The 112,260-nt window shown below is 71.7% G+C and carries 110 protein-coding genes (2 of these 110 running past the window's edge); 42 read left to right on the plus strand and 68 right to left on the minus strand.

Annotated features, from left to right (window positions below; translation table 11 throughout):
- The 11 genes from alaS to ACFHWY_RS06260 form a co-directional block, all read right to left on the minus strand.
- Positions 1-894: the start of an alanine--tRNA ligase gene (gene alaS / locus ACFHWY_RS06210; RefSeq protein WP_416579120.1), read on the minus strand. The gene continues 1,785 nt to the left of window position 1, outside the view; 894 of the gene's 2,679 nt are visible here — the first part of the coding sequence; the start codon lies at positions 892-894; its stop codon lies beyond the left edge, outside the window.
- Entirely contained in the window at positions 891-1,196 is a 306-nt protein-coding gene (locus tag ACFHWY_RS06215) for a hypothetical protein (RefSeq protein ID WP_416579121.1), read from the minus strand. Before ACFHWY_RS06215 ends, alaS begins: the two co-directional genes overlap by 4 nt.
- A gap of 25 nt (positions 1,197-1,221) precedes the next feature.
- Positions 1,222-1,683, minus strand: a complete 462-nt coding sequence (locus ACFHWY_RS06220) for a DUF948 domain-containing protein (RefSeq protein WP_416579122.1) — start codon at positions 1,681-1,683, stop codon at positions 1,222-1,224.
- Positions 1,684-1,818: 135 nt separating this feature from the next.
- The gene (locus ACFHWY_RS06225; protein ID WP_416579289.1) at positions 1,819-2,598 is read right to left on the minus strand and encodes a hypothetical protein; all 780 of its coding nucleotides are present in this window, start codon (positions 2,596-2,598) and stop codon (positions 1,819-1,821) included.
- Positions 2,599-4,742: 2,144 nt separating this feature from the next.
- Positions 4,743-6,266 (minus strand): replication-associated recombination protein A, encoded by a 1,524-nt coding sequence (locus ACFHWY_RS06230; RefSeq protein ID WP_416579123.1) that lies wholly within the window; start codon positions 6,264-6,266, stop codon positions 4,743-4,745.
- Between the two features lie 75 nt (positions 6,267-6,341).
- On the minus strand, positions 6,342-6,551 hold the full coding sequence (locus ACFHWY_RS06235) for a hypothetical protein (protein WP_416579290.1): 210 nt from the start codon (positions 6,549-6,551) through the stop codon (positions 6,342-6,344).
- 122 nt (positions 6,552-6,673) lie between these two features.
- Positions 6,674-7,957 (minus strand): MFS transporter, encoded by a 1,284-nt coding sequence (locus ACFHWY_RS06240; RefSeq protein WP_416579124.1) that lies wholly within the window; start codon positions 7,955-7,957, stop codon positions 6,674-6,676.
- Entirely contained in the window at positions 7,950-8,549 is a 600-nt protein-coding gene (locus tag ACFHWY_RS06245; protein WP_416579125.1) for an ArsR/SmtB family transcription factor, read from the minus strand. Before ACFHWY_RS06245 ends, ACFHWY_RS06240 begins: the two co-directional genes overlap by 8 nt.
- Before the next feature lie 73 nt (positions 8,550-8,622).
- On the minus strand, positions 8,623-9,435 hold the full coding sequence (locus tag ACFHWY_RS06250) for an SDR family oxidoreductase (protein ID WP_416579126.1): 813 nt from the start codon (positions 9,433-9,435) through the stop codon (positions 8,623-8,625).
- Positions 9,436-9,542: 107 nt separating this feature from the next.
- Positions 9,543-11,366, minus strand: a complete 1,824-nt coding sequence (gene aspS, locus ACFHWY_RS06255; RefSeq protein WP_416579127.1) for an aspartate--tRNA ligase — start codon at positions 11,364-11,366, stop codon at positions 9,543-9,545.
- Between the two features lie 152 nt (positions 11,367-11,518).
- Entirely contained in the window at positions 11,519-12,568 is a 1,050-nt protein-coding gene (locus tag ACFHWY_RS06260; RefSeq protein ID WP_416579128.1) for a S1 family peptidase, read from the minus strand.
- A 207-nt stretch (positions 12,569-12,775) separates the two neighbouring features.
- Between ACFHWY_RS06260 and ACFHWY_RS06265 the strand changes: the two genes are divergently transcribed.
- Positions 12,776-13,627, plus strand: a complete 852-nt coding sequence (locus ACFHWY_RS06265; protein ID WP_416579129.1) for an SGNH/GDSL hydrolase family protein — start codon at positions 12,776-12,778, stop codon at positions 13,625-13,627.
- 98 nt (positions 13,628-13,725) lie between these two features.
- On the opposite strand, the gene ACFHWY_RS06270 is transcribed toward ACFHWY_RS06265, so the two are convergent.
- Positions 13,726-14,196, minus strand: a complete 471-nt coding sequence (locus tag ACFHWY_RS06270; protein ID WP_416579130.1) for a winged helix-turn-helix transcriptional regulator — start codon at positions 14,194-14,196, stop codon at positions 13,726-13,728.
- A gap of 150 nt (positions 14,197-14,346) precedes the next feature.
- On the opposite strand from ACFHWY_RS06270, the gene ACFHWY_RS06275 reads away from it, so the two are divergent.
- Both ACFHWY_RS06275 and ACFHWY_RS06280 read left to right on the plus strand, forming a co-directional pair.
- Positions 14,347-14,511: a hypothetical protein gene (locus ACFHWY_RS06275; protein ID WP_416579131.1), complete on the plus strand. Its 165-nt coding sequence runs from the start codon at positions 14,347-14,349 to the stop codon at positions 14,509-14,511.
- On the plus strand, positions 14,511-14,774 hold the full coding sequence (locus tag ACFHWY_RS06280) for a PaaI family thioesterase (protein WP_416579132.1): 264 nt from the start codon (positions 14,511-14,513) through the stop codon (positions 14,772-14,774). Before ACFHWY_RS06275 ends, ACFHWY_RS06280 begins: the two co-directional genes overlap by 1 nt.
- A gap of 7 nt (positions 14,775-14,781) precedes the next feature.
- Here ACFHWY_RS06280 and hisS read toward each other — a convergent pair whose 3' ends face one another.
- Complete coding sequence (hisS, locus tag ACFHWY_RS06285) at positions 14,782-16,110, minus strand: histidine--tRNA ligase (RefSeq protein ID WP_416579133.1); 1,329 nt, start codon at positions 16,108-16,110, stop codon at positions 14,782-14,784.
- 53 nt (positions 16,111-16,163) lie between these two features.
- A complete protein-coding gene (locus ACFHWY_RS06290; protein WP_416579134.1) occupies positions 16,164-16,883 on the minus strand; it encodes an MBL fold metallo-hydrolase in 720 nt (239 codons plus the stop codon).
- A gap of 258 nt (positions 16,884-17,141) precedes the next feature.
- Here ACFHWY_RS06290 and ACFHWY_RS06295 point away from each other — a divergent pair, with 258 nt between their 5' ends.
- Both ACFHWY_RS06295 and ACFHWY_RS06300 read left to right on the plus strand, forming a co-directional pair.
- Positions 17,142-18,059 carry a peptidylprolyl isomerase gene (locus ACFHWY_RS06295; RefSeq protein WP_416579135.1) on the plus strand — a complete coding sequence of 306 codons (918 nt, stop codon included), beginning with the start codon at positions 17,142-17,144 and terminating at the stop codon, positions 18,057-18,059.
- Positions 18,060-18,146: 87 nt separating this feature from the next.
- Positions 18,147-18,980 carry a peptidylprolyl isomerase gene (locus ACFHWY_RS06300; protein WP_416579136.1) on the plus strand — a complete coding sequence of 278 codons (834 nt, stop codon included), beginning with the start codon at positions 18,147-18,149 and terminating at the stop codon, positions 18,978-18,980.
- A gap of 166 nt (positions 18,981-19,146) precedes the next feature.
- Here the strand turns inward: ACFHWY_RS06300 and ACFHWY_RS06305 are convergent, their stop codons facing one another.
- The 8 genes from ACFHWY_RS06305 to ruvC form a co-directional block, all read right to left on the minus strand.
- A complete protein-coding gene (locus ACFHWY_RS06305; RefSeq protein WP_416579137.1) occupies positions 19,147-21,624 on the minus strand; it encodes a RelA/SpoT family protein in 2,478 nt (825 codons plus the stop codon).
- A 171-nt stretch (positions 21,625-21,795) separates the two neighbouring features.
- A complete protein-coding gene (locus ACFHWY_RS06310; RefSeq protein ID WP_416579138.1) occupies positions 21,796-22,362 on the minus strand; it encodes an adenine phosphoribosyltransferase in 567 nt (188 codons plus the stop codon).
- Positions 22,363-22,467: 105 nt separating this feature from the next.
- Entirely contained in the window at positions 22,468-23,667 is a 1,200-nt protein-coding gene (gene secF, locus ACFHWY_RS06315) for a protein translocase subunit SecF (RefSeq protein ID WP_416579139.1), read from the minus strand.
- 1 nt (position 23,668) lies between these two features.
- Positions 23,669-25,561 carry a protein translocase subunit SecD gene (gene secD, locus ACFHWY_RS06320; protein ID WP_416579140.1) on the minus strand — a complete coding sequence of 631 codons (1,893 nt, stop codon included), beginning with the start codon at positions 25,559-25,561 and terminating at the stop codon, positions 23,669-23,671.
- Between the two features lie 274 nt (positions 25,562-25,835).
- Entirely contained in the window at positions 25,836-26,180 is a 345-nt protein-coding gene (yajC, locus tag ACFHWY_RS06325) for a preprotein translocase subunit YajC (protein WP_416579141.1), read from the minus strand.
- Between the two features lie 138 nt (positions 26,181-26,318).
- Positions 26,319-27,389: a Holliday junction branch migration DNA helicase RuvB gene (gene ruvB / locus ACFHWY_RS06330; RefSeq protein ID WP_416579142.1), complete on the minus strand. Its 1,071-nt coding sequence runs from the start codon at positions 27,387-27,389 to the stop codon at positions 26,319-26,321.
- The gene (gene ruvA, locus ACFHWY_RS06335; RefSeq protein WP_416579143.1) at positions 27,386-27,988 is read right to left on the minus strand and encodes a Holliday junction branch migration protein RuvA; all 603 of its coding nucleotides are present in this window, start codon (positions 27,986-27,988) and stop codon (positions 27,386-27,388) included. The genes ruvB and ruvA overlap by 4 nt, the downstream gene beginning before the upstream one ends.
- Positions 27,985-28,512, minus strand: a complete 528-nt coding sequence (gene ruvC, locus ACFHWY_RS06340; protein WP_416579144.1) for a crossover junction endodeoxyribonuclease RuvC — start codon at positions 28,510-28,512, stop codon at positions 27,985-27,987. The genes ruvA and ruvC overlap by 4 nt, the downstream gene beginning before the upstream one ends.
- A 214-nt stretch (positions 28,513-28,726) precedes the next feature.
- On the opposite strand from ruvC, the gene ACFHWY_RS06345 reads away from it, so the two are divergent.
- The gene (locus ACFHWY_RS06345; protein ID WP_416579145.1) at positions 28,727-29,509 is read left to right on the plus strand and encodes a 3-hydroxybutyrate dehydrogenase; all 783 of its coding nucleotides are present in this window, start codon (positions 28,727-28,729) and stop codon (positions 29,507-29,509) included.
- 17 nt (positions 29,510-29,526) lie between these two features.
- The gene (locus ACFHWY_RS06350) at positions 29,527-31,443 is read left to right on the plus strand and encodes a helix-turn-helix domain-containing protein (protein WP_416579146.1); all 1,917 of its coding nucleotides are present in this window, start codon (positions 29,527-29,529) and stop codon (positions 31,441-31,443) included.
- A 39-nt stretch (positions 31,444-31,482) separates the two neighbouring features.
- On the opposite strand, the gene ACFHWY_RS06355 is transcribed toward ACFHWY_RS06350, so the two are convergent.
- On the minus strand, positions 31,483-32,082 hold the full coding sequence (locus ACFHWY_RS06355) for a TetR/AcrR family transcriptional regulator (protein WP_416579147.1): 600 nt from the start codon (positions 32,080-32,082) through the stop codon (positions 31,483-31,485).
- Positions 32,083-32,086: 4 nt separating this feature from the next.
- A complete protein-coding gene (locus ACFHWY_RS06360) occupies positions 32,087-33,664 on the minus strand; it encodes an MFS transporter (protein ID WP_416579148.1) in 1,578 nt (525 codons plus the stop codon).
- 168 nt (positions 33,665-33,832) lie between these two features.
- On the opposite strand from ACFHWY_RS06360, the gene ACFHWY_RS06365 reads away from it, so the two are divergent.
- Positions 33,833-34,690 carry an SPFH domain-containing protein gene (locus tag ACFHWY_RS06365; protein WP_416579149.1) on the plus strand — a complete coding sequence of 286 codons (858 nt, stop codon included), beginning with the start codon at positions 33,833-33,835 and terminating at the stop codon, positions 34,688-34,690.
- Between the two features lie 140 nt (positions 34,691-34,830).
- Here ACFHWY_RS06365 and ACFHWY_RS06370 read toward each other — a convergent pair whose 3' ends face one another.
- Together ACFHWY_RS06370 and dnaE are read right to left on the minus strand one after the other, a co-directional pair.
- Positions 34,831-35,868, minus strand: coding sequence for an aminotransferase class V-fold PLP-dependent enzyme (locus tag ACFHWY_RS06370; RefSeq protein WP_416579150.1), 1,038 nt, complete (start codon positions 35,866-35,868; stop codon positions 34,831-34,833).
- A gap of 179 nt (positions 35,869-36,047) precedes the next feature.
- The gene (gene dnaE, locus ACFHWY_RS06375; protein WP_416579151.1) at positions 36,048-39,581 is read right to left on the minus strand and encodes a DNA polymerase III subunit alpha; all 3,534 of its coding nucleotides are present in this window, start codon (positions 39,579-39,581) and stop codon (positions 36,048-36,050) included.
- A 370-nt stretch (positions 39,582-39,951) separates the two neighbouring features.
- On the opposite strand from dnaE, the gene ACFHWY_RS06380 reads away from it, so the two are divergent.
- From ACFHWY_RS06380 to ACFHWY_RS06405, 6 genes are all read left to right on the plus strand, one after another.
- Complete coding sequence (locus ACFHWY_RS06380) at positions 39,952-40,548, plus strand: LemA family protein (protein ID WP_416579152.1); 597 nt, start codon at positions 39,952-39,954, stop codon at positions 40,546-40,548.
- A gap of 10 nt (positions 40,549-40,558) precedes the next feature.
- Positions 40,559-42,502, plus strand: a complete 1,944-nt coding sequence (locus ACFHWY_RS06385) for a M48 family metallopeptidase (RefSeq protein ID WP_416579153.1) — start codon at positions 40,559-40,561, stop codon at positions 42,500-42,502.
- A gap of 135 nt (positions 42,503-42,637) precedes the next feature.
- A complete protein-coding gene (locus ACFHWY_RS06390; protein WP_416579154.1) occupies positions 42,638-43,930 on the plus strand; it encodes a sensor histidine kinase in 1,293 nt (430 codons plus the stop codon).
- Positions 43,927-44,616 carry a response regulator gene (locus tag ACFHWY_RS06395; protein ID WP_416579155.1) on the plus strand — a complete coding sequence of 230 codons (690 nt, stop codon included), beginning with the start codon at positions 43,927-43,929 and terminating at the stop codon, positions 44,614-44,616. Before ACFHWY_RS06390 ends, ACFHWY_RS06395 begins: the two co-directional genes overlap by 4 nt.
- An 81-nt stretch (positions 44,617-44,697) precedes the next feature.
- Entirely contained in the window at positions 44,698-45,591 is an 894-nt protein-coding gene (locus ACFHWY_RS06400; RefSeq protein ID WP_416579156.1) for an ABC transporter ATP-binding protein, read from the plus strand.
- Positions 45,588-46,649: an ABC transporter permease gene (locus tag ACFHWY_RS06405; protein WP_416579157.1), complete on the plus strand. Its 1,062-nt coding sequence runs from the start codon at positions 45,588-45,590 to the stop codon at positions 46,647-46,649. Before ACFHWY_RS06400 ends, ACFHWY_RS06405 begins: the two co-directional genes overlap by 4 nt.
- Positions 46,650-46,767: 118 nt before the next feature.
- Here the strand turns inward: ACFHWY_RS06405 and ACFHWY_RS06410 are convergent, their stop codons facing one another.
- From ACFHWY_RS06410 to pgsA, 9 genes are all read right to left on the minus strand, one after another.
- The gene (locus ACFHWY_RS06410) at positions 46,768-47,082 is read right to left on the minus strand and encodes a hypothetical protein (protein WP_416579158.1); all 315 of its coding nucleotides are present in this window, start codon (positions 47,080-47,082) and stop codon (positions 46,768-46,770) included.
- Between the two features lie 4 nt (positions 47,083-47,086).
- Positions 47,087-47,431, minus strand: a complete 345-nt coding sequence (locus tag ACFHWY_RS06415; RefSeq protein WP_416579159.1) for a hypothetical protein — start codon at positions 47,429-47,431, stop codon at positions 47,087-47,089.
- Between the two features lie 469 nt (positions 47,432-47,900).
- Positions 47,901-48,647 (minus strand): YebC/PmpR family DNA-binding transcriptional regulator, encoded by a 747-nt coding sequence (locus tag ACFHWY_RS06420; RefSeq protein ID WP_416579160.1) that lies wholly within the window; start codon positions 48,645-48,647, stop codon positions 47,901-47,903.
- Positions 48,648-48,857: 210 nt separating this feature from the next.
- Positions 48,858-49,463, minus strand: coding sequence for a pyridoxal 5'-phosphate synthase glutaminase subunit PdxT (gene pdxT / locus ACFHWY_RS06425; RefSeq protein ID WP_416579161.1), 606 nt, complete (start codon positions 49,461-49,463; stop codon positions 48,858-48,860).
- 74 nt (positions 49,464-49,537) lie between these two features.
- Positions 49,538-50,455, minus strand: coding sequence for a pyridoxal 5'-phosphate synthase lyase subunit PdxS (pdxS, locus tag ACFHWY_RS06430; protein ID WP_416579162.1), 918 nt, complete (start codon positions 50,453-50,455; stop codon positions 49,538-49,540).
- Positions 50,456-50,595: 140 nt separating this feature from the next.
- A complete protein-coding gene (locus ACFHWY_RS06435) occupies positions 50,596-51,102 on the minus strand; it encodes a hypothetical protein (protein ID WP_416579163.1) in 507 nt (168 codons plus the stop codon).
- 35 nt (positions 51,103-51,137) lie between these two features.
- Positions 51,138-52,298: a glycosyltransferase family 4 protein gene (locus ACFHWY_RS06440; RefSeq protein WP_416579164.1), complete on the minus strand. Its 1,161-nt coding sequence runs from the start codon at positions 52,296-52,298 to the stop codon at positions 51,138-51,140.
- 14 nt (positions 52,299-52,312) lie between these two features.
- Positions 52,313-53,191: a phosphatidylinositol mannoside acyltransferase gene (locus ACFHWY_RS06445; protein ID WP_416579165.1), complete on the minus strand. Its 879-nt coding sequence runs from the start codon at positions 53,189-53,191 to the stop codon at positions 52,313-52,315.
- 25 nt (positions 53,192-53,216) lie between these two features.
- On the minus strand, positions 53,217-53,849 hold the full coding sequence (gene pgsA / locus ACFHWY_RS06450; protein WP_416579166.1) for a phosphatidylinositol phosphate synthase: 633 nt from the start codon (positions 53,847-53,849) through the stop codon (positions 53,217-53,219).
- Between the two features lie 241 nt (positions 53,850-54,090).
- On the opposite strand from pgsA, the gene ACFHWY_RS06455 reads away from it, so the two are divergent.
- A complete protein-coding gene (locus tag ACFHWY_RS06455; protein ID WP_416579167.1) occupies positions 54,091-56,244 on the plus strand; it encodes an elongation factor G-like protein EF-G2 in 2,154 nt (717 codons plus the stop codon).
- Positions 56,245-56,301: 57 nt separating this feature from the next.
- Here the strand turns inward: ACFHWY_RS06455 and ACFHWY_RS06460 are convergent, their stop codons facing one another.
- From ACFHWY_RS06460 to thrS, 3 genes are all read right to left on the minus strand, one after another.
- The gene (locus tag ACFHWY_RS06460) at positions 56,302-57,360 is read right to left on the minus strand and encodes an aldo/keto reductase (RefSeq protein ID WP_416579168.1); all 1,059 of its coding nucleotides are present in this window, start codon (positions 57,358-57,360) and stop codon (positions 56,302-56,304) included.
- Between the two features lie 161 nt (positions 57,361-57,521).
- Positions 57,522-58,067: an HIT family protein gene (locus ACFHWY_RS06465; RefSeq protein WP_416579169.1), complete on the minus strand. Its 546-nt coding sequence runs from the start codon at positions 58,065-58,067 to the stop codon at positions 57,522-57,524.
- A gap of 123 nt (positions 58,068-58,190) precedes the next feature.
- Complete coding sequence (gene thrS / locus ACFHWY_RS06470) at positions 58,191-60,197, minus strand: threonine--tRNA ligase (protein ID WP_416579170.1); 2,007 nt, start codon at positions 60,195-60,197, stop codon at positions 58,191-58,193.
- A 204-nt stretch (positions 60,198-60,401) separates the two neighbouring features.
- Between thrS and ACFHWY_RS06475 the strand changes: the two genes are divergently transcribed.
- From ACFHWY_RS06475 to ACFHWY_RS06485, 3 genes are all read left to right on the plus strand, one after another.
- A complete protein-coding gene (locus ACFHWY_RS06475; protein ID WP_416579171.1) occupies positions 60,402-61,265 on the plus strand; it encodes a DUF1775 domain-containing protein in 864 nt (287 codons plus the stop codon).
- Between the two features lie 147 nt (positions 61,266-61,412).
- A complete protein-coding gene (locus ACFHWY_RS06480; protein WP_416579172.1) occupies positions 61,413-62,102 on the plus strand; it encodes a response regulator transcription factor in 690 nt (229 codons plus the stop codon).
- A 29-nt stretch (positions 62,103-62,131) separates the two neighbouring features.
- Positions 62,132-63,535: an ATP-binding protein gene (locus ACFHWY_RS06485; RefSeq protein ID WP_416579173.1), complete on the plus strand. Its 1,404-nt coding sequence runs from the start codon at positions 62,132-62,134 to the stop codon at positions 63,533-63,535.
- 285 nt (positions 63,536-63,820) lie between these two features.
- On the opposite strand, the gene ACFHWY_RS06490 is transcribed toward ACFHWY_RS06485, so the two are convergent.
- Positions 63,821-64,852: an adenosine deaminase gene (locus tag ACFHWY_RS06490; RefSeq protein WP_416579174.1), complete on the minus strand. Its 1,032-nt coding sequence runs from the start codon at positions 64,850-64,852 to the stop codon at positions 63,821-63,823.
- Positions 64,849-65,643: a trans-aconitate 2-methyltransferase gene (locus tag ACFHWY_RS06495; protein ID WP_416579291.1), complete on the minus strand. Its 795-nt coding sequence runs from the start codon at positions 65,641-65,643 to the stop codon at positions 64,849-64,851. The genes ACFHWY_RS06490 and ACFHWY_RS06495 overlap by 4 nt, the downstream gene beginning before the upstream one ends.
- A 94-nt stretch (positions 65,644-65,737) precedes the next feature.
- On the opposite strand from ACFHWY_RS06495, the gene ACFHWY_RS06500 reads away from it, so the two are divergent.
- Together ACFHWY_RS06500 and ACFHWY_RS06505 are read left to right on the plus strand one after the other, a co-directional pair.
- Positions 65,738-66,721, plus strand: a complete 984-nt coding sequence (locus ACFHWY_RS06500) for an aldo/keto reductase (protein ID WP_416579175.1) — start codon at positions 65,738-65,740, stop codon at positions 66,719-66,721.
- 56 nt (positions 66,722-66,777) lie between these two features.
- Positions 66,778-66,972: a hypothetical protein gene (locus tag ACFHWY_RS06505; protein WP_416579292.1), complete on the plus strand. Its 195-nt coding sequence runs from the start codon at positions 66,778-66,780 to the stop codon at positions 66,970-66,972.
- 102 nt (positions 66,973-67,074) lie between these two features.
- Here the strand turns inward: ACFHWY_RS06505 and ACFHWY_RS06510 are convergent, their stop codons facing one another.
- The 7 genes from ACFHWY_RS06510 to ACFHWY_RS06540 form a co-directional block, all read right to left on the minus strand.
- The gene (locus ACFHWY_RS06510) at positions 67,075-67,278 is read right to left on the minus strand and encodes a cold-shock protein (protein WP_067306996.1); all 204 of its coding nucleotides are present in this window, start codon (positions 67,276-67,278) and stop codon (positions 67,075-67,077) included.
- Between the two features lie 320 nt (positions 67,279-67,598).
- The gene (locus ACFHWY_RS06515) at positions 67,599-67,871 is read right to left on the minus strand and encodes a DUF4235 domain-containing protein (protein WP_416579176.1); all 273 of its coding nucleotides are present in this window, start codon (positions 67,869-67,871) and stop codon (positions 67,599-67,601) included.
- Positions 67,868-68,182, minus strand: coding sequence for a DUF3618 domain-containing protein (locus tag ACFHWY_RS06520; protein WP_416579177.1), 315 nt, complete (start codon positions 68,180-68,182; stop codon positions 67,868-67,870). Before ACFHWY_RS06520 ends, ACFHWY_RS06515 begins: the two co-directional genes overlap by 4 nt.
- Positions 68,179-68,613 carry a phage holin family protein gene (locus ACFHWY_RS06525; protein ID WP_416579178.1) on the minus strand — a complete coding sequence of 145 codons (435 nt, stop codon included), beginning with the start codon at positions 68,611-68,613 and terminating at the stop codon, positions 68,179-68,181. Before ACFHWY_RS06525 ends, ACFHWY_RS06520 begins: the two co-directional genes overlap by 4 nt.
- A gap of 234 nt (positions 68,614-68,847) precedes the next feature.
- Positions 68,848-70,047, minus strand: a complete 1,200-nt coding sequence (locus tag ACFHWY_RS06530; protein WP_416579179.1) for a mechanosensitive ion channel family protein — start codon at positions 70,045-70,047, stop codon at positions 68,848-68,850.
- Between the two features lie 112 nt (positions 70,048-70,159).
- Positions 70,160-70,981, minus strand: a complete 822-nt coding sequence (locus ACFHWY_RS06535) for a DUF1206 domain-containing protein (protein WP_416579180.1) — start codon at positions 70,979-70,981, stop codon at positions 70,160-70,162.
- A 58-nt stretch (positions 70,982-71,039) separates the two neighbouring features.
- Entirely contained in the window at positions 71,040-71,399 is a 360-nt protein-coding gene (locus ACFHWY_RS06540; protein WP_416579293.1) for a hypothetical protein, read from the minus strand.
- Positions 71,400-71,492: 93 nt separating this feature from the next.
- Here ACFHWY_RS06540 and ACFHWY_RS06545 point away from each other — a divergent pair, with 93 nt between their 5' ends.
- The gene (locus tag ACFHWY_RS06545) at positions 71,493-71,795 is read left to right on the plus strand and encodes a GNAT family N-acetyltransferase (RefSeq protein WP_416579181.1); all 303 of its coding nucleotides are present in this window, start codon (positions 71,493-71,495) and stop codon (positions 71,793-71,795) included.
- Here ACFHWY_RS06545 and ACFHWY_RS06550 read toward each other — a convergent pair.
- Positions 71,779-73,302: a glycoside hydrolase family 3 protein gene (locus ACFHWY_RS06550; RefSeq protein ID WP_416579182.1), complete on the minus strand. Its 1,524-nt coding sequence runs from the start codon at positions 73,300-73,302 to the stop codon at positions 71,779-71,781. The genes ACFHWY_RS06545 and ACFHWY_RS06550 overlap by 17 nt on opposite strands.
- Before the next feature lie 135 nt (positions 73,303-73,437).
- On the opposite strand from ACFHWY_RS06550, the gene ACFHWY_RS06555 reads away from it, so the two are divergent.
- The 3 genes from ACFHWY_RS06555 (at position 73,438) to ACFHWY_RS06565 (ending at position 75,888) form a co-directional block, all read left to right on the plus strand.
- The gene (locus ACFHWY_RS06555; RefSeq protein WP_416579183.1) at positions 73,438-73,560 is read left to right on the plus strand and encodes a hypothetical protein; all 123 of its coding nucleotides are present in this window, start codon (positions 73,438-73,440) and stop codon (positions 73,558-73,560) included.
- A 62-nt stretch (positions 73,561-73,622) separates the two neighbouring features.
- A complete protein-coding gene (locus tag ACFHWY_RS06560) occupies positions 73,623-75,254 on the plus strand; it encodes a RecQ family ATP-dependent DNA helicase (RefSeq protein ID WP_416579184.1) in 1,632 nt (543 codons plus the stop codon).
- A gap of 130 nt (positions 75,255-75,384) precedes the next feature.
- Positions 75,385-75,888, plus strand: a complete 504-nt coding sequence (locus tag ACFHWY_RS06565; RefSeq protein WP_416579185.1) for a hypothetical protein — start codon at positions 75,385-75,387, stop codon at positions 75,886-75,888.
- A 62-nt stretch (positions 75,889-75,950) separates the two neighbouring features.
- Here the strand turns inward: ACFHWY_RS06565 and ACFHWY_RS06570 are convergent, their stop codons facing one another.
- Positions 75,951-76,715 (minus strand): ABC transporter permease, encoded by a 765-nt coding sequence (locus ACFHWY_RS06570; RefSeq protein ID WP_416579186.1) that lies wholly within the window; start codon positions 76,713-76,715, stop codon positions 75,951-75,953.
- On the minus strand, positions 76,708-77,673 hold the full coding sequence (locus tag ACFHWY_RS06575; protein ID WP_416579187.1) for an ATP-binding cassette domain-containing protein: 966 nt from the start codon (positions 77,671-77,673) through the stop codon (positions 76,708-76,710). Before ACFHWY_RS06575 ends, ACFHWY_RS06570 begins: the two co-directional genes overlap by 8 nt.
- A gap of 93 nt (positions 77,674-77,766) precedes the next feature.
- Between ACFHWY_RS06575 and ACFHWY_RS06580 the strand changes: the two genes are divergently transcribed.
- A complete protein-coding gene (locus ACFHWY_RS06580) occupies positions 77,767-78,537 on the plus strand; it encodes a TetR/AcrR family transcriptional regulator (RefSeq protein WP_416579188.1) in 771 nt (256 codons plus the stop codon).
- 20 nt (positions 78,538-78,557) lie between these two features.
- On the opposite strand, the gene ACFHWY_RS06585 is transcribed toward ACFHWY_RS06580, so the two are convergent.
- Genes ACFHWY_RS06585 through ACFHWY_RS06620 form a run of 8 tightly spaced genes read right to left on the minus strand, consistent with a single transcriptional unit; the run spans position 78,558 to position 87,227 of the window.
- Complete coding sequence (locus ACFHWY_RS06585; protein WP_416579189.1) at positions 78,558-79,541, minus strand: DNA topoisomerase IB; 984 nt, start codon at positions 79,539-79,541, stop codon at positions 78,558-78,560.
- Complete coding sequence (locus tag ACFHWY_RS06590; protein WP_416579190.1) at positions 79,525-80,469, minus strand: glycosyltransferase family 9 protein; 945 nt, start codon at positions 80,467-80,469, stop codon at positions 79,525-79,527. Before ACFHWY_RS06590 ends, ACFHWY_RS06585 begins: the two co-directional genes overlap by 17 nt.
- Positions 80,466-81,161 carry an SDR family oxidoreductase gene (locus ACFHWY_RS06595; RefSeq protein WP_416579191.1) on the minus strand — a complete coding sequence of 232 codons (696 nt, stop codon included), beginning with the start codon at positions 81,159-81,161 and terminating at the stop codon, positions 80,466-80,468. Before ACFHWY_RS06595 ends, ACFHWY_RS06590 begins: the two co-directional genes overlap by 4 nt.
- Positions 81,158-82,645 (minus strand): PfkB family carbohydrate kinase, encoded by a 1,488-nt coding sequence (locus ACFHWY_RS06600; protein WP_416579192.1) that lies wholly within the window; start codon positions 82,643-82,645, stop codon positions 81,158-81,160. The genes ACFHWY_RS06595 and ACFHWY_RS06600 overlap by 4 nt, the downstream gene beginning before the upstream one ends.
- 10 nt (positions 82,646-82,655) lie before the next feature.
- Complete coding sequence (locus ACFHWY_RS06605; protein WP_416579193.1) at positions 82,656-83,333, minus strand: D-sedoheptulose-7-phosphate isomerase; 678 nt, start codon at positions 83,331-83,333, stop codon at positions 82,656-82,658.
- Positions 83,330-84,550, minus strand: a complete 1,221-nt coding sequence (locus tag ACFHWY_RS06610) for a glycosyltransferase (protein WP_416579194.1) — start codon at positions 84,548-84,550, stop codon at positions 83,330-83,332. Before ACFHWY_RS06610 ends, ACFHWY_RS06605 begins: the two co-directional genes overlap by 4 nt.
- On the minus strand, positions 84,541-85,512 hold the full coding sequence (locus tag ACFHWY_RS06615) for a glycosyltransferase (RefSeq protein ID WP_416579195.1): 972 nt from the start codon (positions 85,510-85,512) through the stop codon (positions 84,541-84,543). The genes ACFHWY_RS06610 and ACFHWY_RS06615 overlap by 10 nt, the downstream gene beginning before the upstream one ends.
- Entirely contained in the window at positions 85,509-87,227 is a 1,719-nt protein-coding gene (locus tag ACFHWY_RS06620) for an HAD-IIIA family hydrolase (RefSeq protein ID WP_416579294.1), read from the minus strand. The genes ACFHWY_RS06615 and ACFHWY_RS06620 overlap by 4 nt, the downstream gene beginning before the upstream one ends.
- A gap of 226 nt (positions 87,228-87,453) precedes the next feature.
- On the opposite strand from ACFHWY_RS06620, the gene ACFHWY_RS06625 reads away from it, so the two are divergent.
- Together ACFHWY_RS06625 and ACFHWY_RS06630 are read left to right on the plus strand one after the other, a co-directional pair.
- Positions 87,454-87,891: an SRPBCC family protein gene (locus ACFHWY_RS06625; RefSeq protein ID WP_416579196.1), complete on the plus strand. Its 438-nt coding sequence runs from the start codon at positions 87,454-87,456 to the stop codon at positions 87,889-87,891.
- Between the two features lie 96 nt (positions 87,892-87,987).
- Positions 87,988-88,749, plus strand: coding sequence for a polyprenol monophosphomannose synthase (locus ACFHWY_RS06630; protein ID WP_416579197.1), 762 nt, complete (start codon positions 87,988-87,990; stop codon positions 88,747-88,749).
- Here the strand turns inward: ACFHWY_RS06630 and ACFHWY_RS06635 are convergent.
- Positions 88,746-90,374, minus strand: a complete 1,629-nt coding sequence (locus tag ACFHWY_RS06635) for a phytoene desaturase family protein (protein ID WP_416579198.1) — start codon at positions 90,372-90,374, stop codon at positions 88,746-88,748. The genes ACFHWY_RS06630 and ACFHWY_RS06635 overlap by 4 nt on opposite strands.
- Before the next feature lie 124 nt (positions 90,375-90,498).
- Between ACFHWY_RS06635 and ACFHWY_RS06640 the strand changes: the two genes are divergently transcribed.
- Positions 90,499-91,932, plus strand: a complete 1,434-nt coding sequence (locus ACFHWY_RS06640; RefSeq protein WP_416579295.1) for an aldehyde dehydrogenase family protein — start codon at positions 90,499-90,501, stop codon at positions 91,930-91,932.
- Between the two features lie 53 nt (positions 91,933-91,985).
- Here the strand turns inward: ACFHWY_RS06640 and ACFHWY_RS06645 are convergent, their stop codons facing one another.
- Complete coding sequence (locus ACFHWY_RS06645; protein WP_416579199.1) at positions 91,986-92,384, minus strand: ChaB family protein; 399 nt, start codon at positions 92,382-92,384, stop codon at positions 91,986-91,988.
- 150 nt (positions 92,385-92,534) lie between these two features.
- Between ACFHWY_RS06645 and ACFHWY_RS06650 the strand changes: the two genes are divergently transcribed.
- From ACFHWY_RS06650 to ACFHWY_RS06670, 5 genes are all read left to right on the plus strand, one after another.
- On the plus strand, positions 92,535-93,512 hold the full coding sequence (locus ACFHWY_RS06650) for a YihY/virulence factor BrkB family protein (RefSeq protein ID WP_416579200.1): 978 nt from the start codon (positions 92,535-92,537) through the stop codon (positions 93,510-93,512).
- 46 nt (positions 93,513-93,558) lie between these two features.
- On the plus strand, positions 93,559-93,975 hold the full coding sequence (locus ACFHWY_RS06655; RefSeq protein WP_416579201.1) for a DUF2795 domain-containing protein: 417 nt from the start codon (positions 93,559-93,561) through the stop codon (positions 93,973-93,975).
- 51 nt (positions 93,976-94,026) lie between these two features.
- Positions 94,027-94,488 (plus strand): SRPBCC family protein, encoded by a 462-nt coding sequence (locus ACFHWY_RS06660; RefSeq protein WP_416579202.1) that lies wholly within the window; start codon positions 94,027-94,029, stop codon positions 94,486-94,488.
- A 104-nt stretch (positions 94,489-94,592) separates the two neighbouring features.
- Positions 94,593-94,850 (plus strand): hypothetical protein, encoded by a 258-nt coding sequence (locus ACFHWY_RS06665; protein ID WP_416579203.1) that lies wholly within the window; start codon positions 94,593-94,595, stop codon positions 94,848-94,850.
- 79 nt (positions 94,851-94,929) lie between these two features.
- Positions 94,930-95,142, plus strand: coding sequence for a hypothetical protein (locus tag ACFHWY_RS06670; protein WP_416579204.1), 213 nt, complete (start codon positions 94,930-94,932; stop codon positions 95,140-95,142).
- A 10-nt stretch (positions 95,143-95,152) separates the two neighbouring features.
- Here ACFHWY_RS06670 and ACFHWY_RS06675 read toward each other — a convergent pair whose 3' ends face one another.
- Entirely contained in the window at positions 95,153-95,581 is a 429-nt protein-coding gene (locus ACFHWY_RS06675; protein ID WP_416579205.1) for a hypothetical protein, read from the minus strand.
- Between the two features lie 161 nt (positions 95,582-95,742).
- Here ACFHWY_RS06675 and ACFHWY_RS06680 point away from each other — a divergent pair, with 161 nt between their 5' ends.
- The gene (locus ACFHWY_RS06680; RefSeq protein ID WP_416579206.1) at positions 95,743-96,117 is read left to right on the plus strand and encodes a DUF6401 family natural product biosynthesis protein; all 375 of its coding nucleotides are present in this window, start codon (positions 95,743-95,745) and stop codon (positions 96,115-96,117) included.
- A gap of 62 nt (positions 96,118-96,179) precedes the next feature.
- Here ACFHWY_RS06680 and ACFHWY_RS06685 read toward each other — a convergent pair whose 3' ends face one another.
- Positions 96,180-97,046, minus strand: a complete 867-nt coding sequence (locus ACFHWY_RS06685; protein WP_416579207.1) for a mechanosensitive ion channel family protein — start codon at positions 97,044-97,046, stop codon at positions 96,180-96,182.
- A gap of 188 nt (positions 97,047-97,234) precedes the next feature.
- Between ACFHWY_RS06685 and ACFHWY_RS06690 the strand changes: the two genes are divergently transcribed.
- Positions 97,235-99,361, plus strand: a complete 2,127-nt coding sequence (locus tag ACFHWY_RS06690; protein ID WP_416579208.1) for a SpoIIE family protein phosphatase — start codon at positions 97,235-97,237, stop codon at positions 99,359-99,361.
- Positions 99,362-99,482: 121 nt separating this feature from the next.
- The gene (locus ACFHWY_RS06695) at positions 99,483-100,649 is read left to right on the plus strand and encodes a cation:proton antiporter (RefSeq protein ID WP_416579209.1); all 1,167 of its coding nucleotides are present in this window, start codon (positions 99,483-99,485) and stop codon (positions 100,647-100,649) included.
- A gap of 10 nt (positions 100,650-100,659) precedes the next feature.
- Here ACFHWY_RS06695 and ACFHWY_RS06700 read toward each other — a convergent pair whose 3' ends face one another.
- A complete protein-coding gene (locus ACFHWY_RS06700) occupies positions 100,660-101,646 on the minus strand; it encodes an NAD(P)/FAD-dependent oxidoreductase (protein WP_416579210.1) in 987 nt (328 codons plus the stop codon).
- 166 nt (positions 101,647-101,812) lie between these two features.
- On the opposite strand from ACFHWY_RS06700, the gene ACFHWY_RS06705 reads away from it, so the two are divergent.
- The 4 genes from ACFHWY_RS06705 to ACFHWY_RS06720 all read left to right on the plus strand — a co-directional run bounded on the left by ACFHWY_RS06705 (position 101,813) and on the right by ACFHWY_RS06720 (position 105,693).
- A complete protein-coding gene (locus ACFHWY_RS06705) occupies positions 101,813-103,225 on the plus strand; it encodes a glycoside hydrolase family 6 protein (protein WP_416579211.1) in 1,413 nt (470 codons plus the stop codon).
- A gap of 157 nt (positions 103,226-103,382) precedes the next feature.
- Positions 103,383-103,970 carry a general stress protein gene (locus ACFHWY_RS06710; protein WP_416579212.1) on the plus strand — a complete coding sequence of 196 codons (588 nt, stop codon included), beginning with the start codon at positions 103,383-103,385 and terminating at the stop codon, positions 103,968-103,970.
- Between the two features lie 237 nt (positions 103,971-104,207).
- Positions 104,208-104,702 (plus strand): MarR family winged helix-turn-helix transcriptional regulator, encoded by a 495-nt coding sequence (locus tag ACFHWY_RS06715; protein ID WP_416579213.1) that lies wholly within the window; start codon positions 104,208-104,210, stop codon positions 104,700-104,702.
- A gap of 10 nt (positions 104,703-104,712) precedes the next feature.
- Complete coding sequence (locus ACFHWY_RS06720; RefSeq protein WP_416579214.1) at positions 104,713-105,693, plus strand: pirin family protein; 981 nt, start codon at positions 104,713-104,715, stop codon at positions 105,691-105,693.
- Between the two features lie 49 nt (positions 105,694-105,742).
- Here the strand turns inward: ACFHWY_RS06720 and ACFHWY_RS06725 are convergent, their stop codons facing one another.
- Both ACFHWY_RS06725 and ACFHWY_RS06730 read right to left on the minus strand, forming a co-directional pair.
- Positions 105,743-105,871 carry a hypothetical protein gene (locus tag ACFHWY_RS06725; protein WP_416579215.1) on the minus strand — a complete coding sequence of 43 codons (129 nt, stop codon included), beginning with the start codon at positions 105,869-105,871 and terminating at the stop codon, positions 105,743-105,745.
- A gap of 723 nt (positions 105,872-106,594) precedes the next feature.
- Positions 106,595-107,350: a hypothetical protein gene (locus ACFHWY_RS06730; protein ID WP_416579216.1), complete on the minus strand. Its 756-nt coding sequence runs from the start codon at positions 107,348-107,350 to the stop codon at positions 106,595-106,597.
- Between the two features lie 381 nt (positions 107,351-107,731).
- Between ACFHWY_RS06730 and ACFHWY_RS06735 the strand changes: the two genes are divergently transcribed.
- Positions 107,732-108,556 carry a SigB/SigF/SigG family RNA polymerase sigma factor gene (locus ACFHWY_RS06735; RefSeq protein ID WP_416579217.1) on the plus strand — a complete coding sequence of 275 codons (825 nt, stop codon included), beginning with the start codon at positions 107,732-107,734 and terminating at the stop codon, positions 108,554-108,556.
- A gap of 79 nt (positions 108,557-108,635) precedes the next feature.
- Here ACFHWY_RS06735 and ACFHWY_RS06740 read toward each other — a convergent pair whose 3' ends face one another.
- The 3 genes from ACFHWY_RS06740 to ACFHWY_RS06750 are packed head-to-tail and all read right to left on the minus strand — an operon-like array spanning position 108,636 to position 111,419.
- Positions 108,636-109,229 (minus strand): GNAT family N-acetyltransferase, encoded by a 594-nt coding sequence (locus ACFHWY_RS06740; protein WP_416579218.1) that lies wholly within the window; start codon positions 109,227-109,229, stop codon positions 108,636-108,638.
- Positions 109,226-110,755: an APC family permease gene (locus tag ACFHWY_RS06745; RefSeq protein ID WP_416579219.1), complete on the minus strand. Its 1,530-nt coding sequence runs from the start codon at positions 110,753-110,755 to the stop codon at positions 109,226-109,228. Before ACFHWY_RS06745 ends, ACFHWY_RS06740 begins: the two co-directional genes overlap by 4 nt.
- 37 nt (positions 110,756-110,792) lie before the next feature.
- On the minus strand, positions 110,793-111,419 hold the full coding sequence (locus ACFHWY_RS06750; RefSeq protein WP_416579296.1) for a GOLPH3/VPS74 family protein: 627 nt from the start codon (positions 111,417-111,419) through the stop codon (positions 110,793-110,795).
- Positions 111,420-111,560: 141 nt separating this feature from the next.
- Here ACFHWY_RS06750 and ACFHWY_RS06755 point away from each other — a divergent pair, with 141 nt between their 5' ends.
- On the plus strand, positions 111,561-112,260 hold the 5' portion of the coding sequence (locus tag ACFHWY_RS06755) for a helix-turn-helix domain-containing protein (protein WP_416579220.1). The gene runs 143 nt beyond the window's last position; the window shows 700 of its 843 coding nt (coding positions 1-700); it begins with the start codon at positions 111,561-111,563; its stop codon lies beyond the right edge, outside the window.

A 112,260-nucleotide genomic window follows, 5' to 3' on the forward strand; every position in this document is an offset into this window, starting at 1 on the left:
CATCAGCGCGGTACGGACATGATCCGCGATCACCCTCAGCCGCACATCGTCAGGGTGCGACTGGTTGGCCGCGTGACCGGAGTTCGCGCCGTACCGCTTGCCGGTCAGCTCCGCCGCCCGCTCCAGGATCGGCCGGACCTCGTCGATCTCGTACAGGTTGTCCACACCCTGCAAAATCGACGCCATCCGTTCCAGCCCCATGCCGGTGTCGATGTTCCTCCTCGGCAGCTCACCGACGATCCGGAAGTCCTCCTTGCTGGTCACGTCCGCGATCTCGTACTGCATGAAGACCAGATTCCAGAACTCCAGGTACCGGTCCTCGTCGACCTCCGGGCCGCCCTCGGCGCCGTACTCCGGACCCCGGTCGTAGTACAACTCCGAACACGGGCCCGCCGGACCGGGTATGCCCATCGACCAGAAGTTGTCCTTCTTGCCCCGCCGCACGATCCGCGCGTCCGGCACCCCGGTACGCCGCCAGATCCCGTACGCCTCGTCGTCGTCCAGGTAGACGGTCGCCCAGATCCGCTCCGGATCCAACCCGAAACCACCGGCGTCGACCGACCTCGTGGCCAACTCCCAGGCGAACGGGATCGCCCCGTCCTTGAAGTAACCGCCGAACGAGAAGTTCCCGTTCATCTGGAAGAACGTGCCGTGCCGGCTGGTCTTGCCGACCTCGTCGATGTCCGGCGTCCGGATGCACTTCTGCACACTGACCGCCCGTGCGAACGGCGGCGCCTGCTGACCGAGAAAGTACGGAACGAACTGCACCATGCCGGCGTTGACGAACAGCAGGTTCGGATCACTGATGGCGGGCAGCGGAGCGGACGGCACCACCGTGTGCCCGTTCGCCTCGAAATGGGCGAGGAACCGCCGCTTGATCTCCGCCGTCTTCATCGCTGGTGATCCTCCGGAAAGATTGCTCTGTCGCCGACCCGCGGGTCCTCCCGCAGCTCGGCGAACTGGTCGTCGAACGCCTCGCCCTGGGCGAACGCCTCGTGGATCTGCTGCTCCCGCTCAACCATCCCGTAGCGCACGTCCGCCACGAAGCTACGCAACTCCTCGACCAGGCCGCCAGCGGATTGGGACAGGTTGCCGGCGATGCCGGCCGGCGTGTAGGCGTGCGCGGCGCGGGTCGCCTTACGGACCACCACCACGCCGACGGCCAGGCCGATGCCCAACCAGAACAGGCGCCTCATGCTCGTACCTCCGGGTGCTGGCCGGTCAGCGGTTCCCGCGCCGGGCGGCGCGCCGCTGGGACTTGACGGTGTCGCGGACCTCGCGCTCGGTCTCGGCCTGCCGGCGGGCGCTGGCGGCCTTGCGTACCCCGTAGCCGAACGCGGCGACCTTGACCAGCGGGTTGGCCGCGGCGGCAGAGACGACGGTGACCAGGTTGGCGACGTTCGCGCTGATGTTCTGCGCATGGCTGGTCATGGTGTCGACCTTGGCCAGCTGGAGGTTCACTCCGTCGAGCGAGGTCTGCACCTGCTCCAGCGTCACATTGACATTACGAACCGTGGTGTTGACGTCGCCGAGCAGCGGCGCGGTCCGGTCGTTGAGGTCATTGATCATCCGGGTGGTGGCGTCCACGGTGTGCCGCAGCCGAAGGATGGGCAGCGTCAGGATCAGCACCAGCATCGCGAACGCGATCGCCGCGATCAACGCCGCGACCTCCAAAAAACCCACGCCTGTCCTCCTCATACAGTGCCTCGGGGCGCAAGGTCCCCGGGACGCACGACCGTCTCACCACGTCAACCCCTGGCCACCCGCCAGAGCCGGGGCCACCAGAAGCAGACCCTACCGTCCGTGACGACGTTCGGCTCAGGACGGTGGTGACGGCGTCAACTCGCCCAACGGGTCCTCGGACAGCGTCGGGAAGGGATCCTCACCGGTCAGGGACGGGTCGGTGCTCGGCTGGGGCCGGGTCCGCTCGTCGTCGATCGCATTGCGTACCTTCACCGACACCAACGATCCGGGGCACTCCTGCGCTGCGGTGGACGGGTCGGGCGACGGCACCACCGCCGGCTCGCCGTCCACCGGCGGAGGCACACAGGTCCGTTCCCGTACCCACAGGTCCAGAGTCAACTCGTCCCGCCGCCAGCAGGTGTAGCTGCCCTTCTCCTGCTGCTCGGGGCAGTAGTTCGGGGTCCACGGCCGCCAGCCGTCGTCGGCCAGTGCGGCCTCGTACGCCTGAGCCGTCTCCTGTGGCGGTCGCTCCGAGTTGGTGGTGCGCTCCCGCAACCGGCAGTCGAGCAGACACCACTGGCTGCCGCTGACGTCGTCGACCGGATCCACTGCCGCCCAGACCGGCACGTCCAGCTCGTCGAGCGAGGTGAAAGCCGGATCACTGTTCTGCGCCTGCAGGCCGAAGTACGCCGGCACACCACCGAGCAGGACCACGCTGACCAGCACCAGGACGGCCGCCCGAAGCCGGGTCGACCCGTGCGCCTGCTGGCGCGGCTCACCACGACCGTCGGGCCGGTCCTCGGCCCGGTCGGGCGCGGTGGTCTCCGGCCCGTCGGCACGCCGGCCCGCCGGCTCCGCCCCGGGTCGCGGTCCGGCCGGATCGACCGGCGCCACGGCAGCCGCGGCCCGAGCCATCGCCGGACCATCGCCGGCACGCACCGGCGCGACGGCCGACGGCTCCGGGCGCACCGGGTTCCGGTGGGGCGGGATGGCCCGGCCAGCCGGCCGCTCGTCGGGGCGGGACGGGATCACGGTGGCGCGAGCCGCAGCCGACGGTCCGGGGGCGGCGGGACGTTCATCGGCGGCGCGGGCGCGCTCGCCCGGAACGGGACCGCCGTTCGGGCCGGCGTCGGGCCGGGCGGCACCGTGGGCCGGCCCCTGCGGCGGTCCGCCCGGACGGCCCGGACCTCCGGTCACCACCCCGTCGGGCCGGGCGGCACCGCGGGACGGACCGATGGGTACGCCGCCGGGCCGGGCGGCACCACGCGGCGGACCGATGGGTACGCCGTCGGGCCGGGCGGCACCTCGCGGCGGACCGATGGGTACGCCGTCGGGCCGGGCGGCACCTCGCGGCGGGGCCGGGAGCGTGCCGTCCGGACGATTCGCTCCCCTCGGCGCGGAGGGCGGCGTCCCGCCCGCGGCAACTCCACGCGGTGGGCCGGGTGGTGGGCCACCCGGACGAACTGGCGGTCGGGTGATGTCTTTCGGTGGTTCGGAGCCGGCCCGGGACCCCGACGGGTCCGTCGCACCCGCGCCAGGTGGCTCGGCAGCGCGGGTCGGGCGGCCGCGTCCCGCAGGCGGAGCGTCGGAGCGGCGTGGCGCGTGAGCACCTGACCGTTCCGGCCCGCCCTCCGCGCCATGGCGTCTGTCGCCGGCCGGGCGTGGTGGTGGGTCCGTCGGCACCGGCCGCTTGTTGATGGTCGGCAGCGCCGGATCGGTGTGGTGGGCACGACCGGCCTGCCGCAGCCAGTCGGCGGGTCGCTCAGGGCGGCCGGTCCGTCCGTCGCCGGGCCGTGCGACAGGCGGCGGTTCGACGCTGGTGCCGCCCGTGGCGCCGTGCCGTCCGGTGGGTTCCTGTGCCTCGTCCGCCCGTCGGTCCCGGGCCGGCGCCTCCTGCGGGCCGGCCGGGTGGTGGCCCCGGCCCGGCATCTCCGCTCCGATGGCGGGCCGGCGGTCGGCCGGCGGGATTTCCGTCGCCGAAGCCGAGCGACGGCCGCGAGCCGGACCGTCCGCGTCGTCCTGCGGGGCCAGGCGGCCCCGCGGACCGTTTCCGCCGCGCACCGGCGTGGCCGGGCTGCCGGACGACATACCGGGGACCGCGGGCGCGTTGCCGGACAGTGGCACCGCCGAGGCGCCTTCCTCGGTCTCGGCGGCGCGTCGGCGCCCGACCCGCCGGCCACCGGCCGGCCCGCCAGCGGCAGCGGTGGTGCCCGGTGGGCCGGGCGCCGGTCGGGGACCGGCGGCCGGGTCGACCGGACGGGGACCGGCGTCCGGCCGGTCGACAGGCATTCGGCGCTGCCCGGACGGACCCGAAACCGGACCGTCAGGAGCACCGGGCGCCGGGCCGGCGGGGGCACCCGGCCACGGACCGGACGGAGCACCCGAGGTCGGACCGGCGGACGGGGCCGGCCGGGAACCGGACGGCGCGGGGGGAACCGGCTCGCCGGGGCGCGGCTGCCGGGCGGGCGGATCGGCGGAGTGCGGCTGCTGCGGCCAGCCGGCCGGCGGGGTGTTCGGCGCACCGGAATCACGTCGAACGGCGGGCGGAGGACGCTCCCGCGACCCCACTGACGGCGGGCCGGCGCTCGGCCGTCCCGACGGGTTCCCCGGCCAGGGACCGTCCACCGGTCGTGAGCGCGGCGGTTCGGCGGCTGCCCGACGTAGCGGAGGCGCGGCCGGCGGGCCGGCGGTCGGATCCGGCGGTGCGGGATGACCCGGCGGCGGCTGGCCGCGCCCGCCGGCCGGCGGTGGGACAGACCCGCCCGATTCCTGGCCGCCGGTCTGCGGTGCGACAGGTCCGGCCGGAGCGGGACGCACGGGCGGAGCCTGACCTGGTCGTTCCGATCCGCTGTGAGTCGCCCCGGACCCGCCCGGTGCCGGCGCGCCACCGCCGGGGCCCAACTCCGTGCGCTGCTGCTTGGCAGAGCGGAGGTCGTCGATCCAACCGAAGTCCTCGCCGCCGCCCGACTCCTCCGGCGGTGGCTCTGATTTGCCCCGGCCCCAGCGGCGGACCTTGCCCCGCCGCTCGTCCGGGCCGTCGTCCGGTCGCTCCGACGATCTCACTGTTGACCCCTCCCGTCGGCGCTGGCGCCGACCTGATCCGCCGTGTCGGCGTCGGTAGCCGTCAGGCGGTCACCGTCGGTCTCGGACGGCTCCGGCGTCTCTGCCCGGCCGCCCACCGTCGACGCAGCCGCGCCGGCGGGGGTCGGCAACCCGCGGACGATGCGGCGCAGCAACGGCAGCCGGCTGGCCACCGGTCGCTCCGCGCCGTGCTGGCTCGGTCGGTAGTAGTCCGTGCCGACCAGGTCGTCCGGCACGTACTGCTGGGCCACCACCCCCCGGTGGTCGTCGTGCGGGTAGCGGTAGCCGGTGCCGTGCCCGAGACCTCGGGCACCGGCGTAGTGCGCGTCCCGTAGGCCCCTGGGCACCGGGCCGCCCCGGCCGGCCCGCACGTCGGCGATCGCCGCGCCGATCGCCGTGGTGACCGAGTTGGACTTGGGCGCGGTGGCCAGGTGGATCACCGCCTGGGCCAGGTTGAGCTGTGCCTCCGGCAGGCCGACGAACTCCACCGCGTGTGCGGCGGCGGCAGCCACACCGAGGGCGCCGGGGTCGGCCATGCCGATGTCTTCGCTGGCGAAGATGACCAGCCGCCGCGCGACGAATCTCGCGTCCTCCCCGGCGACCAGCATCCGGGCCAGCCAGTGCAGCGCGGCGTCCACGTCGGAACCTCGCAGGCTCTTGATGAGGGCGCTGGTCACGTCGTAGTGAGCGTCACCCGCCCGGTCATAGCGGACGGCCGCCGTGTCCACCGCTCGCTCGGCGGTGGGCAGGTCGATCAGCCCGAGATCCAACGCGGTCGCCGAGGCCGCCGCCGCCTCCAGTGCCGTGAGCGCCTTGCGGACGTCCCCGCCGGCCAGCCGGACCAGGTGGTCCTCGGCCTCCGGCGCGAGGGTGAGCGCGCCGGCCAGACCCCGCTCGTCGAGCATCGCCCGGCGCAGCAGCCGGCGGACGGCCGTGTCGTCGAGTGGCTGGAGGGTGAGCAGCACACAGCGGGACAGCAACGGGGAGATGACCGAGAAGTACGGATTCTCCGTGGTGGCCGCCAGCAGCGTGACGGTCCGGTCCTCGACCGCGGCGAGCAACGAGTCCTGCTGGGTCTTGCTGAACCGGTGTACCTCGTCGATGAAGAGCACCGTCGGCGGGCCACCGGCGCGCCGCTGCCGCCGGGCCGTGTCGATCACTGCCCGGACGTCCTTCACTCCGGCCGAGAGCGCCGACATGGCGACGAAGCGCCGGTCGGTGGCCCCGGCCACCAGGTGCGCGATGGTGGTCTTGCCGCTGCCCGGCGGGCCCCACAGGATGACCGACATCGGCGCGTCGCCGCCGACCAGCTGCCGCAGCGGCGCACCAGGGCTCAGCAGGTGATCCTGGCCGACGAGTTCGTCCAGGTTCGCCGGGCGCATCCGGACGGGCAACGGCGAGTCCGGGCCCACCGCGCCGAGGCCACCGACGCCACCGGAACCCACGTGCGCACCGGGCGCTGCTGCGGGCTCACCGAGGGTGAACAGGGCGTCGGACTCCATCACGAGAACAGTACCGGGCTCGGCCGACAACGCCGGAATCGCGCCGCCGACCGAGCCCGTGACGATCGTTTCCGGTCAGCCACGCCCCGGCCGACGGCCCCGGTACCAACGGCCACCGCCGCCGCCCGGGCCCCGGCCGACGCCCGCCAGGTAGAGCGCGAGCAGCAGCAGGCCGATCAGCACCAGGGTGTTCCAGTTGAACAGGTCCGGCGCGCCGAGGTCGGTGTCGAGCAGGTCGAGCAGCAGGGCGAAGCCGAAAACCGCGGCGGCGGCGATGGCGAGCATGGCGTTCCTCCGGTGGGGGTTCCAGTAGGTCGCCGCGGGATGTACCCGATCGGTCGGCTCGCCAATCTCCACGGTGGATCACCTCGCCCCGCCGCGACGACAGCGGCCGGGCCTACACGCGGCTACACCGGCACCGTACCGCTCACCTCGGTCCGCTTCGGCTGACCGGCCGCCTCACGTCCGGCCCGCCACGCCGGCAGGTACAGCGGCGCGGCGACGGCCAGTACCACCGCGCCGACCAGCATCGCCGTGCTCACCCCGGCCCGGTCGGCGACGAAGCCGAGCAGCACGCCACCCAGTGCGGCGGCCGGCATGGCCGTCATCGAGTTCAGCGAGATCACGCTGGTCCGGTACGGGCCGTCTACCTGCCGGTGCAGCAGCCCCATGTGCAACGGGTTCGCCGCACCGTGCACGACGTGACAGGCCACGAAGGCGATCAGCACCCCGACCGGACCGACGAACAGGGCCATGCCCACCACGGTGGTTCCCTGCACGATCCGCAGCAGCGCGGCGCCGGGCGCGGCACCGAGCCAGCGGATGAGCAGCGGAGTGAGCGCCGCACCGCCGGCCGAGGCGAGCCAGGCCACCGTGCTGGCCGGGCCGAGCAGGGCGGCGGCGCGGTCGGCGTCGCCCAGCACCTCGGCGAGGCGCACCGGGAGCAGGCTTTCGAAGGTGACCATCCCGAAGCCCCAGAACAGCTCGACCGCGACCAGGGCGAGTACCACCCGGGAGCGGCGCACCAGGCCGAGCGCCTCCCCGACCAGGCGCGGGGCGGACCGGATCGACGCCCGCAGCACGCCGGGACCTTTCACCGGCCGCCGCTCCACCAGCAGCGCCAGCAGCGAGATCAGGGAGACCACCTGGAGCAGGACCGCGGCCACGATCGGTGTGGTGAGCGCGCTGACCGGACCGACCGTGCCGAGGGCCACCAGGCCGCCGCTGAACAGGGCGCCGGCCGCGATGCTCAGGCCGAGCACGGTGCCACCCTGGCCGAGCCCGTTCTCATACGCGGCGTCCGGGTCGATGGCGAGGGTGCTGTCGACGTACCAGGACTCCAGCGGGCCGCTGTCCAGTGCGCGGAACACCCCCTGCAACGCCCAGACGGTGGCCAGCAGGGCGAACGAGTCCGCCACCACCAGCAGGCCCATCGAGACCAGACCCACCACGCTCGCCGCGACCAGCACCGACTTGCGGCCCAGGGCGTCAGCGAACCCGCCGGTGGGCAGCTCCAGGGCGAGCACCACCACCCCCTGGGCGGCGGCGGCCAGGCCGATCTGGGTCAGGGTCAGGCCCCGCTCCTGCATCAGCAGGATGATCACCGGAATCAGCAGGCCGGTCGGCATCCAACGCAGGCCGTGCAGGACCAGGTAGCGACGCCGGATCTGGCGTACCGAAAGCTCACTCATCGCTTCCCCCGGGCAGTAGTGGGAGCGAGGCGAGGAATATCTGCACCCGCGCGGCGCCGGGCTCGTCCGGATCGGCCTCGGCGCGGTAACGCTCAAGGGTGCGCCACAGCTCCGCCTGCAGCTCCGCCAACCGGGCCACCGGGATGGTCATGAAGGCGTCGCTCATGCCGAAGGCGTCCCGCCAGGCCGGTGGCCACTGGTCTCGTGCGGCGGCCCACCGCTCGGTGTGCTCGACGAAGTGACGCACCTGCTCGGCCTGGATCCACTCCACCGCCGCTCGTGCGTCCGGATCGTCGTCGAAGTCGGTGTTCTCCCAGCTGGTGACATCGTGTGCGGCCCGCCACCAGCGCTGCCGGGCGGTGCCCCGATCGGGCTCCTCGACGACCAGCCCGACGTCGGCCAGCTGACGCAGGTGGTAGCTGGTGGCGCCGGTGTTGGTGTCCAGCAGCTCGGCCAGGTCGGTGGCCGTCGCCGGCCCCTGCACCCGTAAGGCGCCGAGCAGCCGGGCCCGCAGTGGGTGCGCCAGGACGCGGACCTGCCGGTGATCGATCCGGACCCGTCGCGGCGCGGGTCGCCTCTGCCCGTCTCCCATCAATGCACAATATCTCTGCACAGTCTCTGTGCACAACTGTTGTGCACAGAGACTGTGTGCATCGCCTTCGGGATCAGGCGGCGAGCAGTTCGGTGACGCCGCGCAGTCGGGTGCGGAGCAGACCGACGGCGCGGCCCGAGTCGAGACGCACCTCGGTGGGGCGGACCACTCCGGCCGCGGCGCCGGTGGTGGTCCTCAGTCCCGACGGATCGATGCCCGCCCGACGGGCCACCAACCGACCCAACTCCGCCCGGCTGACCGCGTCCGGGCCGGCCACGTTGAGCGGTCCGGAGTAGTCGCAGGGCACCAGTTCCAGCACCGCGGCGGCGAGGTCGCCCACGTCGATCGGGCAGCGCAGCTCATCGGTGAACAGGGCCGCCCGCCCGGCCAGCGCATCCCGGCAGAGCTGGACCTGCTTGCTCCCCTCCCCGACGATCAGCGAGGTACGCACCAGCACGGCGGCCGGATCGATCGCCCGCACCGCCGTCTCGGCAGCCGCCTTCGCCGCCCCGTACGGGAAGATCGGCGTGGGCTGGTCGTCGTCGGCGTACGCCTCGGGGCGCCCGGCGTGCAGCGCGTCGCTGGAGATGTGCACCAGCCGCGCGCCCACCTGCCCGGCGGCGTACGCGACGTGTGCCGCCCCGTCGGCGGTGACCGCCCAGTCGCCATAACGGTAGGGGGTGCCGATCACGGCGTCCGGGCGTACCGCCGTGATCAGCGCGGCCACCGCGGCCCGATCGGTCACGTCCAGCCGGCGCACCGCCACCCCCGGCACCGCGACCGCACCCGAATGACGTGTCCCCACCACCGACCACCCCCGAGCCACCGCCCGCCGGCACACCTCCCGCCCGAGAAGCCCACTGCCTCCCACGACCAGCACCCGCACCCGACACCCCCTCGGTTGATCAGAAAAGTTCGGGTCACCCAACAGCCGAATCATGACGCCGACTCTTCATCAACAACTCTGCGGGTGCCGGGTGCGCACGGCAGTGCTCAGGTGGGGCTGGCGACCGGGGCGGTAGGGCCGGCGGTGCCGGTGTGCGGGGCCAATTGGGGCTTGGGTTTGGCATCGACGCCGGCCTCGGCGCGCTGCTGGCCGGTGATGGGGGTGGGTGCGCCGGTCAGAGGATCGAAACCGCCCCGGGTCTTCGGGAAGGCGATCACCTCGCGGATCGAGTCGGCGCCGGCGAGCAACATGCAGGTGCGGTCCCAGCCGAACGCGATGCCGCCATGCGGCGGCGGCCCGTAACTGAACGCCTCCAGCAGAAAACCGAACTTGTCCTGTGCCTCCTCGGGCGTGATGCCGAGCAGGGCGAACACCCGCTGCTGCACGTCGCGACGGTGGATACGGATCGAGCCGCCACCGATCTCGTTGCCGTTGCAGACGATGTCGTACGCGTACGCCAGGGCGCGGCCCGGCGCCTCCTCGAACCGGTCGACCCACTCGGCGTTCGGCGAGGTGAACGGGTGGTGCACGGCCGTCCAGCCGCCCGCTCCGCCGTTCTCCTGGTCGGCGGCCGACTCGAACATCGGGGCGTCCACCACCCAGCAGAACGCCCAGGCGCTCTCGTCGACCAGGCCGCAACGCCGGGCGATCTCGATCCGGGCCGCGCCGAGCAGCTCCTGCGCCTGGCGGGTCTCCGCACTCGCGGCGAAGAAGATCGCATCACCTGGCTTGGCGCCGACCGCGTCGGCCAACCCGGCCAGGTGCTCCGCCGACAGGTTCTTCGCCACCGGCCCGCGAGCCTCGCCGGTTTCGGCGTCGAGCACCACGTACGCCAGGCCCTTGGCGCCGCGCGCCTTGGCCCAGTCCTGCCAGCCGTCCAGCTCCTTGCGGGACTGCGCGGCGCCGCCGGGCATCACCACCGCGCCAACGTAACCGCCCACGTCGATCGCCCCGGCGAAGACCCGGAACTGGGTGCCGCGCAGATAGTCGGTCAGCTCGGTCAACTCGACGCCGTAGCGCAGGTCCGGCTTGTCCGAGCCGTACCGCGCCATGGCATCGTGCCAGGTGATCCGCGGGATCGGTCGGGGAACCTCGTACCCAACCAGCTCCGACCAGAGCGCGGCGACGATCGCCTCGCCGAGGTCGATCACGTCGTCCTGGGTGACGAAGGACATCTCGATGTCGAGCTGGGTGAACTCCGGCTGCCGGTCGGCCCGGAAGTCCTCGTCGCGGTAGCAACGGGCAATCTGGTAGTAGCGCTCCATGCCGCCTACCATCAGCAACTGCTTGAACAGCTGCGGCGACTGCGGCAGCGCGTACCAGCTGCCGGGCTGCAACCGGACCGGGACCAGGAAGTCACGGGCGCCCTCGGGCGTGGAGCGGGTCAACGTCGGCGTCTCGATCTCCAGGAAGTCCCGCTCGTGCAACACCGACCGGGCCAGCTGGTTGGCCCGCGAGCGCAGCCGCATGGCCCGGGCGGGGCCGCTGCGCCGCAGGTCGAGGTAGCGGTACTTGAGCCGGACGTCGTCGCCGGCCACCACCTGGTCGTCCACCGGCAGCGGCAGCGGCGCGGCCTCGGAGAGCACTTCCAGCTCGCTCGCCGTGACCTCGATCTCGCCGGTGGGCAGCTCCGGGTTCTCGTTGCCCTCGGGCCGCCGGGTGATCTCTCCGACGACCTTGACGCAGTACTCGTTGCGCAGGGCGTGCGCGTCCTCCTCACGGAGGACCACCTGAACCACCCCGGACCCGTCCCGCAGGTCGACGAAGATGACCCCGCCGTGGTCGCGCCGGCGGGCGACCCAGCCGGCGAGCGTCACCGTGGTGCCGGCGTCCGTCGCGCGCAGGCTGCCGGCGTCATGGGTACGGATCACGGCGTATGTCTCCCTCGTCTGCTCCTACATCACTGCTCCCGGCATTCTGTCAGCTCGGACCCGTACACATTCCATGGGTGCGCCGAAGCGACCCCGGACACGCGGCCGGGCCGCCGGAGGAGGAATCCGGCGGCCCGGTTGCGGAACACCGGTCAGAACACGCTGACGCCGTAGCGGCTCAGTGCCTCGGTGACCGGCTGGAAGTAGGTCGTGCCACCGGTACGGCAGTTGCCGCTGCCGCCCGAGGTCAGGCCGAGCGCGGTGCCGCCACTGAACAGCGAGCCGCCGCTGTCGCCGGGCTCGGCGCAGACGTTGGTGCGGATCAGGCCGGAGACCGAACCCTGGGCGTAGTTCACCGTGGCGTTGAGCGCGGTGACCGAGCCGCTGCGCAGGCCGGTGGTGCTGCCGGAGCGCTGCACCGACTGGCCGACGTAGGCGTTGCCGGCGCCGGTGATGTCCCGGTAGCTACCGTTGTAGAGGTAGACGTTGCCGGCCGCGTTGCCCGAGTTGCTGTGCCGGACGATGCCGTAGTCGTTGCCCGGGAAGCTGGTGCCCGCGCGGGTGCCCAACAGCGAGGTCTGCGCCGAGTTGCTGTACCAGCTCGACGAGATGTTGGTGCAGTGCCCGGCGGTCAGGAAGTAGTAGGTGCTGCCCCTGCGCACGTTGAAGCCGAGCGAGCAGCGCCCGCCACCGCCGGCATAGATCGCCTGGCCGCCGGAGATGAGGGTGCTCAGCGGGGCGGCCTCGGCCTCGATGCGCACCGCGCCCTTGGTGCGGGCGGCGGCGGCCTTGACCCGCTCCAGCTTCGCGCCGGTGACGGTGCTGTCCACGGAGACGACGACCTGGTTGGTGGCCGGGTCGGTCCACCAGGCGGTGCCCGGGATCGCCGCGGAGCGGCTCAGCTCGGCCGTGGCTCGGTTCAGCTCGGCGGCGCCGCGCTTGACGAGCTTCGGCACGGCACCGGCCGCGGCCACCTGACGGGCTGCGACGGCGTCGGTCACCGTGACGACCATTGTGCCGCTGGCGTCGGCGTACGCGCCGACGGCGCGGTCGCCGAGCCGCTCGGCGACGGCGGTCGCGGTTTCGGGCGAGGCGGACGCCGGTGCCGCATGGGCCGGCACGCCGGCCAGTGCACCAGTAACCAGGGTTCCGGCCGCGGCGACGGTGACGGCGCGGCGCAGCATTGACCTTGTGGGTCGCATGTAACAGCCTCCGGAAGGGGGTTTGGGTGCCCTGTCATGGCGACAGAGACGGGGGAAACTCGGCCACCTGGAGAAACGACCAAGCGAGAGAAAGTATTCACATATTTAAGATCGTAAACAAGTCCCCCCCTTTGCCCGGATTCACCCACCACCCACACGTAACCCCTCCGCAACATTATGGACACAGAAAGTCATCTATACGCTCCGGTGACCGCCGCATCCGGCAACCGTGAACCGGAGGCCACCATGATCCTCGTCCGACGCACGCTGGCCACCCTCGCCGGCATCACCGCTCTCGTCCTGCTCGTCACCAGTCCGGCGGCGGCCGACCCCGGCCCGCCGCCAACCTCGATGGCGAGTCTCGGTGACTCGATCACCCGCGGCTTCAACGCCTGCGGGTGGTACGTCGACTGCACCGCCCGCTCGTTCAGCACCGGCAGCCACTCCACCGTGAACAGTCACTACCTGCGAATCCGTACGGTCAGCCCGGGAATCAACGGCCGCAACCACAATGCCGCCAGCACCGGGGCGAAGTCCGCCGACCTGTACGGCCAGGCCGGCACCGCGGTCAGCCAGGGGGTCGGGTACGTCACGATCCTGATCGGCGCCAACGACGCCTGCACCAGCTCGGAGTCGACGATGACCTCGCCGGCCGCCTACCGGGCCAACATCGACGCCGGACTGAACCGGATCAAGGCCGGTCTCCCGAACGCGAAGGTGTACGTGATCAGCATCCCGGACGTACACCGACTCTGGTCGGTCGGCAGGGGCAGCGGCAGCGCCCGCACCGCCTGGTCGCTCTTCGGCATCTGCCAGTCCATCCTGGCCAACCCGACCTCCACCGCCCAGGCCGACGTCGACCGACGCAAACGGGTCCGGCAACGGGTGATCGACTTCAACGGCCAGCTCGCCGCCGCCTGCGCCACGTACGGATCGAACTGCAGGTACGACGGCAACGCCGTCTTCGGCTACCCGTTCACCCTCGCCCAGCTCTCCGGCTGGGACTACTTCCACCCCAACACCACCGGCCAGCAGGCCCTGGCCAAAGCGTCGATCTAGGGCTCATCTTCGCTTCCGAAGATCGACTGATGACGACTAGTCCTAGATCGACGCAGCTCGGGGGGCTGGGAGGGGAGGGTTGGGGAGGGGGTGAGGGGTCAGCGGGGGTGGGCGCCGGGGCCGGGGCGGGGTAGCACGTCGCGGGGCTCGGTGACGTGGTGCCCGGAGGCACAGTGCAGCTCGACGCGGATCTCGGCGCCACAGTCGCGGTGCCCGACGCTGAGCGGCGACCCCCCCGGATCGGCGAGGTACCGGTCGCCCCAGGTCAGCACCGCGACCAGCACCGGCCACAGGTGCAGGCCCTTGGCGGTGAGCCGGTACTCGTGACGTAGCCGGCTGCCCGGCTCGCGGTACGGCTCGCGGCGCAGCACATCCTGCTTGACCAGGCCGGCCAGCCGGTTGGTCAGCACCTGCCGGGGGATGCCGGTACGCAGTCGCATGTCGTCGAAGCGGCGCACACCACTGAACACCTCGCGGAGCACGATCAGGGTCCACTTCTCACCGAGGATGTCCATCGCGCGGGCAACCGTGCAGTTGTCCACCGACCAGTCCAGGGCCGCGGGTCTCATGCCGGCCAGGCTAGTGCGGTGTCCAGGAGTGTGGCCAGTGTCGGGGGGCGAGCGCTGCGCGACGCGGCAGATGTACTGGCCGCGCTGCGCGACGCCGTCACCGCGTCAGGGCTGTTTGACAGGCTCCACCGGCACCGCCAGGCTGAGTCTATGACGCAGACGCAGACGCAGGATGCGACGCGCAGCCGCACCTTTTCCTGGTCCGACCCGAGCATCAACGCCACGCAGGTCGGCCGGCGCAGCGGGCTGAAACTGCTCCGCGCGATGATCGCCGGCGAGCTGGCCGCACCACCGGTCTGGCCGCGCCACCGGTGATGCATCTGATCGACATGGCGCGGATGGCGGCCGACGAAGGGCGCGTCGTGGTCGAACTGGAGCCGCAGGAGTTCCACTACAACCCGCTCGGCACGGTGCACGGCGGCGTGCTGTCCACCCTCCTGGACACCGCCGCAGCCTGCGCCGTCCACACCACCCTCCCGGCCGGCGTCGGGTACACCTCGCTCGGCCTGAACGTGAAGTTCCTCTGCCCGGTGTCGTCGTCGAGACACAGCCAGCGACGACCATACCCAGGGCACTGACCTGGGCTCAGCTCACCAACGGCTTGAGGTCCGCCCGGGGCGGGGTCCACTGCCCCGCCGCCGCGACGGCCTGCTCGCCCGAGCGGATGTCCTTCACCTCGTCGGCCGCGCCGTCGGAGCCGGCGAACCAGACGTACGGGATGCCGCGCCGTTCGGCGTAACGGATCTGCTTGCCGAACTTCGCCGCGCTCGGTGACACCTCGGTGGGGATGCCGCGCGAGCGCAACGCCACCGCGACAGAGTTGCTGGCCCCCCGCAACTCCTCGTTGGTCACCGCCACCAGCACGCAGGTCGGCACGTCCCGGGACACCGACAGTGCGCCCGCGCCGAACAGCAGGCCGAGCAGCCGGGTCACCCCGATCGAGATACCCACGCCGGGGAAGCGGGCGGCACCGGCGCTGGCCAGATTGTCGTACCGACCGCCGGAGCAGACGGAGCCGAACCGCTCGTACCCGACCAGCTGGGTCTCGTAGACGGTGCCGGTGTAGTAGTCCAGACCACGGGCGATCCGCAGGTCGGCCACGCAGAGGCCCGGCGAGTGCGCGGCGGCGGTCTCCACCACCCGCACCAACTCCTGCACGCCCTGGTCGAGCAGCGGGTCGGTGACCCCCAGCGCGTGTACCGCGTCGGCGAACGAGGCGTCCACGGCGGAGATCTCGGCCAGCGCCAGGCAGGACCTGGCCTGCGCCTCGCTCGCCCCGGCCGTGGCGACCAGCAACTCCGCCACACCGGCCGGGCCGAGCCGATCGAGTTTGTCCACCGCGCGCAGCGCCGCCTCCGGATCGGTCAACCCGATGCCCCGGTAGAAACCCTCACAGATCTTGCGGTTGTTCACCTGGATGCGCACCGGCGGAATCGGCAGCGAACGCAGCGCGTCGCCGATGACCAGCGGCATCTCCGCCTCGTGGTGCGGCGCCAGGGTGTCGCGGTCGACGATGTCGATGTCGGCCTGGAGGAACTCCCGGTACCGTCCCTCCTGCGGACGCTCGCCCCGCCAGACCTTCTGCATCTGGTAGCGGCGGAACGGGAACTGGAGCTTGCCGGCGTTCTCCAGCACGTACCGGGCGAACGGCACGGTCAGGTCGAAGTGCAGGCCGAGCGCGTCGTCTTCGGCCACGCCGTCCGGATCGTCGTGCAGGCGCCGGATCACGTAGACCTCCTTCGAGGTCTCCCCCTTGCGCAGCAGTTGTTCCAGCGGCTCGACCGCCCGGGTCTCCAGGGGCGCGAAGCCGTACAGCTCGAAGGTGGACCGGATCCGGTCGAGGACGACCTGTTCGATCATCCGCTGGGCGGGCGTCCACTCCGGGAAGCCCGAGATGGGCGTGGGCTTGCTCATGACGTACTCCTTGATCCCGCGCGGGCCGCGCGGTGAGGTCTCGGCGCGGGCCGTTACAGGCCGCGGCTGGGGGCCGCCCGTCGCCCGTCGCCCGTCCCCGCCACCTCGGCAAGGTACGGGTTGGCGGCACGCTCGCGTCCGATGGTGGTGGCGGGCCCGTGGCCAGGCAGCACGACGGTGTCGTCGGCCAGCGGAAGGATCTTGTCGCGCAGGCTGGTGAGCATCGTCGGCATGCTGCCGCCCGGCAGGTCGGTGCGACCGATCGAGCCGGCGAAGAGCACGTCACCGGAAAGGCAGATCTGCTCCGCCTCCCAGGGCGAGCCGGCGCCGGGCAGCCGGAACAGCACCGACCCGCCGGTATGGCCGGGGGCGTGGTCGACGGTGATCTCCAGCCCGGCGAGGGCGAGCGTCGTACCGTCGGCCAACTCGGCCACGTCATCTGGCTCGGCGTAGGGCAGCCGGCCCCCGAAAAGCTGCGTGAGGTCCATCGACAGCGCTTTCGCCGGGTCGGCCAGCATCTCCCGGTCGTCCGGATGTACGTACGCGGTGATCCCGCGCGCGCCGCAGACGGGCGCCACGGAGAAGGTGTGGTCGAGGTGCCCGTGGGTGAGCAGCACCGCGGCCGGGTGCAGCCGGTGCTGGGCGAGCAGCGCGTCGAGCCGGTCGACCACCCCGATGCCGGGGTCGATGACCACGCACTGTTCCCCCGGTCCGGCGGCGACCACGTAACAGTTGGTGCCGAAGGCGTCCGCGGGAAAGCCAGCCACGAGCACGTCCGCTCCCCTTTCCGTCGAGTCTGTCGAGTCGTCCGCTGCGGGAAGCCTAACCGGCCGCCTGGAACCACTCACGCCATTGGCCCCACCGGCACCAGAGGGCACTGACGCATCCCGATGCAGACGGGTACCGACCTCGTACACCACTTTCCCAGCCGCTACCCGTACACTCTGGCGGGCGTGTGGCGTGGCGCACCTGCCGCCCGACGGGTACGCGACCACCAAGTGACGACCAGGGTAGATGAAAGGGGAGCACGGGTGGCTTCCAGCAGGGACCGGCAGCGCAAACTGGCGCGGGCCAAGCTCGACCGGCAACTGGCTCGCCGGGCCAACGCCGCCAGGCGCCGCCGACGGATCCGGGCCGGCGTCGGTACCGCCCTGATCCTCGTCCTGGTCGTCGCCGGCTCGGCGTGGGCGCTGGGCGCCTTCGACCGGGAGCCGACCGAGGACACCGCCGCCAACGAGGTCTGCCTCTGGACACCGCAGAACACCGACGGCAACAGCAACCTCAAAGACGTCGGCGAACCGGCCACCACCGGCTTGCCGGTCACCGGTACTCGGCCGATGACGATCGTCACCAACCAGGGTGAGCCGGTCTCCGTCGAGTTGGACCTGGCGTCCGCGCCGTGCGCGGCCGCGAGCATCGCCCACCTGGCGAGCCAGTCGTTCTACGACAACACCAAGTGTCACGAGATCACCGCCGAGGGCGCGGTGCGCTGTGGCGACCCGAGCGGCACCGGCCTGGGCGGACCGGCCTACTCGTTCTACGACGAGAACAAGCCTGACGCCCCGGATGCCTCGTCGGAGCCCAGTCCGTCCCCGGACGATCCGCCGACGTACCCGAAGGGCACGGTCGCGATGATCGCGAACCCACCGGGCGCCAACGGCAGCCAGTTCCTGATCTTCTTCGAGGACTTCACCACCACCGAGCCGAGGTTCCCGATCATCGGCAAGGTCACCGCCGGTCTCGACGTCGTCGAGAAGATCGGTGCCCTGCCGACGGTGGACAATGGTGCCGGGGAGAAGGTCAAGCCGGAGAACGACGACGTGGTCATCCAGAGCCTGACCGTCGGCGAGCCCGTGCTGGATCCGGCCTCACCCGCCGATCCCGCCCCCACGGGTACGCCCACCTCGGAGGCTTCCGGCGCGCCCGAGGCCAGCGCGAGCGCCGGCTGACCCAACCGGGAGACCTCGCTACACCGATCGCATCACGGGGCAACCCACCGCAGCGGCACACACACATAGTCCCAGGAGGATCGAGGCGTGACGTCCACCAGAGAGCGGCAGCGCGCGGCGGCCCGCGCCCGGCTCGAGAAGGAGATGGCCGAGCGGGCCACCCGAGCCCGTAAACGCCGCCAGACCCAGGCGGTCGTGGCGGCCGGCGCGGTCCTGCTGCTGGTGGTCGCCGGCACGGCGTGGCTGGCCAGCAACCTGATCGGCGACGACGGCGGTTCCGACGACACCGCCCAGGACGGGGGCCAGACGCAGTGCGACTGGGTCGAGATCCCGGCCGGGGAGAGGACCCCGACGACCAAGGACGTCGGGCTGCCGGACACCCAGCAGAGCCAGACCGGCGCCCAGACCATGACGATCACCACCAACCTCGGCCCGATCACCGCCAGGATCGACCGGGCAACGGTGCCGTGCACCGCGGGGAGCTTCACCCACCTGGCCGAGCAGAACTTCTTCGACAACACGAAGTGTCACCGACTGGTGACCGAGGGCATCAAGGTGCTCCAGTGCGGAGACCCGGGTGCCACCGGCGACGGCTGGCGGGAGTCCGACGGCACCGGCGGCCCGAGCTACCGCATCGCCGAGGAGAACCTGCCCACCGACAAGCGTCCGCCGTACCCGCGGGGCGTGATCGCGATGGCCAATTCCGCACAGCCGGCGAGCACCGGAAGCCAGTTCTTCATCGTCTACGGCGACTCGCCGCTGGACCCGAACTACACCGTGCTCGGCACCATCACCGACGGAATGGAGATCGTCGACGACGTCGCCGCCGCCGGTGACGACGGCGCGTTCGCCGAGCAGGCCGGTGGTGGCCACCCCAAGAAGGAGGTCGTCATCACCGACCTGACCATGGCCGACGCCTGAGCAACCACCATTGCTCTGAAGCGCCCGCCGGCCCCAAGCCGCCGGGCGCTTCACTGTGCCCCGCCCCCGGCGCCCTGACCCGACAACTTAGTTGATCAAGCTCTCGACCCCGTGCGTTGTCCGACCAACTTCTTGAAGAACCGCGCGGAGGGCAGGCCGCGCGAGACTAGGCGCCGGAGGTTACCCGGTAGGCGTCGAAAACGCCGTCGACCTTGCGGACCGTGGCGAGCAGATGCCCCAGGTGCTTCGGGTCGGCCATCTCGAAACTGAACCGGCTCACCGCCACCCGGTCGCGGGTGGTGGTGACGGTGGCGGAGAGGATGTTGACCCGCTCCTCGGAGAGCACCCGGGTGACGTCCGCGAGGAGCTTGTGCCGGTCGAGGGCCTCCACCTGGATGGCGACCAGGAACGTGGAGGCGGAGGTGAGTTTCCAGCTCACCTCGACCACCCGCTCACCCTGGGCACGCAGGTCCTCGGCGTTGGCGCAGTCGTCGCGGTGCACGCTGACCCCGCCGGAGCGGGTCACGAAGCCGAACACCGAGTCCGGCGGCACCGGCGTGCAGCAACGGGCCAGCTTGATCCACACGTCGCTGACCCCGCGTACCACCACACCGGGATCCTGGCTGGACGACCGGCTGCGCGGCGGCCGGGTGGCCACGGCGGTCTCGGCGATGTCCTCGGCCGCGCCCTCCTCACCGCCGTAGGAGGCCATCAGCTTCTGCACCACCGACTGCGCGGAGACCTGGCTGTCACCGACCGCCGCGTACAGCGAGGCGACATCGGCCAGGTGCAGGTCCCGGGCGATCGCCATCAGGTTGTCGGAGGTGAGCATCCGCTGCAACGGCATGCCCTGCTTACGCATCGCCTTGACGATCGCGTCCTTGCCCTCCTCGATCGCCTCCTCGCGGCGCTCCTTGTTGAAGTACTGCCGAATCTTCGTCCGCGCCCGCGGACTCTTGACGAAACCCAACCAGTCCTGCGTCGGGCCAGCCGTCTCCGACTTCGACGTGAAAATCTCGATCACGTCACCGTTGGACAGCGTCGACTCCAACGGCACCAGCTTGCCGTTGACCCGCGCCCCGATGCACTTGTGCCCCACCTCGGTGTGCACCGCGTACGCGAAGTCCACCGGCGTCGACCCCGTCGGCAACGGGATCACGTCACCCTTCGGGGTGAAGACGTACACCTCCTGGCTGGACAGGTCGAACCGCAACGCGTCCAGGAACTCGCTCGGGTCCGCCGCCTCCCGCTGCCAGTCCAGCAACTGCCGCAGCCAGGTCATCTCGTCGATGTGCGCCGGCGGCCCGACGATCTGCGTGCCCTTGTGCTCCTTGTACTTCCAGTGCGCCGCGATACCGAACTCCGCCGTACGGTGCATCGCGTACGTCCGGATCTGCATCTCCACCGGCTTACCGGTCGGCCCGATCACCGTGGTGTGCAACGACTGGTACATGTTGAACTTCGGCATCGCGATGTAGTCCTTGAACCGACCCGGCACCGGCTGCCAGTTCGCGTGGATCACACCCAACGCCGCGTAGCAGTCCCGCACCGTGTCGACCAGGATCCGCACACCCACCAGATCGTAGATGTCGTTGAACTCCCGACCACGCACGATCATCTTCTGGTAGATCGAGTACAGGTGCTTCGGCCGCCCGGTCGTCTCCGCCTTGATCTTGGCGGTCTTCAGGTCGATCTGCACCTTCTGCGTCACCTGCCGCAGCAACGCCTCACGCTGCGGCTGGTGCTCCCCGATCAGCCGGTTGATCTCCTCGAACCGCTTCGGGAAGAGCGTCCCGAAGGCCAGGTCCTCCAACTCCCATTTGATCGTGTTCATACCGAGCCGGTGGGCCAGCGGGGCGAGGATCTCCAGCGTTTCCTTCGCCTTCTGCTCCTGCTTCGGGCGGGGCAGGAAGGTCAGCGTCCGCATGTTGTGCAGCCGGTCGGCCAACTTGATCACCAGGACCCGCGGGTCCTTGGCCATGGCGACGACCATCTTGCGGATCGTCTCGGCCTTGGCCGCGTCACCGAGCTTCACCTTGTCGAGCTTGGTGACCCCGTCGACCAGCAGGGCGACCTCGCCACCGAAGTCCGCGCGCATCTGGTCGAGGGAGTACTCCGTGTCCTCGATGGTGTCGTGCAGCAGCGCGGCGACCAGGGTGGTGGTGTCCATGCCCAGGTTGGCCAGGATCGTCGCCACCGCCAGCGGGTGGGTGATGTACGGGTCGCCGGACTTACGGTACTGACCCGAGTGCCAACGCGCAGCGGTGTCGAAGGCCCGCTGCAACAGCCGCGCGTCCGCCTTCGGGTGGTTCTCCCGGTGGGACGAGATCAGCGGCTCCAGCACCTCGCTGACCTGCGAAGACTGCCACGGCGCATTAAACCGCGCCAGCCGCGCCCGGACCCGGCGCCCAGTGGGCGCGTGGGAGAACGCGAAGCCACTGCTCGGCGACGGGTCGGCGGCGGCCTCGGCGGAGGTGACCTCCGCGCCGACGGCCGGACGGTCCCCGTCGCCGGTGGGTGTCACCACTGCGGGTCCGCCGCCCGACGCCGGTACGACGGCGCCGTTGCGATCAGTCAGCGAGCCGTCCGCGTCACCTGTCGGGTGCACCGTGCCCTCCACCGGAGGAACGACATCGTGGGACACCGGCCTCCTCACCGCTCGCCGGGGACAGACCGACCGCGCGCCGGCCGGTGTGGTCTAGCGCCGCTCAGACGGGTCACCGTCCGGTCAGCAATGGGCAATGCTACCCGCACCCGGAGTGCCCTGCCGCTCCGCCGGACGGACGGTGCCGGGTCCTTGGGCGGCCACCGCGCCTCAAACGGTCAACAGCGCATGCACGGGACGCGGCGCCAGCCGGTCCCGGCCACCGAGGAAGGCAAGCTCCAGCAGCACGGTGAAGCCGGCGACCGTGCCACCGGCCCGCTCCACCAGGTCCAACGTCGCCGCGGCCGTGCCGCCGGTGGCGAGCACGTCGTCGACCACCAGCACCCGGTGACCGGCCGTGAAGGCGTCCTGGTGCACCTCCAGCGTCGCCTCGCCGTACTCCAGCTGGTAGGAGGCGGCGTAGGCGGGCCGGGGCAGCTTGCCGGCCTTGCGTACCGGCACCACACCGACCCCCGTCGCGTACGCGATGGCCGCGGCGACCACGAAGCCGCGCGCCTCGATGCCGACGACGGTGTCGAAGGACTCCCGTCCGTGGTGGGCCACGATCCCGTCGATCACCTCGCGGAAGGCGTCACCGTCGGCGAACAACGGCATCAGGTCCTTGAACATGACGCCGGGTTTGGGGAAGTCGGGCACGTCGAGCACTCGGCTGGCCACCAATCGGGCCGCCTGCGGCCCGCTGTCTCCGCGTACCCCGGCGCTGTGTGTCTCCGTCACGGCTGTTCCGCTCCCCTTCACGTGGCCGCGGCGTCCCGCACACTGCTCGCACAGCATGCGGGACGCCGCCGGTTTCCGTCTCCTACCGGGTGGTTCCCGGCGGTCTCAGCGCCGCTTGGCGCCGCCCGGACGACTGCCGCCCCCACCACCGGGGCGCCCACCGCGGGCGCCACCGGAGCGCTTGCCGGACGGCCGGGCGCCCACCTTGGGCGCGGCCGCGCCGGCCATGGCGCCGGCCTCCGCGGCATCTGGCTCCGCCGTGGGTTCGGCCGCCGGGGTCGCGCCGACCTTGACCGAAGTCTCGTTCCGGCTGACCGCCGCCCGGCGGGCCAACACACGCCTGTTGTGTGCCTGGATACGCGGGTCGCGGCTCTTCAGCACCACCAGCAGCGGGGTGGCCAGCATGATCGAGGTGACGAAGGCCATCGCCATACCGACGAACAACACCAGACCGAGGTCCTTCAGGGTGCCCGCACCGAGCAGGCCGGCACCGATGAACAGGATGCCGCCGACCGGCAGCAACGCCACCACCGAGGTGTTGATCGACCGCATCAGGCTCTGGTTGACGGCCAGGTTCGCCGCGTCGCCGTACGTCTGGTTGTTGTTCGCGGTGATCCCCCTGGTGTTCTCCTGCACCTTGTCGAAGACCACCACCACGTCGTAGAGGGCGAAGCCCAGAATGGTGAGGAAACCGATGATCGTCGACGGGGTCACCTCGAACCCGACGATCGAGTAGATGCCGGCGGTGAGGAACAGGTTCGACACCAGCGAGAAGATCGCCGCGACGGCCATCTGCCACTCGAACCGCAGCACCAGGTAGACCGTCACCAGCGCGAGGAAGACCAACAGACCGATCAGTGCCCGGTTGGTCACCTGACTGCCCCAGGCCTCGCTGACCCGGTTGCTGGCGATCTCGGCCGGGTCGATGCCGAGAAGCCGGCCCATCTCGACCCGGACCGCCTCGGCCTGCTCGGCGTCGAGCTGGGTGGTCCGCAACTCGTAGAACTCGCCGCCGCCACCACCGCCGACCTGCTGGGCCGTGACAACGTGGGCGTCGTCGCCCGCGCCGGCCAGCGCCTCGTCGGCGCGTGCCTCCGCGTCCTGCATGGTTCCGACGCTGGTCGGAACCTGGAACGAGTTGCCGCCGGCGAACTCGATGCCGAGGCTGAAGCCCCGAAAGATCACGCTACTGAGCGCGATCAGCACCAGCACCGCGGCGACCGTGAACCACGCCTTGCGGCGGCCCACGATGTTGAGGCCGGCCTCACCTCGGTAGAGGCGGGCTGCCAGACCAGTCTCAGCCATCTCAGGCCTCCTTGACGCGCTGGTTGCGGGGCGGGGTGGCCTGCGCCGACCGGGTCGGTAGCACCCGGCCGAGCCCGCTGACCCGGGGGGACAGGAACGCCTTGGTCCCGGCGAACATCGTCATGATCGGATGCCGGAAGAGGAAGACCACCAGCAGGTCGAGCACCGTAGCCAGGCCCAGGGCGAAGGCGAAGCCCTTCACCGTGCCGACCGAGACGATGTAGAGCACCAGCGCCGACAGAATGGTGATCGCGTTCGCCGAGATGATCGTCCGGCGGGCCCGGATCCAGGCGCGCGGCACCGCGCTGCGCGGGCTGCGGCCCTCCCGGATCTCGTCCTTGAGCCGTTCGAAGTAGATGACGAACGAGTCCGCCGCCACGCCGAGCGAGACGATGATGCCGGCGATGCCGGCGAGGGTGAGCGTGAAGCCGATCTGCCGGCCGAGCACCACCAGGGCCCCGAAGAGCAGCAGGGCCGACAGGATCAGGCTCAGGAAGATAACCGAGCCCAGCAGGCGGTAGTAGAAGAACGAGTAGATGATGACCAGCAGCATGCCGATGCCGGCCGCGAGCAGACCGGCCCGCAGGTGGCTGGCGCCCAGGGTGGCGGTGACGTTCTGCTGCTCCTGCGCCTCGAAGGTGACCGGCAGGGCACCGTAGCTGAGGTAACCGGCCAGCTCGCTGGCCTCGGCGTTGCTGAAGTTGCCGGTGATCTGCGAGTTGCCGGTCAACACGCCCTGGATCTGCGGCGACGAGATGATCCGGTTGTCCAGCACCACGGCGACCCGGCACTTACCCTCGTCGCCGAGCGCGGAGGCGTCGCACGCCTGGCCCTCGTTGTTGAACGCCTCGCGGGTCAGGGCGGTCCACTTGTCCTGCCCGGAGCCGGTGAAGTTCAGGCTGACCACCCACTGGCTGGTCTCGTCGCGCACCGCGTTGGCGTCGGAGACGTCGGTGCCGAGCACCTTCGCCACGTCCAGCAGGTTCTTGGCGTAACCCCCCTCACAGGCGACGGCCTGCTGCTCCGGGTCAGAGATGGACGCCGGCGGCCGTTCGTCGAGCTGCGGGCAGCCGATCGTCGGCACGTTGAACTGCATCTGCGCCGGCAGCACCGCGACCTCCCGACCGTTGAGGTCGGCGAACGGCTTGAGCCTGTCGGCCAGCGACGGGTCGGTGCTCAGGTCGGCCGGCGCCTGCAACGCGCTCGCGGCGGCCCACGCCTCGGCGCCCACCTTCTGCTCGACGGCCCGGCGCTGCTCCTCGACGCTCTGCGGCACCTCCTCGGTCGCCGCCGGTGACGGGGTCGCGGCGGGGCTCTCGGACGGAGTCGGGGTCGGCGCTCCGCCGCCCTGACCGCCCGGGGTCGGCGACGAGGTGGCCTCGGCGTCGGGCGTGGGGCTCACGCTGCCGGACGGGGTCGCCTGAGGACTCGGGCTGCCCGACGGCGTGGCCTCGGGGGTCTCGGTCGGCGCCGGCGCCGGGATGGTCCCGCTGCCGTCCACAATCGTCAGCACCTTGCGGAAGCGCAGCTCGGCGGCGTTGCCGACCTCGTTGAGGTCGCGGTTCTCACCGGGCAGGGAGATGACGATGTTGCGGTCGCCCTCGGTGACCACCTCGGCCTCGGCGACGCCGTACGCGTTGACCCGGCTCTCGATGATCTGCCGGGCGCGTTCGAGATTGTCCGCCGTCGGGGCCCGACCGTCGAGGGTGTTGGTCGCCTCCAGCGTGAGCCGTGTGCCGCCGACCAGGTCAAGACCGAGACGGGGTTCGAGCCGGTCCTTCCAGCCACCGCTGGCACCGCCCGAGAAGAACACCAAAAGATAGAGGACGACGAAGATGCCGCCGAGTACGGCCAACTGCCGGCCCGGGCGCATCTGTCCCTGAGGTGGTGCCACGGCTGTCCTGTCTCCCTGTGGTCACGCCACCGCGGCGCGGCGGCGGGTCGGCCGGCTGCCCGACCGACGGTCTGCCTTCCGAAGGCCCCCGGGCTGACGCCGCCGCCTCGGATGGTCGACGCGAGGCGCGTGGACCGGACGGACCGGCGCACCGACGCCCGGCGTCGGCCATCTATCCAGTTGTTCCACCGCGCACGGCGGCCCCCGCTCGGGGACGCGTGCGGGCACCTGCACCCTGGTGTCCGGAGGCCGGCGACCTGGGTGGGCGCGGTGTTCAGTCCTTGACGGCGCCGGCGCCGGGTTCCTCGGCCGTGGCCTCGGAGGGGAGCTCCGCCCTGGTGACCACCCGGGCGATCGCCGGACGGGCAAAGCGGGCCTGCACTCCGGGAGCGACCTCGAGCAGGACGCTGTCGTCCTCGACACCGGTGACCGTGCCGTAGAGCCCGCCGATGGTGACCACCTCGTCGTCCGGGGAGAGCGCCGACTGCATCGCCTCGGCCTCGCGGCGGCGCTTCTGCTGCGGACGGATCATCATGAAGTACATGACGCCGAAGAGCAGGGCGATCATGAGGATCGGCGTGAAGCCGCCCGCACCGCCGCCTTCTGCTGCGTAGTGCACGGTTGTCGACCTTCCCATTGGCCTCCGGCCCGGTGCGTGAGCACCAGAGCGGAGGCGGATTTTCACATCCTGTACAGACCGCGGCGAGTCTAGTCGGTCAATCTGGGAACGCCGAATGCGGCACAGATCACGAACAGATCACGCATCGTCGGTGTCCACCGAGAACAAATCGGGCGACGGCGGAACTTCAGCCGCAAATGTACCATTCGGTGGTGTACGCCCCAGGTGCTGCCAGGCGGCACCAGTGGCCACCCGGCCCCGGGGCGTACGCGCCAACAGGCCGGCCCTCACCAGGAACGGCTCGCAGACCTCCTCCACCGTGTCCGGCTGCTCCCCCACCGCCACGGCCAGAGTCGACAGGCCGACCGGACCGCCCCGGAACGAGTCGACCAGGGCGGTCAACACCGCCCGGTCGAGCCGGTCCAGCCCGAGCTCGTCCACGTCGTACACGGTCAGCGCCGCCCGGGCGGTCTCGACGGTGACCACGCCCTCGGCGCGCACCTCGGCGAAGTCCCGCACCCGACGGAGCAGGCGGTTGGCGATCCGCGGCGTCCCCCGGGAGCGCCCGGCGATCTCTGCCGCCCCGTCGTCGGTGATCGGTACCCCGAGGATGCGCGCCGAGCGGTGCAGCAGCGTCTCCAGGTCGGCCGGTGCGTAGAAGTCGAGGTGCGCGACGAAGCCGAAGCGGTCCCGCATCGGGCCGGTGAGCAGGCCGGAGCGGGTGGTCGCGCCGACCAGCGTGAACGGCTCGACGTCCAGCGGGATGGCGGTGGCGCCCGGCCCCTTGCCGACCACCACGTCGACCCGGAAGTCCTCCATCGCGCTGTAGAGCAGCTCCTCCGCCGGCTTGGCAATGCGGTGAATCTCGTCGATGAACAGCACGTCGCCCTCGGCCAGGCTGGTCAGGATCGCCGCCAGGTCGCCGGACCGCTCGATCGCCGGCCCGCTGGTCACCCGGAGGCCGGCGCCCAACTCGGCGGCCACGATGTTGGCCAGGGTGGTCTTACCCAGGCCAGGTGGCCCTGACAGCAGGATGTGATCGGGTGGGGAGCCGCGCCGCATCGCCCCCTGCAGCAGCAGGTCGAGCTGGTCACGGACGCGGTGCTGGGCGATGAACTCGTCCAGCCGCTTCGGCCGGACACTGACCTCCGCGTCCAGGTCCGCCTCGTTGACGTACGCCGAGACCAGTCCGCCGTCCGGCTCACTCATCGGGTGCGACCAAGCAGCCGGATGGCCTGCTTCAACAGCACCGGTACCGGCGGGGTCGGACCGTCGACGGTCTCGGCGACCGCCGCCACCGCCTGATCGGCCTGGCCCGCCGTCCAGCCGAGCCCGACCAGCGCCTGGCGGACCTGCTCGGGCCACCCGCCACCGGTGACACCGGCCGCGCCGTCGGCGCCCACCACGACCGGACCGATCCGGTCCCGCAGCTCCAGCACCAGGCGTTCGGCGCCCTTCTTGCCGACGCCGGGCACCCGGGTCAACGCCGCCGTGTCGGCGTTGGCGATCGCTCTTCGCACCGCGTCCGGGGTGTGCACCGCGAGCACCGCCTGCGCCAGTCGCGGACCGACCCCGCTGGCGGTCTGTAGCAGCTCGAACAACGACTTGGCCTCGTCGTCGGCGAAGCCGTAGAGAGTGAGCGAGTCCTCCCGGACCACCAGGCTGGTGGCCAGCCTGGCCGGCTGGCCGACCCGCAGGTCGGCGAGCGCGCCCGGGGCGCACTGCACGGCCAGGCCGACTCCGCCGACCTCGATCACCGCGTGGTCCGGTCCGGTGGCGGTCACCACGCCGCGCACACTGGCGATCATCTCGCTCCTCCTCGTCTGACCCGGTCCGCGGCGGCGGCCAGCTTCGACCGCGTGCCGCCGCGCCACACGTGGCAGATCGCCAGCGCGAGGGCGTCCGCGGCGTCGGCGGGCCGGGGCGGCTCGGACAGCCGCAGCAGCCGGGTGACCATCGCGGTCATCTGCGCCTTGTCCGCCTGGCCAGATCCGGTCACCGCCGCCTTCACCTCGCTCGGGGTGTACGTCTGCACCGGCAGCCCGGCCCGCGCGCCGGCCAGCACCGCAATACCGCTGGCCTGGGCGGTGCCCATCACCGTGCGCATGTTGTGCTGGCTGAACACCCGCTCCACGGCGACGCTGTCCGGCCGGTGCTCGGCGACCAGTTCGGCGAGGGAGCGGTCCAGGTGCAGCAGCCGGATGGGCAGCTCGTCGGCCGGATCGGTGTGCACCACGTAGTAGGCGACCAACATGCAGGGTCGACCCGGCACCCCCTCGACCACTCCCACCCCGCAGCGGGTCAGTCCTGGGTCGACGCCGAGCACCCGCACACCGCCTCCTCCCAGCCGCCGGGCAGTACGTGTGTTCGACACCCTACCGAGGTCGCCGACACGCCGTGCCGCGGGACACGCCCACCCACTGCGACCCCGCCCCACCCCGCCACGTCGTACAGACCGTGATGTCGCGTCCACCCACATGGGGCGGCGCGAGTATGTGCCATGACGCCATGTGCGCCCGGCCACACAGCTCGTAGCTTCATGCGCCATGACGGCAGAACCCGTGGCGGTCCCCCACGTCGTGAACGTCGACCTCGCCGGTCGTACCGCACTCGTGACGGGCGGAGGAGGCGGCATCGGCCGGGCCTGCGCGCTACGGCTGGCCGCGGCCGGCGCCACCGTCCTGGTCGTCGACCGCAACGTCGAGGCGGCGAAGCTGGTGGCCGTCGAGGCGGGCGGGCGGGCCGAGGAGGTGGATCTCGCCGACCCCGAGGCGGTGGGCCGGCTCGACGCGGACGTGGACATCGTGGTCAACAACGCCGGACTCCAGCACGTGGCACCGATCCAGGACTTTCCCGTCGAACGCTTCGAGTACATCCAGCGGGTGATGGTGGAGGCGCCCTTCCTGGTGATCCGGCGGGCGCTGCCGCACATGTACGCCCGCGGCTGGGGCCGGATCGTCAACATCTCCTCGGTGCACGGACTGCGCGCCTCGCCGTACAAGGCGGCGTACGTGTCGGCGAAACACGCCCTGGAGGGGCTGTCCAAGGTGGTGGCGTTGGAAGGGGCGACACACGGCGTCACCGCCAACTGCATCAACCCGGCGTACGTGCGTACCGCGCTGGTGGAGAGCCAGATCGCCGACCAGGCGGCCACCCACGGCATCCCCGAGACCGAGGTGGTCGAGAGGATCATGCTGGCCCGGGCGGCGATCAAGCGCCTGATCGAGCCCGAGGAGGTCGCGGAGCTGCTGGCCTACCTCTGCTCCCCGCCGGCGGCCTTCCTCACCGGTGCCTCGATAGCGCTCGACGGGGGTTGGACGGCGAACTAGCACTGGTCACCCGCACAATGTCGGTCATGTCGTCACCGGTGGAGTTCCTGGAACTGCTCGCCCGGGAGGCCGCCGCGGTCGAGTTCGAGGGACCGCTGGTGGCCGCCCGGTCGGCCGGGCTGCCCGCCGACCAGATCGCCGAGGTGGAGCAGGCCAAGGCGGTGGCGCTGCGGGTCCGCGCGCTGTTGGAGCGCCGCCGCCGCCGGGAGAGCGAGCTGTCCGGCCTGTACGACACGGTCAGCGACCTGGCCGGGCTGCGCGACCTGGACGACGTGCTGCGAGCGATCGTGCACCGGGCCCGACATCTGCTCGGCGCCGACGTCGCCTACATGACCCTCGACGACGCCGGCCGCGGCGACACGTACATGCGGGTGACCGACGGCTCGGTCTCCGCCCGGTTCCAGCGGCTGCGGCTGCCGATGGGCGCCGGCCTCGGCGGCCTGGTGGCCCAGTCGGGTGCCCCGTACGTCACCGCGGACTATCCACAGGACGAGCGCTTCCACCACACCCGGGAGATCGACGCCGGGGTGGGCGAGGAGGGTCTGGTGGCCATCCTCGGGGTTCCGCTACGGCTCGGCTCCACCAGCATCGGCGTGCTCTACGCGGCGAACCGCTCGGCCCGGCCGTTCGCCCGCGAGGAGGTGGCGCTGCTGCTTTCGCTGGCCGCGCACGCCGCGGTGGCGATCGACACCGCCCGGCTACTGGCGGAGACCCGCTCCGCGCTGGAGGAGCTGTCGTCGGCCAACACCACCATCCGCGCGCACAGCAGCTCGGTGGAGCGCGCCGCCGCGGCCCACGACCGGATGACCGCGTTGGTGCTGCGCGGCGGCGGGGTGGAGGACGTGGCCGCGGCGGTCACCGAGGTGCTCGGCGGCGCGCTGCTGGCGCTCGACGCCGACGGGCGGCTGCTGGCCCGGGTCGGCGAGATCGATGAGCCGCTCCGAGGGGACATCATCGAGGCGGTGGCGGCGTCGCGGACCGAGGGACGCAGCGTGCGCCGGGGCGCGCTCTGGTACGCCGCCGTGGTGGCCGGAGCGGAGAACCTGGGCGTGCTGGTGCTGCGTCCCGAGGAGGAGCTGGCCGACGCCGACCAGCGGATCCTGGAGCGGGCCGCGCTGGTGACCGCGCTGCTGCTGCTGTTCCGGCGTACCGTCGCCGAGGCGGAGGGTCGGGTCCGGGGCGAACTGCTCGACGACCTCATCGCCCGGCCACTGCGGGACATCGACGCGCTGCGCGGCCGGGCCCATCGCCTCGGCGTGGACCTGGACGCGCCGCACATCCTGGTGACCGTCGGTGACGACGCCATCGCGGCCACCGGCTCGGCCCGGCAGCGGGTGCTCTCCTGGGCCATTACGTACGCTTCGACCAGGGGCGGGCTGGCCGCGGCGCGCGACGGCCGGGTGGCGCTGATGCTACCCGGCCAGGATGCCGGTGGCAGTGCCCGCGCGGTGGCCCGTGACCTTGCGCGGATCACCGGCCGGCCGGTGACCGCCGGAGCGAGCGGTCCGTCGGCCGGCCCGGCTTCGCTGACCACCGCCTTCCGGGAGGCCGACCGCTGCCTGAGCGCCCTCGGCGCGCTGGGCCGGGCCGGGCAGGGGTCGAGCGCCGCCGAGCTGGGCTTCGTCGGGCTGCTGCTTGGGGCCGTCGACGGCGGCGGTGACGCCGACGTCAGTCGGTTCCTCACCGCGACCCTCGGCCCGGTGGTCGACTACGACGCCCGGCGGGGCACCGCGCTGATACGGACGCTGGAAGCGTACTTCGGGGTGGGCGGCAGCCTGGCCCGCGCCGCCGAGCAGCTGCACGTGCACGTCAACACGGTGACCCAGCGGCTGGAGCGGGTCGGTCAGCTGCTCGGTGGCGACTGGCAGCAGCCCGAGCGGGCCCTGGAGGTGCAGCTCGCGTTGCGGCTGCACCGTCTGCGGGCCCCTGGCTGAGCCCGCTCGGGCGGCGGCGGACACCCCGGGCGGCGGCGGTCAGTCGGCGCGGATGCCGGTGAGCACGCCATCGACGATCTTCTCGGCGAGTGTGGTCTCGTCGAGGTCGGGGTGCCAGCGCATCACCCGCTGGATGAGCATCGGACCGGTGAGGATCGCCATGGTCACGTCGATGTCGAGGTCCGCGCGGAGGTCGCCGGCGCGCACGCCGCGTCGCAGGACCTCCCGCATCACCGTCCGGCGCGGCTCGATGATGCTTTGGTAGAGCGCGTGGTGCTCGGGACTGCGGTTCACCTCGGGCACCAGGCTGGGCATGATCCGTTCCGCCCGGGGGTCGATGGCGTGCCCCACCGCGCCGACCAGCGTGATCAGGTCGTCGCGGACGGATCGCCCGGCCGGCTGTGGCACGTGGCCCTTGAGAGTCCGCAGCGCGTCGCGCAGCAGCACGTCCTTACCCGACCAGCGGCGGTAGATCGTGGCCTTGCCGACCCCGGCCCGCGCGGCGATCGCCTCGACCGAGATCGCCTCGATGGTGCTGCCCTCCGCGAGGAGGTCCAGGGTGGCCTCGATGATCGCCTCGTCCGCGCGGACGCTCCGCGGCCGCCCAGGGGGTCGCGGAGGGTCCGCCGTGCTACTCATCCCCTCATTGTCCCTGACGCGGCACGACACCGGCCAACTCGGGTTCCCCGATAGGGGCCGGTGCACCGACCTCGGACCGGCCCGGCATCCAGCGCAGGGCCACCAGAACGCCGGCCACGGCGACCAGCGTGGCCAGCAGCGCCGAGACGTGCATCGCCGAGACGAAGGAGTCGTTGGCCGCCGCGACCAGCTGCGGCCCCGCCGGACCGAGCTGACCGGCCGCGGCGTACGCGCCCGCGATGGACTCGCCGGCCGCCTCGCCGGCCGCCGGCGGCAGCTCCGCCAGGGCCGGTTCGATCCCACTGCGGTAGCCCGCGGCCAGCACCGAGCCGATCACCGCGACGCCGAGCGCGGCGGCCACCTGCCGGATGGTGTTGCTGACCGCGGAGCCCACGCCGGCCCTCTCCCGCGGCAGCGCCGACATGATCGACTCAGTGGCCGGCGGCATGATGTTGGCCATCCCGACGCCCTGCAGGAAGAACGCGACCAGCACCACCCAGATGGGCGTGGCGGCGTCGACGAAGGCGAACGCGCCCAACGCCACCGAGGTCAGCACCAGCCCCACCGCCGACACCATCCGGGCGCCGTACCTGCGGACCATGGTGGCGCTGCGCGGGGCGAAGGCGAGTTGGGCGACCGCGAAGGGCAGGAAGAGCAGGCCGGTCTCTAGCGGGCTGTAGCCACGCACCAGTTGCAGGTAGAACGAGCTGAAGAACATCACGCCCATCGCGGCGAAGAAGACCAGCCCGATCATCGCCACCGGGGCGGCGAAGCGGGGAACCCGGAACAGCCGGATGTCCAGCGACGGGTGGCTGCTGCGCCGTTCGTGCAGGACGAACCAGGCGAGCACCCCGACGCCGCCGACGATCGAGACCCAGACCAGGGGCCGACCGAAGCCGTGCTCGCCACCGTCGATGATGCCGTAGGTGAGGGCGACCAGACCGACCACCGACAGCAGCACGCCGAGCGCGTCGATACGGCCCGGTTCGGGGTCCCGCGACTCGGGCACCAGCAGCGCGACCAGGACCACGCCGGCCGCCACGACGGGCACGTTGATCAGGAATACCGAGCCCCACCAGAAGTGCTCCAGCAGCAGGCCACCCAGGACCGGACCGATCGCCACCGCCAGACCGACCGCGCCGGCCCAGGTCCCGATGGCCCGGGCCCGTTCGCGGGGGTCGAAGACGTTGGAAATGATCGACAGGGTCGCCGGCATGATGGCGGCGCCGCCGATGCCCATCAACGCGCGGGCCGCGATCAGCTGGCCGGGACCTTGCGCGTACGCCGACAGCCACGACGCCAGTCCGAAGAGCACGAGCCCGATCAGCAGCATCCGGCGGCGGCCGGCGCGGTCACCCAGCACGCCGAAGGTGAACAGCAGTCCGGCGAAGACCAGCGTGTACGAGTTGATCGCCCGTTCGAGCTCGCCCTGGCTCGCGCCGAGCCCGTGCACCGGGTCGGCGAGCGTTCGCAGTGCGACGTTGAGGATGGTGTTGTCGAGGACGACCACGAGCAGGCTGATCACCAGCACGCCGAGGATCGCCCACCTCCTCGGGTGTCCGGCGTTCTCGTTCGGTCGCATCTCGGCCCCCAAATTCCGACACGGTCCCGTCCGCATCACCACTGAGCGTAGAGCAGTTACGATACGGAACCGATCCGTATCGACAGTGTCCCCCGCCACATTGATGGCAGCTTGACCCGGAGGGCTAAGTTGATGATCAACTTAGCGAACCCCTGAAAGGTCCCCGTCATGCCCTTCGGCTTCATCCTGGCGATCATCGCCGCCGCCATCGCGGCCATCACCCTCGCCGTCGCCCTGCTCGGCTCGCAGCGCCAGGTGCGGCAGACCAGCGCCCTGGCGGCGATCGGCGCCCTGATCGGGGCGATCGTCCTCACCGTCGCATCGAGTGCCCACTCGGTACCGATCCGCTCGGTCGGCATCGTCACCAGCTTCGGCAAGCCGACCGGTGAGGTCACCGGCTCCGGCCTGAAATGGGTCACCCCGTGGCAGCGCGTCGGCGAGTGGGACGCCGGGCGGCAGAAGTACGACCACATCGGCAGCGACCACTGCGTACGGGTCCGTACCGGCACCCTGGCCGACGCGTGCGTGGAGGTGCTCGTCGAGTGGCAGGTCCAGCCCGAGAACGCCCCGAAGCAGTTCATGGACTACAAGGGCGACTTCGAGAGCTTCCGGGGACAGCGGGTCGGGGTCCAGCTCGACAGCGCGGTGAACGACGCCTTCGCCACCTACAACCCCCTGGAGCGCATCGACTCGAAGACGGGCAACCTGAACGTCGACCTCAAACCCTTCGCGGCGAGCATCAAGTCCAACGCCGAGGGCCGGCTGGCCGACGACGTCGAGATCCTGTCGGTCACCATCACCAGGGTCAACCACGACGACAAGACCGAGGGCAACATCAAGGCATTCCAAGACAAGCTCGCCCAGACCCGCAACCTCGAACAGGACCGCCTCAACGCCGAGATCCAGAAGCAGATCACCGAGACCAACGCCACCGTGGACAAGGTGACCCGCTGCCTGGAGATCGCCGACAAACACGGCAACACCCCGGGCCTGTGCATTAACCCGGGCATCGTCACCGGCAAGTAGCCCCGTGACGTCCCGTCGATCTAGGGAAAAGAGCTGTCAGTCGATCTCCAGCGACGACGACCACCCCTAGATCGACGGTCATGGGAGCGCCGCCCGCTCCGCACCGGCGAGCCGTCCCCGGTGCGGAGCGGGCGGCGCGGTCAGGAGGTGAGGGCGTCGAGGGCCAGGTCGACGTCCTCGGTGGTGGAGTAGAGATGGAAGGAAGCCCGTACCCGGCCGGCCCGCACCGCCGCGCGAATCCCGGCCCGTTCGAGCTTCTCCTGCGCGTCGGGCACCTCGACGGTTACGATCGCGCTGTGTCCGGGCGGCTGCCCCAGCCCGGTGAGGAAGCGGTTGGCCAACGCCACATCGTACGCGCGCACCACGGGCACGCCGATCTCCAACAGCAGGTCCAGCGCCGGCGCGGCACCCACCCAACTGAACCAGGCCGGTGAGATGTCGAACCGGCGGGCGTCCTCGGCCAGCCGCAGCGGCGGGCCGTAGTAGGAGGCGTGCGGGTCGTGGCCCGCGTACCAGCCGGCAGCGTCCGGCCGCAGCCGGTCCCGCAACGTTGGGGCGAGGTAGGCGAACGCGGTGCCCCGAGGGCCCATCAGCCACTTGTACCCGCCAGCCACCACCACGTCGGCGCGGCCCGCGTCGAACGGCAGCCAGCCACACGCCTGGGTGGCGTCGACCGCGACGAGCGCACCGTGGGTCCGGGCCGCCGCGACGATGTCGTCGTACGCGGCCACCGCGCCGTCGGCGGACTGCACCAGACTGAACGCCACCAGGTCGGTGTCGGCGTCGACCGAGGCGGCCAGTTCGGCCAGCGGCACGGTACGTACCTGGACTCCCCGTGCCTCCTGCACCAACCAGGGAAAGAGGTTGGAGGTGAACTCGACCCCGGGTACGACCACCCGGGCGCCGACGGGCAGCGCGGCGGCCACCGGCGCCAGTAGCTGCGAGACGGTGCCGCCGACCGCGACGTCGACCACCGGCACCCCGACGATCCGGGCGAAGGCGGCCCGGCACCGATCGGTGGCCCCACCCCAGGTCCTCCACGACCCCTGTCCCGCCCGCCAGTCAGCCAGCGCCTCCTGCAGCGCGTCCCAGGCCGGGTCCGGAGGCAGCCCGTAGCTGGCGGTGTTCAGCCACCCCGGCCGTGGTTGCCACACCTTCTGCGCCTGTTCCAGTTCCACGACCCGACGCTAGCCGCCCCGGCAGCGCACCCTAAGCGCCAATCCGGCCCCTCTGGCCCCCACCCACCCCAGCTCGGCCCCCCGCCCCGTCGGCCACGCAGGTGTGGCACCTGACCGGACCGGCTTGTCGCGACCACCTCACCAGAGCTGCACGACTCGACGCGCGGATGGGGGGGGGATCAGGTGACGTTGGCTGGGCCGAGGACGGTCTTCAGGTCGGCCATCAGGGCGGTGGTGGCCGCCACCCGGACCGGGCCGAGCCGCCACGTCGCGCTTCGGCTGCCGTTGAGCAGCTTGACGTGCACCTCGGCGTCGCCGGGGTGCAGCACCAGGGTTTCCTTGATCCTCGCCACCAACGGCGGGGTGCAGCGGGTCACCGGGATGGTGAGGGTCACCGGCTTGTTCGCCGTGCTGATGCTGACGTCCGGCAGGGACATGTCCATCGCCATGATGCGCGGGGTGTCGTCGCGCCGGTCGACCCGGCCCTTGACCACGACGATCGCGTCCTCGGCGATGTACTGGCCGATCACCTCGTAGGTGTTCGGGAAGAACAGCGTCTCCACCCCGCCGGCGAGGTCCTCCAGGGTCGCCGAGGCCCACGCCCGCCCCTGCTTGGTGACCCGCCGCTGCACTCCGGAGAGGATGCCGGCGAGGGTGACCACCGCGCCGTCGGGCACGGTGCCCTCCTCGGAGAGGGCGGCGATGGTGGTGTCGGCCGCCGCGCCGAGGATGTGCTCCAGGCCGAACAGCGGATGGTCGGAGACGTACAGGCCGAGCATCTCGCGCTCGAACGCGAGCTTGTCACGCTTGTCCCATTCCCCGTCGGCGATGGTCGGCATGACCGTGGTGCTGGTCGCCGTCTCGGTGTCACCGAAGCCCGCCCCGAACAGGTCGTACTGCCCGACGGCCTCCTTGCGCTTGACGTCGGCGTACGCGTCGATGGCGTCGGCGTGCACGGTGAGCAGGGCCTTGCGGGAATGCTTGAGCGAGTCGAACGCTCCCGCCTTGATCAGCGATTCGATCGTCTTCTTGTTGCAGACCACCGCGTCCACCTTGGACAGGAAGTCGTAGAAGTCGGCGTACTCGTCCCTCTCCGCGCGGCAGCGCATGATCGAGGCGACCACGTTCGCGCCGACGTTGCGGATCGCGCCGAGACCGAAGCGGATCTCCTTGCCGACCGGGGTGAACGGCCCGGCCGAGGTGTTGACGTCCGGCGGCAGCACCTGGATGCCCATCCGCCGGCACTCCGACAGGTACATGGCCATCTTGTCCTTGTCGTCACCGACGGAGGTGAGCAGCGCCGCCATGTACTCGGCCGGGTAGTGCGCCTTCAGGTAGGCCGTCCAGTACGACACCAGCCCGTACGCCGCGGAGTGCGCCTTGTTGAAGGCGTACCCGGCGAACGGGACCAACACGTCCCAGACCTTCTGGATCGCGTCGTCGGAGTAGCCGTGTTCGCGACAGCCGTCCCGGAACGGGATGAACTCCTTGTCCAGGATCTCCTTCTTCTTCTTGCCCATCGCCCGGCGCAGCAGATCGGCCTGACCAAGGGTGTACCCGGCGAGGATCTGCGCGGCGCGCTGCACCTGCTCCTGGTAGACGATCAGGCCGTGGGTCGGGGCGAGGATCTCCTGGAGCGGCTCCGCCAACTCCGGGTGGATCGGGGTGATCTCCTGGAGCCCGTTCTTGCGCAAGGCGTAGTTGGTGTGCGAATCCACCCCCATCGGGCCGGGGCGGTACAGCGCCAGGACCGCGGAGATGTCCTCGAAGTTGTCCGGCTTCATCATCCTCAGCAGCGACCGCATCGGCCCGCCGTCGAGCTGGAACACGCCCAGGGTGTCGCCTCGGGACAGCAGTTCGTACGCGGGCTTGTCGTCCAGCGGCAACCCCAGCAGGTCCATCTGCTTGCCGTGGTTGAGCTGGATGTTCTTCACCGCGTCGTCGATGATGGTCAGGTTGCGCAGGCCGAGGAAGTCCATCTTCAACAGCCCGAGCGACTCGCACGTCGGGTAGTCGAACTGGGTGATGATCACCCCGTCGGAGTCCCGGCGCATCAGCGGGATGTGCTCCACGATCGGCTCGGCGGACATGATGACCCCGGCGGCGTGCACGCCGGTCTGCCGGATCAGGCCCTCGATACCGCGGGCGGTGTCGATGACCTTCTTGACGTCGGCCTCCGCCTCGTACATGCCCCGGATCTCGCCGGCCTCGGCGTACCGGGGATGCTTCGGGTCGAAGATGCCTTCGAGGGGGATGTCCTTGCCCATCACCGCCGGCGGCATGGCCTTGGTGATCCGGTCGCCCACCGCGTACGGATAGCCGAGCACCCGGGCCGAGTCCTTGATCGCGGCCTTGGCCTTGATGGTGCCGAAGGTGGCGATCTGCGCGACCTTGTCCTCACCCCACTTGTCGGTGACGTACTTGATCACCTCGCCGCGCCGGCGCTCGTCGAAGTCGATGTCGACGTCCGGCATCGAGACCCGCTCGGGGTTGAGGAACCGCTCGAAGATCAGCCCGTGCGGGATCGGATCCAGGTCGGTGATGCCCAGCGCGTAGGCGACCAGCGAGCCGGCCGCCGAGCCACGGCCGGGACCGACGGCGATGCCCTGCGCCTTGGCCCAACCGATGAAGTCGGCGACCACGAGGAAGTACGACGGGAAGCCCATCTGGATGATGACGCCCAACTCGTACTCGGCCTGCACCACGTGGCCCTCGGGGATGCCCTGCGGGTAGCGCCGGCCCAGCCCGGCGAAGGTCTCCTTACGGAACCACGACTCCTCGGTCTCCCCGTCGGGCACCGGGAAACGCGGCATCAGGTTGTGGAACTCGAACATCCCGGCGGGGTCGACCCGCTCGGCCACCAGCAGAGTGTTGCGGCAGCCCTCCAGCCAGACATCGGAGCCGTCCACGCCGCGCATCTCGTCGGCGGACTTGATGTAGTAGCCGCTGCCGCCGAACTTGAAGCGGTTCGGGTCGGCCACGTTGCTGCCGGTCTGCACGCAGAGCAGCACGTCGTGCGCCTCGGACTGCGACTCGTGGGTGTAGTGCGAGTCGTTGGTGACCACGGGCGGGATGCCCAGCTTGCGACCGATCTCCACCAGGCCGTCCCGGACCCGCTTCTCGATCTCCAGGCCGTGGTCCATCAGCTCCAGGAAGTAGTTCTCCTTGCCGAAGATGTCCTGGTACTTCGCCGCGGCTTCGAGGGCCTGCGCGTCGTGGCCGAGCCGCAGCCGGGTCTGCACCTCGCCGGAGGGGCAGCCGGTGGTCGCCATCAGACCGTCGGCGTGCTCGGCGAGCAGCTCGGTGTCCATCCGGGGCCACTTGACAAAGTAACCCTCGGTGTACGCCTTCGAGGTGAGCGTGAAGAGGTTGTGCAGGCCGGTCTTGTTACGCGCCCAGATCGTCTTGTGGGTGTAGCCGCCACTGCCGGAGACGTCGTCGCTCTTCTGTTCCGGCCGACCCCAACGCACCCGCTTCTTGTGGAACCGTGACTCCGGCGCCACGTACGCCTCGATGCCCAGGATCGGGGTGACCCCGGCGGCCATCGCCTGCTTGTAGAAGTCGTTCGCGCCGTGCATGTTGCCGTGGTCGGTCATCGCCACGGCCGGCATCTCCTGCCGCTTGACCTCGGCGAACAGGTCCTTGAGCCGGGCTGCTCCGTCCAACATCGAGTACTCCGTGTGCACGTGCAGATGCGCGAACGAATCGCCCATGCGGAGGCCCCCCGGGTCAGCGGATCGAGTCGGTCGGCTAACCCTATCCCGCCGCCGAGCGGGCTCCGGTGTGCCGCGCGGCGTGCCGGCGACGTGGTGTAAATCATGCCGGTCGAGGGCCCGGATCAGCGTTGTCGCCATCGTCGCGATCACGGTCTGGGACGTGATCGACAGCGCGCTCAAAGCCACCGAGCCGCCGCGTCGATCTAGGGGAAATCGCGACTAGTCGATCTCCCGCAACGACGACAAGCCCTAGATCGACGCGGAGGGTGGGGGTGGGCGCAGGTGGGGGGAGGAGAGATGGGGCGGGGTTGGAGCGGCGAACGTACGATGATCAGTGGCAGAACCGACACGTACCGAGGGAGCGGCCGTGGAACTGATCATCGGATTGGCATGTCTCGCGTTGCTCGTCGTGGCGGTGCTCGGCTTCGGCGTCTCGATCTACAACGGGCTGGTGCGGGCCCGCAACGCCTTTCGTAACGCCTTCGCCCAGATCGACGTGCAACTCGTCCGGCGCCACGACCTCATTCCCAACCTGGTCGAGACCGCCAAGGGCTACCTCAAGCACGAGCGGGAGACGTTGGAGGCGGTCATCGCCGCCCGGACCGCGGCCGTCAACGCGCAGGCCAACGCCGCGGCGACTCCCGGCGACCCGGCCGCGATGCAGCAGCTCAGCGGCGCGGAGAACATGCTCACCGCCAGCCTGGGTCGGCTGTTCGCGCTCTCCGAGGCGTACCCGGACCTCAAGGCCAACCAGAACATGATGCAGCTGTCGGAGGAGCTGACCTCGACGGAGAACCGGGTCGCCTTCGCCCGACAGGCGTACAACGACGCGGTGATGGCCTACAACAACAAGCGCGAGGTGTTCCCGTCCAGCGCGGTGGCGAAGATGTTCTCCTTCGGGCCGGCGGCGCTGTTCGCGCCGGACGACCCGCAGCAGCGTCAGGCCCCGCAGGTCTCGTTCTGATCGGGTACCGATGAACTTCTTCGAACGGCAGCGCCAGGTACGCCGGCTGTCGACCCGGCTGGTGCTGCTGTTCGTGCTGGCCGTGGCCGGCATCGTGCTGGTGGTGAACCTCGCGGCGGTGTTCGCGTTCAACGCCACCGCTGCCGATCCCGGGCAGCTTGCCGGCCTCGTCGTCATGGTCACCGTCGCCACGGTCGCCGCGATCGGACTGGCCGCCCTGGTGCGTACGCTCGCGTTGCGCGGTGGCGGCGGGAAGGTGGCCCGTGAGCTTGGCGGGGTGCCGGTGCCGACGGACACCGGCGACCCGGAGCTGCGCCGGCTGCGCAACGTCGTCGAGGAGATGGCGCTGGCCGCCGGCGTACCCGTCCCGGAGGTCTACATCCTGCCGGAGGAGACGGCGATCAACGCCTTCGCCGCCGGTTGGAGCACGTCCGACGCCGCCGTCGCGGTCACCAGGGGCGCGTTGCAGCGGCTCAACCGCGACGAACTCCAGGGGGTCATCGCCCACGAGTTCAGCCACGTCGTCAACGGCGACATGCGGCTCAACATCCGATTGATGGGCCTGCTGTTCGGCATCCTGTTCCTGACCGTGATCGGCCGAGGGCTGGCCCGGGCCGGCGTCATCGGCGGCGGCCGGTCGCGCGACAACAGCGGCAGCGCCGCCCCGCTGGCGCTGGTGGGCTTGGCGCTGCTGGCGGCCGGCTACGTGGGCGTCCTCGCCGGGCGGCTCATCCAGGCGTCGGTGTCCCGGCAGCGGGAGTACCTCGCCGACGCCTCGGCCGTGCAGTACACCCGCCAGACCAGTGGCATCGCCGGGGCGCTGAAGAAGATCGGCGGCCTGACCGACGGGTCCGGGCTGAAGTCGCCGAAGCGCGACGAGGTGGGGCACATGCTCTTCGGCGAGGCCGCCCGGACGTCCTGGTTCGCCACCCACCCCCCGCTGACCGACCGGATCCGGGCGCTGGAGCCGTCCTTCGACCCGGCCGAGCTGCGGCAACTGTCCCAGCGCTGGTCGGCGGCGCCGCCGTCTGGCCGGCAGGAGGACCTGGCGATGGGCCTGGCACCGGCTGGGCCGGCTCCTGGCGCCGGCGGTAGGGCTGGGCCGGCGTTGCCGGTGGAGGGCACCCGGGTACGCGTCGCGCCAAGCGAGGTGCTGGGCCGGGTGGCCGCGCCGACCGAGACCGCCTACACCCACGCGGCGGCGATCCTCGACCGGATCCCGGAGCCGCTGCTGGACCGGGCCCGTGGCCGGAACTCCGCCGGGCCGTTGCTGCTCGGCCTGCTACTTAGCACCGAATCACCGGTCCGCCAGCAGCAGTACTCCGCCCTGACGGAGCGGCACGGCCGGGAACTGGCCGACGCCGCCGTGCAGGAGGCGGAGGCGCTGGCCGCGCTGCACCCGATGCTCCGGCTGCCCCTGGCCGAACTGGCCTTCCCGGCCCTGCGCGACCGCCCGGACGCGGAGGTGGAGTCGCTGCTCGCGGCCGTCTTCACACTGATCCACGCCGACGGCGCGATCAACGTCTCCGAGTACTGCCTGTCCCGACTGCTGCTGGCCGAGCTGGAGGAGTCACTGCGACCGGACTCCCGCTGGCGGCCCGACCGACGCACCCTCACCGACTCCCGCTCGGCGGCGGCCCACCTGCTGGCCATCCTCGCCCAGGTCGGGCATGCCGAGCGGGCCGCCGCCGAACAAGCCTTCCAGGCCGGTGTCGCCACACTGCTGCCCGGCACGAACCTGCCCTACGCGCCCCAGGAGAACGGTGTGCTGGCCCTGGAGGCCGCCTGGCCGGTGCTGGACGGGCTGCGCCCCGCCGACAAGGAACGGCTGGTGGCGGCCACCGTCGCGGTGATCAGCCACGACGGGATGATGACCGTGCCCGAGATCGAGCTGCTGCGCACCATCTGCGGTCTGCTGCACTGCCCGCTGCCGCCGATGGTCAGCACCGACTGACCGGGCAAGACCTGATCCACCTCGCACCCCTTGCTCCGCGGGGTGCGATGACATGCGGCGATACGGTACGGGGGGCCTCAGGCGGGGAGGCCCCCCGTACGGTGACTGGGTGCCGGTGCTCGGCGAGGGAGTGACATGCTCGGCAGGGTGACCGTTGAGACGTCGGACGCGTGGCAACGACCGGGCCCCACCACCGAACAGCGGCGCCTGGATCTCTACGCCGGGCTGGCGGCGACGGCGCTGGCGCTGTTCAGCCTGACGCTGGCCCGCAGCACCGGGACGTTCGTTTTGGGACCGCCGCCGTCGGGCCTGGAACAGATCCTCTGGACGGTCGCGGTGCCGCTGCCCTTGATCTGGCGTCGACGCCTTCCCGCCGCCACCGCACTGGCCGTCTCGGCCGCGTTCATCGTGTCGCAGGTCCGCGCCGTACCCGAGTGGCAGCTCTCCTCGTGGGCACTGTTCGCGGCCGTCTACACGCTGGGTGCGTGGGGGCGGGACCGTCGGCTGTCTCGTCGGCTGCGGGTCGGTGTGATCGCCGTGATGTTCAGCTGGTTCGGGATCGCCATCCTGCTCAGGTACGGCAGCATCACCGGGCGGGCGTTCGCTGACGCGGTCGGGCCGGTGCCGCCCGTACTGGCCCTGATCGTCAACGGCGTGCTGGTCAACGGACTGTTCTTCGGGTTCGCGTACTTTTTCGGCGAGACGGCATGGCTCGCCGCCCGCCGGCAGCACGAGGTGGCGGAGCAGGCCGAGCAGCTACGCCGGTCGCAGGCCGAGGTCCGGGAGCACGCCGTGGTCGGCGAGCGGGTCCGGATCGCCCGTGAACTGCACGACGTGGTCGCCCACCACGTGTCGGTGATGGGGGTACAAGCCTCGGCCTGCCGCCGGGTCCTGGACCGGGATCCGACGAAGGCGCGGATGGCGTTGGCCGCGATCGAGGAGTCCGCCCGCACGGCCGTGGACGAGTTGCGCCGGATGCTCGGCGTGCTCCGCGCCGGTGACGGTGACCCGGATCGTGCCGGACGGCCCGCCGGGATCGACCAGATCGACGCCGTGGTGGACCGGGCCCGCGAGGCCGGACTGCGGGCCATCCTGGGCGTGTACGGCGATGCGGTGCCGCTGCCCGAGTCGGTCTCCCAGGCCGCGTACCGGGTGGCGCAGGAGGCCGTGACCAACGTGTTGAAGCACGCCACCGGGGCGGGCATTCTTGACGTCCGGGTCCGCTACCTGGCGCAGGAAGTCGAGATCGAGGTGACCGACGACGGCCGGGCCACCCACCCGACGAACGCCCACGGAATGGGGCTGATCGGCATGCGGGAACGGGTCGCGACACACGGCGGGGCGCTGGAGGTGGGTCCGCGTACCGATGGCGGCTGGCGGGTCCGGGTACGGCTACCGTTGCCGGTGGCGGCGGGACGTCCGGCGTGAGCGGGCCGGCGCGGCCGATCCGGGTGCTGCTCGCCGACGACCATCACCTGGTGCGCACCGGCTTCCGGGTGATCCTCGAGATCGAGGACGACATCGAGGTGGTCGGCGAGGCCGCGGATGGCGAGCGGGCGGTCGGCATGGCTCGGGCGCTACGCCCGGACGTGGTGCTGATGGACGTGGAGATGCCCGGCGTCGACGGCCTGACGGCCACCCGGCGGATCAGCGCCGACGCCGACGACCCGGGCGGGCCGGCAGTGCTGATCCTCACCACCTTCGACCGGGACGACTACCTGTTCGCCGCGCTGCGTGCCGGCGCCAGCGGCTTCCTGCTCAAGAACGGCACCCCGGAAACCCTGATCGAGGCGATCCGGGTGGTGGCCCGGGGCGACGGCCTGCTCGCCCCGGAACTCACCCGGCGGGTGATCGCCACCTTCGCCCGGCCGGGGGCCGCGACCGGTGCCCGCGCACCGGAGGCGGCGCTGCGCGATCTCACGCCCCGGGAGCGGGAGGTCCTGGTCCTGGTCGCCGCGGGTGCCAGCAACGCCGAGATCGCCGCCGCACTGCACCTTGGCGAGGCGACGGTCAAGTCGCACGTCAGCCGGGTGCTGGCCAAGCTGGGTCTGCGCGACCGGGTACAGGCGGTGGTCTTCGCGTACGAGCACGGGGTGGTGCGGCCCAGCGGGTGAGCGTCTCCCCCGTGAGGCGGAGCCGGTATTTCCGCCGCCGGGTGGAGGTCCGCGCAAGATCGCCGATCTAGCGTGTACGTCGTGACCTCCGTGCTCAGCCTCGACGGCGTCGACCGCAGTTTCGGCGACCGTCAGGTGCTCAAGAACGTGTCCTTCGAAGTGGCGGCCGGCCGGATGACCGGCTTCGTCGGCGGTAACGGCGCCGGCAAGACCACCACCATGCGCATCATCCTCGGTGTGCTCGCCGCCGACGCCGGCCAGGTGACGTGGCAGGGCCAGCCGTTGAGCCGGGAGGTCCGGCGACGGTTCGGCTACATGCCCGAGGAACGCGGCCTCTATCCGAAGATGAGCGTCCGCGAGCAGTTGACCTACCTGGGCCGGCTGCACGGACTGGGCGCGGAGGCCGCCCGGCGCGGCACCGACGCGTTGCTGGAACGGGTCGGTCTCGCGGAACGGGGCGACGACCTGCTGGAGACCCTGTCGCTGGGCAACCAGCAGCGCGCCCAGATCGCCGCCGCCCTGGTACACGAGCCGGAGGTGCTGGTGCTCGACGAGCCCTTCTCCGGCCTGGACCCGCTGGCCGTGGACACGGTCGTCGCCGTGCTGCGCGAGCGGGCCACCGCCGGCGCGCCGGTGCTCTTCTCCAGTCACCAACTCGACGTGGTCGAACGGCTCTGCGACGACCTGGTGATCATCGCGGACGGCGCGATCCGGGCCGCCGGCGGCCGGGAGCAGCTGCGCTCGGTGTACACCATGCCGCGGTTCGAGCTGGTCGTGGAGGCCGACGCCGGCTGGTTACGAGACCATCCCGGGGTGACCCTGGTGGACCTCGACGGCGCCCGCGCCGTCTTCGACCTCGCGCCCGGCGCGGACGAACAGCCATTGCTGCGCGCGGCGCTGGAGCGCGGGCCGGTCCGCGCGTTCCGCCCGGTCAGTCCTTCCCTCGCCGAGATCTTCCGAGAGGTCGCCCAGTGAACACCTACGAGGCCACCCGCCTGGTCGCCGCCCGGGAGATCCGGGTCAAGCTGCGCGACCGCACCTTCCTGATCAGCACCGTGTTCTTCCTGCTGATGGCCGCGGCGGCGACCATCCTGCCGCCGCTGCTCTCCGGTGGGTCGTCAAGCGTGGCAGTGACCGAGGCGGCGGCCGGTCCGCTGCGCGCGGCGGGGCTGGAGGTGCTCGCGGTACCCGACGACGCCGCCGCCGAGCAGGCGGTCCGCGACGGCGACGCGGAGGCCGCGGTCGTCGCCGGCCCGACGGTGCTCGCGATGGACGACGCCCCCGGTGATGTGGTCTCCGCGTTGAGCAGCGAACCCCCGGTCCGGCTGCTGAATCCCGACGCGGTGGACCCGGTGGTGGCCTTCCTGGTGCCGTTCGCCTTCGCCTTCATCTTCTTCATCACCTCGCAGACCTTCGGCGTGCAGATCGCGCAGAGCATCATCGAGGAGAAGCAGACCCGGATCGTGGAGATCCTGGTCGCCGCGGTGCCGGTCCGCGCCCTGCTGGCCGGCAAGATGCTGGCCGGCACCATCCTCGCGCTCGGGCAGATCGGGCTGGTCGCGGTGGTCGCGGTGGCCGGCATGGCGTTCGGCGACAGCGGCGGGCTGCTGTCGCTGCTCGGCCCGGCGATCGGCTGGTTCCTGCCGTTCTTCCTGCTCGGCTTCGTGCTGATCGCCTCCATGTGGGCGGCGGCCGGCGCGCTGGTCAACCGGTTGGAGGACATCGGCGGTGTGTCGATGCCGGTGCAGCTCGCGGTGATGCTGCCGTTCTTCGCGGTGATCTTCCTGAACGACAACGCCACCGCCATGCGGGTCCTGTCCTACCTGCCGTTCTCGTCGCCGACGGCGATGCCGCTGCGGATGTTCACCGGGGACGCGGCCGGCTGGGAGCCGCTGGTCTCGCTGGTGCTGCTCCTGGTGACCGCCGCCGGTTTCCTGATCGCCGGAGCCCGGGTGTACGAGGGGTCACTGTTGCGGACCAACGGCCGCACCTCGATCCGCACCGCCTGGCGGGAGCGGGAGAGCGTCGCGTAGAGCCGTGGCGGGCCTCGTGATGCTCCTCGGCTACCGCGAGCCTGGTCAGCGTCCGCCGTCCCGCTCCCGCCCGGAAAGTGCGGCGGAGCCCCTACCTCGCTCGGTAGCACCGGCGGTGCTACCGAGGCTGGACCTGGTGGTACGGGTGCGTGCTCATGGTGAGCTGACCGCCGACGACAGCCGGATCGGTCGCGGTCAGCTCGGCGGCAGGGCCTGGCGGTAGCGCGAGGACCAGGGCACCGACAAGATCACCGGTTAGGCGCTCGTCATGCCGCCAGATCGGGCCGGCGACCACGGCCGTCCCGGCTTCGACCTGGCGCCTGGTCCAGGCAATGTGGCCTGCGGCGTTGCGCTGAGCTGCCAACGGCTGGGAGTGGTCCCAGCCAGGGCCGGGGTGGACCAAGACGAGACTGGTCGCGGGAAGTTGATCCATGAGATCAGGATGACAGCGTGGGAGGTCGCCCGTCGATAGCCGTAATCATGACCAGCCGGGCTGACGGGTCCGCGCCCAGCCACGCCCACTGCATGGTGATGGCGGTGCCGGCCAGTCCGACGACCTCGTGATGTGGTGTGTCCTCGACACGGCCAGCAGACCACGAGGCGGTCGCGGCGCTGCTCGCCGCGCACAGGGCCATGACGACATCGTGCACGGCCTGGCCGGGGACGGCGTACCAGGAAGCCACCGACCGGGTTCGTGTCACCAGCTGACTGGAGACGGCCTGCCGGTCGTCCCACAGGCCACCGATCTGGATTGCCCAGCATGCGAGGTCCGTGTCTGTCACGTCCTCCTGGGTCAGACCCCCACCGCGGCGACGGCGCAGCCGGGGCGGTAACCCGATGTGCTCGCGTGTCAGGCGGCCGCGCCAATGCCGCAAAACCTGACCCACGAGCTCACCCATCACACCTCCAGGCCCCGCATGGTACGCACCCGCACCACACGATCTGAGGCTTCGTGTGCCGTGACCGTCCTGGTAGACCTCCACCACAGCCACCAGAGCGACCACGCGCGGCCACGGGACGGCGGTTGGGTCCGGCGCGGGACGGCCGCTCTCGCTTCGGACCCAACCGTCGGGTGGCATGGCACATCCCTCTACAGGCCCTGGAGCATCTCCAGGCTCGGCTCGGCCCCTGTTTCCCTGAGCCGCCTGGGTGATTGGGCCCTGCGGCCGTCGGCCGCCTCACTCGGCCGGACGTTCAGGCTGGCCTTTCGTCGCGACCACAACCCGTACAGGTCACGCCACGGAACGCACCTCAGATCTGTGACAGCATCTCGTCCGACACGTCGAAGTTCGCGTAGACGTTCTGCACGTCGTCGCTGTCCTCCAGGACGTCGATGAGCTTGAAGATCTTGCGAGCACCCTCCTCGTCCAGCGGCACGGCGACGCTGGGGATCAGGGAGGACTCGGCCGACTCGTACTCGATGCCGGCGTCCTGAAGTGCGGTGCGTACCGCGACCAGGTCGGTTGGCTCGGATACCACCTCGAACGCCTCGCCCAGGTCGTTGACCTCCTCGGCGCCCGCGTCGAGGACCGCCAGCATCACGTCGTCCTCGGTGGTGGCCGCCTTCGGCACGATCACCACGCCCTTGCGGGTGAACATGTACGACACCGAGCCGGCGTCGGCGAAGGAGCCGCCGTTACGGGTCAACGCGGTGCGTACCTCGGTGGCGGCGCGGTTGCGGTTGTCGGTCAGGCACTCGATCAGCAGCGCGACGCCGTTCGGACCGTAGCCCTCATACATGATCGTCTGGTAGTCGGCGCCGCCGGCCTCCAGGCCGGAGCCGCGCTTGACCGCCCGGTCGATGTTGTCGTTGGGGACCGAGCTCTTCTTGGCCTTCTGGATCGCGTCGTACAGCGTCGGATTGCCGGCCGGATCGCCTCCGCCGGTACGCGCCGCGACCTCCACGTTCTTGACCAACTTGGCGAACATCTTGCCGCGCTTGGCGTCGATGACCGCCTTCTTGTGCTTGGTCGTCGCCCACTTTGAGTGGCCGGACATCTGTTACCTCCGTTGCTACCCGCCGTCTGCATCGACCGCACCGCGCACGCCCCGCACCGGCGCACGCGGTGGTGCCGGTCAGCTCTGGTGGAAGCCGTGGCGGCCAGATGGTCCTGCCGAATCTCGTAAATCCTACCGAGGCGCGGCGGTCGGTCGTCACCCGCCGCACGCCAGCAGCCAACCCGTCCCCCGCACCCAAGCCGGATCAGTTCAGGTCGCGGTGCGGACCAGGTCCACGAAGTACGCGTGCAACCTCAGGTCACCGGTGAGTTCCGGATGGAACGAGGTGGCCAGCAGGTTGTCCCGCCGCACCGCCACGATCCGGCCGGCGGCCGGGCCGTCGGTCACCGTGCCGAGCACCTCGACGGTGGCGCCGACCCGCTCGACCCAGGGTGCCCGGATGAAGACCGCGTGCAGCGGGCCACCGGGGACGCCGCTGATCTCCACCGGTGCCTCGAACGAGTCGACCTGCCGGCCGAAGGCGTTGCGCCGGACGGTCATCTCGATGCCGTCGAAGCCGCGTTGGTCCGGCCGGCCGTCGAGGACCTCGGTAGCCAGCATGATCATTCCGGCGCAGGAGCCGTAGACCGGCAGGCCGGCGGCGATGCGCTTGTCGATCGGCTCGCGCATCTCGAAGATGTCCACCAGCTTGCTGATCGTGGTGGACTCCCCGCCCGGGATGACCAGGCCGTCGACCGCGTCCAGCTCCGTGGGCCGGCGTACCGGGTGGGCCCGCGCACCGGCGCCGGTCAGGGCCGTGACGTGCTCGCGGACGTCGCCCTGCAGGGCGAGCACGCCGATCACGGGTGCCGTCACGTGCGCTCCTTCCCGGCGTTGAGAAGAGGCCCCTGCTCTACCGGAGGCGTTGACAGGGTGCCCCTCCTTTCACGTCACCAGCCGCGGTCGGCGAGGCGGTGCGGCTGCGGAATGTCGTCGACGTTGATGCCCACCATCGCCTCGCCGAGGCCGCGGGAAACCTTGGCCAGCACGTCCGGGTCGTCGTGGAAGGTGGTCGCCTTGACGATCGCGGCGGCCCGCTGGGCCGGGTTGCCGGCCTTGAAGATGCCGGAGCCCACGAAGACGCCCTCGGCGCCGAGCTGCATCATCATCGCCGCGTCGGCGGGGGTGGCGATGCCACCGGCGGTGAACAGCACCACCGGCAGCTTGCCGGTGGCAGCAATCTCCTTGACCAGGTCGTACGGTGCCTGCAACTCCTTCGCCGCGACGAACAGCTCGTCGGTCGGCAGCGTCTGGAGGCGGCGGATCTCCTGGCGGATCCTCCGCATGTGGGTGGTGGCGTTGGAGACGTCACCGGTGCCGGCCTCGCCCTTGGAACGGATCATGGCCGCGCCCTCGGTGATCCGGCGCAACGCCTCACCCAGGTTGGTCGCGCCACAGACGAACGGCACGGTGAAGGCCCACTTGTCGATGTGGTTGGCGTAGTCGGCCGGGGTCAGCACCTCCGACTCGTCGACGTAGTCGACGCCGAGGGACTGCAGGATCTGCGCCTCGACGAAGTGACCGATGCGGGCCTTGGCCATCACCGGGATCGAGACGGCATCGATGATGCCGTCGATCATGTCGGGATCGCTCATCCGGGACACCCCGCCCTGGGCGCGGATGTCGGCGGGGACGCGCTCCAGCGCCATCACCGCGACCGCCCCCGCGTCCTCAGCGATCTTGGCTTGCTCCGGCGTGACCACGTCCATGATCACACCGCCCTTGAGCATCTCGGCCATGCCCCGCTTCACGCGGGCGGTGCCGACGACCGGTGTGGCGCTGTCATTCGGGGAAGTCGTCTCGGACACGGGTCATCGCTCCTCAGGCGTCCTCGGCAGGTGGCAGCGGAAATGCTACGCCCGGGTCAACGCCGCTCCGACAGCCAATCAGACCCGTGGTGGCCTGCTCTGTGGCCACCGTCACCAGCCTCGCCGCGAAGCGACGCCGCTCAGCCGCCCTCCCGCCCGGCGGGGACGTCCGCGGGGGCGACCAGCGTGGGGTCGTCGATGTCGAAGTAGCGCGGCCAGGTGTGCCGGCGTCCCATCCGCAACAGGCGTACCAGCGGCCGACCGCGCGCCGCGCGGGCGTCCCGGACCAGATCGGTGTGCACCTGGCGGGCCAGGGCGAGCCGCCGGCTGGCGGCGATCACCGCCTCGCAGTCGACATCGGCGGGGTCGAGCTGGACCGTCCGCAGCTGCCGGGTCAGGTCGTTCTCGGCCGCTTCGCGCTCGGCCGGCCGGGCGTCGAGCGCGATCCGTGCCGCCGCGTACAGCTCGACGCCGTAGAGTCGCTCGGCCAGCACCGCCGCGGCGGCGGCCCGGCGCAGCAGATGGGCATCCAGGGCGCGGGCCGCGAGCTGCGCGCGGGCCTGCAGCCGCTCGACCCGGCCGGCGGTCCAGATCAGGTACGCCGAGACCAGGCCGACGACCAGCGTCGCGCCCACCACCCACCACATGCCCGGCATCGTAGTGCTGCCCCCGTTCCTCCCGATCAGGTCAACCCCACCCACTCCTGGTCGATCACCCGCCCGTCGGTCGCCTCGATCGCGGCTGCGTACACCTCCATAACCCGGCGGGCAACCACGGGCCAGTCGAAATTCGCCACCACCTGGTCGCCGCACGCGGTCAGCTCTGCCCGCTGGGCCGGATCGTCCAGCAACTCCGTCAGGGTGCGCCGCAGCGTCACCGCGTCACCGGTGGGGAACATCCGCCCGGCCCGCCCGCCGTCGAGCACCCGGCGGAAGGCGTCGAGGTCGCTGGCGACGACGGTGGTCCCGGCGGCCAGCGCCTCGGTGAGGATCATGCCGAACGACTCGCCACCGGTGTTCGGGGCCACGTAGAGGTGCACGCTGCGCAGCATGCGGGCCTTCTCCTCCTCGGAGACCAGGCCGAGGAAGGTGACCTGATCCCGAAGATCAGTCGGAAAGCGGTCGAACAGGTCGTCGCGGTCGCCGGGACCGGCGACCAGCAGGCGCAGGCCCGGGCGCTGCCGGGCCAGCTCGACGAAGGCGTCCCGCAGGATCGGGAATCCCTTGCGGGGCTCGGTGAAACGGCCCAGGAAGCCGAGGGCACCCCCGGTGTCCGACCCGCACTCCCCCGGCCAGCCGGGTAACGGCTCGACTCCGGCAAACTTGGCCACCGCGACCCCGTTGGGAATCTCCACCGCCCCACCATCCAGGTGCTCCACCTGGACCTTGCGGGCCAGGGCGCTGACCGCGATCCGGGCGGTGATCCGCTCCAGAACGATCTGCAGCGCGCCCTGGGCGGCGGCCAGCACCCGGGAGCGGGCCATCGCGGTGTGGAACGTGGCCACCACCGGCCCCCGGGCCGAGAGCACGGCGAGCATGGACAGGCTGAGCGTCAGCGGCTCGTGCACGTGCAGCACGTCGAAGTCGCCCCGGGTGATCCACCGCCGTACCCGGGTCGTGGAGACCGGCCCGAAGGCGATCCGGGCCACCGAACCGTTGTACGGCAGCGGCACCGCCCGGCCGGCCGAGACCACGTACGCCGGCAGCGGCGAATCCTCGTCCGCCGGGGCGAGCACGCTCACCTCGTGCCCGAGCCCGATCAGTGCCTCGGCGAGATCCATCACGTGATTCTGCACCCCGCCGGGCACGTCGAAGGAGTACGGGCAGACGATGCCGATCCGCATTGCGCCCGTCCCCCTCAGTTCAGCCACATCCGCTGCAACATGTGCCAGTCTTGCGGATGCCGGGCGATGCCCGCCGCGAGACGGTCGGCGATCAGCTGGGTCAGCGATCTGACCCGCGCGTCCAGCGTGCCCTCCTCGGGCCCCGGTACCGGCAGCGGGCCCTCCAGCGAGGCGCACGCGGCATCCGGTTCGTACCACATCGACGCCACGTACAGGGGCGCACCGGTACGCAGCGCGAGCAACGCCGGCCCGGCCGGCATCCGGGTCCGGCCGCCGAAGAGGTCCACCTCGACGCCGCGGGCGGACAGGTCCCGGTCGGCGAGCAGCGGCACCACCGCGCCGGCCGCCAGCCGGTCGGTCAACACGTCGATTGCCGGCCGGGCACCGCCGTTGGTGGGCAGGATCTCCATGCCCAGACCCTGCCGGAAGGCGACGAAACGCTCGAAGACGCCGTCCGGCTTGAGTCGCTCGGCGACCGTGGACAGCGGCCAGCCGTTCGCCGCGACCCACGCTCCGGCCGCGTCCCAGTTGCCGCCGTGCGGCAGCGCCACCACCGCACCCCGACCGGCCGCCACGTCCGCGGCGAGCAGCTCGGCACGGTCCAGCCGGAAGTTGCCGAGGATCTGCTCACGGCTCAGCGCGGGCAGCCGGAACGTCTCCATCCAGTAGCGGGCGTACGAGCGCAGCCCACGCCGCACCAGCTCGTCCAGCTCTGCCTCGGGCAGCTCCGGCCCGACCACCCGGCGCAGGTTGACGCGCAGCCGGGTGGCACCTGTCCCCCGGCGGCGGTGGGCCCGGTCCGCCCCGGCGGCGAAACCCGCGGCGACGAGCGAACGGGGCAGGACGCGGAGCAGCCGCCAACCGGCGACGAATCCCAGTTCGGTGAGGTTCACCGACGGCACCGCCCCGCTGTGCCGCTCACCCGCGACCGCCCGGCGCGCTGACCTGCTGGGCCTGCCGGTAGACGTGCCGCATCCGCTGACCCACGGTGAACAGCGACACCGCCGCGAGCAGCCACAGCGCGATCGGCAGCGCCCGGTCGACACCGAGCCCGGTGAGCAGGCCACCGACGCCGACGATCAGCAGCCGTTCGGTGCGCTCGGCGATGCCGACGTTTGCGCTCATACCGAGCCCTTCGGCGCGGGCCTTCACGTACGACACGAGACCACCGGCGGCCAGGCAGATCAGCGCGGCTGCCACGCCCGCGCGATCGCCCTCGCCGGCCAGGTAGAAGGCGACCGCGCCGAAGACCGCGCTGTCGGCGACCCGGTCCATGCTGGAGTCGAGGAACGCGCCGAACCGGGTCGAGCCGCCACTCATCCGGGCCATCGTCCCGTCGAGCAGGTCGGTGAGCGCGAAGACCGTCACGATCAACGCACCTGCGACCAGATGGCCGCGGGCACCGAAGCCGATCGCGCCGACGAGCACCCCGAGGGTGCCGGCGATGGTGACCGCGTTGGGGGACACGCCCGCGCGCAGCAGGCTACGGGCAATCGGCTCGACGACGCGGGTCATCCCCGCGCGGGCCGACTCTTGGAAGATCTTCGCCATGGCGGTCCCACGATAACGGTCGGCTGCCGACCGCGACACCGCCGTCGGCCCGGCGAGGGTTGTGTCGGCCAGTCATCGGGTGTGAGATCGAGGCAGAAAGTGACCCGGGTCACCCTGCCGCCTGTTGACTGCCCGGTTCGCGGCGCACCACCGGAGGATATCGGCGCAGCACCCCGCCCGGGCCGTGTCCCCGTCGCGCGCGGCGGTCGCCACCCACCACCGGCTGAGGGAGGTGCGCCTGATGGCGCAGCGGAGTCACGACAAGGGAGGCCCCGGCGGCGTGCCGGCGGTTGCCGACCCCACCAGGATCCGCAACGTGGTGCTCGTCGGGCACTCGGGGGCGGGCAAGACCACCCTGGTCGAGGCGTTGCTCGCGGCGAGCGGCACGATCGCCCGGCCCGGCACGGTCGCCGACGGCAACACCGTCTGCGACCACGACCCGGCGGCCGTACGCCAGCAGCGTTCGGTGGCGGTGGCCTGCGCTCCGCTGCTGCATGACGGGATCAAGGTTAACCTGCTCGACACGCCCGGCTACGCCGACTTCGTCGGTGAACTGCGGGCCGGCCTCAGGGCCTCCGACGCAGCACTGTTCGTGGTCTCCGCGGTCGACGGGATGGACGGCGCCACCGCGGCACTGTGGGAGGAGTGCGCGGCGGTGGACATGCCCCGGGCGGTCGCCGTCTCCCGGCTGGATCACCCGCACGCCGACTTCGACGAGGCGGTGGCCCTGTGCCAGCGGGTGTTCGGCGACAATGTGCTCCCGCTCTACCTGCCGATGCTGGGAGACGACGGCAAGTCCGTCGGCGGCCTGCTTGGGTTGATCACCCAGCGGGTCTTCGACTACACCGGCGGCCTGCCGCCGCAGGTCCGTGACCCCGACCCCGAGCACCTGCCAGCCATCGTCGAGTCCCGCAACGAACTGATCGAGGGGATCATCGCCGAGAGCGAGGACGAGACCCTGATGGACCGGTACGTCGGTGGCGAGGAGATCGGCTCCGAGCTGTTGATCGAGGACCTGGAAAAGGCCGTGGCGCGGGGCCACTTCTACCCGGTGCTGCCGGTCTGCGCGGCCACCGGGGTCGGGCTGGACGCGCTGCTGGAGGTGCTCACCGCCGGTTTCCCGTCGCCGTTGGAGCACGACCTGCCCGCGGTCGAAGGGGTGGACGGCTCGTCCCGCCCGCCGCTGACCTGCGATCCGGACGGTCCACTGGTCGCCGAGGTGGTCAGGACCACCATCGACCGGCACGTCGGTCGGGTCTGCGTGGTCCGGGTCTTCTCCGGCACCCTGCGTGCCGAGCAGACAGTGCACGTGTCCGGGCACGGCCTCACCGAGCGGGGCCACCCGGACCACGACGCCGACGAACGGATCGCCCACCTCTACAGCCCGCTCGGCGCCACCCTACGGGAGGTCGGCGTGGCGGTGGCCGGCGACATCTGTGCGATCACCAAGTCCGGCAGCGCGGAGACCGGTGACACCATCTCCGCAAAGGACGATCCGCTGCTGATCGCCCCGTGGGAGATGCCCGAGCCGCTGCTGCCGGTGGCGATCGTGGCGAGGTCCCGCTCGGACGAGGACGCCCTGGCCCGCAACCTGGCCCGGCTGGTGACCGGTGACCCGACGCTGCGGCTGGAGCGCAACCCGCAGACACACCAGCTGGTGCTGTGGTGCATGGGCGAGGCGCACGCCGACGTGGTCCTCGACCGGCTGAGTGTCGGCGGGGTGGAGTTGGACACCGAGCCGGTTCGGGTGGCGCTACGGGAGACGCTCACGACGTCCGCGCGCGGACACGGCCGGCACGTGAAGCAGTCCGGGGGGCACGGCCAGTACGCGGTCTGCGACATCGAGGTGGAGCCGCTGCCGCGCGGCGCCGGGTTCGAGTTCGTCGACCGGGTGGTCGGCGGTGCGGTGCCACACAACTACATCCCGTCGGTGGAGAAGGGCGTACGCGCCCAGATGCAGCGCGGCGTGCTCGCCGGCCACCCGGTGGTGGACCTCCGGGTGACCCTGGTCGACGGGAAGGCACACAGCGTGGACTCCTCCGACGCGGCGTTCCAGACCGCCGGTGCGCTGGCCCTGCGCGACGCCGCCGAGCAGGGGCGACCGGTCCTGCTGGAGCCGGTCGACGAGGTAACCGTACGGGTACCCGACGGCAACGTGGGCACGGTGCTGGGCGGGCTGTCCGGCCGGCGCGGGCGGGTGCTCGGCACCGGGCCGGATCCGGAGACCGAGGGTCGCACCCTGGTACGCGCCGAGGTGCCCGCCACCGAACTGCTGCGCTACGCCGTGGAGCTGCGTGCGATGACCGCCGGCGCCGGCACCTTCCGCCGCCACTTCGTCCGCCACGACCCGATGCCCGCTCACCTGGCCGATCAGATCCACAGGGAACACGCCTGAGGCACGCCGGGCTGTCCCGTCGTCTCGGCCGCGTCGGGCCGCACCGCCACCCGGCGGTCAGGGTCGGGCGGTGGGGAGCATGGGGCTGGGCCAGTAGGGGCGGTCGGCCTCGCGGAGCGCGGCCAGCCGCAGTGCCGCCAGTTGCCGCTCCACCTCGACGAATTGGTCGTGAGCGAGCGGCCCGAGGGCCAACGCGGCGGCGTTCTCCTCCACCTGGGCGACGGTGCGGCAGCCCGGGATCGGAATCGTCCGGTCGCTGCGGGCCCAGATCCAACCGAGCGCGCCCTGGGCCAGGGTGCGTCCGTCAGCGGTCAGCGCCGCCTGGACGGCGTGTACCCGGCGCAGCCACTGCGGGGCGGGCCGGCCGCCACGGAACCACTCCAGCCAGCCGGAGGTCATGCCCCGGACGTCGTCGTAGGGCAGCGTCGACGCCGCATGGTACTTGCCGGTGAGCAGGCCCATGCCGAGCGGCCCGCAGCTGATGCTGGCCAGGTCGTACTTGTCGCAGACGGTGAGCATGTCGGGCGCGTCGCGCAGCACCGACAGGCTGTGCTGCACGGCGGCGGCGTGCGGGGCGTCGTGTCCGAAGACGGCGGCCCGGTCGGCCCGGTCGGTGCGCCACCCGTACGCTCGGACCAGGCCGTCGGCCACCAGGTCATCGAGGGCGCCGATCAGCTCCTGCGCCCGCGGCACGGGCAGGTCGGCCAGGTGCAGCTGGTACAGGTCGATCCGATCGGTGTCGAGGCGTCGCAGCGACGCCCGCACGGCTCGTCGTAGGTACGCCGGTGACGCGTCCGGCCCGCTGGCCTGACGGGTCCGCTCGTCGAACGTGTAGCCCCACTTGGTGGCGATGACCGCCTCGTCGCGCCGGCCGCTCAGGGCCTGCCCGAGGACGCGTTCACCATGCCCGGCCCCATACGTGTCGGCGGTGTCGAAGAGCGTCACGCCGCACTCGAGCGCCCGGCGGACGGCCCGGACCGACTCCTCGTCGTCGACCGCGCCCCAGCCCAACGGGATCTGTCCCTCGGCCCAGGGTCCGGCGATCGCCCAGCAGCCCATGCCCAGGGCACTCACCTCGATGCCGCTGCGGCCCAGTGGTCGCGTCGACTCCACCATCGGCGCATCGTGCCATTTTCCGGACGGCCTTCGACAGATATCCAGCACGATCATCCGTACGGGCGCCGATGGCCGTACGGATCAACCCGGATCAACCCGGATCACCGCCGGATCCTTCCCGCCACGCGCTGCACGGCACCAGTCGGACAGGCCGGACGGGCTCAGGAGGGCCAGGCGCGTACGAACAGGTCGCGGGTGTCGCCCAGCAACTGCGGCAGGACCTTGGTACGACCGATCACCGGCATGAAATTCGCGTCGCCGCCCCACCGGGGTACCACATGCTGGTGCAGGTGGGCGGCGATGCCGGCGCCGGCGACCCCGCCCTGGTTCATGCCCAGGTTGAAGCCGTGCGCGCTGCTGACCTTGCGGATCACCCGCATGGCGGTCTGGGTGAACGACGCCAGCTCGGCGGTCTCCGGCCCGACCAGGTCGGTGTAGTCGGCCACGTGCCGGTAAGGGCAGACCAGCAGATGCCCCGGGTTGTACGGGTAGAGGTTGAGCACCACGAACACGTGCTCGCCGCGAGCCACCACCAGGCTCTCCTCGGCCGTCCGGCCGGGGGCCAGGCAGAAAGGGCAGCTGGCCGGCTTCTCGTAGCCGCCCTCGGGCCGGTCCTCGCCGGAGATGTAGGTCATCCGGTGGGGTGTGTAGAGCCGGTCCAGGCTGTCGGCCAGGCCCTCGTCGATATGCTCCTCCGCCCCAGTCACACCGCGATCCTACGGCCCCGCCCGGGTTGTCGCCGAAGCGCGCCCGGACGCCCGCCGGGTCGGCCGGGACGTCGCGTTGATAGGGGCCCTTCCTCTACCACAGGCGTTGACAGAGGGCCTTCCCTACATCTCGGCCGACGGGCCGGTGTTGGTTCGGGAGCGGATCACGTCGAGGACGTGGCTGACCGCGTCGGCGAGCGGCACCCCGTTGCGCTGGGAGCCGTCCCGGTAGCGGAACGACACGGCGCCGGCGGCGACGTCGTCGTCGCCGGCGATCACCATGAACGGGATCTTCTGCTGCTGTGCGGTGCGGATCTTCTTCTGCATCCGGTCGTCGCCGGCGTCGACCTGGGCGCGGATGCCTTCGGCGCGCAACGCCGCGACGAAGCCGTGCAGGTAGTCGGCGTGCTCCTCGCGGATCGGGATGCCGACCAGCTGCACCGGGGCCAGCCAGGCCGGGAACGCCCCGGCGTAGTGCTCGGTGAGCACACCGAAGAACCGCTCGATCGAGCCGAACAGCGCCCGGTGGATCATGACGGGGCGCCGGCGGGTCCCGTCGGCCGCCTGGTACTCCAGGCCGAACCGCTCGGGCTGGTTGAAGTCGACCTGGATGGTGGACATCTGCCAGGTCCGGCCGATGGCGTCCTTGGCCTGCACCGAGATTTTCGGGCCGTAGAATGCCGCCCCACCCGGGTCGGGCACCAGTTCCAGCCCGGAGGTCTCGGCGGCGGTACGCAGCGCCTCGGTGGCCTCGGCCCAGTCCGCGTCGCTGCCGATGAACTTCGGCGAGTCGTCGCGGGTCGACAGCTCCAGGTAGAAGTCGTCCAGTCCATAGTCACGCAGCAGATCCAGCACGAATGACAGCAGCGTGGTCAGCTCACCGGGCATCTGTTCCCGGGTGCAGTAGATGTGCGAGTCGTCCTGGGTCAGACCGCGCACCCGGGTCAGCCCGTGCACGACGCCCGACTTCTCGTACCGGTAGACGGTGCCGAACTCGAACAGCCGCAGCGGCAGCTCCCGGTAGGATCGCCCGCGCGAGCGGAAGATCAGGTTGTGCATGGGGCAGTTCATCGCCTTGAGGTAGTACTCCGCCCCCTCAAGCTGCATGGGCGGGAACATCGTGTCGGCGTAGTACGGCAGGTGCCCCGAGGTCTCGAAGAGCTGGGCCTTGGTGATGTGTGGGCTGTTGACGAACTCGTACCCCGCCGCCTCGTGCCGGCGGCGCGAGTAGTCCTCCAGCTCACGGCGGATGATGCCGCCCTTGGGGTGGAAGACGGCGAGGCCGGAGCCGATCACTTCGGGAAAGCTGAACAGGTCGAGGTCCGCGCCGAGCTTGCGGTGGTCGCGCCGGGCGGCCTCCTCAAGCAGCTTCAGGTACGCCTTCAGCCCGTCCCGGGTCGGCCAGGCGGTGCCGTACACCCGCTGCAACTGCGGATTCTTCTCCGACCCGCGCCAGTAAGCGGCGGCCGAGCGCATCAGCTTGAACGCCCCGATCAGCCGGGTGCTGGGCAGGTGTGGACCGCGGCACAGGTCCGACCAGCAGACCTTGTCCTCGCCGGCGGCGAGGTTGTCGTAGATGGTCAGCTCGCCCCCGCCGATTTCCATCACCTCGGAGGAGTCCAGGCCCTCGCCCTTGACGTCGATGAGTTCCAGCTTGAACGGTTCGGCGGCCAGCTCGGTCTTGGCCTCGTCCAGGCTGTCGAAGCGGCGCCGCCGGAACCGCTGCCCGGACTTGATGATCTCCTGCATCCGCTTCTCGAGCTTGGCCAGGTCGTCGGGCTGGAACGGCTTGTCCACCGCGAAGTCGTAGTAGAAGCCGTTGTCGATGGGCGGGCCGATGCCGAGCTTCGCCTCGGGGAAGATGTCCTGCACGGCCTGGGCGAGCACGTGTGCCGCCGAGTGGCGCAACACGTTGAGCCCGTCCGGGGAATCCAGCGCGACAGGCTCGACCGGCGTCTCCTCGGCCGGCCGCCAGTCCAGGTCGCGCAGCACACCGTGCGGGTCGCGGACCACCACGACCGACTTGGGGCCGTTGGCGGGCAGCCCGGCCGCGGCCACCGCGTCGGCCGCCGTCGTCCCGGCGGCGACGACGACAGGGTCGGCCACGACGGGGATACGGGGTGCGGACACGGAGGACTCCTCGCAGCAGGCGTGACAGTTGGTGCCGATGTCGGCTCACTGCGATGCTATCGGTCGCCCGACGAGCGCTGGCGTCGACACCGACGGCAGGAGGTCGGTGCGGCGGTTGAACCTTTTCGGCGCGGGATCCGAACTACCAGGTGTGGCCGGAGCCGGTGCCGGCCGGACGGACACGGATGGGAACCCAGGATGGCGATGACGCGCGGCGGGAGCCGTCGGCACCGGGGCGCGCTGGTGGCCGCCCTGGCCACGGCCGTGGTACTACTCTGGCCCGCCACGGCGTGGGCGACGGACGTCAGCTTCACACCGAACGAGGCCAGGCAGGGCGAGTCGGTGAAGCTGGAGTTCGTGGTGCCCGACGAACGACCCGGGGTCCGTACCGAGAGCATCGAGATCCGGGTGCCGGCGGACACCCCGATCGCCGAGGTCTACCCGCTGTCGGTCGACGGGTGGGCGCCGCTGATCACCACCCGCAAGCTCGATACCCCGGTGGTCGGACTGCACGCCCCCGCCACCGACGTGGTGACCGCCTCGGTGACCTGGTCGCGGACGCCGGACGCGGGCGACGGACCGGCCCGGTTGCTGCTGTCGATGGGTCCGCTGCCGTTGACCGACCAGTTGAGCTTCGAGCTGCTGCAGACGTACGCCGACGGCCTGGTGGTGCGGTGGGGTCCCGGCCAGCGGCCACTGCCAACGTTGGCCCTGCTACCGGGAGATCCGGCCGCGCCGGGCGGACACGGTGGACACGGTGGCGCGCCCGCTGGCCAGCCGGTGGAGGGCGCGCCAGTCGGAGCCAACTCCGACGGCGGCCCGAACGCCAACAGCCTGTTGGCCGCCGGGTTGGTAGCCGGGCTCGGCGGCGGAGCGGTGGTGGGCTGGTTGGTCAGCCGCCGACGCCGCTCCTTGGCGCCGGAGATCGACCGGTCGGTGCTCGACGAGGAACCGACCGTCGAGCACCCTGGTCAGGACGGCGACGGCACGGACGTTCCCGGCCCCGGTGGCGCCGAGTCCGCCGATCAGGCGGGCAGCGACGCGGCGGGGGTCGGGGCTCGCCGGTGAACGGTGGGCGCGCGGCGACGTCAGCCCCGCCCAGCCGGGTGGCGACTCGCGCGGGCAATGGGTGAACGTCGTGGTCGCACCAGCTTGGCGGGTTCCGCGGTGGGCCGCGACGACGACCCGCTCACCCGCTCCGAGTACCGTGCTTGGGTGGCCACCGTCCTCCTGGTCGAAGACGATCACGTCGTCCGCGGCGCGATGCTTCGTTCCCTCACCGACCGGGGCCACGCCGTGCACGCGGTGGGCACCGCGCTGGACGCGCTGCGCCGGGTCGCCGCCGAAGCCCCCGATCTGGTCGTGCTCGATCTCGGCCTGCCGGACCTGGACGGCTCGGACGCCCTGCGCATGCTGCGCGGCATCACCGACGTCCCCATCATCATCGCCACCGCCCGCGACGACGAGCAGTCTGTGGTCAGGCTGCTGCGCGCCGGCGCCGACGACTACATGGTCAAGCCCTTCACCGGCGCGCACCTGGACGCCCGGATCACGTCGGTGCTGCGTCGGGTGGGTCGGGCCAGCCGCGCGGTGCAGTTGGCCGTGCACAGCGTGGGTGGTCTGCGCGTCGACGTCGGTGAGCGCAGCGCCCTTCTCGACGGCGAGGCGTTGGCGCTGACCCGCAAGGAATTCGACCTGTTGGCGTATCTCGCCGCACGTCCTGGCCGGGTAGTGTCCCGGCGGGAACTCTTGGAGGAGGTATGGCGGCAGCCATCGGTCGGCGAGGATCAGACCATCGACGTTCACCTGTACTGGCTGAGGCGCAAAATGGGCGAGTCCGCGGCGAAGCCGCGTTACCTGCGCACCGTGCGGGGGGTGGGCTTCCGCCTGGTGGCGCCGGACTGAGGCGGTCGCTGGTCCTGCTGACGGCCGGCATGGGCACCCTGCTGGCTTTGACCTTCCTGGTCCCGCTCGGGCTGACCCTCGGGGCACAAGCCCGCGAGGAGGCGATCGCCGACGCGGCCCGCCGCAGCTCGCTGGTGACCGGGGCGCTCGCGGTGAGCGTCGAGCCGCAGGCGGTGACTCGCGCGGTCGAGGCCAGTGGTGGACAGCCGCAGAGCCGACCGGTCGTACACGGGCTGGACGTGGACTCCGCCGCCGGTCGAGCCGACCCGGGGCAACTGGACCGGGCCCGGTCCGAGGGTCGTTCGTTGGTGGTCGACGTCGACGGTGGAGTGCTGCGGCTGGATCCGGTGGTGCTCGGCGAACGGATCGCCGTGGTCGAGGTCTTCGTCCCGGACGCCGCCCTCGACGCCGGTGCCAGGAACAGGTGGCTACTGCTGGCGGGGGTGGCCGTCGCCCTGGTGGGTGCCGCGATGCTGGTGGTGGACCGGATCGCCGCCCGCGCGGTGGAGGCCACCCGGAACTTGGTGACGGCGGCGCTCGCGGTGGGCGACGGCGATCTGGGCGTACGCGTCGCGCCCAGCGGCCCGCGCGAGGTGGCCGCGGCGGGTCAGGCGTTCAACCGGATGGCGGAGCGGCTCGTCGCCGCGCGCACGGAGGAGCGGGAACTGGTGGCGGATCTGTCCCACCGGTTGCGGACCCCGCTGACCGTGCTGCGGCTGGACGCCGAGGCGCTGGAGTCCGACGACACCAGCGTGGGCTCTTTCAGTCAGGCCGAGTTGGACCACCGTCGCGGCATCCGGCGGATCCGGCAGGCGATCGTCACCCTGGAGGGTGAGATCGACGTGCTGATCAAGACCACCCGTAAGACTGTGGCCACCGAGGCCCTGCCGGCGATGTGCGACGTCAGTGAGGTGGTCCGGGACCGGATGGTGTTCTGGGCGGCGCTCGCCGGCGACCAGAACCGTCCGCACCGGGTCTCCGGTGCGCAGCTACGCATCCCCGCACCGGTGCCCCGGGCCGAGCTTGCCGCCGCGCTGGACGCCGTGATCGGCAACGTGTTCCGCTACACCCCGCAGGGCACCGCGTTCGAGGTGGCGGTGTCGCGCCGCGACGGGTACGTGGCCATCCGGATCGACGATGCCGGGCCCGGCATCGTCGATTCGGACCGGGCCCTGCGGCGCGGCACCAGCGATCAGGGCTCCACCGGCCTCGGGCTGGACATCGCCAAGCGGGTGGCGTTGCAGGCCAGCGGGTCCGTCAGCATCGACCGGGCCCGCCTGGGCGGGGCCAGCGTGGTGATGCTGCTGGCCGACCCGGAGGCAACGTTACGCCAGGTCAGCCGGTTCGGCCTGGTGGGCCGGATGGCTCGGGAGAGCCGGGAGCAGAAGGTTGGTGGCCGCCGCTGGCCTCGGAAACCCCCCACGGAGAGTTGACCCCGATCGATGGGTCCGACCGCGGTGGACGCGGGCTGTGCGATGGCACAAGTCTTCCTTAGATCCGGGTTAACCCCACGTCGGTGACGCGAACCGGCTGACAGGATCGGCTCCGAACCGAACGGTTCTCCCGGCCCGACGCTCCCAGCACAGCCGGCCGGTGGAGCTGTGCGCGCGGCGGGAGACTCGGTCCCCCCACACCCTCTCCCGCCGCGCGCCCTGCCCCACACCGGGTCGATCTAGGGACAAACGTCGCTAGTCGATCTCCGGCAACTACCACAGGCCCTAGATCGGCGGGGCGTGGGCGACCAGGTAAGCGTCTATCTCGGCGGTGATTCGTTGTTTGCCGGCCTTGTCGAGGAAGGACGCGGTCACGGCGTTACGGGCCAGGTCGGCCACCTGAGCCGGACCGGCGTCGAGCAGCCGGGCCGCCACGGCGTACTCGTCGTCAAGGGTGGTGCCGAACATCGGCGGGTCGTCGGAGTTGATGGTGACCAGCAGTCCTGCCTCGACCAAGCGGGGCAGCGGGTGCTCCTCGATGCGCGCCACGGCCCGGGTCCGGACGTTGGACGTCGGGCACACCTCCACCGGGATCTGCCGCTCGGCGAGGTACGCGAGCAGCTGCGGGTCCTGCGCGGCGGAGATGCCGTGACCGATGCGTTCGGCGCCCAGCTCCCGCAGCGCGTCCCAGATCGTCTGCGGGCCGGTGGTCTCCCCGGCGTGCGGCACCGAGCGCAGCCCGGCTGCCCGGGCCTGGTCGAAATAGGGCTTGAACTGCGGCCTCGGTACGCCGATCTCCGGGCCGCCCAGGCCGAAGCTGACCAGCCCGTCGGGACGTTCGTCGAGGCAGATCCGCAGCGTCTCCTCGGCTGCCGGCAGCCCCGCCTCGCCGGGGATGTCGAAGCACCAGCGCAGCTCGATGCCGAAGTCGGCGGCGGCACGCTCGCGGGCGTCCTCGATCGCCTCGCAGAACGCCGGTGCGGGAATGCCGCGGCGCACGTGCGAGTAGGGCGTGACGGTCAGCTCGGCGTAGCGGACCTGCTGGCGGGCCAGTTCCCGGGCCACCTCGTGGGTGAGGATCCAGACGTCCTGCTGGTCGCGGACGAGGTCCACGACGCTGAGGTACAGCTCGATGAAGTGGGCGAAGTCGCGGAAGACGAAGTAGTCGGCCAGCAGGTTCGCGTCGGCCGGGACGGGGCTGTTTCCCTCGTGCCGGGCGGCCAGCTCGGCCACGATCCGGGGCGAGGCGGAACCGACGTGGTGCACGTGCAGTTCCGCCTTTGGCAGGCCGGCGATGAAGGTGCGCAGATCGGTCACGAGCTCTCCTGGGCGCGGGCGCCGGTATGGGCGACGAAGAAGATCCGCCGGAACGGGAAGTACACCTGGCCGTGCCGCGCCGGGTACGCCTCGGCGAGGCGTACCGCCAGTTCGGCCCGGAAGGCGGACCAGCCGGCGGCGGGCAGCGCGGCCCGGACCGGACGCAGCGCGGTGCCCTCCATCCAGCTCAGCACCGGGTGCTCCGCGTCGGGTCGGGCCGGTAGCAGGTGCACGTAGGTAGTCTCCCAGGCGTCGACGGCACAGCCGGCGGCGGCCAGCAACCTGGCGTAGTCGACCGGGCCGGCGACCGGGGCCTCGTGCAGCAGCGGGTGCAGTTCCGACCGCCACGGTGGCCGGTCGGCGACCTCGCGCAGCGCGCGGTGCGACGGGGCGTCGAAGTTTCCCGGCACCTGCACCGCCAGCCAGGCGCCGGAGGGCAGGTCGGCGGCCCAGCGGGTGAGCAGTTCCCGGTGGCCGGGCACCCACTGGAGTACCGCGTTGACGACTACCACGTCGGTGTCCGGTTCGGGCCGCCAGTGGCTCACGTCGGTGACGCCGAAGCTGACCGGGGTGTCCGAGGCGGTGGCGCGGGCGATCATCTCCGGCGAGGAGTCCAGCCCGACGATCCGGCTGTCAGGCCAGCGGGCGGCGAGGACGGCGGTCAGGGTGCCGGGGCCGCAGCCGAGGTCGACGACCGTCCGCGGCCGGTCGGCCGGCACCCGGGCGAGCAGGTCGTGGAAGGCTCGCGAGCGCTCGTCGCCGTAGCGCAGGTACGCCGCCGGGTCCCACATGTCGCCTCCATCCATCAATGCAAACCGTACGTTCGTCTTGTGTACGGTACGGCCCGATCCTGGAGCAGGCAAGGACGGTCACTAGGCTCAGCCCATGGAACAACGCACCTTTCCCCGCATGGACCGACAGGTCGGCGTGGTCGGGCTCGGCGCCTGGCAACTAGGGGCCGACTGGGGCACGGTCACCGAGGACGACGCGATGGCGGTGCTGGGCGCCGCGGTCGAGGCCGGCGTCACCTTCCTGGACACCGCCGACGTGTACGGCGACGGGCGCAGCGAGCAGCTGATCGGACGCTTCCTGGCCGCCCACCCGGACGCCGGGCTCACCGTGGCGACCAAAATGGGCCGTCGCGTCACACAGGCCCCGGAAGCATACATCTTGGACAACTTCCGTCAGTGGACCGACCGGTCCCGGGCGAACCTCGGCGTGGACACGCTGGACCTGGTGCAGTTGCACTGCCCGCCAACGGCCGTTTTCGCCGACGACACGGTCTTCGACGCCCTGGACACACTGGTCGCCGAGAAGCGGATCGCCGCGTACGGCGTCAGTGTGGAGACCTGCGCCGAGGCGCTCACCGCGATCGCCCGACCCGGGGTGACCAGCGTGCAGATCATCCTCAACGCGCTGCGCCACAAGCCGCTCGAACGGGTGCTGCCGGCCGCCTCCGCCTCCGGGGTCGGGATCATCGCCCGCGTCCCGCTGGCCAGTGGCCTGCTCTCCGGCCGGTACGACGAGCAGACGACCTTCGCCGCCGACGACCACCGCGCCTACAACCGGCACGGGGAGGCGTTCGACGTCGGCGAGACCTTCTCCGGCGTCGACTTCTCCACCGGCCTGGCCGCCGTCCGGCGGCTCGCCCCGCTGGTCGGCGACGGCCGGACGATGGCCCAGTTCGCACTCCGTTGGGTGCTCGACCAACCGGGAGTCACTGTGGTCATCCCGGGCGCCCGGGACGCCGCGCAGGCCCGCGGCAACGCCGCCGTGCCCGGCCAGCCGGCGCTGACGGAGGAGGAACTGACCCAGGTGGCGGCGGTGTACCACGACCTGATCCGCCCGCAGGTGCACCACCGCTGGTGACCGACGCGCCCGCCGGTGGCGCGGCCACCGGCGGGCTCCGGCAGAAGGAGACCGCGATGAGCGGATGGTTCCGACTCACGCTCGGCCTGCTGGCCGTCATGGTGGGTGCGGTGTGGACGGTGCAGGGCCTGGGCTACGTCGAGGGCAGCGCGATGACCGGCCAACGAATCTGGGCGATGATCGGCCCGGCGCTGGCGCTGGTGGGCCTGATCCTGCTCTGGCTCGGGATGCGCGCCCGCAGTCGGCGCTGACCGACCGGCGGGATGCGGAAAGCCCCGCGTCCGTTCGGGACACGGGGCTTCGCGTTGATTCGGGGCTGCCTCGCCACTGGCCGGCGGTCGCCGGCCGGTGCCTCAGAGGGGGCGGACCTGCTCGGCCTGCGGACCCTTCTGGCCCTGGGCGATCTCGAACTCCACCCGCTGGTTCTCCTCCAGCGAGCGGTAGCCGCTGGACTGGATGGCCGAGAAGTGGACGAACACGTCAGCACCCCCGCCGTCGACGGTGATGAAGCCGAAGCCCTTGTCAGCGTTGAACCACTTCACGGTTCCCTGCGCCATGTGTATCTCCTTCTAAAACTGGCGGCCGAGCACGCCGTGCGGCCGATTGGCCGTTTTCGAGCAGCGGCGCCTGAGGCGGCCCCCGGTGAAGGAGACTTCTCTCAACCCACGCCATCTCGCAACAGCGTGGAACAGCAAACCACGTACGCAAAACTCTGCACAGCCCAGCCGAAGAAGTTTTCCGACATGTGACCTGACGGATGTGCAAGATCCGCTATGCGGCGGCTGCGAGATATGCGAAAGGCCCTCTCGCCGACAAACGGCGGGAGAGCCTTGACGCGCTTTCGTCGGTGCACTGAAGATCGTGTCGAAGCCTCGACCTAGTCGGGCCACCGACCGGTGACCCGCCGCACGCCGACCGCGCCGCCCCGGTCAACGGCGGCCCGGACGACCGAGAAGATGGCACCCTGCAACGCCGCCGCCGCCAGGATCTCGCCCCAGCGACGGTCCTCGTCGGTCGGGTTGGGTGCCTCGCCGTCACCGGCGGTCATCTTCCACACCTGACGGAAGACCGCGCCCGCGATCGCGCCGGCCGCGAAGCCCATGAGCACGCCGACCGGCTTGTAGGCGGCCTTGCCGATCCCCTTGCTCACCCACGCCTCCCTCGAATGATCAGTAGCACCACCGCGGCCGCGAGAGCGCCGGCCGCGAGAGCCACGAAGGGCATCGGCCCCTGCCGCACCTGCGCCTCGGTGTGGTTGAGTCCGGCCTGGGCGCGGACCCGGGCGACGGTCGACGCGGCCTGCTCCCGGACCCGTTCCCGGGTCTGGTCCGCCGAGGATCTCAGCCGCTTCTTGACGTCCGCCTTCGCGGCCAGCGCCTCCATCGTCTCGCCCAACTCGACCCGGGTACGCCGGATCTCCTCGCGCAGCGCCTCGGTGTTTCCGGTGCCGTTGCCCGTCATGCCCGCCCCCTGTCCTTGACCGCGGCGCTGACCACGTCCACGTCGGCCCGCAGGCTGCGCACGGTCGCCTGGGGCATCGGCGGCACAGCCCGGCTGACCTGCCGCTTGCCGATCAGCGCGAGCACACCGGCGACCAGGAACATCGCTGCCCCCACGATCAGGGCGGCCGCCCACGCCGGCAGCACCAGGGCCAGCAGCAGAATCGCGGCGGTGATCAGCGCGCCCAGGCCGAAGAAGGCGAATGCGCCGCCACCGGCGAACAGACCAATGCCGATGCCGGCGTGCTTACCCTTCTCCGTCAGTTCCGCGCGCGCCAGCGCGAGCTCGTCCCGGACCAGACGCGACACCTGCTCGGTCGCCCGGTGAACAAGTTCGGCGGTGGACGGCTCGCTCCCGTTTTGGGACGTGCGGACGTTCGTCACGTCAGCCATGGCTGTCCTCCTCTCCTCATCACCGCGCTGTATGCCCGGAGTCGCCGCTCGTCAATCCTGTGCGCGGTTCTCGACCAGACGCACCGCGCAGCAGGTCCCCTGAAATTCTGCCGTCAAACCTCCACACCCGGCCCCCACTCCCCCCACCTCACCGGTTGATCACGGGGTTGTTGCGGCGACACGCCGGGCGGTACGACAACAACCTCACGATCGACGGGAGTGCGGGCAGGCCGGTCAGCGGCGGGCGTCGGTGGGCTGCTCATCGGGACCGACGAAGGCTTCGCTGCGCGCGTCGCCGTCGTCGCTGCCACCGAAGAGGCGGGCATCGTCGGGCAGCTCCGAATCGGCGGGCCGACGGGCCGAGCCCCGCGGCTGGACCCACTGCCACGGCAGGTCGCCCGTACCGTTGCCCACCTCAGTGCGCAGCCGGGGCATCGCGGTGGGCCGGTGGTCGCGTACCCAGGCCACCAGGTGTTCCCGAACCAGGCAGCGCAGGTCCCAGAGGGCGCCCGCGTTACCGGCGCTGACCAGCGCGCGAACCTTGATCATGCCGCCGGTGGCGTCGGTCACCTGAAGTACGCAGACCCGGCCGTCCCACAGCTCGGTGCTCTCGACCAGGCGGCGCAACTCCTCCCGCATGGCCTGCACCGGGATCGACCAGTCGACCTCGAGCTCGGCGGTGCCGAGCACCTTCGCCTCCGTCCGGGTCCAGTTCTGGAACGGGCTGCTGGTGAAGTAGGAGGTGGGCAGAATCAGCCGCCGGTCGTCCCAGATCTGGACCACCACATAGCTGAGCGTCAGCTCCTCGATCCGCCCCCACTCCCCCTCGACCACGACCACGTCGCCCAGACGCACCGCGTCGCTGAAGGCGAGTTGCAGGCCGGCGAAGAGGTTGCCGAGCAGGCTCTGTGCGGCCAGCGCGGCCACCACACCGACCACACCGGCGCTGGTCAGTACGCCGGCGCCGATGCCACGCACGGCGGGGAACGTCATCAGCATCACGCCGACGGTCAGCACGACGATCACCACGACGGTCACCCGGCGCAGCATCACGACCTGGGTACGCACCCGGCGGGCGTGCCGGTTGTCCGGCACGTCAACCCGGAACTGGGCCAGCGCGGTGTCCTCGATCACGACCAGCAGGGAAGCGACCAGCCAGGCGGCGGCCGCGATGACGGCGAGCACCAGCAGGTGCAGCAGCCCCTGCCGCCACTCGCTGCCGACCGCGTACCCGGTGCTGAAGCGGACGGCGAACTGCACGGCGAGCACCGTGGCGGCGACCTGGAACGAGCGGTGCGCGTGCTGGGTCAACTCGGTCAACAGCAGCGAACGGCGGCCCCACCGCCGGGTGAGGCGGTGCACCACCTCGACCACGACAAGGGCGATCGCCGCCGCGGCGAGGGCGGCGACGACCGTCACGAGGTAGCTGTGCACGTGGTATTACTCCTTCCGGCCCCGATGGCCCGACGGCAAGATCCGTTGCAATGAGGCCATGTTGCCTCGGATCGCCGTCGCCGGCTACCGGGGGACCCGGTGCAGAGCGAGGTCAGACCTTACGGTAGCGGGACTGGAGGAAGCAGTACAGGCCGAAGGCCGCGATGCCCAGCGCCACGAGGGTGAGCAGGATCGGGCCGAACGACTGGTCGCGCAGCGTCCGCAGCGCCGCGTCCAGGCCACGGGCCCGCTCCGGGTCGTAGTTCACCGCGGCCAGCACGACCAGCAGGCCGGTGATGCCGAACGCGGTACCCCGGGAGGCATAGCCGGCCAGGCCGAGCCGGCGGGCGAGCCGGGTGGTCCGGGCGTTCATCTCGCCGGACTTCAGGCGCTTCATGAACTTCTTCTTCACACCGTAGACCGCCATGCCGACGCCGAGACCGACGAGGGCCAGGCCGGCGAGGCCGACCAGCCACCGGCCGCCGGTGGATTCCATCAGCCGGGCGGTCGTCTCCTCCTGCTGCGACGCGCTGTCGGAGTTGGCGTTGGAGAAGACCTTCCAGGCGGTCCAGGCCAGCCAGAGGTAGATGACCGCCCGAGCGGCGGAGAAGACCCGTTCCCTGAGCCGGTCGTTGCCCCGCTCGGTGCGATGCCCGACGGCCGCCTCAAGAGCCTGCCAGATCGCCATGGCGAGCATGCCGACGGCGATGGCGATGACGACGAACGTGCCCATCGGCTGGCTCGCGAGGGTACGCAGCGCACCGGACTGGTCGCCGTCGTCGGACGAGTTGCCGAACGCGATCTGCAGCGCCAGCCAACCGAACAGGAGGTGCACGATCCCGTAGCCGACGAAACCGGCCCGAGCGAGGAGTTCCAGCCACCGGCTGTCGGCCGTGCGGGCGGCGGTAGCTTCGGCGTTCCGGGTGAGAGACATGGGGCCTCAGTCTCCCGACCCGAAGATCTCCAAACACGGTCCGCCGCCTGTGCCGCCGTCAGCCTCCGTTCCGGGCGATGCGAACCTGCACCTCGGAGTCGGTGACGCTGTCCAGGGTGACCGCGAGACCACCGACCTCGGCGGCCTGCTGGCCGACGGTCAGCGACAGTCGCTCGCCGCCGACCTCAATGGTGACCACATCGTCCTGGGCGTCGACGAGGCGCGCCTCGACACCGAAGATGCTTGCCTGGGCGTCCACGCCCCGGTCGAAGGTCACCGTGCAGGCGTCCAGTCCGCAGCTCGTGCTGGCACCCTCGGAGCTGCAACCGGCCAGCAGCGCCGCGCCGAGGGCGATGCCGGCCAGCAGGCCGACGGTCCGGCGGGCGGGGGCATTGCGGGCGGTCGCGCGAACGGCGATCGCGGGAACAGGGCGCACACCGGCGGGGGATCGGTTCGTCACGCCACCCAGCGTACGAGACGCCGACGAACCCCTCCGGCGGCGACGGCCGGCGTGGACAATGAGACGGTGGGCATGCTGGTCGAGGAGAACGCCGCCAAACATCGCTACGAGATTCTGGTCGACGACGCGTTGGCCGGCTTCACCGCGTACCTGCCCCGGGGCGAGGTGCTGGTGTTCACCCACACCGAGGTCAGTGACGCGTTCCAGAACATGGGCGTCGGCTCGGCGCTGATGCGCGGCACGCTGGACCAGATCCGTGGGCGGGACGGCCGGGTGGTGCCCCGGTGCCCGTTCATGGCCTCCTTCATCGAGCGCCACCCGGAGTACGCCGACCTGGTCACCAGCCTGGCGTGACGACGCCGCTGAGTACCTCGGCGGCGGCGCGGCCGGCGGCCCGGGTGGCACTGTGGGTGGCGACGTGCACCGTGCCGGTGACCAGCGCGGGCACCCCGAGTTCGACCACCACCGCGTCGGGCCGGGTGGCCAACGCCTGGTCGACCGCCTCCCGCATCCAGCGGTGCCGGTGCAGGTCGCGCACGACGAGCACCAGAGGCCGGCCGGCGGCACCGGCGGTCGGATCGACGGGTGCCGTTGCCTCGGCGTACCGCACGCCGGTGGTGCCGGCCACCAGCAGGGTCAGCGGCTCGGCGACCCCCCAGGGGGTCTCCGCCCCGATCGCGATGTTGTGCGGCGGCTCGAACTCGACCACGTGTGGCACACCGACCAGCGGCAGTACGGTGTTCCCGGAACCGCTGTCGGTGACCTTGACCGCGCGGCGCGCGGCGGCCAGACCGACTGCCGACCCGGCACCACCGGCGGCGGGCGCGGCACCGGCCGAGGTACGGCGGGCGGCGCGGGCCGCCACTGTCCAGGCGGCGAGTTGACCGACCCGCTTGGCGGCCTCGGCCAGCCGCTCCTCGGGCAGTTCACCGGTGACGACCGCGTCGACGAGGGCGTCGCGCAGGTGACGGGCTATCTCCTCGTCGGCGTGCTCGCCGCCCACGCAGATCGCGTCGGCACCGGCCGTCAGGGCCCGTACTGCCGCGCCGGCCAGGCCGTACCGGCCAGCCACCGCGCGCATCTCCACCGCGTCGGTCACCACGACTCCGTCGAAGCCCATCTCCTCGCGCAGCAGTCCGCCCAGAATCCGGCCGCTGAGCGTGGCCGGCAGCTCGGGATCCAGCGCCGGCACCAGCAGGTGTCCGGTCATCACCGCCTGGACGCCCGCCGCGACGGCGGCCCGGAAGGGCGCCAGCTCGACGGCGTGCAGCCGGGCCCGGTCGGCGGTGATCCGGGGCAGGTCGTGGTGCGAGTCGACCCGGGTGTCGCCGTGGCCCGGGAAGTGCTTGGCACAGGCGGCGACGCCGCCGGCCTGCAGGCCGCGGACCCAGGCGGTGGTGTGCCGGGCGACCAGCGACGGTTCGGCGCCGAAGGCGCGGACACCGATCACCGGGTTGTCCGGGTTGGAGTTGACGTCGACGTCCGGCGCGTAGTTCAGGGTGATCCCGACAGCGGCGAGTTCGACAGCGAGGTCACGGGCTACCTCCTCGGTCAGTGCCGGGTCGTCCACCGCACCGAGGGCGAGATTGCCCGGACGGGTACTACCCCGGCCGGACTCGATCCGGGTTACGTCCCCCGCCTCCTCGTCGATCGCGACGATCACGTCTGGACGCTCCGCGCGCAGCGCGGCGGTGAGGGCACAGACCTGCTCGGGGTCGACGACGTTGCGGCCGAACAGCACCACCGCGCCCAGCCCGTCGCCGAGCCAGCGGCGGACCCAGGCGGGCGGGACGGTGCCGACGAAGCCGGGCTGCAGGACCGCAGCCGCCAGCACCGCCAGGTTTCCACTGCGCTCGCTCATGCCGGTGTCGCACCCCCGTCTTCCGCCGCGGACTCCCCCCGCCAGCAGGCGGTGCAGACATGGTCACACCGCGCCAATAAATAGTCAATAAACCTTACAGTTGCCTTGGGAGCGCTACACCGGGAAAGTGCGGGCATGGACCCCGCGCTGCTGGCAGACGCGACCTCTGCCGCCGACATCCCCGGCGTACGCCTGCTCGGCCTGGTGGTCGGCGGTGTGCTGCTGCTGCTCGCCATCCGGGCGATGTTCCGACGCTGAACCCTGCTGCACGCGTCCACCGGGGTTTCGACCCGCAACCACCCGGGTACCTGCGGCCTTCGATGAAACTGACCACGCATTCGATGTCGCTGCGCCGCGCCGCCCGCAGCCTGTTCGGCTGGACCGCCCTGCGTCCCAACCAGCTGGCCGCGATGCGCGCTGTGATGCGGCGACGCGACGCGCTGGTGGTGTTGCCCACCGGCGCCGGCAAATCGGCCATCTACCAGATCCCGGCCAGCCTGATTCCCGGCCCGACCGTGGTGATCTCACCGCTGCTCGCCCTGCAGCAGGACCAGATCGCGGCGCTCAACGAGCGACGGCGACCGGAACTGAGGGCGGTCCGGATCAGCTCGGACGAGACACCGGCCCAGCAGGCCGAGGCGATCGCCGAGATCCGCGACGGGCGGGCCGAGTTCCTCTTCATCACCCCGGAGCAACTGGCCAACCCGGACCGACTGGCCGAGGTCCGGGCCCTCAGGCCGGCGCTGGTGGCGATCGACGAGGCGCACTGCATATCCGCCTGGGGGCACGACTTCCGCCCCGACTACCTGGCCCTCGGCCAGCTCATCGAGGGCCTCGGTCGGCCCTCGGTGGTCGCGCTGACCGCCACCGCGTCCCCGCCGGTACGCGACGACATCATCGCCCGGTTGCGGCTGCGCAAGCCCGAGGTCGTCGTCTCCGGCCTGGACCGGCCCAACCTCTTCGTCGAGGTGGCGCACTGCCCCACCGAGGACTACCGGTGGCGTCGGCTGATGGCGCTGCTCAGCGACGACACCCGGCCGGGCATCATCTACGTGCCCACCCGCCGCGCCGCGGAGGAGCTGGCGGCCCGGCTGACCGATGCAGGCTTTCCCGCGCAGTACTACCACGGCGGGATGGCGACCAACGCGCGCACCCGACTGCACGAGGCGTTCCTCGCCGACCAGGTGCCGATCATGGTCGCCACGTCCGCCTTTGGCATGGGCATCGACAAGCCGAACATCGCCTGGGTGGTGCACATGGCGCTACCCGACGCACCGGACAGCTACTTCCAGGAGGTCGGCCGGGCCGGGCGCGACGGCCAGCCGGCCCGCGTGCTGCTGCTGTGGCAGGCTGAGGACGTCGGACTGCAACGGTACTTCAGCGGCGGCCTGCCCGACGCCACCGAACTGCGGGACCTGGCCGCGCTGCTGCGCCACGGCCCGACAACCCGCAAGGAGCTACGCGAGGACACCGGGTTGGGCCCGCGCAAGCTCGGACAGTACCTCGCCCTGCTGGAACAGGTCGGCGCCGCGCAACCGGCAGCGGGGCAGCGCACCGCCGCACCCCGATACGCCCCCACTCCGGTAGACGCGGCCGCCGCCGCCCTGGCCGAGGCGGAACGGCAGCAGGGTCTGACCCGGTCGCGGACCGACATGATGCGCGCCTTCGCCGAGACCAGCGCCTGCCGGGGGCAGACGCTGCTGGCCTACTTCGGAGAACAGATGACCGCGATCTGCGGTCACTGCGACAACTGCCACGCCGGCACCAGCGTCGCCGACGACGGCTCGGTCGGGCCGTTTCCCGTACACAGCCAGGTCCGACACGCGGAGTGGGGTGCGGGCCTGGTGCTCAGCTACGAGGAGGACCGGATGACGGTGCTGTTCGACGAGGTCGGGTACAAGACGCTGTCAGTCAGCGTGGTGTCCGAACAGGGCCTGCTGACCCTGGACTAACCTGAGCCGGCCACTGAGGCAGCTGAACCAGACCGGGCCGGCCGCACGGTAGCGGCCTGACCAAACCGGACGGCCGCAGCAGGCGGCGCGGCCTGGTGGGACGTGAACGACGAGCGGGAGGGGCACGGTCGTGATCGAAGAACCAGCGTACAGCGGATTCGGTTTCTCCGACGAGGAGTGGGGGCTGCTGGTCGGCCTGCCGCAGTCGGTGCTCACCGCGGCAAGCGCCGCCGAGTCCGACGGCACCAAGGCGACGATGACCGAGAGTGCCGCCGGACTGGAGACCATCTCCGTCGGCCGGGAGTCGGCCAGCCCCCTGGTGGCGGCGGTGGCCGGCGAGATCATGACCCGGGTCGGCGACCCGGAAGCCGGCGAGGAGCTGCCGGCCATCGAGCCCGCCGACCCGCGCGCCTACGCCGAGGACGTGCTGGGCCGGGCCAAGGAGGCTGCGGCGCTGCTGGCGGCAAGGGTGGACGAGGGCCAGGCGGGCGCGTACCAGCACTGGCTGGTGGAAATTACCGAGCAGGTTGTCGGCGCCGCCAGCAGCGGCGGTGTCCTCGGCCTGGGCGCAAGCCTCGTCAGCCCTTCGGAACGCCGCTTCCGAGACCGCCTGGCCCAGGTTCTCAACGACTAGGAACCACGCTGGACAGAGGCACGGCGGCTCCCGAGAGGGTGCCGCCGCGCCCCTGTCCAGGCTCAGGCGATTCGGCGGCGGAACAGGGCCGCAGAGAGCACCACCGCTACCGCGAGCAGGGCGAGGCACCAGGCCGCCGCGCGGGCCGGCGCCGAACCGACCGGCGTGTCCAGGAGCAGTCCGCGCAGGGATTCGATGACCGCAGTGACGGGCTGATTCTCCGCGAAGCCGCGAAGCCAGGCGGGCATGGTGTCGACCGGCACGAAGGCGCTGCTCGGATACGGCAGGAACATCACCAGGAAGGTGTAGCCGCTGGCCGCCTCCGGGGTTCGGGCCAGCAGGCCGAACGCCGCCGAGAGCCACGACACGGCCAACAGGAACATCAGCAGCACCCCGCCGGCGGCCAGCCAGCGCAACGGCTCGACAGCCGGCCGGAACCCGATGGCGACGGCGACACCCAGCACGAGCACGGTGGAGACGGTGTTGCGGGCCACACTTGCCACCACATGACCGGCAATAATCGAGGTAGCAGCGACATCCACCGTCCGCAGCCGCTCGATCATGCCGTTGGTCAGGTCGGTGGTGACGCTGATAGCGGTCCCCGCCGCACCGAAGCCGGCGCAGAGCAGCAACACACCTGGCACCACGTAGGTCACGTACGCGGAGTCGGTCTCGATCGCGCCACCGAAGAGGTAGACGAAGAGCAGCATCAGGATCACCGGCAGCAGCAGTGAGGTCAACAGTGCGTCGATGTTGCGCCGGGACAACCGCACGCAGCGGCCGATCATTACCACCGTTCGCGTGCGACGGATGGTCAGCTCAGACATTGGTGACCTCCCGTTGTGGGCTCACCGGGCGGCCGGTGAGGGTGAGGAAGACGTCGTCGAGGGTTGCCTCACGGACGGTGAACCGGACCACCCCGTGCCGGTCCGGATCGACCTCGTCGAGCAGGCCACGCACCTGTGGCGCGCTGCCGTCGGTGGCCACCGACAGCGCCAACCGGGCCGGATCACGATGCCTGGTCCGGTCGCCCAGCCGGCGCACCGCCTCGTCGAAGCCTGCCTCGTCGCGCCAGGTCAACTCCAGGCGCTGGGCGCCGAAGCGGCGCTTGAGCTCGCCCGCCGTCCCGTCGGCGACGAGCCCGCCGTGGTGCAGCACCATGATCCGGTCGGCCAGGCGGTCGGCCTCTTCCAGGTACTGCGTGGTGAGCAACACGGTCACCCCGGCACCGGCCAGCTCGCCGATAACCTCCCACAGGCCCTGCCGGCCGCGCGGGTCCAGGCCGGTGGTGGGCTCGTCAAGGAAGATCACCGACGGCGCGCCGACCAGGCTGGCCGCCAGGTCGAGGCGGCGCCGCATGCCGCCGGAGTAGGTCACCGCCCGCCGGCCCGCGGCGTCGGCCAGGTCGAAGCGCTCCAGCAGCGCGGCGGCGCGGGCCCGGGCTGCTGGGCCGGACAGCCCGGCGAGCCGCGCCAGCATGGTCAGGTTCTCCACGCCGGTCTGCCCGTCGTCGAGAGCCGCGTGTTGGCCGGCAAGGCTGATCGCCCGCCGCACCTGCCGCCGTTCGCGCACCACGTCGTGCCCGGCGACCCGGGCCCGCCCCGAGTCCGGCCGGGTGAGCGTGGCCAGGATCCGCACGGTGGTGGTCTTGCCGGCACCGTTCTGGCCGAGCAGGGCGTGCACGCCTCCGGTGGGCACCCGCACGGTCAGACCATCGAGGACGACGACGTCGCCGAAGGATTTTCGCAAGCCGACCAGGTCGACGGCCGATGGTCCGATATCCACTGCCACCCCCGCTATCTGCGTACTGCATACGCTTCACTGCGTAGACAGTACGCAAAAGCTAGTCTGAGGGTCAAGACCTACCGTGGAGGTGGCGTGGACGACGCCGACGTCGAACTGCCCGAAAACATCGCGCTGGCCTGGGGGCTGCGCCACCGGCCCAGCCGCGGCCCGAAGCGCAGCCTCAGCCTCGATCAGGTGATCGCCGCCGGAATCCAGGTCGCCCAGGCCGAAGGGCTCCCGGCGGTGTCGATGAGCCGGGTCGCCGCCGAGCTGGGCGTCGCCACGATGTCGCTCTACCGGTACGTGCCGACCAAGCAGGACCTGCTCGGGCTCATGGTCGACATCGCGTACGGCCCGCCACCGCGCACGCGCGGCGCGGACGAGGGCTGGCGACCGGCACTGGCCCGGTGGGGCGAGGGAAATCTCGCCGCGCTGCGCCGACAGCCCTGGATGCGACACGTGCCGATCAGCGGTCCACCGATCAACCCCAACCAGGTGCGCTGGCTGGAGTACGGGCTCGCCGCGTTGCGCGGCACCGGCCTACGCGCCACCGAAAGGATTTCCACCATCATGCTGGTCAGCGGGTACGCCCGCAGCTGGGCCACGCTCACCGCCGACCTCGCCGAGGCGGCAGCCCGGACCGGGCAGACGCCCGAGGAGGTGGGCATGCGCTACTGGCACCACCTGGCCATGGTGACCGCCCCCGGCCCCTACCCGGCCATCCACGAACTGCTGTCCGAGGACGACGAGGACGACGGGGACATCGACACCGAGTGGCGGTTCGGACTCGGCCGGGTCCTCGACGGCGTGGCAATGATGATCGAGGCCCGCGCCGCCAGCCCGACGCGCGACGGCGGCACGTGAGCCTCTCCGGTCGGGGCGGATCAGGCCCGCTCCAGGAGGGTCAGCACCGCCTGCTCAGCCTGCTCGCGCGGGGTTTCCGAGCGCACCGGCACCACCACGCCGTCGTGGAACAGGTCCACCACCCGTGGGTCCACGTAGGAAGCGCGTGCCACCGTCGGTGTGTTGCCGAGCAGCTCCGCCACCTGTCGCATGACCGCCACCACCGCCCGCCGCCGGGCGGTGGCAGACCGGGGCGAGCAGAGCGTGGCCAGCTCTGTCGCCGCCCGCACCGTCGCGTGCCAGGTACGGAAGTCCTTGGCGGTCATCTCGCCGCCGCTCGCATCCCGCAGGTAGTCGTTGACCTCGTCGGCGCGCACGTCCCGCCAGGACCGCCCGTCCCAGTAGCCGAACAGCCGGTCGGCCGACCGCCGCCGCCGGCGCAGGTTGGTCAGCACCCGGCACAGCTGCGGATCGGAAACCAGCCGTACCTGCTCGACGCCGCCCTTGGCCGGGAACGCGAAGACCACGCAGCCGTGGCGGAACCGAGCGTGCTCCGGACGCAGGGTGGCCACCCCGAACGTCGGGTCGTCGCCCACCGCGTACTGGTCGCCGCCGACACGGAACGTGCCCATGTCGAGCAGTCGGGTCACCGTCGCCAGCACCCGCTCGCGCCGAAGTCCCCGCCCGGCCAGGTCGAGGCCGACCCGCTCGCGCAGCACCGGCAGCCGGCGGGCCACCTCCAGCACGTGGTCGAACTTCGCCTCGTCCCGCCGCTGGCGCCAGAGCGGATGGTAGAGGTACTGCTTGCGGCCGGCCACGTCGACGCCGGTGGCCTGGATGTGCCCGTTGGGGTACGGCGAGATCCACACCTCGCGCCAGGCGGGCGGGATGACCAGGTCCCGCAACCGGGCCAACGCCTCGGGGTCACCGACCGGCTCGCCACGCGGGTCCAGGAACGACCAGCCCTGGCCCCGCCGGCGACGCCCGTACCCCGGAGCGCCCGGATCGCTACGCCGCAACCGCACGGTCCGCCCACACCGCTCGGGCCACCTCGTCGACGGCCGCCAGCACCTCGTCGACCCCGATGGCGGTGATGGCGGGACGGCTGTCCCGCCCGGACCGGTCCGCCGCGCCGGCCCAGAGCGCCCGATGCCGCCGACGCTCCGGGGGCGGGCCCCACCGGGCGGGCGGGACCGGACCGAAGAGCACCACCGACGGGGTGCGGTAGCCGGTGGCAAGGTGCGCCACCCCGGTGTCGCCGCTGACCACCAGGCGGGCGTGGGCGACCAGGGCTGCCAGCCGGGCCAGGTCGGTCCGGCCGGCCAGCACCGCCGTGGCGGGCAGGCCGGCGGCGAACCCGATCCGCGAGGCGGTGACCCGCTCCGGCGCACTGCCGGTCAACACCACCCGGTGGCCCCTCGCGGTCAACTCCCGGGCCAGGGCGGCGTACCGCCCCGGCGGCCAGCACTTGGCGGGCACCTTCGAGCCGGGGTGCAGCACGGTCACCCCACCGGGCATCGTGCCGAGCTCCGGCCGGCGCAGGTCCAGGTCGGTCGCGTCCGCCGGGACGCCGTACCCGCCGAGCAGCCGGCACCAGCGGGACACCTCGTGCTCGGCGTCGTCCCACTCCGGGCCGTCGGTGTGCCCGGCCTCGGCGTTGGCGAAGGCGAACAGCCGGCCGGGTCGGGCGACACCGAGCAACCGGTGCGAGTCCGGCCCTCGACCGTGCAGGTTGACCGCGATCTCCACCGGCCCGACGGGTCGGACCAGCCGGTCCAGCCCGTCGGTGGGCAGCAACCGTTCGACACCACCGACCAGCTCCACGAGCGGAGCGAGCCAGGCCGGCGCGGCCAGCACCAACTCCCGGTCGGGGTACGCCGCCCGCAGCGCCCGCAACGCCGGGACCGCGGTCACGAGGTCACCGACGCCGAGGGCACGCAGCGCCAGGATCACGGGTACGAGGTCTCCTGTTCGGCGCAGACCACCATCTCCCGTACCGCACACCCGGCAGGCTGGGACAACGCGAACATCACCGCCGCCGCGGTGTCCGCCGGGTCGTTGAGGATCGCGTCCGGCCCTGGGCGGTACCGCGGGTCACGCTCGTCGAAGAAGGCCGTCCGCATGCCACCCGGCACCAGCAGCGTGACCCCCACCGTCCCGGCCAGCTCGGCGGCGAGCGCACGGGTGAACCCGACCACCCCGAACTTCGCCGCGCAGTAGGCGGTCGCGTCGCCGACCGCCTTGACGCCGAGGGTGGAGGCGACGGTGACGACGGTGCCCCGGGACGCCTCCAGGAACGGCAGCGCAGCCCGGATCACCGCCGCGGTGGCCAGCAGGTCGACCGTCACGATCCGCTCCCACGTCTCGCCCGGCACGTCGGCGAGACGGCCGGGAACGTCGATACCGGCGGCCGTGACCACACCGTCCAGTCCGCCCGCCCGCTCGGCCAGCTCCCGGGTCGCCCGCTCGGCGGCCCTGGTGTCGGAGAGATCGCACTCGACCCACGGCACCCCGTCGCCCGGCGCCTGCCGGTCCAGCACCAGCGGCCGGCCGCCGCTACGGGCCACCGCCGCCACCACCGCCGCGCCCAGTCCGCTGGACCCACCGGTGACCAGTACGCTCCGCCCGGTGCCCGGCGCACTCATCGGACGACCCCGGTGCTCTCCGGGGCGACCACCGGGGTCGCCGTGACCACGATCCGGGGATCGGAACTCCCGCCCGTCCGGGCAGCGGAGATCATGCCCGTGGTGGACCGCCCGTCCAGATACGGCACCACCACCGTGTCGCCGCCCCATCGACGCAGGATCTCCGCCTCGGGCAGGTTGTCGCCGTCGCCACCACCGGCGGAGTAGTCTCCGCCCTTCACCCAGATGTCCGGCCGCAACCAGGACAGCGCCGCCGCCGGTGTCGGCTCGTCGAAGATCATTACCGCGTCGACACAACTCAGCGCGGCCAGCAGTCGGCTCCGGTCGTCCTGCCGGATGACCGGCCGGTCCGGTCCCTTCAGTCCGGTCACGCTGGTATCGGAGTTGAGGCACACCACGAGGCAGTCGCCGAGCTGCCGGGCGGCCTGCAGAGTCGCCACGTGACCGGCGTGCAACAGGTCGAAACAGCCGCCGGTCGCCACGACCGTACCCCCGGCGCAGCGGACCCGGGCGACGACGGTGGCGGCTGCCGCCACCCCCACCCGGTCGCCGGCCACCACGTTGTGCGCCGACTGCGGGGCCCGGCGCACCCTCGCCGGCAGCGCTGTCGCCACACCCCCGTCGGCCACGTACGCCGACGCGTCGGCCACCGCCTCCTGCACCGCCTCTGAGACCAGCGCACCACGGGCCAGGGCGAGACTGGCGGCGACGGCGAACCGGTCCCCGGCACCACAGGTGTCCCCCTCGGCCGCGACCGGAGCGGGCACCACCAGCGGCGTCGCTCCGGCGTGGCTGAGCAGCGCCCCGTCGGCGCCCAGCGTCACCGACACCGCACCCGCCCGCCACCGCTGCCGCAGCCGCTGCGCACCCTGGGCGGCGGTGGCCAGCCTGGTGGCACCCGCGGGCGCCTCCACCAGCTCCCGCACCTCCGCCTCGTTAGGGGTGACCAGGTGTGCCCCGGGCACCGCGGCCGGCCCGCGCGGGTGCGGATCCCACACCAGCGGCGCCCTGACCGACGCCAACGCCGCCCGTAGCGCGCCCTGTCGCGCCATCCCCCGGCCGTAGTCGCTGACCAGCACCACCGATGCCCGTTCGAGCAGGCGCAACACCGCCTCCGGCGGCTCGCCCGGATCTCCGGCGCCACCACCCCGGTCGTGCCGCAGCAGCACCCGGCCGCCGGCCCGCAGGCGGATCTTCTCCGGGGTCACGCCGGCCAGGCGCAGCGGGTACACCTGCACCCCGGCGGCGGCCAGCAGCACGCTCAGCCGGGCCCCGCCGGCATCGTCGGCCAACGCCGTGACCAGCACCACCTCGGCTCCCTGCGCTGCGGCGAAGACGGCGGAGAGTCCAGCTCCGCCTGGTCGGTCGACGTGCGCGGCCTCGTCGAGGACCGGCACCGGAGAGTCCGGACACAGCCGACTGACCACACCCTCGACGTCCCGGTCGAGCAGGGTGTCACCGACCACCACCAGGGGTCCCGTCACGTTCTCCTCCTCACGCCTGCATCGGCTGGCCGGTACCGCCGTCCAGCACCACCTCGACACCGGCCCGCACCGGACCGGCGGCGGGTGCGGTGGCCGCCGGCGCGGCGGGTGCCACCGGCTCCGCGTACTCCGCCATCGCCTGTTCGACGTACTCGCAGAGCAGGTGGCTGGAGACCAGATGCAACTCCTGCACCACCTGGTTGTCCGGGGAGTCGACCGCGAGCACCTCGTCGCAGGTCTCCGCGAGCGGGTTCGGGATCGGCCCGGTGAAGGCCCAGCACCGCAGGCCCGCCGCCCGCCCGGCCCGCGCGGCGGCGAGCAGGTTGGCACTCGTGCCGCTGGTCGACAGCAGCAGCAGCACGTCGTCGGGCCGGCCATGGGCGCGGACCTGACGCGCGAAGACCTCCTCGTAGCCATAGTCGTTGCCGATCGCGGTCAACGCCGAGGTCTCGGCGTGCAAAGCGATGGCGGACAGCGGTTGCCGGTCGTCGTGCAGCTTGCCGACCAGCTCGGCCGTCAGATGCTGCGCCTCGGCGGCACTGCCGCCGTTGCCGGCGACCAGGAGCCGGCCGCCGGCGGTGAGCCGCTGCGCCAGGAACGCACCCCATCGGGCGAGCAGCGGCTCACACCCTCGGAACGGCGGCAGCGCCGCGGCCAGACTCGCCAGATGCGCGTCGAGCAGGGTCATCGAGCCTCCACCCGGGTGGGGCGGTGCACGGCGGCCACCTCGGCGTAGACGTCGGCGAGGCGCTCCGCGGTGACCGCCCAGGAGTAGTGCTGCCGGACGCGGGCGCGGGCCGCGCCCGCGTACGCGAATCGACGGATCCGGTCGTCGAGCAACCCGCGCAGCGCCTCCCCCAGGGCCCGCGGGTCCCGGGCCGGCACGAGGTCCCCGGTCACCCCGTCGACCACGGTGTCCCGGAGGCCGCCGACTGCGGTGGCCACCACGGGCACCCCGCAGGCCATCGCCTCCAGCGGAGTCAGGCCGAACGGCTCGTACCAGGGTGCGGCGACCAGCACGTCCGCCGAGCGGTACCAGCGGCCCATCTCCTCGCGGGGCACCGCGCCGACCAGCCGGACCCGGTCGGCCACGCCGCAGCTGTTGGCGAGGGCACGAAGCCGACGGGCGTACGGGTCGGTCTCCAGCAGGCCGGCTGGCGGGCCTCCCACCACCACGCACTCGGCCCCGGGCACCTGCGCCATCGCGCGGACCACGGTCTGGAATCCCTTGCGTTCCACCAGCCTGCCGACGGTGAGGATCCGGGCCCCACCCGGTTCCCGGTCGGCGGCCGGGCCCAGCGGGGCGAACGTGGCCAGGTTCACCCCGGACGGGACGACCGTCATCCGGGACCGGGGTACCCCCATCCGGACCAGCTCGCCGACCTCGTCGCGGCACTGGGCGACCACCCGGTCGACCGAGCGGCCGAGGTGAAGTTCGTAGCCGACCCGCCGCGCCGGGCTGGTGTCCTGCACGCCCTGGTAGCGGCGCTTGACCGTGCCGAGCGCGTGGTACGTCTGCACCACCGGTACCCCGGTCTGCCGGCCGGCCTCCAGCGCGGCCAGCCCACTCATCCAGAAGTGCGCGTGGATCACCTCGGGTGCCCAGTCCCCGCCCCGCCACCGGTCCACGAGCCAGACGCTGAACGCCCGCATGTGCGGCAGCAGAGCGTCCTTCGCCACCGGCTCCGCCGGCCCGGCGGGCACGTGCACCACGTCATACCCGTCCGGGCTGCGTACGGTCACCGGCAGGTCCACCGCGTCGCGGCGGGTGTATACCCGCACCTCGTGCCCGGCGGCGGAGAGCGCGGCGGAGAGCTCCGCGACGTGCGTGTTCTGGCCGCCGGCGTCCTCGCCGCCCAGGATGGCGAGCGGGCTGGCATGCTCCGAGATCATCGCTATCCGCATACTTCCTCCTCCAGCAGCCGGTCCCAGTCGGCGAGGAAACGGTCGAGGCCGAAGCGTTCACGGGCGGCGGCGCGGGCCTCGACGCCTGCCCGGCGGGCCCGCTCCGGTTCCGCGACGAACCGTCCGGCGGCGTCCAGCAGGATGTCCACCCGGGTGGCGAGCGCACCGGCACCGGGCGGCACCGCCGCAACCGCCTCGGTGGTGGCCAGCGCCACCACCGGCATGCCGATCGTCATCGCCTCGATCAGGCTCAGCCCGAGCGAGGTCCACCGACACAGGTGCAGGTACGCCCGGCGGCGCGCCAACTCGGCGTGCATCCGGTGCTGCGGCACGTCGTCGTGGCTGACCAGCCGGTCGGCGGGCAGGCCGAGTCGCTCGGCCAGCCCGGCGACCTTCATCCCGAAGACGTCCAGCGGGGCGATCTCGGCGAAGCGGGGCAGCAGATCGGTGCCGGTGACCCGCCAGCGGCGAACCGGCTCGTTGATCACGACGGCCAGCCGGTCCAACTCGCCGGTGTAGGCCACCGTAGGCGGCACCACCCCGTGATCGACGACGGTGGTGCGAGTGGTGCCGGTGTCCCAGAACAGCTCGTTGAACGCGGTCACGTGGGCGACGAGCAGGTCGTCCCGGTCGGCCATCGGATGGCGGCTGTTCGGTACGTTCCCGTCCTTCGGGGTGTTGTGCTCCACGTAGATCGCCGGCAGATCCCTACCCGGACGGCGGCCGAGCCAGTCGGCGGCCAGGTCGAGCTCCTCGGGTCGTTGCAGGATGACCAGTTCGACCTCGGCGGTCCGCAGCTGCTCCGGACTCACCTCGGTCGCGCTCTCCGGCCAGGTGTACGTGCGGGCCCGACCGAGCCCGTACGGCCCCCGGTCCGGCGTGGCCGGAACCAGGTAATGGTGTTTGCCGTGCACGAAAGACGTGGTCCAGGAGCCGTGCACGTGCCAGAGCAGGATGTTCACCGGCCGCCTCCGCCGCTGTTGACGACCGCCGTCGGTGTCGTGCGGGGCAACGCCGCCGGGCTCGACGCCGGATCCGGCGGTACGCCCATCAGTCGCAGGGCGTCGAGGACCGCGCGGGGCTCGACACCGCTCAGACACGGGTGGCCGGGTACCGGGCAGCGCGCGGCCCGGGTGTCGCGGCAGGCTGCCGTGGCGTCGCCGAGCCGCACCGTCGGCACTCGCCACGGCCCCCACTGTCCGAACGGAACGGTGGGCGCGAAGAGGCTGACCACCGGCACCCCGTACGCGGCGGCCAGGTGCGCCGGACCGGTGTTGCCGACCACCACGGCGCCTGCGGCGGCGACCACACCGGCCAACTCGGCCAGCCCGGTACGTCCGCCGAGGTCCCGGCAGTGCCGGCCGGCGACCCGGGCCGTCAGGTCACGCTCCTGTGGTCCACCGGTGACCACCACCCGGTGCCCGGCCACGCTGAGTTCCCCGGCGATCCGTTCGGCCAGCTCGGGTGGGCAACCCCGGGCCGGTGCGGCCGAGCCGGGATGAAGCACCACGTACCCCGGTTCGCCGGCCTCCGGCGGGGGTGGCGGCACCGGACGCAGGCGCAGCCGCGGCTCGTCACCCTCGGCCAGCACGTAACCGGCGGCGGCGGCCAGCGACAGGGCCCGTTCGGCCTCCGGGACACCGGCCGGCACCCGGTGGCGTACGTCGAGCAGGCTGCCGGGGTAGTCGTCGCTGATCGCGGCGATCCGCGCGACCCCGGCCATCCGCAGCAGCAGGGCCAGCGGCAGCGGCGACTGGTGGAAGGAGGTGAAGATGACTGCCTCGTCGGCCGCGACGGCCGCCAGCCGGGTGACCAGTCCGGCCATCTCGGCGGGATCCACCGACGCCGGGGCCGGGTCGATCCAGGGCAGCCGGTGCTCGACGATCTCGTCGACGCCGGGCAGCAGTTCGGCGGCGGAGCGGCCGTGTGGACCGCAGAGCAGCACCACCCGTTCGGCCCCGGCGGCGACCGCCCGGATGCCCGGCCCGGTCACCAGCACGTCCCCCGCCGAGTCCGACCGCACCACCAGCACCGTTCGGCCAGCCGCGTCGGGACGGGTCACGACGCCAGCGGGGGCACGGCCGCGCGCCGAACCGGACGCCACCGCCCCCGCGGGGCGCAGCGCCTCCTGCCGGCGCAGCAGCTCCGCAACGGCCGACGGCAGGTCCGCGGCCACCCAGGGGGCCGCCACGACCTCCTCGACCCTGGTCACCGGCGTCGGCACCAGCAGGCCCACCGCGCCGGCCGCCAGCGCCGCCGTGACGTCCCTGCCGATGTCACCGATCAGTACGCAACGGGCGGGCACGGTGCCCAACGCCCGGGCGGCGGCATGCACCAGGCCCGGTGCCGGTTTGCGGCACCCGCAGCCCTCGCCGTCGTCGTGCGGGCACACCTGCCAGGAGTCGAAGGGGCCCAGCAGGGACTCGATCCGGCGGTGTACCCGATGCAGCTGCGCCTCGGTGAACAGGCCCCGGGCGAGCCCGGACTGGTTGGTCACCACGGCGAGTCTGATCCCGGCCGCCCGCAACCGGTCCAGCGCCGCCCGGGCGCCCGGCATCGGGCGCACCTTGTCCGGATCTCCGTTGTACGGCACGTCTTCGATCAGGGTGCCGTCCCGGTCGAGCAGGGCCGCGTCGAACAGGGGCCGGTTCGACGCGGCCCCGTCAACGCCGGCCAGAAACCATGCTGACCTGCTCTGATACGGCTCCCCATGGTCCTGTCGCACGGCCGGCGGGTTCCCTGCCCCCCGGGGAGTAAACGTCGGCCACGACGGGGCGGCGGTACCGTGCGCCCGCGGTGACCACACCGCTGCCCGCGGTGCCTTACCCACCGCTTCCGAGAAGCTAACCCGAGGCATCTGTTAGCCGGCCGGGCCGGGTGGGTACGGCCAGACCGTGGCGATCGTGCAAAGAGTGATCGAGGCACCGGTGCGCCGGGTCTGGGCGGTGCTGGCGGACGGGTGGACCTACAGCGACTGGGTGGTGGGCACGGCTCACATGCGCGACGTCGACGACGGCTGGCCCCAGGTGGGCACCCAGCTGCACCACCGCGCCGGCCCCTGGCCGTTCTCGCTGGAGGACACCTCGACGGTGCTGTCCTGCGAACCGGAGCGCAGGCTCGTGCTGCGCGTTCAGCTCTGGCCGGCCGGCGAGGGAGTCGTGGTCTTGACCCTGGAGCCCGTCAGGACGGACGCGACCCGGGTGCTGCTCGGCGAGGATTTCGCCGCCGGTCCGCTGCGCTGGCTGCGTACCAAACTCAACGACGTGGTCCTGCACCTGCGTAACGAGGAGACCCTCGACCGGCTCTCCGACATCGCCCTTCGGCAGAAGGTGCCGGCCTGACCGTGTGTGACGCTGCGACGGGGAGCCATTTCACCCCGCAAGGGACATGTAGTTACGCTCTCAGGGAGCCCTGTCCGCAGACCGAGGATGTCCCCCATGATCGAAGCCGTCCAGCTGCCCTCGCCGTGGCGGGACCTGCCCCTGACCGTCGTGGTGCCGACCTACAACGAGGCGGGCAACCTGCCGGTACTGGTCGAGCGTCTTCTCGCGCTGCCACTGCCCGGCCTCAAGGTGCTGGTCGCCGACGACAACTCCCCGGACGGCACCGGCGAGGTGGCCGACAAGCTCGCGATCGGGCACCCCGACAGGGTCGAGGTGGTACATCGCCCCGGCAAGGAGGGTCTGGGCCGGGCGTACGTCGACGGGATCAGCCGGGCGCTGGACGGCGGGGCCGAGTATGTGGCCCAGATGGACGCCGACCTGTCCCACCCGCCGGAGGCGCTGCCGGGCATGCTCGGCGCGCTACTGTCCACCCAGGCCGGTGTTGTGATCGGGTCGCGGTACGTGCCCGGCGGCGAGCTGGACGAGAACTGGCCGCTGTACCGGCGTGCGCTCAGCGGCTGGGCGAACCTCTACGTGCACACGCTGCTGCGAGTGCGGATCCGGGACCTGACCGCGGGTTTCAAGATCTGGCGGGCCGACGCGCTGCGGGACATCGGGTTGCAACGGGTCCAGTCCAACGGCTACAGCTTCCAGGTCGAGATGCACTATCTCGCCACCAAGCTGGGGCACACCATCCTTGAGGTGCCGATCCGGTTCGAGGAGCGGCGCGACGGCGCCTCCAAGATGACCACCGCGACCAAGGTGGAGAGTGCGTTGATGCCGTTCAAGCTCCGGACCCGCCACCGCAACATCTAGCGCCGCACCGGGTCAGCGTAGATGGCCCGGTGGGCGGTGGCCATGGCCCGGCGGTAGGCCCCTCCGGTCAGGGTCCGGTCGCGGGCCAGGGCGGCCCGGGCGGCGTTCGCGCCCGGTGCGCCGTGCACCCCGCCCCCCGGGTGCGCCGAGGAACTGGCTAGGAAGAGCCGGTCCACCGGGGTGTCGGCGCGGCCGAGGCCGGGAATCGGCCGCAGGAACAGCTGCTGGTACGGGGCGGCGGTGCCGCCGCCGATGGCGCCACCGACCAGGCTCGGGTTGGCCTGCTCCAGGTCTGCCGGCCCGGCCACGTGCCGACCGACCACGAGGCCGCGGAATCCGGGTGCGGCGGTCTCCAGCACCGTCTCCATCCGTTCCACGTGGGCGACGATGTCCTCGGCCCGCCAGTGCCGACGAAACGGCAGGTGGGTGTACGACCAGAGGGACTCGGTGCCCGGTGGTGAATGACGCGGTTCGGCCACCGACATCTGCCCCACCAGCAGAAACGGGTCGGGCGGCAGCTCACCGCTGGCAAGCGTGGCGGCGTAGCCGGTCAACCCGCCGCGGTCGGCGCCCAGGTGCACCGTGCCGACGGTCGCCAACTCGCGGTTGCTCCAGGGCATCGGCGCGGACAGCGCCCAGTCCACCTTCAACGTCGAGCCGTCCCACCGAAAGTGCTCCAGGTCCGCCACGAGTCGGGGCGGCAACGAAGCCGCGCCGACCAGGTCGAGGTAGAGCGCGGGTGCGGGCACGTCGGCGAGCACGGCACGGCGGGCCCGCCACAGGGTGCCGCCAGCGGTGCGTACCCCGACCGCCCGACCCCGGGCGACCAGCACCCGGTCCACCGGGGCGCCGTAGAGAATCCGGCCGCCCCGCTCGGTCAGCCGGGCCACCAGCGCTTCAGTGATCTTCTGCGCCCCACCCGCCGGCACCGGCCAGCCGACCTGCTGGCCGAGCATGGCGAGCAGCCAGCCGTACACGCCGGAGCCGGCCTCCTCGGTGGACAGGTCGGTGTGCAGGGCACAGCCGGCCAGCAGCGCCGGCCCGCCGGCACCGGTGAACAGCTCCTCGCCGAGCCGGCGTACCGGCAGCACCAGACGCCGGGCCAGGCGCAGCGTACCGGCGACACGCAGCCGGGCCAGCAGGCTCACGCCGCCGCGTACCGGCGGGAACGGGGTGGTGATCAGCTCCAGCATCGGCTCGGCGACCTGCCGCCACTCCTGGTACGCCGCCAGCCACCGGGCGCCGTCGCCGGGCGCGAAGGTCTCCAGCGAGGCCGCGGTCAGCTCCGGATTCCGGTTGAGCACCGCCGCCCGGTCGTCGGGGAACCGGTGCGCGAGCACGTCCGGGGCGTGCCGCCAGGTGAGCCCGTGACGGGCCAGGTCCAGGCCACGCAGCACCGGCGAGGCGTAGCCGAGCGGGTAGAAGGAGCTGTAGAGGTCGCTGAGGTAGCCGGGCGCGGTCACCTCGGCCGAGCGCACCGCCCCACCCGGAACTGCGGTGGCCTCCAGCACCAGAACGTCCCAGCCCGCGTCGGCGAGCAGGTTCGCGGCGACCAGGCCGTTGTGTCCCGCCCCTACGACCACGGCGTCGGCCCGCTCGGCACCCGTTTCACTCGGCGACATCATCCGAGCACGCTACCCCCCGGACAACCGGGCGAAACGCCCGGCGAACGCGCGGAATGCCGCGCCCTGCGGGCAGTCGCACGGGAAAGGCTGTTTGCCCGGCGTCGGCCGGGGCATCCAGCACGCCATGTACACGGTCGCGCAGCTCATCGGTGGAGTCTGGGGCGTCGGCGGGGAGGCCGGCGAGTTGGTCGTGCACGATCCGGCCGACGGCAGCCGGGTGACCAGCGCGCCGATCGCCACGGCCGACGAGGTCGACAAGGCGGTGGCGACGGCCCGTGGCGTGGCGGCCCAGTGGGCCGCGACGGCTCCGGCGGAGCGCGCCGCCGCGCTGCACCGGGTCGCGGACGCGGTGGCCGAGGCCGCCGACGACTTAACTCACGCGAGCACCGCCGAGATGGGCAAGCCCCTCGCCGACGCCCGGGGCGGCGTCGAGGCCGGCATCGCCACCCTGCGGCAGTACGCCGAACTCGCGCCGGCCCGGGGCGGCCGGACCCTACACGGCGATCCCGGCGCCATCGACTTCATGACCCCCCAGCCGCGCGGCGTCATCGCCGCCATCACCCCGTGGAACGACCCGGTCGCGGTACCTTGCGGCCTGCTCGGCGCGGGCCTGGTCACCGGGAACGTGGTGCTGCACAAGCCCAGTGAACGCACTCCGGCGACCGGCTGGCTGTTGGCTCGGGCGTTCGACACGGCCCTACCGGCGGGCGTGCTGTCGCTGCTCACCGGCGGCCCCGGGACCGGTGCGGCACTCGCCGCCGCCGAGGTGGACCTGGTGGTGCACGTGGGATCCACCGCCACCGGCCGGGCGATCGCCGCAGCCGCCGCGGGCACCGGCGCGAAGGTGCTGCTGGAGAACGGTGGCAGCGACCCGCTGATCGTCGACGCCGACGTCGACCCGGTATGGGCCGCCGAGCAGGCCGCCCTCGGCGCGTTCGCCAACGCCGGCCAGATCTGCGTCGCGGTGGAGCGGATCTACGCCCATCGGGACATCGCCGAGGATTTCGTGGACGCCCTCGTCGAACGGGCTGCCGCGCTGCGGGTCGGCCCCGGACGCGACCCGGACACCGAGCTCGGCCCGCTGGTCGACCGGCGGCACCGCGACCAGGTGCACGGGCAGGTCAGCGCGGCGGTGGCCGACGGGGCACGGATCCGTACCGGCGGCGTGCTGCCCAAGGGGCCGGGTGCCTTCTACCCGGCCACCGTGCTCGACCGCTGCCGCCACGACATCACGCTGATCCGCGAGGAGACGTTCGGCCCGGTCGCTCCGGTGGTGGTGGTCGAATCGTTCTCCGAGGCGCTGCGGTGTGCGGCCGACTCGCCGTACGGGTTGGCCGCGACCGTGCTGACGGGATCGATGAGCAACGCGCAGCGGGCCTGGCGGGAACTGCCGGTGGGCACCGTCAAGGTGAACGCCGTCTTCGGGGGCGCTCCGGCTGGCGCCGCCCATCCGCGCCGCGCCAGCGGCCAGGGCTTCGGCTACGGGCCGGAGCTGCTCGACGAGTTCACCGCCGTCCGGGCGGTGCACATCGAGGCGCCCGGCGACGGTCACTGGTGAGCGTGCGGTCCGGCCCCGATTCCCCGGGACCGGATCACGCGGGCCGGCGCTGCTCAGTGGCGGGCTTTGCGGGTCTGCCGGTCGTTGGCCTTCTGGATGGCCTTGACCAGTTCGGGCCTTGTCATGCTCGACCGTCCCGGCACGTCCAGCTTGCGGGCCACCGCCACCAGGTGTTCCTTGGAGGCGTTGGTGTCCACCCCGCCGGCGGTCGGTGCCCTTCGGGCCGGACCGCCGCCCGCGGCCTGCTGGTCGCTGGGACCTCTACGGCCCTTCGGCTCCCAGTGGTCGCCCACCTTCTCGAACTCGTGTTTGACGGCGGCGAACGCGACACGGTGCGCCCGCTCGCCGTCGCCGTAGGTCTCGACCGCCGAATCGTGTGTCCTCTCCCAGGTGCGCTGGGCCTTGTCCGGGGAGCGCCGCAACGTGCTGGGTAGTACCTCGCGCCCGGGCATCTCTAACCTCCTCCGTGTGCGAGTGATTCCTTCTGGTGTTCCCCCGCCGATCGCAGCCAAACCGCCGATCGGTTTGCCGCTCAACTTGGCCGGGTACCGGCCGGGCTATCGACGCGCCGTGCCCACCAGGCCGCGCATGAGGGAGCGGTGATGACGACGACGAACCCGGACGCTCCGTCAACCGACCCGACCCTGCCGCCGCTGCCGGGGATCCGCCAGTTGCACTGGCCGACCTGGCGTGGCGTGCTGGTTCGCAGCGGACGCAACTACCTGCGGGACAACTGCACGGACTGGGCCGCCGCGCTCACCTACTACGGGGTGTTGGCGCTGTTCCCCTCCACCGTCGTGGTGGTCGCGCTGGTGGGTCTGGTCTCCGACGGGGAACGCACCGTCGACACGGTGCTCGACCTGGCTCGGGACATCGGCGCCGGTTCGGTGGTGGCCGACGACGGCTTCGCCGGCGTGGTGCGGGCGGTGGTGGACCAGAACAGCTCGGCCGGGGTGCTGCTCAGTTTCGGACTGCTCGGCGCCCTCTGGTCGGCCTCGAACTTCATCGCGTCGTTCACCCGGGCCTCGAACACCATCTACGGGGTGGCCGAGGGGCGACCGGTGTGGCAGCTGCGCCCGACGCAGATCGGGCTGGCCGCGCTGTCACTGGTGCTGCTCGCCACCGTCGCCACCGGCCTGATCGTCAGCGGGCCGGTCGCCGACGCGGTCGGTGACCTGGTGGGAGCCGGCGACGCGGCGCGCACCGCCTGGGCCGTGGCCAAGTGGCCGGCGCTGGCGTTGGTCACGCTACTGCTGATGTCCCTGCTGTTCTGGGCGGCGCCGAACGTCCGCCAGCCGCGGTTCCGCTGGCTCACCCCCGGTGGTGCCGTGGCCCTGGCCGCCTGGGCACTCGGTTCCTTCGGCTTCGGGCTGTACGTCGCGAACTTCGGCTCGTACGACGCGACGTACGGCAGTCTCGGTGCGGTGATCGCCTTCCTGGTCTGGCTCTACCTGTCCAATTCCGCGCTGATGCTCGGCGTCCAGATCAACGCCGAACTCCAGCGCGGCCGGGTGCTCCAGTCGGGAGCGGAAGACACCGGCGAGCCGGTCCTGCCACCACGGTCTCCGGCCGGTTCGTGACCCCTTGCCGCGTTTAGCACCCTCCCGGCCGGGTAGCGCAGAAGACATGGAACGCGGCAGCAGCAAGCACGCACCGAGAGTCGATGAACAGATGAGCCAGGAGGTCAGCGGCCTCGTGCAGGGGCCGGGTGCCGGTGGCTCGCGGGTCGACGAGTTCCGGGTCCCGGAGCCCTCGGGAGAGGACCAACCGGAGGCGACCACCGCTCCGGCCGGCGACACCCGTAGCGGCACCCCCCAGGGCATGACCTCCGAGGACGTCGAGGCGCGCAGCCGGCTCGGGCGGTTCATCACACTGAGCGCCCTGCCGGGTGACCGGGCCGCACTGCTCGCGAACGCCCGGGCCAACGATGCCCCGGACGACGTGCTGGGCGAGTTGGGTCGCCTGCCGGAGGACACCCGTTACCAGACGGTGTCCGAGGTGTGGGCGGCCCTCGGTCACACCAACGAGACGACACGCTGGTGAGGCAGGCCCCCTCGGCCTGCCGCGTTCACCGGCGCGCAGGAAAGGATGCAGATGAGTGACGTAATCGAACATGTCGACGTGGCCGTCCCGGTACGCACGGCGTACGACCAGTGGACGCAGTTCGAGGAGTTCCCCCATTTCATGGAGGGCGTGGAGGAGGTCCGCCAGCTCTCCGAGACGATGACCCACTGGACCGTCGAGATCGCCGGTTTGAAGCGGGAGTTCGACGCCGAGATCACCGAGCAGCTGCCCGACGAGCGGGTCGCCTGGCGCTCGACCGGCGGCACCCAGCATGCCGGCGTGGTCACCTTCCACCGCCTTGACGAGGCGAGCAGCCGGGTCAGTCTCCAGCTCGAGTTCGACCCGCACGGCGTCATCGAGCAGGCCGGCGACAAGCTCGGCGTGGTCGACCGCCGGGCAAAGGGCGACCTGCAGCGGTTCAAGACCTTCATCGAGCGGCGCGGTCACGAGACCGGCGCCTGGCGGGGCCAGGTCGACCGGCCGCAACCCTGATCGCTCCTGGCAGTCGACGGCCGCCGGTCCGACCGGCGGCCGTCGCCGCGCCCGCCGTTGGTGGCGTGTCGTTTGCGGCGGTCGGGTCGGGGTACCGCGATGGCATGACCGACGACAGGGTGTGGCGCGACGAGGAACGACTCCCGCTTGAGGACCTGGACCGGGCCGTCGCCCGGTCCACGATCGACGGGCAGGCCGACGACGTGACCGGCAACGACGCCGGCGAGGAGGCCGCGTTCGGGCACGGCCCCGAAGCAGCCGACCGCGGTGGCGAGATGCCCGGCACCGGCCGTGAACGCACCGACCCGGACCGCGCCCACCGCCCCTCCACCACCGGCCGTACCGGCCCGGACACTCTCTGACGGGTGAGAAACGGGCAGGTCAGGCAGAATCGGCCGTTCGGGTGACGGCAACGGCGGCGCGACGCGCAAGAATTCCGAAATGCATCAGGGCTCCAGCTTCCTCACCACGCGTCAGCGCCGCTTGGCATGGATCGGCTTTCTGCTCGCCGCAGCCCAGGCACCGGTCTCCGCCAAGCTGACCGAAGACAGCTCCTGGCTGTTCAGCCTCTGCGTCGCGGTGATGGTGGCGACCGTGATCATCGCCGACGACGCCGCCCGCCGTCGTCCGGCGGACGCCGACTCCGCGGACTGACCTCCACTCGTCACGGGCGGGCCTCGTGTCCGGGCCGGCCCCGGGTCCGTCGGCGCTCCTTCATCTCCGCCTCGAAGAGGTGCCGCCGGCCGCCGACCAGTTGGTCCCGCGCCGACTGGTCCATCTCGCGGAACAGTGCGTGGTAGCCGTCGTCGAAGTCCTCGACGATCTGGAACGTCCACCGTCCGGCGATCACGTTGCGACCCACCAGTTCCTCGGCGATCCGCTCGGCGATCGCGGGATGCCCGGCGTCTCGGAACATCCGGACGGCGTCGTCGAGCATCAGGTCGGCGTGGCCGACGAGTTGGTGCAGCGAGTAGAGGTGGCCGCGGGCCCGTTCCACACACTCGAGGGCCTCGCTGAGCTTGCCGAGGGCCGCCACCGTGTCGTCGGTCACTGCGGCGGGTCTGCGGTGTCCCTCGTCGGGTCCGTCCCCCATTCGTGCCTCCCTGATGCTGTTCGCGCCGCCTTCGCGGTCACCCGAGGCGGCAGGACGCCCGGTTCGGTCCGCACGGCCACCGCCGGGGACCGGTGGAGGATGTGGTGACCAGCCGAGAGGCCGAGGCCACGGCCGTTACGGGTTGGCTAGATTCTTTCCCCATGCGCGTGCCGTCGAATCGGGTAACCGCCCCCACCGCCGTCGACTCGGCCCGGTCGAGTCTGGTCGCGCTCGCCATTGCCGTTGGGCTGGACGGGATGGCCGCCGCCAGCTCTGAGCCGGGTCTGCTCGCCGCGGTCGACCAGCACGCCGCCGCGGTCCGGGACAGCCTCCGGGGTGACCACCGGCCGTTGTCGGCGGCGGCCCTCGCCGGCTACGCCGAGGGGGTCCGGTCCGCCGCCGGTGAACACGGTTGGCAGGCCCCGGCCGGACCGGTCACCTGGGTGGAGGCGGACTGGGTGTTGCTGCGCCTGCTCGGCGTCTGCGCGCTGACCGCCGTGCTGGACACGCCGGCTGCGCAGCCGCCCCCACTGTGAACGCGGGACGGGTGCCCACCAGGCGGCGGACACCCGTCCCTCCCCGACGACACGGTCGCCCGCTACGGGCGGAACTGCTGCGTCTCGTCGCCGGCGTTTCCGGACTGGTAGGTGCCCCGCCCCCCGGACATCGAGGACTCCTGTCCCCGTGACGTCGCCTGGGAACGGTCGCCGCCGGTCCGGTCGGCCATCTGCCGCTGCGTGTCGCCGCGACCGGCCTCTGCCCCCTGCCGCTGATCGCGGATGAACCGCGACTCCTCGGCGGCCCGGTTGAGCCAGCCCTCCCATCGGCTCTGCATCGGCCGGACCAGACCGCCACCGATGCCGACGATCAGGATGCCGGCCACCGTGGCCAGGACGGCGATCAGCACGGGCTGCGTGACGGTCGTCGCGATACCAACCTGGTTCAGCGCCGCGATCACACCCAGCGCGATCACGAAGATCGCCGCCAGGTCGGCCAGCACCCGGCCGTACGACAACCCGCCGAGCGCACCCGTGATCAGGTCCCGGGCCGCGTTGGCGATGGCGAACGCCACCACCACGATCACGATCGCCACGAACGCCCGCGGCAGCCAGGCCACCACACCCGCGATCAGATCGCTGATCGCGTTGGGACCCCAGACACCGAAGGCGAACTGCAGTGTGAACAGCAGCACGGCGTAGTAGGCCAGCTTCGCCAGGATGTCACTGGCGTCGTACTTCGTCCGTTCCAGCGCACGCTTGATACCACCTCGTTCGACCGCCCGGTCGAACCCCACCCGTTCCAGGGCCGCGTTCACGATCTTGAGTACGGCTCTGGCGATGAGCCATCCGACCACCAGGATCGCGATGAACGCGATGGCCCGCGGCACGAACAGCAGCACCGACCTCCACATGTCGGCCACGGCGTCACCGATGTCGACCTGCCTGACCGCGAGGGTTTCCGGCATGATGTCCCTCCTGTCGCATGGATTGCCCCGCGCGCTTACCCCTTCGCCCGGACAGCACGCCGCGCCAGCACCTTCCTTTTTCCCGGCAGATCACCGCATGTTGGCGCTGACCTGCCCTGATGCCACGGGCCGACTCACCCAGCCGATGATCGGGAACACCTGTCGAACGGGCGGACTAGGCTGCGTTCATGCCAGGAACGGTCGGGCGAGTCCCCACGCCAGCAGGCCCCGTCCCGGGAGCGTCGGCGCCGGACGACGCGACGGTCGTGAGCCGCCAGTGGGGCGAGACCACACTCGGCCCGTACGAGTCCTGGGACCCGGCCGTCCGTACGGCCGTCGACGTCGTGCTCGCCTCTCCGGCGCCGATGGCGCTGCACCTCGGCGATCAGCTGCGGCTGCTCTACAACGAGGCGTACGCCGAGATGGTCGGCGACCGGCACCCCCGGGCCCTGGGACGGCCCGCCGCCGAGGTCTTCGCGGAGGTCTGGCAACACCCGGGCGTCGGCGACGTCGTCGAGCACACCTACCGCACCGGTGAGCCGTTCCTGGAGAAGGAGATTCCGCTGCCGCTGCACCGGGCTGGCGGCGGACTCGAGCAGGTTGTCTACACCCGGGCCTGCTCGCCCGTCCGGGACAGCCTCGGCCGGGTGGCCGGCGTGCTGTCCGTGGTCGCCGAGACCAGCCCGGCGACCCGGCAGTTGCAGGGGCTCGGCGACTTCGCCGCGGCGCTGTCCGGCACCCTCACCCTGGACGACGTGGCGCGGGTCGCGCTGCGCTACGCGATCACCTCGTTCGACGCCGACCGGGTTTCCTTCGCCGTCGACGACGGGGGCAGCGGCGGTGGCTGGCGCATGGTCCGCCGGGTCCGGGGTGAGCTGGTGGACGAGGCGGACGAACGGCTACCGCCGCTGTGGCGACGCGGGCCGGCGGACTGGCCGGCCCCCGCGGTGGTCAGCGCGCGTAACGGGCAGGCCAGCTTCAGCGACGACGGCCAGCCGCTGCGCGAGATCGCGGTGGACCGGCACGACCAGAAGGTCCGCGCGCTGGCGGCGGTGCCGCTGCGGGCATCCGTGGTCCGCGGCGCGTTGACCGTCGGCTACCGCTCGCCGCATGTCTGGTCCGCACCGGAGCGGGCGCTGCTGGCCGCCTCGGCGGAACTGGTCGGACAGGCCACCGAGCGGGCCCGCCGCTTCGAGACCCAGCACGGCACCGCTCAACTGCTGCAACGCAGCATGCTGCCGGAGAACCTGCCGGGCCTGCCCCGCCTGCGCATCGCGGCGCGTTACGACCCGGGGGTGGACGGCAACGCGGCCGGCGGCGACTTCTACGACGCATTCGTGCTGCCCACCGGCGAGCTGGGCGTGGTCCTGGGCGACGTCGCCGGTCACGACGTGCAGGCCGCCGCCCGGATGGGTCAGGTGCGGGCCGCGCTGCGCGCGCTGGCGCTCAACGATCCCCGTCCCGACCAGGTCCTCGCCGGCCTCGACCGCCTGGTGAGCAGTCTCGGCGCCGAGTCCGGAACGCACGAGCTGTTCGTGACCGTGGCGTTCGGTGTCATCGACGTCGACCGGGAGGAACTCACCTTGGCCAGCGCAGGCCATCCGGCACCGCTGATCCGCCGCTGCTCGCCGGCCGGTGACCCGGACGCCAGCTACGTGGACGTGCCGTCGGGCGCTCCTTTGGGGGTCGGCTACCGTCCGGGGACACGGACGGTGGCATTCGCGCCGGGCGACACGTTGCTGCTGTTCAGCGACGGCGTGGTGGAACGACGCCGTCATGGGCTGTCACACGGTTTGGCCCGGCTGGCGGAGTCGGTGGCCATGGCACCAAGCGGCGACCCGAGATCCCTGTGTGCGGTGGCCTCCGCGGCGGTGCCCGGCGCGACCGAGGACGACGTCGCCGTTCTGGCCGTCGAGTACGCCCTGCGGCCGAGCCGGTCGGCGCGGATGGAGGTGCCCGCCGAACCGACCGCGCCGAGTCGGGTCCGGCACTGGATGACCGCACAGCTGACCGAATGGCAGGTGGCCGAGTCGGTGATCGGTGCGGCGGTGCTCTGCACCAGCGAGCTGACCACCAACGCGCTGCTGCACGCCGGCACGGCGGCCCGGGTGGAGGTGGACCTCAGCCCGGAGCGTCTGCTCGTGTCGGTGGCCGACTCGGGCTCCCGGGGCACGGTCACCCGGGCCCGCACGGAGACGCTGAGCAGCCGGGGCCGCGGACTGGGCCTGATCGAGGAGTTGAGCGACGCGTGGGGCACCGATCCCACCGTGCGGGGTTCGACGGTCTGGTTCGAGATGCTGCTCCCGCCGGCCTGAGCCCCGACGCGACGCATCGCCAGGCCCACACCGAGGATCCTTCAGGATTACCGGAGCTCCGACCGGGGCAAGGTGTGCGCACCTCTCCGCGTGCCGTGGACAGGGGGAGAAGGGCGGTGCTGTGGAGACGGTCGACGTGGCGTTCGCGGTGCTGGGCCTGGCGGCACTGCTCGCCGGTATCCTGCCGCGGTTGTTGGAGCGGCGACCGCTGTCGATGCCGATCGCCTTCCTCGGGCTCGGCATGGTGATCTACGCGCTCCCCACCGACCTGCCGGTGCCCGATCCGCTGGCGCACCGGGATGTCGCCACCCATCTCACCGAGATCTGCGTGATCGTCGCGCTGATGGGTGCCGGTTTCAAGATCGACCGGCGGTTGGGCTGGGCCCGCTGGTCGTCGACGTGGCGCCTGCTGGCCGTCGCCATGCCGGTCTGTATCGCCGCCGTGGCGCTGCTCGGATGGTGGTGGGCGGGTCTGGTGCCGGCCACCGCGCTGCTGCTCGCCGCGGCACTCGCCCCGACAGACCCGGTGCTCGCCTCCGACGTCCAGGTCGGCGAGCCCACCGCCGAGTCGGACTCCGAGGACGAGGTCCGCTTCGCCCTCACTTCCGAAGCCGGGCTCGACGACGGTCTGGCCTTCCCGTTCGTCTACGCGGCCATCGCGATCGCGGGCAGCGGTCTGGCCCCCGGCGACTGGCTGGCCCGCTGGATGACCGCCGATGTGCTCTACAAGGTCACGGTGGGGGTTGTCGGTGGACTCCTGATCGGCTGGCTGCTCGGGAGACTCTTCTTCCGGGCGCCCAGTGAACTGAGGCTGGCCCGACACTCCGAGGGCTTCCTGGCGTTGGCTGCCACCTTCCTGGCGTACGGGCTGGTGGAGGTGGTCGGCGGCTACGGCTTCCTCGCGGTCTTCGTCGCCGCGCGCGCGATCCGGGCAGCCGAACGCAGTCACGAGTACCACGCGGTGCTGCACGACTTCGCCGAGCAGATCGAGCGCCTGCTCACCGTGCTGATGCTGCTGCTGTTGGGCGGTGCGGTGATCGGCGGCCTGCTGGCCCCGCTGACCTGGCCGGCCGCGCTGGTCGGACTGGCTCTGGTGTTCGTGATCAGGCCCCTGACCGGCTGGCTGGCCCTACGGGGCGCGCCGGGACGGCCGGCGGAGCACTGGGTGATCGCCTCCGTGGTGGTGCACGGCATCGCGGCGACTCCGGTCATGCGGCTGCTGGACGGCGCCGGTCGGCGCACCGCGCCCAGGGTTCCGCCCGCCCGCTGCACCCCGGTCGCGGCCTGAGCCGGCCCGGCTACCTGCTGTCGCGCCCCGCCTCGGTCGGGCAGGCGAGCCGGGCGGCCAGTGCGCGGCCGAGATCACGGCCGGAGCGCCAGGCGGTCTCCACCCGGGGCGGGCCGAACGCGTCGCCCGCCAGGCCGATCCCGTCGTCGTCGAGGTGGAAGCCGGTATCGGAGCCGCCGACGGGCTTGGCGTACGTCCATCGGTGCACGTGCGCGTACTCGGCCTGGTCGGGCAGGGTGAGCAGGTCGCGGACGGCCGCTTCGACGGCCGGCGCGGCACCGGCGGGTTGGGCGAGATGCCTGACGGCGAACTCCGGCGTGGTGTGGGCGACCAGGACGGGAGCTCTGTCACCACGTCGGTCTCCGTCGTCGCAGACCAGGCTGAGCAGCGGGTGGTCGTTGACGAAGACTCCCCGAAAGTCGGTCCACCGGCGGGTCGGGTACCGCAGCACCGCCGCCAGGGCCGGCGACCAGTGTTGCCGACGGGCCGCCCCGGTGGCGGCGTCGAGGGCCGGGTCGAGCAGCAGCGCGGCCTGTGGGCCGGGCATCGCCAACACGGCCGCCGCACACTTCTGGCCGTCCACCGTCGGCCCCGGTTCGACCCCGAGGACCAGGTGGCTCACCTGCAGCGGGAGGTCCCGGGCGAGGTGTTCCACCAGTGAGCGCAGCCCTTGAGGGGCAGCCCACCGGGTCGGCCCGGGGGTCTCCCTGCGAGTGCCGGCTTCGTACGCGAGGAAGGTGTCCGTCCATTCCCTAACCAGCCCGGCGGCCTGCCAGTCGTGAACCACTTCGGCGAAGTCGGGATCGGTCACTGTCAGGTAGGCGGCGCCGAGGTCGGCGGGGCGGCCCTCGAAACGTCGGCTGGCCATCCTGCCGCCGACCACCGAACCGCGCTCCCGGAGCTGGACCGGTATGCCGGCTCGCAGCAACTCGCGGGCGCACGCCACCCCGGCGATGCCGGCACCGACGACCACGGCACCTGACGGGTCAGCACTCATCCGTCGATCGTATGGCGCGGTGCTCACCGCATCGACGCCAACTGACCGACCCCGCACCGTCGGATAGTTCCGGAAGGGTCTTCACAAGCCGGCAACAGGCCCGTACCTTGACGGACATGTGGGAGCGCTTCCACGTATATTCTTCGATATCCACGAGGAGCAGATCATGAGAACCCGGACCACGTTCGCACTGGTCGGCGCCGTGACGACGGCCCTGACCGTGGCCGCCACCGTCGGTGTGGGCGCGCTACGGCCCGCGCCCGCCGCGGCCGCCGACTCCGCCTTCTACGTCGACCCGCAGACCAGCGCCGCCCGCTGGGTGGCGGCCAACCCGAACGACCCGAAGGCCGCCGTGATCCGGGACCGGATCGCCAACGTCCCCCAGGGGCGCTGGTTCACGACCACCAACACCTCGTCGGTACGCGCCGAGGTGAACTCCTTCGTCGGCGCCGCTTCCGCCGCCGGCAAGATTCCGATCCTCGTGGTCTACAACATCCCCAACCGCGACTGCAGCAACCACAGCGGTGGCGGTGCGCCCGACCACGCCACCTACCGGCAATGGGTGGACCAGGTCGCCGCGGGCCTCGGCGGGCGCCCGGCCACCATCGTCCTGGAACCCGACGTGCTCCCCATCATGACCAACTGCATGAGCGCCAGCCAGCAGGCCGAGGTGCGGGCCTCCATGGCGTACGCCGGGAAGGCGCTCAAAGCTGGCTCGTCGGCGGCGAAGGTCTACTTCGACATCGGTCACGGCGGATGGCTTGGCCCCGGCGAGGCCGCCGCTCGGTTGACCGCGTCCGACATCGCCAACAGCGCCGACGGCATCTCGGTGAACGTGTCGAACTACCGGCGCACCGCGGACGAGGTCGCCTACGCCAAGTCGATCATCGCGGCCACCGGCATCTCCCGGCTCAAGGCGGTCGTGGACACCAGCCGCAACGGAAACGGACCCGCCGGCGCCGAATGGTGCGACCCACCGGGGCGGGCGATCGGCACACCGAGCACCACCGCGACCGGTGACGCTGCCGTCGACGCTTTTCTCTGGGTGAAGTTGCCCGGCGAAGCGGACGGGTGCATTGCCGGGGCGGGCCAGTTCGTCCCGCAGCGGGCATACGACCTGGCAGTCGCGGCCGGCCCGGTGCCGACCACCGCCCCGCCGACCACCACGCCGCCCACCACCACGCCACCCACCACGCCGCCGCCCACCACCGCCCCGCCGACCACCGCGCCCCCCACGACCACGCCACCCACCACCACCCCGCCCAGCGGGGGTTGCACGGTGACGTACACCCCGAACGCGTGGACCGGTGGCTTCACCGCCGAGATCCGGCTGACCAACCGCGGCGCGGCGGTCACCAGCTGGACGCTCACCTTCACGGCGGGTTCCGGAGTGCGGCTGACCAACGGCTGGAACGGTGAGTGGAGCCAGTCGGGCGACCGGATCCAGGTGCGCAACGCCGCCTGGAACGGCAGTCTGCCCGCCAACGGCACGCTCAGCGTCGGCTTCCAGGGCACCTTCACCGGCAGCAACCTGCCACCGTTCGTTGGCTTCGCCCTGAACGGCACCACCTGCGCCTAGCGCCGGCGGTCCTGGCGCGGCTGCGCAGACGACGCCGCCGCGCCAGGAAGCCCGGTACGACCGTGACCGCCTCCTGATCTCAGGGGGCGGTTCCGTACCAGGATCCGTTACCGCCTCCGCTATGCGGGAACGCGACAGGCGACGAAGGAGGAGACCAATGAGCACACAGTCGAATCCCTCGGCGTGGCAGCCGGGCGTGACGGGCGGCGGCACTCTGCCGTCCGGTCCCGGTGGTCGCCCCGCGGCTCCCAGCGGCAACGGCCACGGCCCGCAGGCCGGTCCACCGACCGTGACGATTGGAGCGTATCCGGACTATCCCTCCGCCCAACGGGTGGTGGACCACCTGGCCGACAACCGCTTCCCGGTGGAACGCGCCGCCATCGTCGGCACCGACCTGACGCTGGTGGAGACCGTGCTGGGCAGGATGACCACCGCCCGTGCGGCACTGGTGGGCGCCGGCACGGGTGCCTGGTTCGGTCTCTTCATCGGCTTGCTGTTCGGCATCTTCACCGTCGGCAACTGGGTGGCGGTCATCCTGGCCGGACTGGTCATCGGCGCCGTCTGGGGTGCCGTCTTCGGTGCCGTCGCGCACGCGATGACCGGCGGGCAGCGCGACTTCACCTCCGCCAGCTCGCTGCGCGCCAACCAGTACGCGGTCACCGTCGAGGCCGACGTGGCCGAGCAGGCCCGTCAGCTGTTGGGCCGCCTGCATCTGGGTGGCCGTACCCCGCAGTCGGCGGGCTGAGGCCGCCCGACCCACGGACGGTCCCGCCAGGCGGGACCGCCCGTTCCGTCCTGCTCAGGCGGTGGCGGGGCGGACGTGCGGATGCTCGTCGTCCCGCCCGGCCGCGCTCCGTGGTATTCCCGTGGCCGGTGCGAGTCTTTCAAACCTTGACGACAGATTTGGTTGATCTCGTCTGCCTCCTTGCCAGGCGGGCCGGACAAGCTTATTACAATTTTGAAAGAGGTGTACGATGGCTCCATGACCGAGAGCCTGGAGCCCGACCGCCGCACCGCATGGCGGGCGTATATCGAGGCCAGTCAACGGTTGTTCACCCGGCTGGAGGACGACCTCCGCGTGGACAGCGCGATGAGTTTCGCCGACTACCACGTGCTGGTACTGCTCGCCGAGGCTCCGGGACAGCGACTCCGGATGGGCGAGTTGGCCGGTCGGCTGGTCTTCTCCCCCAGCCGACTGACGTACCAGATCTCGTCCATGCAGCGGCGTGGCCTGGTCACCCGGGCGCCCTGTCCGGACGACGGGCGGGGCAACGAGGCGGTGCTCACGGCCGCCGGGCTGCTGACCCTGCGGGAGGCCGCCCCGCATCACCTGCACTCCGTACGCACCCATCTGCTGGACGACCTCGACGACGCCGAGGTCGCCTGCCTGTACCGGATCTTCACCCGGCTCGGCCGACGGCTGACGGGTGTCGACGACACCGCCGCCGCCCACACCACCGCCCCCGGCGACAGCTGAAGGAGCCCCGATGCCCGCCATCACCGTCGACAACGTTCTCGTCCTGCCCCGGCTGCCCCGGCTCGACGACTCCACCACGTTCCGGCCGGTCCACCGGCTGGCCACCGCGCCCAGCGGCTTCGAGGGCGAGGGCTTCCCGGTACGCCGGGCCTTCGCCGGAGTGCCGACGGGCGAGCTGGACCCGTTCATCCACCTCGACCAGATGGGCGAGGTGGACTACGCCCCCGGCGAGCCGAAGGGCACCTCCTGGCACCCGCACCGCGGCTTCGAGACTGTCACGTACATCATCGACGGGATCTTCGACCACCAGGACAGCCACGGGGGCGGCGGCACGATCACCAACGGCGACACCCAGTGGATGACCGCAGGCAGTGGCCTGCTGCACATCGAGGCCCCGCCGGAGCACCTGGTGGTCAGCGGTGGGCTGTTCCACGGCACCCAACTGTGGGTCAACCTGCCCAGGGTGGCCAAGATGAGCCCACCCAAGTACCAGGACATCCGAGGCCGGCAGGCGGCACTGCTCACCACGCCGGACGGCGGCGCGCTGGTCCGGGTGATCGTCGGTGAGGTCGCCGGCCACCGCGGGCCCGGCGCGACGCACACTCCGATCACCGTCACCCACGTCACGGTCGAGCCCGGCGCGCAGGTCGACCTGCCCTGGCGGCCCGACTTCAACGCCCTGGTCTACGTGCTCGGTGGTCGCGGCACCGTCGGGGCCAACGGGCGCGGCGTACACACCGGGCAGCTCGCCGTGCACGGGCCGGGCGACGCTCTCCGGCTGCGGGCCAACGCCCGACAGGACAGCATCACCCCGGCGCTGGAGCTCTACATCATGGGCGGGCAGCCGATCCGTGAGCCGGTGGCACAGTACGGCCCGTTCGTGATGAACAGCCGCGACGAGCTGATCCAGGCGTTCGAGGACTTCCAGGCCGGGCGGCTCGGGGTGGTACCGGCGAGGCGACTGCCGCACACCGACGGTGAACGCCCCTGATAGTGACGACGGCGTCCGAGCGCTCCGGTGGTTGCGGGGCGCCCGACGCTCAGGAGACGGCGAATATGCCGGCCACGCCGAGCAGCACCATCACCAGTACCGTCAGCAGCGCTCCCCGCTCGCCCTCCACCGCCTGCTCGCGGTGCTCGGTCACGGAGTTCGTCGTCTCGCCGGGCATGGTGCGGCTCCCTCGCTGCTCAGGTGGGTGGATCCGCCCGTCGTCATTGCTCGCCGTCGTGCGGACCCGACCGGGGGTTCGTATCGTGAGGACGTGGTCGATCTCTCCCAGGGCGGAAACGTGACGCTGCGGAACTGGTTCTCAGCGCACCGGAACGCGCCAACCCGGTCTCTGAGTTACCCGTCTGGACCAGCGGAAACCTCGCCGAGCCGCTGATTCACGGAACAACCGTCAACTTCGACCGGCTGGTCGAGGAGGTCGAGGCGCTCGACGCCGGCGACCACCTCTTCTTCGCCGACTGGCGGGGAGATCCGGACGAACGCCCTCGCCCGGACGGGCCGACGGTGGCGCAACTGTTCGCCCACGCCGCCCACCGCGGCGACCCGCAGGCGGTACGGATGTCCGCGCCCTACGGCGACCAGCCGCCCTGGCACGACGTGCAACTCGCCGTGCGGGTCGACCCGGCCGGGGGGGGGGCGGCGACGGGGCGCGCCGGTTCCCCGGGAACTACGGCTGCGGCTGCTGCGGAAACATCTGGACCGCGACCCCGCCGGAGGCTAGGACGCCGACCTGATCGACCCTGACGCCGCGGTCGCCACGGTCACCGCCGCCGCCGAGGCGTTACAGCGCTGGCACGACGGCGGACAGGTCGGCTCCCGGCCGCCTGGCCGGCTGCGACCGCACCGATCCCGGCGGCTGGGCTGGTGGACCCGGGCCTGGGCGCTACCGGCGTACCGACTGGTCTACGACCCCGACGGCAGGCCCTGGCGAGCCCGCCGGCGCGGCACCTGGTGAGCCGGGCTGCAGTTCCCCCAGCACCGCCAGGCCACCCGGGTACGCGAAGGAGGAGCGCGGCGAGTAGTAGCCCCAGGCGATGGTGAGCGGATTCTGCGGGCGCAGCGCGTAGACCGGGTGGTCGGGGTCGAGGAACTCCACCGACTCGATCTCGAACGAGGTGACCGGTTCGGCGATGACCGCGTAGACGCTGCTGACCAACTGACCGTGAAGCGCCGTGAGGTAGCGGTGGTGCCCGTTGTGCGTGGCGTGGCCGGTGTCCCCGGCGCGCACCCGGGCGCGGATCATCGGCACGCCGTCGATGTCCGTCTCGGCGACCAGGGCATCGTCGCGGGCGGTGATCGTGGTCTGGCCGGCCAACGCCGGAGCGCCGCGGGCCAACGCGTAGTCGCGGACCCGTGAGCTGGAGGCCACGTAGTGGGTCCACCAGCCGCCCTGGTTCACTCCCTCAGGCGCGTCGGCGTCGGACAGGGTGACTCCGAGGTAGGTCAGCGAATATGCGCCGAAACCGGAGGTCTGGCTGTCGTCCTCCACCACGTACTGGTTCATGAAGACCTGCCGGTCCGGATGTGGCCGCAGTCCGGCAGGAACCAGCGCCGCCGCCGCGCCCGGGTCCGCCGGTAGCCAACTGAAGAACAGCGACCGGCTGTTCACGACGAGTTGGGGAACAGCGGGGTCGAGCACGGCGCCTCCGATTGGATGTCAGCCCGACGTTAAGGCCAGTCCCATCGGCGGGACAACGACGGATTGGCGACAGTTGACTTGCCACCCACCCGCAGGCTCGTCCGGTCGGCGACACCGCGCCGCCGTTCGGCCGACCGGCCCCTGCCGCCCGGTCATGCCCGACTCGTCCGAGCCGATCGCGGCGAGGCTCGCCCGACCGCCGAAACGCGACGCGCGATACCTAATTTCGTCCGCTTAGTCCCTATAAGTTCCATAAGCACATCGTACTTTCGGCTAGCTTTCCGGGAGACGATCAGGTTAGAGTGACTCCCGAACGTACTAGCAGGGACTAAACCAAAGCGTCACGTCTTTATCCGCGGACGAGGTGCAGGGAGGACCACCATGACCGCCTCAACGATCACCGAGCCCGCCGCCGCGCCGGCGACCAACACCCCGAAGCTCGACCCGCGGGCGCACGCAGACAGCGCCTCCGACCTACTGAACGCGATGGCCGCGCTGCCGGCCGGGCACCCGTCCCGGGCCGCGCTGCGCGACCGCGCTATCGAGGCGTGGCTACCGCTGGCCAACCACCTCGCCCACCGCTACAGCGGTCGCGGCGAGCCCACCGACGACCTCGCCCAGACCGCGGCCGTCGGCCTGATCAAGGCCATCGACAAGTTCGACCCCAGCCGCGGCGTCGACTTCGCCGGGTACGCGATCCCCACCATCATCGGCGAGCTGAAGCGGCACTTCCGGGACCGGACCTGGGACATCCGGGTTCCCCGGCGGCTACAGGAGCTGCGGCTGGCCATCTCCGACGCCAACAGCTCGCTGCTGCAGACCCTCGGCCGATCGCCGACGGTGGCCGACATCGCCAGCCACCTCAAGCTCACCGAGGAAGAGGTGCTGGAGGGCCTGGAAGGTGCTCGCGCCTACAACGCGGTGTCGCTGTCCACGCCGACCGGTGACGGCGACCGCGCCACCGAGCTGGGCGACATGCTCGGCGGCGAGGACAACGAGTTCGAGCTGGCCGAGCTGCGGGTGGCACTGGGCCCGGCGCTGGCCACCCTGGACGAGCGTGAGCAAAAAATCCTCACGCTGCGGTTCTACGGCAACCTGACCCAGTCGCAGATCGCCGACCAGATTGGCGTGTCCCAGATGCACGTGTCCCGGCTGCTGGCCCGGGCACTGACGAAGCTGCGGGGGCAGCTCGCCGGGACGTACTGACAGCGGCCGGCCCAGGGGCGCAGGGGGGGTCGATGGTTGCCGGGTCCGTGCAGGACCCGGCAACCATCGTGCGTACACCTCAGCCGGCGGCCGGTTCCCGCCACATCGGCCAGAACGGCGTGCCGTCGGGCAGCCGGAACGGCTCAGCGACCAGGTAACCGTGCCGCGCGTACAGGTCACGGCTGCTCTCGCTGCTCGCCTCCAGGTACGCCGCCACGCCATTGGCGTCAAGCCAGGCGTGATGGTGGCGCAGCAGCGCCGTACCAACGCCCCGCCCCTGACGGTCCGGCCGCACCGCCAGCAGCGCCAGATGATGGTGGTCGGAGTGCGGATGGTTCGCGGCGAACAACTCGTCGAGGTGGACGAAGCGTGGCGTCCACTCCCCGCACGCCGCAGCCAGTCGAGCGTCGTAGTCCAGTGGCGGCGGTAGCGGCTCACCGACCGACGGCAGCCAGACCGCCACCCCGGCCCGGTCCTCGGTGCCGAACACATGGCCGTGCCGGATCGCGTGGTCGACGATGATCTCGAAGTTCCCGGCCAGCGCGTTCTCCCGCTCGGCCTCGTCGGGTACCAGCCATCGGGTCGCGTCCAGCACCAGGAAAGACTCGGCGATCCGTCCGGCGACCCACTGGAGGTCGGCCGGCCCGAGCCGCCCGACGGTCAGCTGGATCACCGTCGCACCTCCGTGGTCGCCGACACCGGCTCAGTGGCCGCCGACGGTGCGACCACGACCGCTGCCGCGCTCTCCGCACCCAGCCCGATCCGGGCGTACGTGTCGGGGCGCCGGTGCCGAATGGTGAGGCCCCAGAGTGCGCCGAGCAACGCCGCCACCGGGTAGGCCGCCGGGATCGCCCAGCGCAGCGGCGAGTCTGGCGCCACCCCGAGCAGGTCGGCGAAGTTCTGCACCGCCAGCACGATGATCGCGGCCAGCGCGATCGTGGCGATGCCCGGGGCGATCAGCCGCCGCCACAGCGTCTCCGGCTCGCCGCTGCGGGCGAAGTACACGATCACCGCCACCGCGGTGGTCGCGATCAGCAGCAGCACGCCGAAGCCGCCGCTGGTTCCCAGCCAGAAGAACAGCTGCAGGACCGGATCCCAGCCGTTGATCGCGTACAGCAGGATCACGAACAGACCGAGCGCGCTCTGCGCCAGCGAGGCGGCCTGCGGCGCCCCGGTTGACGGCGAGGTCCGCCCGAACACGGCCGGCAGCACCCGCTCCCGGCCCAACGCGAAGGCGTACCGCGCGGTGGTGTTGTGAAACGAGATCATCGCGGCCAGCACCGAGGTCACGAAGAGCGCCTGCCCGATGGCGAGGACAGTGTCGCCCAGGTGCGAGCCGGCCAGGTTGAAGATCAGGTCGATGCTCTGGCTGCCGGCCTCCTCGACGATGCGGTCCGGCCCGACGGCCACGGTCATGCTCCATGAGGAGAGCGCGTAGACCACCGCGATGATCGCCACCGAAAGGTAGGTCGCCATCGGCACGGTGCGCTTCGGGTCCCTGCTCTCCTCACTGAAGACCACTGACGCCTCGAAGCCGACGAAACCGAGAATCGCCAACACGAGCACCGCGCCGAGCCCAGGAACGAAGAAGTTGTCCGGCGAAAACGCGGCGAAGCTGACGTCGCCGCCAGCCGGGTTGCCGAGCTGACCGAGGTCGAACACCAGGATGACGGCGATCTCGGCGCAGAGCAACGCGGCCAGCACCATGCCGTTGATATCGACCCGGAGCAGGCCGAGCAGCCCGACCAGCGCCCAGGCCACCAACGCCACGATCCACCACTGCGGCGCGATCCCGAACAGCCGGTCCAGCACCGGGGTGGCCGCCGCGCCGATGGTGCCGTAGAGCCCGACCTGGAGCGCATTGTAGGCGATCAGGGCGACCCAGGCCGTACCCACCCCGGCCGGCCGCCCCAGACCACGGGAGACGTACGCGTAGAACGCCCCCGCGTTGGCCATCCGGCGCGCCATCGCCACGTAGCCGACGGAGAAAAGGGCCAGCACCGCCGCCACCGCCAGGAACGCCAGCGGGATGCCGAGCACCCCGATCACCCCGTAGCCGGTCGTGACCACACCGGCCACCACGGTCAGCGGCGTCGCCGCAGAAAGGACGAAGAAGACCACCGAGGGCACGCCGAGCCGGCCGCGGGCCAGCGCGTCGGAGACGTTGCTCGGTCGGTCGGGTGTCGCTGTCGAAGACATGGACTGCTCCGGTTCAGGAGGGGAAGGGTACCGGGGGTCAGGGGATGCCACGCAGTACGGCCGCGCCGACGGCGGCCTCGGTGTGCGCGATGAGTTCCTTCAACGGGGCCGGCAGGGCCGGGATGATCAGGTTGAGCCGGTGGTGGGCACGAGGGCCGGCACTCCAGAGCACCTCGCGGGTCAACCCGGCGGCGGTGACCAGTCCGAGCAGCACCGCGTCGGGCACGCTGGGCGGGTCCGCCCGCTCCAGCAGCGCCCGCAGGCGGGTGGCCGGCCAGGCCGCAACGTTGAGGTCGTTCGGCTGGTAGGTGACGATGGTCCGCAACAGTCGGCGGCTCTCCTGCCTGCGGAGCACACCGGCGCGGGCCAGCCGTTCACCCACCGAGGTGATCGAGGTCTGGGCGAGGAAGCTGAGCCAGGTCCGCACCGCCTGGTGCTGTGTCTCGCCGATCAACTGGTCGAGCACGGTGTGCGCCAGCGCGTCGCCGGGCGGACGACGGTCGAGCACACCGACCTGACCGGAGCCGATCGTGATGTGTCCATAGAGGACGAGCTCGCTGAGCAGGCCGGCAGCCAGACCGATGCCGGCGGCGGCCGGATGCAGCTTCGCCTTGCCCCGGGTGTCGTTGTGGGCGATCAGGAAGAACTCGTCGGCGATGAGCAAACGTCCCCCCAGGCCGGCCTTCACTGTGATCGTTGACCCGGGCAAGGATGCACCTGACGCAGGCGCAATGCAACTCCCGTTTTCGGCAGTTGCACTCCGTGGTGATGCGACCTGCGCCTTCTCCCATGACAGACTCGGAGGGTGACCGCGAGCCCCACAGTCCGCCGCCGCCGCATCGCCCGGGAACTGCGCCAGTTGCGCGAACGCGCCAGCATGACCCTGGACGTCGCCGCCCGGCAGCTGGACATGTCCAAAAGCAACCTGTCCCGCATCGAGAACGCCCAGATCGGCATCAAGCCCCGTGACGTTCGTGCCGCGCTGGCGCTCTACCAGGTCACCGGCAAAGACGCCGAGGCGCTCATCGAGATCGCCCGTGGCGCGCAGCAGCGCGGCTGGTGGCAGCACTACAGCGACGTCCTGCCGGAGTGGTTCGAGTTCTACGTCGGCCTGGAGGCCGAGGCGGCGACCCTGCGCACGTACGAGGTCGAGGCGGTGCCCGGCCTGCTCCAGACCGAGGCGTACGCCCGGGAGGTCTACCGGCTCACCGCCGGCGAGGAAAACCTTGATCGCAAGGTGGCCGCCCGGCTTCGGCGGCAGGACGTGCTGCACGGCGACTCCCCGGCCGAACTGTCGGTCGTGTTGAACGAGGCAGCATTGCTACGCCCTGTCAGCAGCCGGGTCGTCATGGCCGGCCAGGCAGCCCACCTGGAAGCCATCGCTCAGTTACCCAACGTGACCATTCAGGTACTTCCATTCGAAGCCGGCGGGCACCCCGCGATGAATTCGCCGTACGTGCTCCTCACCTTCGCCGACACCGCCGACGCAGCAGTGGTCTACCTGG

The organism is Micromonospora sp. LOL_024 (genome assembly GCF_048060415.1).
Taxonomy (GTDB): Bacteria; Actinomycetota; Actinomycetes; order Mycobacteriales; family Micromonosporaceae; genus Micromonospora.

Excerpts from the sequence above, each read along its gene's own strand:
- ACFHWY_RS06655 (WP_416579201.1), top strand. The coding sequence starts at position 93,559 with ATGGAACGCGGCAGCAGCAAGCACGCACCGAGAGTCGATGAACAGATG.
- ACFHWY_RS06365 (WP_416579149.1), top strand. The coding sequence starts at position 33,833 with ATGCCCTTCGGCTTCATCCTGGCGATCATCGCCGCCGCCATCGCGGCC.
- ACFHWY_RS06690 (WP_416579208.1), top strand. The coding sequence starts at position 97,235 with ATGCCAGGAACGGTCGGGCGAGTCCCCACGCCAGCAGGCCCCGTCCCG.
- secF (WP_416579139.1), bottom strand. The coding sequence starts at position 23,667 with ATGGCTGAGACTGGTCTGGCAGCCCGCCTCTACCGAGGTGAGGCCGGC.
- ACFHWY_RS06555 (WP_416579183.1), top strand. The coding sequence starts at position 73,438 with ATGGACCCCGCGCTGCTGGCAGACGCGACCTCTGCCGCCGACATCCCC.
- ACFHWY_RS06640 (WP_416579295.1), top strand. The coding sequence starts at position 90,499 with ATGTACACGGTCGCGCAGCTCATCGGTGGAGTCTGGGGCGTCGGCGGG.
- ACFHWY_RS06670 (WP_416579204.1), top strand. The coding sequence starts at position 94,930 with ATGCATCAGGGCTCCAGCTTCCTCACCACGCGTCAGCGCCGCTTGGCA.
- ACFHWY_RS06550 (WP_416579182.1), bottom strand. The coding sequence starts at position 73,302 with ATGAGCGAGCGCAGTGGAAACCTGGCGGTGCTGGCGGCTGCGGTCCTG.
- ACFHWY_RS06715 (WP_416579213.1), top strand. The coding sequence starts at position 104,208 with ATGACCGAGAGCCTGGAGCCCGACCGCCGCACCGCATGGCGGGCGTAT.
- dnaE (WP_416579151.1), bottom strand. The coding sequence starts at position 39,581 with ATGGGCGATTCGTTCGCGCATCTGCACGTGCACACGGAGTACTCGATG.
- ACFHWY_RS06535 (WP_416579180.1), bottom strand. The coding sequence starts at position 70,981 with ATGTCTCTCACCCGGAACGCCGAAGCTACCGCCGCCCGCACGGCCGAC.
- ACFHWY_RS06725 (WP_416579215.1), bottom strand. The coding sequence starts at position 105,871 with ATGCCCGGCGAGACGACGAACTCCGTGACCGAGCACCGCGAGCAGGCG.
- ACFHWY_RS06410 (WP_416579158.1), bottom strand. The coding sequence starts at position 47,082 with ATGGATCAACTTCCCGCGACCAGTCTCGTCTTGGTCCACCCCGGCCCT.
- ACFHWY_RS06215 (WP_416579121.1), bottom strand. The coding sequence starts at position 1,196 with ATGAGGCGCCTGTTCTGGTTGGGCATCGGCCTGGCCGTCGGCGTGGTG.
- ACFHWY_RS06240 (WP_416579124.1), bottom strand. The coding sequence starts at position 7,957 with ATGAGTGAGCTTTCGGTACGCCAGATCCGGCGTCGCTACCTGGTCCTG.
- ACFHWY_RS06280 (WP_416579132.1), top strand. The coding sequence starts at position 14,511 with ATGCATCTGATCGACATGGCGCGGATGGCGGCCGACGAAGGGCGCGTC.
- ACFHWY_RS06560 (WP_416579184.1), top strand. The coding sequence starts at position 73,623 with ATGAAACTGACCACGCATTCGATGTCGCTGCGCCGCGCCGCCCGCAGC.
- ACFHWY_RS06260 (WP_416579128.1), bottom strand. The coding sequence starts at position 12,568 with ATGCGACCCACAAGGTCAATGCTGCGCCGCGCCGTCACCGTCGCCGCG.
- ACFHWY_RS06460 (WP_416579168.1), bottom strand. The coding sequence starts at position 57,360 with ATGGTGGAGTCGACGCGACCACTGGGCCGCAGCGGCATCGAGGTGAGT.
- ACFHWY_RS06420 (WP_416579160.1), bottom strand. The coding sequence starts at position 48,647 with ATGTCCGGCCACTCAAAGTGGGCGACGACCAAGCACAAGAAGGCGGTC.
- ACFHWY_RS06570 (WP_416579186.1), bottom strand. The coding sequence starts at position 76,715 with ATGTCTGAGCTGACCATCCGTCGCACGCGAACGGTGGTAATGATCGGC.
- ACFHWY_RS06485 (WP_416579173.1), top strand. The coding sequence starts at position 62,132 with ATGGGCACCCTGCTGGCTTTGACCTTCCTGGTCCCGCTCGGGCTGACC.
- ACFHWY_RS06245 (WP_416579125.1), bottom strand. The coding sequence starts at position 8,549 with ATGGGAGACGGGCAGAGGCGACCCGCGCCGCGACGGGTCCGGATCGAT.
- ACFHWY_RS06230 (WP_416579123.1), bottom strand. The coding sequence starts at position 6,266 with ATGGAGTCCGACGCCCTGTTCACCCTCGGTGAGCCCGCAGCAGCGCCC.
- ACFHWY_RS06645 (WP_416579199.1), bottom strand. The coding sequence starts at position 92,384 with ATGCCCGGGCGCGAGGTACTACCCAGCACGTTGCGGCGCTCCCCGGAC.
- ACFHWY_RS06735 (WP_416579217.1), top strand. The coding sequence starts at position 107,732 with ATGACCGCCTCAACGATCACCGAGCCCGCCGCCGCGCCGGCGACCAAC.
- ACFHWY_RS06635 (WP_416579198.1), bottom strand. The coding sequence starts at position 90,374 with ATGATGTCGCCGAGTGAAACGGGTGCCGAGCGGGCCGACGCCGTGGTC.
- ACFHWY_RS06610 (WP_416579194.1), bottom strand. The coding sequence starts at position 84,550 with ATGCGGATAGCGATGATCTCGGAGCATGCCAGCCCGCTCGCCATCCTG.
- ACFHWY_RS06275 (WP_416579131.1), top strand. The coding sequence starts at position 14,347 with ATGACGCAGACGCAGACGCAGGATGCGACGCGCAGCCGCACCTTTTCC.
- ACFHWY_RS06510 (WP_067306996.1), bottom strand. The coding sequence starts at position 67,278 with ATGGCGCAGGGAACCGTGAAGTGGTTCAACGCTGACAAGGGCTTCGGC.
- ACFHWY_RS06345 (WP_416579145.1), top strand. The coding sequence starts at position 28,727 with ATGACGGCAGAACCCGTGGCGGTCCCCCACGTCGTGAACGTCGACCTC.
- ACFHWY_RS06390 (WP_416579154.1), top strand. The coding sequence starts at position 42,638 with ATGCTCGGCAGGGTGACCGTTGAGACGTCGGACGCGTGGCAACGACCG.
- hisS (WP_416579133.1), bottom strand. The coding sequence starts at position 16,110 with ATGAGCAAGCCCACGCCCATCTCGGGCTTCCCGGAGTGGACGCCCGCC.
- ACFHWY_RS06650 (WP_416579200.1), top strand. The coding sequence starts at position 92,535 with ATGACGACGACGAACCCGGACGCTCCGTCAACCGACCCGACCCTGCCG.
- ACFHWY_RS06235 (WP_416579290.1), bottom strand. The coding sequence starts at position 6,551 with ATGCTCGCCATCGCCGCCGCCGCGGTTTTCGGCTTCGCCCTGCTGCTC.
- ACFHWY_RS06385 (WP_416579153.1), top strand. The coding sequence starts at position 40,559 with ATGAACTTCTTCGAACGGCAGCGCCAGGTACGCCGGCTGTCGACCCGG.
- ACFHWY_RS06680 (WP_416579206.1), top strand. The coding sequence starts at position 95,743 with ATGCGCGTGCCGTCGAATCGGGTAACCGCCCCCACCGCCGTCGACTCG.
- ACFHWY_RS06720 (WP_416579214.1), top strand. The coding sequence starts at position 104,713 with ATGCCCGCCATCACCGTCGACAACGTTCTCGTCCTGCCCCGGCTGCCC.
- ACFHWY_RS06700 (WP_416579210.1), bottom strand. The coding sequence starts at position 101,646 with ATGAGTGCTGACCCGTCAGGTGCCGTGGTCGTCGGTGCCGGCATCGCC.
- ACFHWY_RS06605 (WP_416579193.1), bottom strand. The coding sequence starts at position 83,333 with ATGACCCTGCTCGACGCGCATCTGGCGAGTCTGGCCGCGGCGCTGCCG.
- ruvA (WP_416579143.1), bottom strand. The coding sequence starts at position 27,988 with ATGATCGCCAGTGTGCGCGGCGTGGTGACCGCCACCGGACCGGACCAC.
- ACFHWY_RS06595 (WP_416579191.1), bottom strand. The coding sequence starts at position 81,161 with ATGAGTGCGCCGGGCACCGGGCGGAGCGTACTGGTCACCGGTGGGTCC.
- ACFHWY_RS06745 (WP_416579219.1), bottom strand. The coding sequence starts at position 110,755 with ATGTCTTCGACAGCGACACCCGACCGACCGAGCAACGTCTCCGACGCG.
- ACFHWY_RS06505 (WP_416579292.1), top strand. The coding sequence starts at position 66,778 with ATGAGCGGATGGTTCCGACTCACGCTCGGCCTGCTGGCCGTCATGGTG.
- ruvB (WP_416579142.1), bottom strand. The coding sequence starts at position 27,389 with ATGAGTGAGCCGGACGGCGGACTGGTCTCGGCGTACGTCAACGAGGCG.
- ACFHWY_RS06440 (WP_416579164.1), bottom strand. The coding sequence starts at position 52,298 with ATGCGGATCGGCATCGTCTGCCCGTACTCCTTCGACGTGCCCGGCGGG.
- ACFHWY_RS06675 (WP_416579205.1), bottom strand. The coding sequence starts at position 95,581 with ATGGGGGACGGACCCGACGAGGGACACCGCAGACCCGCCGCAGTGACC.
- ACFHWY_RS06525 (WP_416579178.1), bottom strand. The coding sequence starts at position 68,613 with ATGGCTGACGTGACGAACGTCCGCACGTCCCAAAACGGGAGCGAGCCG.
- ACFHWY_RS06435 (WP_416579163.1), bottom strand. The coding sequence starts at position 51,102 with ATGTGGTGGGTGGTGGGCGCGACGCTGGTCGTCGGCCTGGTCTCGGCG.
- ACFHWY_RS06360 (WP_416579148.1), bottom strand. The coding sequence starts at position 33,664 with ATGCGACCGAACGAGAACGCCGGACACCCGAGGAGGTGGGCGATCCTC.
- ACFHWY_RS06455 (WP_416579167.1), top strand. The coding sequence starts at position 54,091 with ATGGCGCAGCGGAGTCACGACAAGGGAGGCCCCGGCGGCGTGCCGGCG.
- ACFHWY_RS06270 (WP_416579130.1), bottom strand. The coding sequence starts at position 14,196 with ATGAGACCCGCGGCCCTGGACTGGTCGGTGGACAACTGCACGGTTGCC.
- ACFHWY_RS06350 (WP_416579146.1), top strand. The coding sequence starts at position 29,527 with ATGTCGGTCATGTCGTCACCGGTGGAGTTCCTGGAACTGCTCGCCCGG.
- ACFHWY_RS06710 (WP_416579212.1), top strand. The coding sequence starts at position 103,383 with ATGAGCACACAGTCGAATCCCTCGGCGTGGCAGCCGGGCGTGACGGGC.
- ACFHWY_RS06685 (WP_416579207.1), bottom strand. The coding sequence starts at position 97,046 with ATGCCGGAAACCCTCGCGGTCAGGCAGGTCGACATCGGTGACGCCGTG.
- ACFHWY_RS06495 (WP_416579291.1), bottom strand. The coding sequence starts at position 65,643 with ATGTGGGACCCGGCGGCGTACCTGCGCTACGGCGACGAGCGCTCGCGA.
- ACFHWY_RS06225 (WP_416579289.1), bottom strand. The coding sequence starts at position 2,598 with ATGGCTCGGGCCGCGGCTGCCGTGGCGCCGGTCGATCCGGCCGGACCG.
- ACFHWY_RS06355 (WP_416579147.1), bottom strand. The coding sequence starts at position 32,082 with ATGAGTAGCACGGCGGACCCTCCGCGACCCCCTGGGCGGCCGCGGAGC.
- ACFHWY_RS06520 (WP_416579177.1), bottom strand. The coding sequence starts at position 68,182 with ATGACGGGCAACGGCACCGGAAACACCGAGGCGCTGCGCGAGGAGATC.
- ACFHWY_RS06660 (WP_416579202.1), top strand. The coding sequence starts at position 94,027 with ATGAGTGACGTAATCGAACATGTCGACGTGGCCGTCCCGGTACGCACG.
- ACFHWY_RS06500 (WP_416579175.1), top strand. The coding sequence starts at position 65,738 with ATGGAACAACGCACCTTTCCCCGCATGGACCGACAGGTCGGCGTGGTC.
- ACFHWY_RS06665 (WP_416579203.1), top strand. The coding sequence starts at position 94,593 with ATGACCGACGACAGGGTGTGGCGCGACGAGGAACGACTCCCGCTTGAG.
- ACFHWY_RS06475 (WP_416579171.1), top strand. The coding sequence starts at position 60,402 with ATGACGCGCGGCGGGAGCCGTCGGCACCGGGGCGCGCTGGTGGCCGCC.
- pgsA (WP_416579166.1), bottom strand. The coding sequence starts at position 53,849 with ATGGCGAAGATCTTCCAAGAGTCGGCCCGCGCGGGGATGACCCGCGTC.
- ACFHWY_RS06705 (WP_416579211.1), top strand. The coding sequence starts at position 101,813 with ATGAGAACCCGGACCACGTTCGCACTGGTCGGCGCCGTGACGACGGCC.
- ACFHWY_RS06630 (WP_416579197.1), top strand. The coding sequence starts at position 87,988 with ATGATCGAAGCCGTCCAGCTGCCCTCGCCGTGGCGGGACCTGCCCCTG.